Raw genomic sequence first — 114,101 nt, 5'->3', positions numbered from 1 at the left:
CAAGGATAGCGTGATCACCGGCTATCGTGACCATGGCCATATGCTGCTTTGCGGCATCCCGCCCAAGGATGTGATGGCCGAACTGACCGGGCGCCAGGCGGGCATCTCCAAGGGCAAGGGCGGCTCGATGCACATGTTCAGCGTCGAGCATAAATTTTATGGCGGGCACGGCATCGTCGGCGCGCAGGTGTCGCTAGGCACCGGGCTTGGCTTTGCGCATAAATATAAGGGCGATGGCGGTGTGTGCCTCGCCTATTTCGGCGATGGCGCGTCGAACCAGGGCCAGGTGTATGAAAGCTTCAACATGGCCGAGCTATGGAAGCTGCCGGTCATCTATGTGATCGAGAACAACCAATATGCGATGGGGACCAGCGTCAATCGCGCCTCATCAGAGGATCAGTTGTTCCGGCGCGGCGAATCCTTCCGCATTCCGGGCCTGCAGGTCGACGGCATGGATGTGCTTGCCTGTCGCGCTGCCGCCGAAACGGCGCTCGCCTGGGTCCGTGCAGGGAAGGGGCCGATCATCCTGGAAATGAAGACCTATCGCTATCGCGGCCATTCAATGTCCGATCCCGCCAAATATCGCTCCCGCGATGAGGTGCAGGCGGTGCGCGAAAAGTCCGATCCGATCGATCATTGCAAGAAGGAGCTTGAGGGGCTGGGCGTGACCGAGGCTGACCTGAAGGCAATCGAGGCAGCGATCCGCAAGACGGTGAACGAAGCCGCCGATTTTGCCGAAAGCGCGCCCGAGCCCGAGCCCGGCGAGCTGTATACCGATGTGCTGGTGGAGCGTTACTGATGGCCGTCCAAATCAAGATGCCAGCGCTCTCACCAACAATGGAAGAGGGTACGCTCGCCAAATGGCTCGTCAAGGCGGGCGACACCGTCAAATCGGGCGATATCCTGGCCGAAATCGAGACCGACAAGGCAACGATGGAATTCGAAGCCGTCGATGAAGGCGTGGTCGCCGAGATTCTGGTGGCCGAAGGGACCGACAATGTGAAGGTCGGCACGGTGATCGCCACGCTGACGATGGAGGGCGAGGAAAGCGGAGCATCAGCCCCCGCGTCGGCACCGCTCACCAAGGCCGAAGAACCTGCCAAACCTGCAGCGCCCGCGCCACAGAAGGCGGAGAGCGACCCTGCGGAAAATGTCACCGACAAGGTGGCGGCCATTGGCGACCCCGCCATTCCTGCCGGCACCGAAATGGTCAAGATCACCCTGCGCGAAGCCCTTCGCGATGCGATGGCTGAGGAAATGCGGCGCGACGAGCGCGTTTTCGTGATGGGGGAGGAAGTCGCGCAATATCAGGGCGCATATAAGGTCACGCAGGGCCTGCTCGACGAATTTGGCGACAAGCGGGTGATTGATACGCCGATCACCGAATATGGCTTTGCCGGTATTGGTGCTGGCGCAGCAATGGGGGGCCTCAGGCCCATCGTCGAGTTCATGACCTTCAACTTTGCGATGCAGGCAATTGATCACATCATCAATTCAGCCGCCAAGACCAATTATATGTCGGGCGGGCAGATGCGCTGCCCGATCGTGTTTCGCGGCCCCAACGGCGCCGCCAGCCGGGTGGGCGCGCAGCATTCGCAAAATTATGCACCCTGGTATGCCAGCGTCCCCGGCCTGATCGTGATCGCGCCCTATGACGCCGCTGATGCCAAAGGGCTGCTCAAGGCCGCGATCCGCAGCGAAGACCCGGTTGTTTTCCTGGAAAACGAGCTGCTTTATGGGCGCTCTTTCGAGGTGCCGAACCTTGCGGATCACGTCCTGCCGATCGGCAAGGCGCGGATCATGCGCGCTGGCGCGGACATGACGATCGTCAGCTATTCGATTGGCGTCGCGCTCGCGCTAGAGGCCGCCGAGGCATTGGCGGCTGAGGGGATTGATGCGGAAGTGATCGATCTGCGCACCTTGCGTCCGCTCGATACCCGCACCGTGCTCGATAGCCTGAAGAAGACCAACCGCATGATCGTCGTCGAAGAAGGTTGGCCGACCTGTTCGATCGCGTCGGAGATCATCGCCGTTGCCATGGAGCAGGGCTTTGATGATCTCGATGCGCCGGTCTTGCGGGTGACCAATGAAGACGTGCCGATGCCCTATGCCGCCAATCTGGAAAAGCTGGCCTTGGTCGATGTCGCGCGCGTCGTGGCGGCAGCCAAGAAGGTCTGCAATCGAGCCTGATCAGCAAGTCGATGCGGTTACCCCAGTGACCGGATAGACTTGGGTGGTATCGCGCTTGTCGCGAACGATCATTGAGGCGATTTCGGTCATCGATGCCGATGGCACCAGGCTCGTCTGCACGATAGGTCTATATTCGTAATAGATTTCGACGAACATTACCGCGCCATTGTCTGGCGCGGTGACCTGGCGGCCGGTGGGGCCAATGCCGGTTAACGCTGTCGTTCCGCTGCCGACCGGATATTGGCGGGCATAGGTGGTTTTTGCGCCATAACAGCGCCGCCAGCCAATCTTGTAGGTCCCCGCCGTATTCGGGCTTGCCGTCGGCTCCAGGCTGGTAACGATAACCCGGCCATTGGCTTGCAGATTAAGCTCGCTTGATTGCAGGTTGGCACCAACGAACAGATCGTTAATGTCGGCCTCGGTGATTGTCTTGGCGACGAGCTGGCTGCCGGAGCCAATTCGCGCGGCGTTATCTGCCAGATGCAGCGCGATCTGGCTCATCCGCATTTTGGTGCCGATATAATTGGTCATCTCTGCGCCGCTCAGGCTCATCACCAGCAAAATCGGCAGCGCAAAAGCGAATTCGAGCAGGGCGAGCCCACTCGTGTCGCCGCGCAGGCGAGCGAGCAAGCGGGAAAAAGCAGCCCGGCGGATCATGGGCAATTCCTCGTTACCGGCGCGCCATAGGCTGCCTGGTCGTCATAGGGTTGATTCTTCAAAATGGTCGCGGCCTTGACGGTCGTCGTGTTGCCGATGTTGACCAGTCGATACAGCGGAAACATCCGCTGATAGCTGACGGTTACGGTATAGAGCACAGCGTCCTTGGCACCGCCCTGGCCGGCATTGCCGCCGTCTGAATCCCAGGTGCCATTGAGATTGGCATCTTCATAGGGTTCGCCCGCGTCGCAGCGCAGATTGGTATTGGTATCGGTCCAGGTTTCGGCCCGGGCCGCCGCTGCCGTGGTAAAGGTCTTGTAGAAGCGGCGCGTAATCGTGATCGTCGCATTGTTCGCCAGCGCACGTGCTTGAGCGCGGACCTTGTCGTCGATTGCCGTCTAGGCGGACGCTTCGTCATTGCCTTCAATCGCGGAATCACGGCCAACCTTTTGCACGACGCCCTGCAAGACGGATCGAACATACAGCGTGTGCGCGATATCGAACGCACCGAGCAGGGTCAGCACCAGCACCGGCGCGACAAAGCTGAATTCGATGAGGGCCGATCCGCGCGTATCGTTGGTGAGACGATCGCGAAAGCGAGAGCAGAATCGGGGCGCGAGCCGCGTCATCGCGTTAGCCGCAACTGCGAGATTTCGGACGCAATTGATCCAAACACGGTGTCCAGATCAGCAGAATTGCGGGCCGAATAGAAGCGTCCGCTCGTCGAGCAGCTGCGCAGCGCGTTTTCGATCGTGGTGTTCGAAACCCCGAACCAGATCACCCACAAGGTGATGTTCTTGTTCTTCACCGCAGTACATAGCCCAGCCAGGCGGGCGTTGACCTGCTGAGTCAGCGTGCCGCTGGTTCCGCAGCCACCGGTGGGAACAGTGTTTGGATCAGTTTGCCGACGATCGAACCACGACACGCCATAGGCGGTGTAATTGCCAGCACCTGTGCAGGCTTCACCGTCAGTCATGAAGATCAAGTGGCGTTCGATTTCGCCGCCGTTGGGCGTCAACGCGTTTTCGCTCGCAAAAATGCCGGTGGGCGACATCAGGCGGGCACCCCACAACATGCCGATGTCGTGATAGGTATTGCCGGTCGGGCTTAAGCTGTTGACGTAATTCTCAAAGACCGTCGGATCATTCCACTCGGCCAGCTTACGCGCCTCTGCTGGGCAGTAATAATCCGATCCATTGTCATATTCTGTTGTTGTGGTGATTTCATCGAGATTCCAGTTGCTCCCGTCACCCGAAATATCATTACGCGTGTAAATCAACCCTGGCAGCAACGGTGCCCACAAGGTCTCTTCGTCGCCACTGTTGGGAACCAGATCGATATTGAGATCATTGGCATCGGCGGGGATCGGATCATAGTCCGTTTCACGAACCGTTTCACGTTCTTCGATGCAGCCATCCCAGGTAATGGTCTTGTTGGTGAAACCCGTGCCGATCGGCAGCACAAAGCTGTTGTTCCAGCTGTTGCCGTTCTTCAACGCGGATACATCTTGCGAGATCGGGCCATAGTGCCAGGTGTTGGATGGCGGCGTCCCATTGGTGCCGGTATAGGTCGTTGTGGTCGTTGTTTTGCGCGTCTTGCATGTGCCGCCTGAGCCGCTGCTCCACGACCGACGCGTGTAAACGATCGTCGTGTTCACCCGGCTGTTGCCATTGATGGCATCCGACGAGGAGCCCTTCGACGCCAGTGCCGTATCATTGCACTGCGCGCTGGGTGTGTTCTTGAAATTGGTGTTCGACGTTTTGACGACAGGGTTGCCCACCTGTGTCCAGCCAGCGGCCGTCCCCGGAATGGAGATTTTCTCGCGGGACTGGTATGTCCAATCGTCCGCAAAGAAGGTGGTCGGCAACAGCTTCCCGACATTGACGTTGACCGAATAGGGCACGAAGCCAAACCTAACTTGCACCGCTGAGACCCCGCCGGTGGGGGCACCCGTCGTACAGGTTTCGGTCGTGTTGCGCTGGGCGACGGATTCGTAAAAGCACTTCACCGCACTCCGCAGCGCCTGAATTTTGGTCTTGCTGTCGGTGCTCACTGCCTTGCTGCCCATCGATCCGGTAACGTCGAGGACGAACATGATATCGGTATTGGGCAGGCTCATCGCCGCATCGCACGTTACGGTCAGCGTTTCGCTGGTCGTGCCGATCACCCGAGTGAGCGTCATCGGCACGGTGGCCGAAACCGTGCCGGTCACCTTGCCATTTGCCTCGGTAAAGGTGCGGGTGAGCCCCGTCGATCCATAGGCGCTGGTCTGGAAATTGGCGTCGAAAAAGCGCTCAGCCGCTGCGCGCGGCGCATTGTTGCTCTGCGTCCAGATCCCGCCGCCCATTGCCTTGCGGCCTGCCAACGCGCCAGCGTCGCAGGCGTGTTGCAGTCTGGTTTTGGTGATATACAGGCGGCTCATGTCGATGCCACCGCCAACCATGCCGGCCAGCGGGATCAGCGCAGCGGCCATGATCGCCAAAGTGTTGCCGCGGGCGTCGCGGACCAAGGAAGCAAGAAAGCCGCGCAACCGATGCGCACCGGGATGCCCTTTTTCGATCATGACTGCGCCCAACCCACTATTCGACCAATTTCAATGAAGGGCTATGCGCTGGGAACGGCTAACTAGTTTTCAAGCGATATGGTTAAACGGACGTTTACTGCTAACAGCCACGCCGTGGTGGCCCGTTTGACAATAATCGCTGATCCCGAACGGCAGCTCGCGCTGAGCTATGCCCCGCCAGATGCTCGCGCGGCGCTAGGCGCGCTATTCGCGCTCGACGAGACGCTCGGTGCAATCTTGAGCGGCGGCCGCGAGCCGACACTACGCCAGGTCCGGCTGGCCTGGTGGCATGAAGCGCTGACCCGGCTTGATCAGGCTGCGCCGCCCCCCCAGCCGCTCTTGCAGGCGCTGGCTGCCCATGTCCTGCCGCGCGGCGTGACTGGGGCAGCATTGGCATCGATGATTGATGGCTGGGACTTGGTGATTGATCCTCATCCGATTCCGGTGGCGGCGCTCGCGCGCTACGCCGAAGCGCGTGGCGGCAGGTTGTTCACAGCCGCTGGCCGGATGCTGGCCAGCGCCAATGATCCAATCGATGCGGCGGGGCAGGGCTGGGCCTTGGTCGATCTTGCCTGCCGGACCAGCGAAGCTGCACTGGCGGCCGAGGCGCGCGCGATAGCCGCACCGCTGCTGGAGATGGCGACAGCGCCCCGCTGGAGCAAAGCCGGGCGGCCGATCGGCATGTTGGCGGTGCTCGCCAGGATCGATTGCCGGGCCGCGCCGGGCACCCAGCGCCGCCAGGGATCGCCGCAGCGCGTTGGCCGGATGATGTGGCACGGTTTGACAGGGCGATAGGCTTTTCCTATCACGATCAATGGGTTATCTGTCGCGTCAACGGATACGGTTGCGGAGGGGTGACAATGTGGCGATATCTGGCAGCGGCGCTGGGCACGGTGTTGCTGATTGCCGCAGCCTATAGCTTTATGGGCGGGCGCGCAGGGTCGGCTGCGCGGCTGCCTGCTGCGCCGGGAGCGGACGCGGCGCAGGCGACGGACTTGCCCGATACCGCCCCCGAAGCCAGCGCCAAAACCCGCGAAGAGCGTCGTTTCGGTCGCTATGACAAGGATAAGGACGGGACGATCACGCGCGCTGAATATCTTGCATCCCGCCAAAAGGCTTTTGCCCGGCTGGATAGCGACCGCAATGGCCAGCTTTCATTCGAAGAATGGGCGGTCAAGGCCACCACTAAATTCGCGACCGCCGACGCCAACAAGGACGGCGCGATGACTCCGGCTGAGTTTGTTACCACGGCAGTAGTGCGCAAATCCAAGCCGAAATGCGTGTGCCCGGCGCCAGCAGCGAGTGCCGCTGAAGACGATAGCTAGAGCGTGATGGCGTTAGCTCGATTCAACCTCACACCCGTTCGGGCTGAGCGAAGTCGAAGCCCACGTGCTCCGCATGCCCTTCGACTTCGCTCAGGGCGAACGGAGTATGGTTTGGTCCAATCCAGAGTCATCACACTCTAAGCCGCGATCCACCCCGCCAGTGCTTCGCGCGCGCGTGCCGTATAGAGTAATTTGCGATCGGCCTTCTTGGTGCGTCCGGAAATCGGCGGGAACAGGCCGAAATTGACGTTCATCGGCTGATAGGTTTCGGCCTCGGCCGCGCCAGTGATGTGGTGCAGGAGCGCTCCCAACGCCGTTTCGACCGGCGGCGGGGCGAGTGTTTCGCCGCGCAGTTCCGCTACGGCGAAGCGCCCCGCCAGCAAACCAATCGACGCGCTTTCGACATAGCCCTCGCACCCCGTGATCTGCCCAGCAAAGCGGATATGCGGCCGCGATTTCAGCCGCAAAGTGGGATCGAGCAATTCGGGCGAGCGGATAAATGTGTTGCGATGCAGCCCACCCAGCCGCGCAAACTCGGCATTTTCCAGGCCCGGGATCGTCCGGAACAGTCGCACCTGTTCGGCATGCTTCAGCTTGGTCTGGAAGCCGACGATGTTCCACAAAGTCCCGGATGCATTATCCTGCCGCAGCTGCACTACCGCATAAGGCCAGCGCCCAGTGCGCGGATCATCGAGCCCGACGGGCTTCATCGGCCCATAGCGCAGCGTATCCACCCCGCGCGCCGCCATCACCTCGATCGGCATGCAGCCTTCGAAATAGGGGACGTTTTCCCATTCCTTATACTCGGTCTTCTCGCCCTCCATCAGGCCGGTGTGGAAGGCGAGATACTGCTCCTTGTTCATCGCGCAGTTGATATAATCCTTCGTCTCGCCCTTATCCCAGCGCGATTGCATCCAGGCGACGCTCATATCGATGCTGTCGTGATGGACGATCGGCGCGATCGCATCGAAAAAGGCAAGCGCGGCCGCCCCCGTCGCCCCGCCGATGCTCTCGGCCAGCCCTGGTGCCGTCAGCGGCCCGGTGGAAACGATTGTCAGCCCGTTGGCTGGCAGGACATCGACCCGCTCCCGCACCACAGTGATATTGGGATGCGCCAGCAGGATCGCCGACACGCCCGCCGAGAAATGGTCGCGATCAACCGCCAGCGCGGAGCCGGCCGGCACCTTGTGGACATCACCCTGCGCCATGATGATCGACCCCAGCGCGCGCATCTCGGCATGGAGCAGCCCCACGGCGTTGCGATCGGCATCGTCGGAGCGAAAGCTGTTCGAGCAGACGAGTTCGGCCAGGCCATCGGTCTGGTGGGCGGGGGTCATGTCGCCGGACCCGCGCATTTCGGAGAGCTTTACGCGGAAACCCGCTTCAGCGATCTGCCAGGCTGCCTCTGATCCGGCGAGGCCGCCGCCGATGATATGGACGTCATGTGTCATGCTGGCGCTGATAGCGGGGCGATGCACCGATGACAAAGGGGGCATTCTCTGCCAGCCATGCAGCGAACATGCAGGGGCTGAAATGACCGGTTGGCGATTGCTATTGCTTGGGGCTGCGGTGCTGGCGGGGGCGAGCTATCTCCCCGCATCGTGGCTGCTGCCGGATGAGCCGCTGGTCATCGTGTGGAAAGGCGCGGGTGTTGCGCTGCTCGCAGTCTGGGCGGCGGTGCAGGCGCGGTCGGTCGATGGCTGGTTGCTCGCAGCGGTCTTGGCGCTTGGCGCCGCAGGGGATGTTCTGCTGGAGACAGCGGGGCTGACGACTGGCGCGCTGGCGTTTCTTGCCGGGCACCTTGTCGCAATGGTGCTCTATGCCCGCAACCTGCGCCCGCTCAGATGGCGCGCTGATGCGCCAATCGCGATCGGGCGATTGATCGTCATCCCTTTGCTCGCCTTCGTCTTCCCGGCGGATCGCGCGGCTGCACCGGGCATTGCGCTCTATGCCACGGGGCTGGGCGCGATGGCAGCGCTGGCCTGGCTCAGCCGTTTTCCGCGGGGGCGAGTGTCGCTTGGGGCGTTGTTGTTCGCGGTGAGCGATTTGTTGATCTTCGCGCGGCTTGGGCCGTTGCGGCAGTCAATCATTCCAGATTTGCTGGTATGGCCGCTCTATTTCGGGGGGCAGGCGTTGATTGCGGTGGGGGTGGTCGGCGCCCTGCAGCAAGCCGTCGGCAGAAACCGAATCATGCCCCTTCGGCGATAATTGCTTCGATATTCGCCCGTAAGCTATCGCGGGTTTGATAGAGCCAGTTGCCTGAACCACGGCCCTTGGGCTCTTCCCATTTTTCAGTGATCTCGATGGCCAGCGCGTGCGCATCGAGCACCTCCCCGGCAGCGCGCTTCGCGGCGATCGCTTCTTGGATTTCGGTTCGAAGGATCCGGTCGATTTCCATGGGTGGGCAACTCTTTCACTAACGCGCTGAATCGGGTGGGGCTTATCCTTTATGGGGACTCAGTGCCCGTTTGGGAATATGGGCCGGGGCCCAAATCAGTGCGTTGTCGGGCTTGACGGTTGCCGCGCCAGAGGATTGCGCATCGTCGGCCGTCGGCCGTCGGCCGTCGGCCGTCGGCCGTCGGCCGTCGATCGTCAGCGCGGGACCTTCATCAGCCATGGTTTGACCTTGCCGGTTGGTTTTGGCGTTCCGTCGAGTCGGCGGGCGGTGATGATCCGCACAGGGTGGCGCAGCAATTGCCCGCGCATCGCATCACTACCGCCGCCTGTTTCCTGTGCGAGGATCTTGCGGACCACGTCCATACCCTGAACAACATGGCCGAAGGCGGCATAGCCCTTGTGATCGGGGCTGGCATTCATGCTGGGGATGGGGCCGACACAAATGAAATAATTGCCGCCCGCTGATTTCGGATCCTCGCGCCGCGCCATCGATATCGTGCCGTCAAGGTGGAGCACACCGGTCTTGTCGGTTGTCTCGAGCGGGAAGGGCGGCAGGATACGGCGCGCATCGGTCTGAATGCCGCCCTGGACGAAGCCAAAGCGCGGATCGGCCTTGCGGCGAGCAGCCCGATAGAAAACCGTGCCATCAAAACGGCCATCATCGACATAGGCGAGGAAATTGGCGGCAGTCGCTGGTGCGCGGCGGGTTTCCAGCGCGATCACGATGGCGCCAAGCGTAGTGTTGAGCTCCACACGGGGGAGAGCGGCGGGGCGGGGTTTGCGCGCGAGTGACGGCGAGGTGACCAGAAGGATCGCCGCCGCGAGCATCAGCAGCCGGTGCATTATCCAGGCGAACCGCACCGGCACTTCCCTCCGACTCAACCGGCGACCGGCAATTGGACATTGCCCGCGTCGTCGCGCGTCAACTCGCCATAAGCCAGCACGGCCGACAACGGCAGCGGGGCATAAATATGCGGGAACAGTTGCCCGCCGCGTGATTCCTCCCACTTCACCGCCGCGCCGAGCGCCTCGAGATCGACCGAGGCGACCCACAGCCCGGTCTGCCCGGCGAAGTGCTTATCGACCGTTTCAGTTAGCTGAGCGTGGGTGGAGAGGTGGATATAGCCATCGGCAAGATCGATCGGTGCGCCGACGAAACTGCCCTCATGCTCCAGGACCTGCATCTGATCGGCGGTCAGCACCTTGTACGCGACGAGGTTGGCGACGGGGGTTTGCATGCGTTACCCAATCTTGGTAATTGAGCCGCCGGAGGTATGCCACGATGCGCAACACGTCAATCGCGCTCAGCGATCACTGGGTCAAGTTCACCGCCGATCTGGTGGCGAGCGGACGTTACGGGTCAACCAGCGAAGTTGTTCGCGAAGGGTTGCGGCTGGTGGAGGCGCGGCAGAAGAAGTTGGCCGAGCTTGATGCTGCTATCGATGCGGGGCTTGCTAGCGGACCCGCGGAGCCGTTCGATCCTGATGAATTTTTCGCACGAATGCGAGCAGCGCGCGCCGGAGAGGCGACCTCTGAGTGAGGTCGATCGATCTTCGTCCCGCCGCCGACGCCGATCTCGCCGACATCTTCAGTTATAGCGAAGAGACCTGGGGCGCGGACCAGGCCGAACGCTACACTGGCGAAATCATCGCCATGTTCTCACGCCTTGCCGCCGATCCGCGCATGGGACAGCCAGCGAGCCAACGGCATGCGTCGCTCCGCCGGTTTCCGTGCGGGTCGCACCTCATCATTTTTGCCTCACGCGACCGCTCGATCGAGATCGTCCGCATCCTGCATCAGCGCATGGACATCGACTCAAGGCTCGATTGAATCTGCCGGTCCGTTGGTGTTGGGCACGTCAGTCTCGCCGCCGTCTTCATCATCGCTGTCCGTAATCTTCGCCGCACTCACCACCAGCTCGTTCTTGCCAACATCGAACAGCTTTACGCCCGCCGAATTGCGGCCGATTACCCGCATCGTGGCCAATGGCATCCGGATCAGCTTGGCTTGATCGGTGACAAGCATCAGCTGGTCGCCCTTCGCCGCCGGGAAGCTGGCGACGACGGGGCCGTTGCGACCGATATTGTCGATATTGGTGATGCCCTGGCCGCCGCGACCGGTGCGGCGATATTCATAGGCCGACGAGAGCTTGCCATAGCCGTTCGCGCAGACGGTGAGGATGAACTGCTCGCGTTCCGCAAGCTCTTCATAGCGCGCCTGGGTCATCGCGATGCTGCCATCCTTGTCGCCCTTCCACGGCGCGAATTTCAGATAATCCTCACGCTCTTCGGGGGACGCGCCAACCTTGTGCAGGATCGACAGCGACATCACTTCGTCGCCCTGGGCCAGCCGCACCCCGCGCACGCCGGTGGAATTGCGGCTCTGGAATTCGCGCACCTCGTCGCCCGCGAAGCGGATCGCCTTGCCCGCGCGGGTGGCGAGCAGCACATCGTCGGCCTCGTCAAGCAACGCCACGCCGATCAGCCGGTCGTCTTCATCCTCGCCTTCGAACTTCATCGCGATCTTGCCGTTCGAGGGCACATTGGTGAAGGCGTCCATTGAGTTGCGGCGAACATTGCCCTTGGCGGTCGCGAACATCACGTGCAGCTTGCCCCATTCCGCCTCGTCCTCGGGGAGCGGCAGTACCGTTGAAATCTTCTCGCCATCGGCCAGCGGCAGCAGGTTGATCATCGGCCGCCCGCGCGTGGCGGGGCCGCCCTCGGGCAGTTTCCACACCTTCATGCGGTAAACCTTGCCGTGGGTGGAGAAGAACAGAACCGGCGTGTGGGTGCTGGTGACGAACAGCTCGGTAACGATATCCTCGTCCTTGGTCGCCATCCCTGCGCGGCCCTTGCCGCCACGCTTCTGCGCGCGGAAAGTGTCGAGCGTGGTGCGCTTGATATAGCCCTGCATGGTGACGGTGACGACCATCTCCTCGCGCTCGATCAGGTCTTCGTCCTCGATCCCGTCGGCGGCGGCGGCAATCTCGGTCTTGCGCGGGGTGGCGAACATCGCGCGCACCTCGACCAGTTCCTCGCGCATCACCGAATAGAGTTTTACGCGATCACCCAGGATCGCAAGCAACTCGGTGATTGATTCGGCCAGCGTCTTGAGCTCGTCGCCAATCTCATCGCGGCCAAGCGCGGTCAGCCGGTGGAGCCGCAGCTCCAGGATCGCGCGGACCTGCAAGTCGGAGAGCTTGTAGGTATCGCCCTCCACCTCGGCCTCGACCGCTTCGACCAGCCGGATATAAGGCAGGATTTCCGCGACCGGCCATTCGCGCGCCGCCAGCGACGCGCGGGCGATGGCGGGATTGGCCGATGAGCGGATGATCCGCACGACCTCGTCCATGTTGGTGACCGCGATCACCAGACCGAGCAAAATGTGCGCGCGCTCGCGGGCCTTGAGCAGCTCATATTTCGAGCGGCGGGTGATCACTTCCTCGCGGAATTTAACGAACGCCTCGATGATGTCGCGCAGGTTGAGCGTTTCGGGCCGGCCGCCGCGGATCGCGAGCATATTGGCCGGGAAGCTCGATTGCGCGGGGGTGTGCCGCCAGAGCTGGTTGAGCACCACTTCGGGAGTCGCATCGCGCTTCAGGTCGATGACGATCCGCACGCCTTCGCGGTTCGATTCGTCGCGAATGTCGCTGATGCCCTCGACGCGCTTGTCCTTGGCGGCCTCGGCGATCTTTTCAACCAGGCCGTTCTTGCCGGTCTGATAAGGGATTTCAGTGAGGACGATCGAGCGCTTGTCGCCGCGCCCTTCCTCGATCTTGTAGCGCGAGCGCACGATGATCGATCCGCGCCCCTCGGCATAGGCATTGCGGCAACCGGTGCGGCCCAGAATGATTGCGCCTGTCGGGAAATCGGGGCCGGGGACGATCTCCATCAGCTCCTCGATCGTCAGCGGATCACCGCCATCGACCGAGCGGTCGATCATCGCCAGACATGCATCAACGACTTCGCCCAGATTATGCGGCGGGATGTTGGTCGCCATGCCGACCGCAATGCCGCCGGCGCCGTTGACGAGGATGTTGGGGAAGCGCGCCGGCAGGACCGTCGGTTCCTCGCGCGATCCGTCATAGTTCGGCGCGAAATCGACGGTATCCTTGTCGATATCGCTCAGCAGCATCATCGCTGCCTTGGTCAGCCGAGCCTCGGTATAGCGCATCGAGGCGGGCATATCGGGGTCCATCGACCCGAAATTGCCCTGGCCGTCCATCAGCATGACCCGCATCGCCCAATCCTGGGCGAGGCGGGCGAGCGCCATATAGATCGAGCTGTCACCGTGCGGGTGATAATTACCCATCACGTCGCCGACGATCTTGGCGCATTTGCGATACGGCTTGCCGGGGACGAAGCCGCCCTCCTGGCTCGCATAGAGAATGCGGCGGTGGACTGGCTTCAGCCCGTCACGCACATCAGGCAGTGCGCGCGAGACGATGACGCTCATCGCATAGTCGAGATAGCTCGACCGCATCTCGTCGACGATCGAGATCGGGGAAATATCGGAAGGGTCGGCGAGCAGTGTCTCGTCGGTCAATTTCTGGCGCTTTCGGATGGGTGTTTCTGTTGTGTGACGGTTTAGACCGCCCGTCCGCATTTGTCACGCGCGTGCGCGTGCGCGAGGGGGGGGTGTTGATCGGGAGCTGGGCGTAGTGTGTTGGGGGAGCAAGGATTGGGTTCGCGCGGAGGCGCAGAGGGCGCGGAGGGTGGTGTTTATCGGGCGCTCCGGTTGGCGGCTTCGCCAAGGGTGTTGAGACCTGGGCCAGTGAATGCTGCCAGTCGGGTGTCGCCCAATCCCAGTCGTTCAGCGGCGATCCACAGCTTCTTGTAAGCCGCCGTTCGCTGACCAACTGTTTTTCGGCGAATGTTGTGCCGGTAGCTGACCGGCATGTTTCGGGAAGATAGGGTAGTTTGACAGACGGTCAAAGGGCGAAGCCGGTTTTGGCTATTTCCTACCCAGTGTCGGTCTTTCATCCACCTGCAGCCGTTAGCAACTCCGTATGCCGACTGCCAAATTGCTCTGACAGCACCCACTTGGAGAAAAGACTGATATCTCTTGCAAATTCCAAAACTTTCGCCAGCCTAGCGCGGCAACCACAATGGAAATACACAGAGATGCCTCCTACGCAGCTCCCTATCGAAGTTGTCCATGATCAGCGAAAAATTCGGTCTGGCGTCATCGCGGGTTTGATCATGGTGGTCATCGGTATTTCTCTGCCTGTAATGATTGCGCGTTTCAGTGACGTGCCTTTTACAAGCGAGCTTCCTCTCTTGATCACGGTATCAGGCGGTTTGATTGTTATGGGTGGCGTACTTGGTGGAATGTGTGTGATGCGTATCATCGATCCAATCTATCTCGCAATCTCCAAAGGTGGTGAGGGTAAATGGCGCCCTTTCTTTCGCGTGCGGCATTGTCAATTCCCTATTGAAGCTCCAATTATTGAAGATGGAAGAATGATCTGGTCCGCTCCACTCACATTCTGTGCTACAAAACAGACCCCTGATGGGCGATACTATATTGAATTGCCCGTAAGTGTCAAAATAGCTAAGATGAATAACCACTCCGGCTGATCCGATGATTTTTTTGATTTTGGAAGGCGAAGACATTGTCGTTACAGCCCGACACTCCTTCGGTCGCTATTTCAACTATCTCTAGTATACATAGGCACTTCAGGTCTACCAGGCTGCAGCACCATGGGCCGACGTCGCCGTGAGCGAAACCAAGGGCGGCGGGAACGACGGCCTCCAAGGGCCTTGGCTTACGATTGTTGCGCGCAAGGCTTAGAACATGCGAGCCATAGGAGCTTGCTCGGTGCGTGACCTACTCATGCGACTACTCGCCTCACATCGAAGCGTCCGCTATTCGGGCCGGACTTCCTAGAAGCTGCCGGTCCGCCTTCTACCACGGTCGGCCATTCCGGGTCTCCAATTGCGGATGTTGCAATAGTGCTCCCGCGAAGGCGAGCGTGGGGCCGGATCGTCCCCCGGACGATCCTTGGACATGCGGGGCATGTCCAACCCCACACTCCCAGGCTGTGTCCCCGCCGTCGAGGGGGCACATTGGAAGTGAAGCGATTGCATTTAACCAATCTCGGTCGTCGGCATTCAGGGCCTCACGACCAGATCGACCGTCCGTCCTCTCCGCGCCGTCTGCGCCTCCGCGCGAACAAATCGGCTCGCGCTCAGGGCGAAACCTCGGCCCCATCCCACGCAAACAACTTCCCGCTATCGGGCGGGCGCAAGCCGTCGAGCACATCGAGCAACTGCACCGCTGCACGGCCCGCGTCGAACAAATGCCCCGGCGCGACATTGCCCTGGAAGGGCTTCGACAGCGCGGTGTCCACCGTGCCCGGATGCAGCGCCACCACGATCGAACTCGAATTGCGGCGACGTTCCTCGATCGAAATCGTGCGGATTAGCTGGTTGAGCGCGGCTTTTGACGCGCGATAGCCGTGCCAGCCGCCGAGTCGGTTGTCGGATATGCTCCCCACCCGAGCGGAGAGCGCTGCGAAAACCGTGCGCCCGGCCCTGGGCATCAGCGGCAGGAAATGCTTGGCGACCAGGGCAGGGCCAATCGCATTGACGGCATAGACCTGGGTGAGCCAGGCAGCATTAAGGTCCTTCAGCGCTTTTTCGGGGCCATTGTCGGCATCGTGCAGGATGCCCGTCGCGACGATGACCAGCGTCGGGGCATCGCCTTTCGATACGAAGGCAGCCGCGTTGGCCACGCTTGCGTCATCAGTAATGTCGATATGCGCCGTGCCGGTCGATGATCGCGCAAAACGGTGGACGATACTGAACGCGCCTTCCTCCTCCAGCGCATCGGCAATCGCGCCGCCGATGCCGCCTGAGGCGCCGATGATGACGGCGGCGCTCATGCGCGGGTGAACCGCCACCGATCCGCCGCGCTCTCTGCGGAATCGAAGCGATAGCCATCGCTGTCGAAGCCCTTCATCGCGTCGATGGCGTCGATGCGGTGTTCGCACAGCCAACGCGCCATCATCCCGCGCGCCCGCTTGGCGTTGAAGCTCACAAAGCGCGGGCCATCCGGGCCGGGTTCGCGAAATTCCACCTCGATCACGCGGACGGTTTTGGGCAATTTGCCGGCGACGGCATGCCAATATTCCTGGCTGGCGAGATTGAGCACAACGCCTGTTCCTTCTTGCGCGACGTCATCAGCAAGCGCCTTGGCGATTCGTGTGTCCCAATAGGCGTAGAGGCTTTTGCGGCGGGGTGCCCAGCGCGTGCCCATTTCGAGCCGATAGGGGCGCATCGCGTCAAGCGGACGCAACAGGCCATAAAGGCCAGAGAGCATGCGGACATGGTTTTGGGCGAATTCGATCGCCGGCAGATCGAGCGTCTTGGCTTCGAAACCGGTATATACATCGCCGGCAAAGGCGAACAGCGCCGGGCGTTCGGGCTGGCCTTCAAAGCCCGCAAAGCGATCCGCATTGAGCGTGGCGAGTTTGTCCGAAATATCCATCAGCGCCGCGAGGCGCTTCTTGCCAAGCTTGGCAGCAGCAGTCGCCAACTGGCTGGCCTCAGCGTCGAACCGTGGCCGGGTTGGCGCAATCGGCGGCAGGGGGCTGGCATAATCAAGTGTTTTGGCGGGCGAAAGGACGGCGATCATGCCCGCCTGCTAGCGGGCAGGGCGATGCTGGTCAAAGCGCTTTGCGCCGGTGCCCCTGCGGATTGGCGCGTTCAATCGTCATTCAGTCGCTGGGCAGCAGGAAAGCCATTGGGTTTGCTTGTGCGGGACCGGGACCATCGGTATGGCACGGCGCAACGCAGGCTGAACACGGCTCGAGGAGAGTTTTACATGATCACGTTTTCGAAGGCAGGATTTGCTGCAGCGTTGATGATCGGCGCGAGCTCGATTGTCGCCGTCGCCCCCGCAGACGCGAAGAAGAAGGAAGAGGCGCCCAAGGGCCCCGTACTCAGCGCCGAATTCCGCAAGCCAGCACTCGAAGCGCAGACCGCGCTGAAGGCTAAAAACATCGCCGCAGCCGAACCTGCTGTGGTCGCCGCCGAAGCCATCGCGAAATCCGAAGACGAAATATACTTCGCGCAGATTTTCAGGCTTCAGCTGGAAAGTGATCGTGTTCAGGCCGCTTCCAACGGAGATTCAGCCGCTTATCGTCGGGGTGAGATTGCCCTCATCAAGCCGCTTGAGGCGCTGATCGCCAATCCCAAGACCCTTGCTACTGATCGGGCGCGCTTCACGTTTCGGCTTGGCCTTATTCAATATGATCAAAAAAATTATGCCGCATCGGCGGTTTTGTTGAAGCAGGCACGCGATCTGGGCGAGACCAATCCTGATTTGCAGCTCACGCTCGTCAAGGCGCGGATCGAGGGTGGTGATGTGATGGGCGGTGCTGCCGACATGCAGCAGGCGATCAACGCTGAGATTGCCGCTGGTCGTAAGCCGCCTGAGACCTGGTATGATTATATCATCCCGCGCCTGGCGCAGGCGGACAAATTTGATGATTTCATCCGCTGGTCGCAAAACAAGCTGAAGCAATATCCAAGCGCCAAAAACTGGCGCACGCTGGTCATCTATTTCGGCTTCTCGGGCAAGCGTAGCGATCTGCTCGACAAGCAGCAGAAGATTGACCTCTTCCGCCTGCTACGCGCCAATAATGCACTCGCCGATCTTGCCGATTATGGCCAATATGCGCTGTATTTGAATACCAGCGGTCTGCCGGTGGAAGCCAAGGCCGTGCTCGACGAAGGCACGAAGTCGGGCAAGATGGCGTTGACCCGTGAAGACGATAAGGCGCTATATGCTGCGGCGTCCAGTGCGATCAAGCTGGATGGCCCGGTCGCTCCGCGTGAGGCGCGCGCCCGGGCATCGGCAACGGGGATCGCTTCCATTGCGGTCGCTGACGCTTATCTGGGCGAGGGCAATTATGCTAAGGCGGTCGAACTATACAAGGTTGGGCTCGGCAAGGGTGTGAGCAAGCCGGATGAAGTCAACACCCGGTTGGGCATCGCCTATGCGCTGATGCGCGATACCGCGAATGCCCGCGCCGCCTTTGCGCTGGTTAAGGCCAAACCGCGTGATCAGATCGCCGCCTTCTGGCTGGCATGGCTCGATCTTGGCGGGACGCCCGCAACGTCCTGATCGACGCGTTTACCCACAGTATCAATGAGGGGGTGGCCGCAATGCCGCCCCCTTTTTGTATTGGGCCTAGGCGTCTGGGATCACAGGGATGCCGGGCAGGGCCTTGGCGGTGCGGATTGTCAGCGATGTCTTTACGCTGGCGACATTGGGGGCAGGGGTGAGGTGCGTTGTCAGAATATCCTGAAACGCCTTCAAATCGGTCGCGACAATCTTCAGAATGAAATCGATCTCGCCGTTCAGCATATGGCATTCGCGAATTTCGGGAATCGCGTCGACATATTCTTCGAACGCCGTCAGGTCTTGCTCGGCCTGGCTGCGCAGGCTGACCAGAGCAAAAACAGTGATTGGGTAGCCGAGCGTGGCCGCGTCGAGGCTGGCGTGATAGCCCTTGATCGCGCCTTGTTCCTCAAGCGCGCGGACGCGGCGCAGGCATGGCGGCGCCGTCAACCCGACTCGTTCGGCCAGTTCAACATTGGTCATACGGCCATCGTCTTGTAGCAATTCGAGAATTTGCCGATCGATGCGGTCGAATGCCATTATCTACGTTCCCTCGATGCGGATTTTTTCCATCCTGCCAACCAGCACCGACATAATATAATTGCTGGCAAACGCAATTGTCCCACATTGCGACGTGCCAAAAACAGCAGTTCCCACAGCCCCGCCAATGCGGTTAAGAAATCGTTACGACACGCCCCCGCGTGGCGGCAAAAGGCACTGTAGATTTGCGTTTCGACGATAGCCTGGAAACTGTACTCACGGCCGATATGTCGACCCCGTTCGGCGCCCAGACTGCCTGGCGCCAATTGGTTGACTTAATTGGTCGCGGACGTGCGCCGGCCAGTGAAATGGCGATGGCGCGGTTGCGCTCGATCCGACCGCAGGTGCCGTCACCCATTCGCGCAGCGAGCGCCAGAGCGCTTGCCTTTGCGCGTCCGCCTGCACCGTTAGTCCGCCTTTTTGCCGAAGAAGATCTGGCGATTGCGGCGCCAGTGCTGCGCATGGCTGATCTGCGCAGCGACGAATGGATATCAATGCTGCCGGAGATGACGCCGGCGGCGCGATCGGTGCTGCGCCATCGCCGTGATCTTCCCGCCGAAGTTGGGCGTGCGCTGGAAAGCTATGGGCCGATTGATTTCATTTTGCCGGCGGCGCTGCCTGGCGTAGCCCCGTTGATAGCGACGCAAGTGCCCGAATTGGCGCCAGGCGCCGCTGCTGAAGCGCAGCCCGAGCCGCGGCTTTTCGCCACTGAGGCCGATGTTGCCGACAAAATGGCATTCGAACCCGTCGATCAGGCCGTCATCGATACGGTCGAAGCGCAAGCGGACCCGATTATTTCGGGCGAACCGATCACCGACTCGGTTGATGTCGATCCAGTTTCTGATCCTGCACCCTTGCCAATGTCGCCGCCCTTGGCTGAAGTCGCGACAGCAGTCATCGCTGCGCCGCTGATGCTCGCGCCCACTGGGACGAGCGGCACACCCGAACCATTGGCTGGACCAGAAGAGGTTGCCTCGTCGGCGGTTGAGGCCGTGATGCAGTCTGAAATAGAGCTTGCGCCGGTCTCGGCAATAGAATCTGCGCCCATGGTGCCCGAAGGCACTTTGGAAAGTGCAGCCGCGATTGCGGATGTGCCGGAGACGCTGCTTGAGAAGCAGCCTGATGCTTTGTCTGAATCCGTGGATGTTGCACAACCGCTGTCGATTGACTGGACATCGGTGATTGCAGCGCGTCCGGCGATTGCACCGACCAGGCCATTGGCGCCCCGCTTGCCCAATGTGCAGCCAGCCTTCACGCTGCCACCCGCCGCACCGGCCCCAGCGGCCGAAGCCGTGCCAACGCCAGCGCCAGCGCCTGTCGAGCGCGTTGCGGATGTGCCAGCTGAAACCAGCAGCGAGTGGTCGTTTGTGTCGATTGCCACCGTCGCCTTTGGCTTGCCCGTGGTTGTCGAGGCACTGCGCCGGCAAGACGATGTGGCGCCGCAAGAAATCGTGCCGGAAAATCCCGCGCCAGCGGCCGCCGAGACGACTACTTCGTTGCCCGACAGCGATCTGCCTCCTGTGGCGCTAATTGAGAGCGAGCCAACTTCAGCGCCAGTGCCGCTGGCGCTCGTTGATCCAGCGCCGATTACCGCGCCTGTCGATGACCTATCGGCAGCGGCAGTGGCTGCGCCGGCCGCGCCGTTAGTCGGCGATGGCCAGGATATTGCGCCCCGTGGACCATATCAGATCTCTGATCTTGTCGCGCGGATCGATGCCTTCAACCGGCAGCGTGAGGAAACTGGACGGCCCGATGATGAGACATTGGCCGCCAATGATGTCGCCGCATCAATCGCCCCGCGTTCAGGCTTCCGGTTTGAAACCGATGCAGCAGGCACGATCCGGTGGGTAGAAGGCGTTGCGCGGGCAGCAGTGATCGGCATCTCGCTAGATCTCGCCAGTGGCATCGACGCTGCAAAGGTTGATGGTGTGGCGGCTGGTGCCTATCGCCGCCGATCTGCCTTTGCCGATGCGCGCTTGCTGATTGACGGCCAGTCCGATGCGGCAGGCCAATGGCGGATTTCGGGCGTGCCGGTGTTCGATCATGCAACCGGACGCTTCACCGGCTATCGTGGCACTGCGCGCCGCCCCCGGGCTGACGAGCGAGCCGAACCCGATCATGGCGACCGTTCCCCCGCGATCGATTCGCTGCGCCAATTGGTGCACGAACTCCGCACGCCGACAACCGCGATTGCTGGCTTTGCTGAGATGATTGAGGGCGAATTGCTTGGCCCCGTGCCAGGCCCATATCGCGATTATGCCGAAACGATCCGTGATCAGGCAATGGGCTTGCTCGGCGCAATCGATGATCTCGATATGGCAGCACGGATTGAAGCCCAGGCGCTGGATTTGCGCCCGACTGAGGTGCCGGTCGGGCTGTTGCTGCAGCGAATCGTGCATGACCTAGCGCCGCTGGCGACATTGCGTCAGGCGTCTATCCTGCTCGATATCGATGCCGGCGATGTTGCGATCAAGGGCGATGATCGTGCGGTCGATCGGTTGTTCACCCGGCTGTTTGCGGCTTTGGTTTCTGCTGGCAGTGCTGGCGAGACGATTGCGATCCGGCTGGGCCGCGAAGGCGAAGACACGGTCGCTGTCCACATCGGTCGGCCGCGCGCATTGGCGGCCTATCCCGGCGATGCGTTGCTCGCGATTGACGCCGAAAGCGAGGCCGAAATTGAAGGAGCGCCCCTGCTTGGCACCGGCTTTGCGCTGCGGCTCGCGCGAAACCTGGCAGTTGAGCTCGGCGGCAGCCTGACGATCGGCGTTGATCGCTTGACTTTGCGGCTGCCCGCCGCCTTCACTCAGGGTGTGGGCCAAGTTTCAACCATCTGATCGTGCCGGTGCGTGATCCTCCGGTAAATGTCGCGGGCGGGTATCGTCCGCCGCTGCCTGCACCAGCCGATCTGATCGCTTGGCCGGCTGATTTCGGCACGCGCTTCACCGTTTTTGTCGATACCGAAGAGGAATTTGACTGGCACGCGCCGCTATCGCGGGAGTCGCGCGCGACGACTGCGGTCGCAGCATTGCCGGCCACGCATGCCCGCTTCGCTGCGGCTGGCGTACCGCTGAATTTCATGATCGATCACCCGATTGTCAGCAATCCAGCCGCCGTCGATATTCTGCGGTCGCTGATCGGGCAGGGGGGCACGACGATCGGCACGCAGCTCCACCCCTGGGTCAACCCGCCCTTTGATGAAGCGGTGACGCCGCATAACAGCTTTCCCGGCAACCTGCCGATGACGCTCGAAGCGGCCAAGCTCGATTCACTGACGGCGGCCATCACCGATGCTTTTGGCGTGCCCCCGATTGCCTATCGCGCCGGGCGTTATGGCATCGGCCCGCAAACCGTCGCGCTGCTGGCGGCGCGGGGCTACCGGATCGATAGCTCGATGCGCGCGCGCTATAGCTATGCGTCGGAAGGCGGGCCGGATTTTTCCGCGATCGATAATGCGCCGTTCCGAATCGGTGGCATGATCGAATTGCCGCTGACCACGATGTTCACCGGTCTTCTCCGGCGGGCAGGGCAACCGCTTTATGCCCGGCTGGGCCAGGTGCCGCGCGGGCGCGGGCTGTTTGCCCGCACCGGCATGCTCGCGCGGGTTGCGTTGACGCCAGAGGGTATGCCGCTTGCCGATGCGCTGGAGGCGGTAAGAATCGCATTGGGCGAAGGGCTGCCCTTGCTCAATTTCTCATTCCACTCGCCGTCCTTGGTCCCCGGCCACACCCCTTATGTTCGCGACCGGACCGATCTCGCCGCTTTTTATCGCTGGTGGGACAAGGTGCTGGCGATGCTCGATTTGCGCGGTGCCCCCTAGGGCACCCCAGCGTCGGGGAGTGGCGCAGTCTGGTAGCGCGCCTGCTTTGGGAGCAGGATGTCGCAGGTTCGAATCCTGTCTCCCCGACCATTTCTTATCCAAACAATTGATAATCTGCCGTTTGGCGTGATCTTTGGTTCTTGTTTGGCCACATTCCCCCGATGCATGGGCCTGTAACAGCCCCATTATTGCATAGCCCTGGCTGTGTAGGGGGCATCCACGCCATCACATCACCCGCTGCCCGACGCGACTTGAAAAAGCCGATCTGCGAACATGATCGGTTTGCAGTTTTAAAGGTCCTTTTCTGATTCTTGCGCTGGCGGTGTAGGGGGCGGGCCCTTGATGAGGGTGCAGACTTGCGCAGGCGCTGAACACTAGGCAGCGTTGGCACAGCAAAATGCAGCGAGGCAGACCATGCACGCCCTCAAAAATATGCTTCCCAACAAGAACAGCGGCAAAGTCCTGACGCTGCTGGGGCTGGTCGCGTCCGGCGGCCTCGCCGTGCAGGTGGCGGCGCAAACGGCACTCAAAACGCCAGCTGCCAAGGCAGTCGAGGTCGCCAGCGGTGAGCGGGCAGCACATGTTGAATGGGGCTATACCGGCCCGACCGGCCCGGATCACTGGTCGACGCTCAGCAAGGATTATGCGATCTGCAATAGCGGCGAGCAGGAAAGTCCTATTGACCTGAAGGACGCTATTCCCGCCGATTTGGGCAGGTTGGCGATTGCGTGGAAACCGCTGGCGATCCGCGCCACGAATAACGGCCATACGGTGCAATATGATGCGCCCCCCGGCAGCAGCTTTGCAGTCGGCGGCAAGACCTATGCGCTTGCGCAGTTCCATATCCATCATCCCAGCGAACATTTGCTCGACGGGCGGCGCTTCCCGCTTGAAATTCATTTCGTTCACAAGCTTACTGATGGCGGCTTTGGCGTGGTGGGGGTTCTGGTCGCCAATGGCGTGGGCAATCCGACGCTGGGAAAGATGATCGCCGCGATCCCTGCCGAGGAGGGTGTGACTGGCACCGGCCCGATGATTGACCCGCGTGCTCTGCTGCCGGTCGCGCGCGGTTTCGATCGTTATGAAGGATCGCTGACGACACCGCCGTGCGCCGAAGCGGTCGACTGGGTCGTCTTGCGCACGCCAATTACCGCATCGGCAGCGCAGATCGACAGGTTCGCGACATTCTTTCCGTTCAACGCTCGCCCGATCCAGCCGCTCGACCGGCGGTTCCTGCTCGCGAGCCGTTAATGGCGCGAACGACGGTGCGGATCGCGGCGCTTGCGCTTGCAACTGGGCTGGCTGCGCCCGCAATCGCCAAGGATCCGCCGACGCTATATGAAGCGCTTGGTGCGCCGGACAATCTCAAGATCAACGGCAGCACGCGCGTCCGCTTCGAAGCGTTGGACGGTCAGGCCCGGCCGGGATTCGACAGCGCATCCGAACTGGTGAGCCTGCGCACCACGCTATTTGCCGAATATACTTTCAACCCGATCCGTATTGGCGGTGAAATTCGCGATGCGCGGGTTTATGATTCAGGGCCGGGCACACCAGTGACCACCAGCGAAGTCAACGCGGTCGAGCCAGTCCAGGCCTATATTGCTGCGGATCTTGGCGGGGTGCTTGGCAAGGGCAGCACGACGTCGCTTCAGGCCGGGCGGATGATCATTTCATTGGGGTCGTCGCGGCTGGTAACGTCCGAGGAATTTCGCAACACCGCCAATGGCTATACCGGTCTGCGGTTCGACCATAAGGCAAAGTCGGGGGCAGCGGCGACTGCGTTCTGGGTGCTGCCGCAGACCCGGCTGCCGACTGATCAGGCCGGTCTTCGCGCCAATCGTGTCGAACTGGACCGGGAAAGCATCAATCTGGTGCTCTGGGGTGCCTTTGTCACGACGCCCAAGCTGATCGCTGGGGGCAAGATCGACATCGGCTATTTCCGCCTTGTCGAAAGCGATAGCGGGGCATTCCAGACAATGGATCGCAACCTCCACACGTTCGATTTCCGGCTGTATCGCGACCCCGCGCCGGGCAGGTTCGACTGGGACGCCGAGGGCGCTGTCCAATATGGCACGATCTCCGCAGGCCTTGCCGCGAATGCGCCGACGCGGCGTGTGGCCGCGGGATTTTATCATTTTAGTATCGGCCGCAGCTTCAATGGGCCATGGGCGCTGCGGGTTGCGATCGAATATGATTATGCGAGCGGCACCCGATCAACCGGGAGTTTTGGCCGGTTCGATACGCTGTTCGGCGGGCGCCGGGTTGATTTTTCGCCCAGCGGCATCTTCAATGAAATCAACCGTTCCAATATTTCGTCGCCAGGCGTTCGGCTTGAAGTGAAGCCGACCAAGCGCTGGGACGGGATGGTCGATGCGCGCGCGCTGTTCGTGCCCGAAATTACCGATGCCTTTGCGACGACCGGGGTGCGCGATCCGCTGGGCCGGTCTGGCAATTATGCTGGCGAACAGTTCGACATCCGCGCCCGCTATTGGGTGATCCCGAAGGTTTTGCGAGGCGAGGTGGACTTTACCTATCTGCGCAAAGGGCCATTCCTGCGGCAAGCCCCCAATGCCCAGCGCAACGGCGACACCAGGTTCGCAGCGGTCAGCCTGATCGCCTATTTCTAGCGCAAGGGCGATCGGCTGAGCGTCAACTCAGCCGATGCAGCTTAGCGCTTGCGCTGTTTGCGGGCGGCGTATTTGGCGTCGCGAATGGCCTTTTTCTCGGCTTCGGTCAGTTCGGGCTTGACCTTGGCGGCTTCGGCTTCGGCTTCCAATCGCTTGCGTTCGGCCTTTTCGGCAGCTTCCTGTTCGCGCTGGGCCTGTTTGGCGGCGCGCTTCTCGGCATCGGCTGCTTCCTTGGCGGCACGCGCTGCGAGCTTGGCAGCGACGGCTGCTTCATCAACCGGCGGACGCGCCTTCAGCTTGTCGAGCGCGGCCTGCTTGGCCTTGGCGGCGCTGGCGATGCGATCGTTAAAGCCGGGATCCTTATAAGACATGGGGTAAGCTGCTCCGGAAATTTTGCATTTGCCCCGAGATTCTTTCGTCAGGGCGCGGTGGGCGTGCTATGATGCCATATGATGCTACAGTCCATCCCGCACAGTTACAGCGTTGCCATTGATCCCGCCGACATCGATTTCATGGGGCATGTCAATAATGCCAGCTATCTCAAATGGGTACAGGCGGCGGTTATCAGCCATTGGGAAAGGCTGGCGCCGGCCGATGCGATTGCCGCGCATTTGTGGGTCGCGCTGAAGCACGAAATTACCTATCGCAAGCCCGCCTTTCTGGCGGACGATCTGGTCGCGACCGTGCTGCTGGAGAAGGTTCACGGCGCGCGCGCCTTTTATCAGACGATCATTCGGCGCGGCGAGGAAGTGCTCGCCGAGGTGCAATCGAGCTGGTGCTGCATCGATGCGGATACCCACCGACCGGCGCGGCTGACCGCTAATGTGATTGACCGGTTTCTGCGCAAATCGATTGATTGATTGGCCAGGTTGCGCCGGTCGGGGTGATCAGCGTTTTCGGGTAGAATTGGATGGGTCGGCGCCATCCGCCGCGCTCGTGGCGTCATCCGCGCCCATTTCCATCGCGTTTTCGTCGCTGGCCATCATGTTCGCGGCCATCGCATCGGACACGCTCTCAGCCCGCTCTTCCATATTATCGGCCATCATCGCCATATTAGACGTAATGATCTCGCTGCCATTATCGACGGTGGCGCTTTCTGGCGAGCGCGCACAGGCGGCAAGGGTAATGATTGCGACAGCAAGGGCGGCGGCGGTGATGGCGCTCTTCATCGATCTGCTCCCACAGAAACTGGCGTTGATCTGGCCTTATCGTCGCAAGGCGAGGTGCTGGCCCCGCCACAATTAGGCCGATCTCTCTTTATCTAACGACCATTTTGACGTCGGCTTGATGCGCTGAAGATCAGGGCTTGGCTTTGGTGGTGCCGATTTCTTCGGGCGCATTGGCGATTACCGCCAGCATCGCGGTCCAGGCCGCGACATTTTGCCGGAGCTGTTCGGGATCGATCCGCTCAAGCGTGTCTTCAGGCGTGTGGTGATAATCGAAATAACGGGTGCCGGACTGGTTGAGATCGATCGCTGCCACCCCGGATTTCACCAGCAGTGCGATATCGGCGCCATCGCCGCCCAATGCCGTGCCGCGGACAATCCCAAGCGGCGCGAGTGCAGCGGCGACCCGGTCGCCGGCAGGTTTCGCGCTGTCGGGCAGGTTGAACTCCACCCGCCAGATACGATCGGCACCGAAATCAGATTCCGCCACCAGATCATGGCGTTCGTTCTTATGCGCCGCGAAATAGGCCGCCGCTCCGGCACCGCCGGTTTCCTCATCGCCGAACCAGACGACGCGAATCGTGCGGCGCGGGGCAGGGCCATCGAGCAGCCGCTTCGCCGCCGCTGCGGTGATGGCGACGCCGGATGCATCGTCAATCGCGCCGGTGCCGAGATCCCAGCTATCAAGATGGCCGCCGATCACGATCAGGCCTGCATTTGGATCGGTGCCGGGCACTTCGGCGATGACGTTGCCAGTATCATGCTGGCCGGTTTCACGCGGCGTGAGCACCAGATGAAGCGTGATCGGCTTGCCCCGCGCCACCATGCGGGAGAGGTTATCGGCATCCGATGTCGACAGCGCGGCGGCAGGAATTGGCGCGACGCCCTTCGGGAAATTAGTCTGGCCGGTATGCGGGCCACGGCCATGATCGCTGCCAATCGATCGGATCACCATCGCAATTGCGCCCTTTTGTGCGGCAATCCCGGGGCCAACAAAGCGCGCTGCGCCGAACTGGCCATAGCTGGACCCATCCTGGGTCGCGACCATGGCGTTGGAGACGAAGGCGATCTTGCCCTTCAGGCTGCCCTCAGGCGCGCGCTGCAGATCGGCAAAGCTGGGGAAATAGACGATCTCTGCGGTAATCCCTTCGGGCGGTGTCGCGCCGGACCCGCCAAGCGCCGTCAGATGCAATTTTTGCGGAAAGGGGGCGACAACCTCGCCAGTTTCAACACCGCGCACCCAAACCGACATCGGTGTCGTTTCGATCCGGACGTTTTTGAAGCCCAGCGCGGTGAGCTTTTTCGCCGCCCAGTCGCGCGCCCGTGCCTCCGCTTCGGTGCCTGCCAGCCGGGGGCCGACTTCAGTCGTCAGGCCTTCGACAATGTCATAAGCGACATCATCCTTCAGTGCTGCGTCGCGAAGGGCGGCCACCTCGGCGGACACCGCAGGTGCCGGGGCCGGGGCGGGGCGACCCTGCGCGAAGGCAGAAAAGGGGAGAGCGGTGGCGGCGAGCGCGGCGAGCAGGGCTGTTTTTCTCATCGGACCATGGGGTAGCGACCCCAGCGGGGTTTGCCAATCTTGAACGCGCCCGCTACATGCCGCGCTCGAAATTCCCACGCTTCATGCATTCATTCAACGACGGAGCACGTCGGCCATGGCCGTACAATATACCTATGTGATGAAGGGTCTGACCAAGACCTTCCCCGGTGCCGCCAAGCCCGTGCTCAACAATATCAGCCTGCAGTTCATCCCCGGCGCGAAGATTGCGATCATCGGGCCGAACGGCTCGGGCAAATCGACGCTGATGAAGATCATGGGCGGCATCGACACCGAATTTGGCGGCGAGGCCTGGGCCGCTGAGGGTCTGAAGGTCGGCTATCTGCCGCAGGAACCGCAGCTTGACCCGACCAAGGACGTGATCGGCAACGTTCGCGACGGCGCTGGCCCAATCGCCGCGATGGTCGAGCGCTTCAACGCGATCTCGGCCGAGATGGGCGATCCGCAGGACGACACCGATTTCGACGCGCTGATGGAGGAGATGGGCGATCTCCAGACTAAGATCGACGCGGCGGATGGCTGGTCCCTCGACAATCAGCTCGAAATCGCGATGGAAGCGCTGCGCTGCCCGCCTGGGGACAGCCCGGTCACCAACCTGTCGGGCGGTGAGAAGCGCCGCGTGGCTTTGTGCAAGCTGCTGCTCGAAAAGCCCGATATCCTGCTGCTCGACGAACCGACCAACCATTTGGATGCCGAAAGCGTCAGCTGGCTGGAGAATTTCCTGAAGGAATATACCGGCAACGTCATCCTCGTCACCCATGATCGCTATTTCCTCGATAATGTCGTCAACTGGGTGCTCGAGCTCGATCGCGGGCGTTATTACACCTATGAGAGCAACTATTCGGGCTATCTGGAAAAGAAGGCCAAGCGGCTCGAACAGGAAGAGCGCGAGGAACAGGGCAAGCAAAAGGCGATTCAGGACGAACTCGCCTGGATCCGCCAGAGCCCCAAGGCGCGCCAGACCAAGTCCAAGGCGCGCATCAAGGCGTTCGACGAGCTGGTCGCCGCCCAGGAGAACCGCACCGTCGGCAAGGCCGCGATCCTCATCCAGATGCCCGAGCGGCTCGGTAATAATGTGATCGAGGCCAAGGGGCTGACCAAGGCCTATGGCGACAAGCTGCTGTTCGAAAATCTCGACTTCAACCTGCCGCCCGGCGGCATCGTCGGCGTCATCGGGCCGAACGGTGCTGGCAAATCGACATTGTTCAAGCTGATAACCGGGCAGGACACGCCCGACGAGGGCGAGATCAATGTCGGCCAGACGGTGAAGCTCGGCTATGTCGACCAGAGCCGCGACCATCTCGATGGCGACAAGACGGTGTGGCAGGAAGTGTCCGACGGCTCCGACGTTTTCCGCTTCGGCAAGCAGGAAATCGGCACCCGCGCCTATGTTGGCGCGTTCAACTTCAAGGGGCAGGACCAGCAGAAAAAGGTCGGGCAGCTCTCAGGCGGCGAACGCAACCGCGTGCATCTGGCCAAGATGCTGAAAGAGGGCGGCAACGTGCTCCTCCTCGACGAACCGACCAACGATTTGGACGTGGAAACGCTGCGCGCGTTGGAAGAGGCGCTGGAGAGTTTTGCGGGCTGCGCGGTGGTGATCAGCCATGACCGCTTCTTTCTGGATCGGTTGGCGACGCACATTTTGGCGTTCGAGGGGAACTCGCACGTTGAGTGGTTCGAAGGGAACTTCGAGAGCTATGAGGAAGACAAGCGGCGGCGACTGGGCGATGCGGCGGATCGGCCTACGCGGCTGGCGTATAAGAAGCTGACGCGGTGAGCCTCAGAATTAGTATGCTGGCTGGACGAGCTAGATAAAATGCGAGCGCGACCTTTTTACGGAATATATCTAAATGTCTTGCCATCCTCCATCTCTATCTTTGCTCAGTCTTGAGTGATATGGACTAATAGCCGAAAATTAAATCTTCCATGTGATGTCTTTTTTCTCAAGACACTTGCATAGTTATATAGTCCATTTCCCATAACTTTGCATGATTTACTCGAGATGTCGCATTCAGCGTTAATATCGCTATCTTTAATTGTTAATTCTCTTATTGGCCATCGGCTTAAAAATGAGATCTTGTCTTTTATTACTTCAAATTTTGTTGAAATTTGTCCATAATACTCAACTTCATTTGTGTAATTGTTGTTCACCCAAGTTATGGCAGTCTCGGAATCTAGGCGGCTGTTGTGGACATAAAGCTTCGCTAGAGCTAACGCTTGCATTTCGAGCGTCGGCCTAGTCGATGAGGGCGTGCCTTTAGAAGCAGATTGAGTCGGTTTGAATCCCGCAAATGCCAAAATTTGCGGTAGTGACTGAAATCCTGTCCCAAATTGCAGTATAGCGACAAGAGCAGCCAATAATGCAATCATTCCACCGATTGACCTGAGTAAAGGACTCATGTTCTTGCCAATCCAACTCGAATCCCTAGTCTTGGATGTCGATGCTCAGGTTATTGGCTTTGATGACGCTACGCTAAAGTAAAGTCAATTTATAACGGTGGTGAAACGCCCGCCACCGTCCCCGCGTCGACCCGCGCCCCAAATGCCACGTCGCGGCGCTGCGTATGGGCGCCACGTCGCGGCGCTGCGTATGGGCATCGCCCCGCTCCAAACGTCTCCCAGCACGCAATTGAATTTTTCTCGCCTCTGCGCCATCGTCAAACAAATACGCACAAATCCGTGCGGACCCGGATGCACACGTGGCCCAACTCAACATTTCCGTCCCGGAAGCGCTCAAAAGCTGGATCGACATGCGGATCGCACAGGGCCGCTTCTCAAGCCCAAGTGACTATGTCCGCGATCTCGTTCGCCGCGATCTGGAACGCGCCGACTACACGACTTGGGTACAGGCAATGGTCGATCATGGGCTCGCGTCCGAAACGCTAGCTGAAGACCCTCGCTCGGTAATCGATGCGATCCTTGCCGAGGGGCAGCGCTGACCAAGTTCGACATCCAGGCCGCCGCCCGCGCGGACCTGCGCGAGATTTATGCCTTCAGCGTCGATCGCTTTGGTCGACCCGTTGCCGATAGCTATCTGCTGGGGCTGCGCGGGTGTTTCGACCGGTTGCTTGATTTTCCGGCGATCGGGCGCATTTATCCAGGCGTCACGCCGGAGATCCCCGTGCTATCCTATCGGCGTCACAGAGTTTTCTACCGGGTCGTCGACGACCAACTTTTGGTCGTTCGCATCCTGCACGAGCGCCGCAATATCGGCGAAAAGCTATAGGCCAAGCGCCACAACCAACCCCGCCACCGTCGCCGCCTCGATCCGCTCCCCAAACGCGACCTCGCACGCTTGCGCATAGGCCTCGCCCTCGGGCGCCCACATCTGGCGGATCACCTTCGCCTCGACATCAGCAACCCAATATTCAGGGACGCCCGCCGTCGCATAAAGCCGCGCCTTTGTGCCAAGGTCGCTTGCCAGCGTCGGACCGGCAACCTCGATCACCAATGCGACCGACGCGAGCGGCACGGCACCTTCACCCATCGGCTCGCTGGTCAGCATGATATCGGGCTCGGGCAGGCTATGCCCATCAATTTCGAGACTGAATTCGACGACCGGCGTAAGTGGCGAACCGATGGAACGGAGTGCGTCGCGGAGCGCATCGTAAAGTGCCATCTTCGCCATGCCATGCGGCCGGTATTGCGGGCTCATGACGATCACTTCCCCCTCGATCAGTTCTGTCCGAGCACCCTCGAACGCGCCCGATGCGTCGAGCGTGAGATAGTCCTCGACGCGAAGCCGATATTTGCCTGGGGCAGGGGGGCGTTCCTGCAAGGTCATTGCCCCGCCCTCTCCACCACCAACCCCGCCACCGTCACCGCCTCGATCCGCTCCCCGAACGCCACCGCCCGGGATTGCGCATAGCCGACAGTCTCAGGGCCCCACATCTGGTGGATTGTTGCTCCTTTAACATCAACGATCCAGTATTCCGGCACATGATTCCGCGCGTATAATGCGGTTTTGCGCTTGGTATCAAAAGCCAATGTCGTGTCTGAAATTTCCACAATCAGGCGCACCGACGCCAGCGGGATCAGCCCGTCGCCTTCCGGCTCGCTCGTCACCACGATATCGGGTTCAGGTGCGCCGTCAGGTGGCATTGCAACTGACCCTTCGACCATCGCTTCTAGCCCTAAACCGAGCTTATCAAGTGCCGCTGCCATGACGCGGAACAGCCGCGACTTGATTCGCGCGTGCGGCCGGTGCTGCGCGTTCATGAAGTAGATTTCTCCATCGATCAGCTCGGTCTTGCGATACGCTTCGAACGCACCCGATGCATCGAGGAGAAGATAATCCTCGATCCTCAGCTTCACCGGCAAAGGGGCGGTGTTGAGCAGCGCCATCTCGGTCATGCTGATAATCTACCAGAACCGCGAACGACCGCCAATGGCCTGTTCAGGCGGTCAACCGCTTGGTGAAGCCCTTGGGCACGGGATCGGTTGCTACCTCAGCAATTACGGTGCCGATCTGCGCAAATTCTGGACCCGTCCGGCATTCCTCGACCAGCGTCTCAACCGCAGTTTCGTCGCCCGCCACCAAGATTTCGACGCGCCCGTCTTTCAGATTGCGGACCCAGCCGGCCAGGTGGAGTGCTTGTGCCCGGCGGATTGCCCAGGCGCGGTAGCCGACATTTTGGACTTTGCCGGTGACAAAAACGCGTCGCATCACACTCATCACGCTACTCTTTTTACAACTATCTGGGGGAGCCCCAACCGCGCTTTAGCACGGATGTGGGATACACGCGGAACATTCCAGCGCAAATCGCGCAGCGCCGGTCGAAAAGGGTGACGCCTCCGGGGCGCGCTAGACCGGATAGCTGATGGCCAGGACTTCATAATCGCGCGTGCCGGCGGGCAGGGTGACGCGGCGGGTGTCGCCGATACCGGCGCCGCGCAGCGCCCGGGCGAGGGGGGCGCTCCAGCCGATCATGCCCGCCCCTGCGTCCGCCTCATCATCGCCGACCAAGGTAACGATGCGCTCGGCGTCATCATCATCGATCAGGGTAACCGTCGCCCCGAAAAACACCCGGCTGCGATCGATTTGTGCTGCCGGATCAATTACCTTGGCTGCTTTCATCCGGCGCGACAGCCAGCCGAGCCGACGATCAATTTCGCGCAGCCTTTTGCGGCCATAGATATAGTCACCATTTTCCGATCGGTCGCCATTGCCAGCCGCCCAGGATACGACATCGACAATGCGCGGGCGTTCCTCACCAAGCAGTTGATCATATTCGGCGCGCAGCACGGTGTATCCGGCCGGGGTGATGTAATTGGGCGCGTCCATGGGGACGATGCTAGGCACTGGGCGCGCCTGTGTGAACCGGGATCACGCGCCCGGCCGGCGCCCCAGATACCAGCTCATCCGCGCCTGGCCTTGTGACCGGGCACGCTGCGGGTTGAGCAGATCATAGACCACCGCATTTTCCAGCACGCGCTGGACATAATTCTTGGTCTCAAAGATCGGAATCGCCTCAATCCAGTCGATGATGTCGATCTCGCCGGTGCGCGGGTCGCCATTGGCCTTGAGCCATTTGTTCACATTGCCCGGCCCGGCATTATAGGCAGCGACGGCGAGCGGATAGCTGCCATAATTGTCGAACATCCGCTGGAAATAGGTTGATCCCAGCTGGATATTATAATCGGGATCGCTGGTCAGCGCGTTGCCATCATAGGACAAGCCAAGCTTGGTCGCGGTTTCGCGCGCGGTGCCCGGCATCAGCTGCATCAGCCCGCGTGCGCCAGCCCGGCTGATCGCAGCGCGATCAAACTGGCTTTCCTGGCGGGCAATGGCGTGGATCATCGTCCAGGCCAGGCGCTGGCCTGATTGTCAGGCACTTTCACGCTGGGGAAACCCGTGACGGCATAATCGGGCAGCCCATTGGACAGCGCGCTGCGGCCGACCATCACGCCCAGATCGGGCCGGCCCAGCGTGCGCGAAAGCTCGGTGGCGAGCGCGTGATCGGTATCGCTTTTTGCGTCAATCGCGATCTGGCGGACAAAGGCGGTCTGGTCCTCATGCGCGCCGATCGTGCCGAGATAGCGCGCTGCGCGCACGGTTTCGCGGGCATAAAAAGCGTCGCGCGTTGCCGGGTCGATCGTCCGCGCGGTGGCCATGGGCGGCGCGGTCAATTCGCGGCCAAGTTTTTCGGTGGCGAGCTGGCCGTAAAACTGGTCGCGGTAACTCGCCGCGCGCTCGAAATAGCTGGTCGCAACGTCGCGCTGGCCAGCGCTGAGCGCCGCGCGCCCGGCCCAATAAAAGCCCTTGGACCGCGTCTGCGGGGTCTGCGACCCGCCTGCATAGCGTTCGAACAGTCCGATCGCCTCACCCGGCTTACCCAACTGGCGGAGCGCGGTTTGCCCGGCGAGCCAGGCTAGGCTGGTATAGTCATCGCGCTCCCCATAAGGGCGCATGCTGACATCAGTGCCGGCCGGATAGGCATCGTCGATCTGCCGCGCGATGGCAAAGGCCATGCCATATTGGCCGTCGGCCTGGGCGCTGCGGGCATTGCTCAGCAGGATTTCGTACCAAGGCTCAACCCGGCCGGGGCGGCTGATCAGCACACGCGGTTGCGCCAGCAGCGATCGGGCACTGCCCCAGGCATTATTATCCTTCAGCCAATTGGCGCGATCAGCGAGATAGCCCGCATCATTGGCATAACGATCAAGCGTGGTTGCCGCGAGCGCGGATGCATCGGGTGCATTGCTGCGAAAGGCGAGGCGGGCGGCGAACATCTCGCGCTTGTCGGCGCTGACCAATGCCAATTGGCGCTGCGCCGAGCTGGTCGCCCCGGCCCAGAGCAACGCATCCATCCGCGCATCATGATCAGCGGGCGTCAGCGCCGCGCTGAACGCGCCGATAATCTTGGCCTCGTCCGATGCCGGCAAGGTCCCTTGCGTCCAGGCAGCGCGCGCGGCCTGATTGGCCTCATCGCGTAAGCCCACCGCGGCGAGCGCTTCGGCATGGCGGACCTGGCCCGTGCCAGTCAGCGGCGGAAAGCGACGGAAATAGCTGACCGCAACGCCGGGCGACCAGCTGCCGGTATCCAGCGAGCGCTCCGCCGCGCGGCGCAGCCCGGCCTCGCCCGGCCAGCCGGGATGGGCGAGCAGGAAGGCCGAATAGCTGTTGAACGAAAAACTGTCCGATTGCTGGAGCTGCTTCCACTGGGCAACCGTGCTCGCCAGCGCGGCGGTCGCCTCGGTCGAGACGGGCACGCGTTCCAGCTGGGCTCGATAATTATCGAGCTGATCCTGCGGCACGCCGAGTGCCGTAGCGATTGCGGAGACCCCTGCCATCAGCAGGCTCGATTTGGAGAAGAGCGACAGCATGTGGACATGCTACGTGATTCGCCCCTATCTGTCTTGTCCCAAAATCATTAATTTGGCGCGTTTTGGTACGCGCGAGAACGCGAGCAAAGAGATGTTTTCCGGTTCGATTCCTGCCCTTGTCACCCCGTTCCATCCCGATGGCCAAGTTGATGAAGCCGCCTTTCGCCGCTTTGTCGATTGGCAGATCGATCAGGGCTCGGCAGCGCTCGTTCCCTGCGGCACCACCGGGGAGGCAGCGACGCTCTCCGCCGAAGAGCATTTTCGCGTCGTCCATATCTGTGTCGAGCAAGCCGCTGGCCGGGTGCCGGTGATCGCGGGCGCGGGATCGAACGACACCGCCGTCGCCAAGCTCAACATCGATGCCGCCAAAGCCGCTGGCGCCGATGCCGCGCTGATGGTGCCGCCTTATTATAACCGCCCCAGCCAGGAGGGGATTTTCCGGCACTTCGAAGCAGTTGCCCAATCGTGTGACTTGCCGATCATCCTGTACAATGTCCCTGGTCGGACAGTGACCGACATTGCGGTGGAGACGATGGGGCGCATCACCGCCGCTTTCCCCAGCGTGGTCGGCGTCAAGGACGCAACCGGCGTGCTCCAACGCGTCACCGCCCAGCGCGCGGCGTGCAGGACGGATTTCTGCCAATTGTCAGGCAATGACGAGACCGCGCTGGCGTTCAACGCAATGGGCGGGGTGGGGTGTATCTCGGTCGCCGCCAATGTCGCGCCGCGCCTGTGTGCCGATTTCCAGGCGGCGTGCGCGGCGGGCGATTATGCGGCGGCGCGGGAGTATCAGGACCGGCTGTTCCCGCTTTACGTCGCGCTGTTCAGCGATGCCTCGCCGGGGCCGATCAAATATGCGCTCACCCGCGTCCGCCCCGATTTCCCCCCCGCGCTCCGCCTGCCGATGACCTGGCCGAGCGAAGCGAGCCAGCGCGCGGTGGATGCTGCACTGGCGCATGCGGGGTTGGTTTAGGGTCTGAACCACTAAACGGGAGCGGCAGCTAACGCCCAATGTCGGTCATAACCGAGCGCGATTGCCCATCCCAGAAACCGGCATGGTGGGGCAGGATTTCGACCTTCGCAAAGCCGCGCGCACCGATGGCGCGGCACGGGTGTCAAAACCGACCGGTTGTGACACATTCTGAGCGCCCTAACACGTAGTTGGACTAGGCTGGTGCCGAGGCAACGATCGCGTAGCTCATAGGGATGCCCTTACCCTCGAACGGCTGCCAATCCGTTTCCGCGATATTGTGGGCGTACTCACGAAACCGCTCAAGGCGGAAACCGTGATCAAGCAGTCCGCCAATGATCTCGGACAGCGTATGAAAGTGCCAATATGCGGTTGAGCCGGTATGCTGCGAGCCATCGTAGGTGATAGCCTTCGTGATCGGATAGGGCTCCACGCGAAAGTAGTCATGCGCAATGCGCGCAAGGTCCGGAGCGTCGGGCTCGAACATTTCAAGGACAGGATGCATCTCGTAGATAAATATCGTGCCGCCAGAACGTAGCAGGCTGCGGACGGAGGCAAAGAACGGCTCTAGCGAGGGAAACCAGCCAAGCGTGCCGATCGTGATCACAACCAGGTCGAAGCGACCGAAATAGGCTTGCGGTAGAGCGTTTGCGTCGCTCTCGACAAACTCCACGTCTTGTCCGGCCAGGGCTGCAAGTTCCCGCCCTTGGGTGAGGAACGCGAGTGAAATGTCGAATCCGACGCACTCCTTAGCACCTAGGTTCTTGATCGAAATCAGTTCCGCGCCGTTGTTGCAGCAGACATGCGCAACCGCTTTCCCCGCGACTCCTATTGTCGAAAGGATTTCGGTGGCAGTGGGATCAAGGCAGGAGAAAGCTGGATCGGCAATCCGGCTCACTAGCTCCATCCATTCGGCCGTGTCCCGGTGATGATCTGCTGACGCATCCCATGCTTTGCGGTTCGCCGCCGAAATCGATGATGTATCCATGCCGGTCACAATACACCGGAACTGCTGTTGGCTAAGTATCTATTTCGGTCCGCTTCAGCCTGCTAATCAGTGTATCAAAACCGAACGGTTGCGACACCAAGCGAAGCGCGGCTTTCTATCACGCCGTTCCCAAAACCCGCCCGTCGCCTAACCACCACCAACGGCCATTCGCTATCAGGTAAGCCAAACCCCAACCCCACCGCTTCCCTTATCGCCCGCCCGCGCCTACATGCCGCTGCCTTATGGCGCGCCCGAAACCCCCCACGTTTGAAAAAACCAAGATCGTCGCCGAAAACCGGCGGGCGAAGTTTGATTATGCGATTGAGACGGTGTTCGAAGCCGGCATCGCGCTGACCGGGACTGAGGTGAAGGCGCTGCGGGCGGGCACCGGCTCAATCGCCGAAAGCTATGCTGAGGTGAAGGACAACCAGGTCTGGCTGATCAATTCGAACGTCCCCGAATTCAGCCATGGCAACCGCTTCAACCACGAGCCCAAGCGCGCGCGCAAATTGCTGCTGCATGAGCGCGAGATCAACAAGATGCACGGGGCGGTCGCGCGCGAGGGGATGACCCTGGTGCCGTTGATGATCTATTTCAATTCAAAGGGCCGGGCGAAAGTGGAGCTGGCGCTCGCCAAGGGCAAAAAGGCGCATGACAAGCGCGAAACGATCAAAGAGCGCGACTGGAAGCGCGAACAGGGCAGAATCATGCGCGATCGGGGCTGAAAAAGCAAGATAGTTTCGTATGTTACCGATTTGACTACACGTGTCGTTCCCGTAAAACACAGGGCATCCACCCTCGATCAAGGATGCTCCATGCGGAAGTCGATTCTCGTTTCTTCGCTCCTCGCCACCGTCGCGTTGACCGGCGCCGCCTTTGCCCGCGACGCGTCCGAACCTGCCGCACCCGCCACTGAAGTTGCTGCCAAAACAGGCGCTGAACTCGGCACTTTCGGGATCGACCTCGACGGGATGGACCCCAGCGTAAAGCCGGGCGATGACTTTGCCGCCTATGCCGGTGGCACCTGGTACACCAAGACCGAGATTCCGGCCGATCGCGCTGCGTACGGCATGTTCAACAAATTGCAGGACCGTTCGCTCGAGCAGACCCGCGTGATCCTGGAAGCCGCCGCTGCCAAGCCCGGCAGCAAGATCGGCGATTTCTACGCGAGCTTCATGGATCAGGCCGCGATCGAAGCGCGCGGCACCGCGCCGATCAAGCCATGGCTCGCCGCGATCAAGGGCGCGACCGACAAGACCGCCCTCGCCGTGGAAATGGCAAAGCTGCAGCGCTACGGCGTCGGTGGCATGTTCGGCGTCAGCGTAGGGCAGGATGACAAGGCACCGGAGAATTACATCGTCAATGTCGGCCAGAGCGGGATCAGCCTGCCAGACCGCGATTATTATCTGAAGGACGATGCCAAGCTCGCAGGGATTCGCACCGAATATCAGGCCTATCTCGTCAAGATGCTGACGATGTTGGGGGAGGGCGATGCCGAGGCGCGCGCCGCCGCCGTGTTCGCGTTCGAAAAAAACCTGGCGACCGTTCACTGGACGCGCATCGAATCGCGCGATGCGGACAAGACCTATAACAAATGGTCCGCCGGTGATTTTGCCGCCAAAGCCCCCGGCTACCCCTGGGCCGAAATGCGCGAGACGCTAGGCGTCGGCGACCAGAAGACCTTCCTCGTCGCCCAACCAAGCGCGGTGACGGGCGAGGCAAAGGTGTTCGCCGAAACCCCGGTATCGGTGCTGCAAGATTATGCGATGCTTCGGCTGGTGCGCAGCTATGCCGGCTATCTGCCCAAGAGCTTCGATGATGCCGTGTTCGCCTTTTACGGCAAGATATTGTCGGGCCAGCCGCAGCAGCGCGATCGCTGGAAGCGCGGCGTGGCCGTGGTCAGCGGCGGGCTGGGCGAGGAAATCGGCAAGGAATATGTTGCCCGCTATTTTCCGGCGGAATCAAAGGCCAAGGCTGACGAACTGGTGAAGAACGTCGTCGCCGCGATGGGCGAGCGGATCGACAAGCTCGAATGGATGGCCCCCGAAACCAAGGTGAAGGCGCGCACCAAGCTCGCGTCGTTCACTGCCAAGATCGGCTATCCCAGCCAGTGGCGCGATTATTCGGCGCTGAAGATCGTGCCCGGCGATCTGGTGGCGAATGTCGCGGCGTCGAACTCTTTCGAGTATAGCCGCGATCTGGCGAAACTCGGTAAACCGATCGACCGGACCGAATGGTTCATGACGCCGATGACGATCAACGCCTATGCCAACCCGCCGATGAACGAAATCGTGTTCCCGGCGGCGATCCTGCAGCCGCCTTTCTTTGATGCGAAGGCCGATCCGGCGGTCAATTATGGCGGCATTGGTGCTGTGATCGGGCATGAGATCAGCCATCATTTTGATGATCAGGGCCGCAAATACGATCCGACCGGCAAGCTCGCCGATTGGTGGACCGATGAGGATGTGAAGAAGTTCGCCAGCTTCACCGACAAGCTCGTGAAGCAATATGACGCCTATGAGCCGATCCCCGGCCAGCATGTGCAGGGCGGGCTGACCCTGGGTGAAAATATCGCCGATCTGGCGGGACTCACGGTCGCGCTCGATGCCTATCATCGCTCGCTGAACGGCAAACCTGCTCCAGTGATCGGCGGGCTGACGGGCGATCAGCGCTTCTATCTCGGCTGGGCGCAGGTGTGGCGCATCAAGTTCCGCGAACCCGCGCTGCGCTCACAATTGCTGTCCGATCCGCACTCGCCGGGACCGCTGCGCACAGCCACGGTCCGCAACCTCGATGCCTGGTACGCGGCATTCGGGGCCAAGCCGGGGGACAAGACCTATCTGGCACCGGCGGACCGCATTCGGATTTGGTGATTTTTTGGGGGCGGTGCCGCAGGGTGCCGCCCCCTTTTTCTCGACATAATAAAATGGACTTGGGGAGTTTGTCATGCGTCCGCTTCGATTGATCGCCGTCGTTTCTACCCTTGCCATGGGCACCGCCACGCTTGCCGGGGTTACCTTTGCGCAAGCCGATGCGCAGCATGCGGCCCCCAATATGCATATCGTGCCCCCCGCCAGTGCTGAGCGTCCGCAATATGGCAGCTTTGGCTTTGATACCGCTGGCATGGACGCGGGCGTGCAGCCGGGGGATGATTTCTTTGGCTTTGCCAACGGCACCTGGGCAAAGAATACCGAAATTCCAGCGGACAAGGCCAGCTTTAGCTCGTTCGATATCCTGCAGGACGTTTCGCAAAAGCGGACGCGCGGGTTGCTTGAAGAGGCGATGAAAAAGCCGAAGTCAAAGATCGGTGCCGCTTATGCCGCCTATCTCGACACCAAAGCGATTGAGGCCAAGGGGCTGGCGCCGATCAAACCCTGGCTTGGCACGATCAAGGCGCTGAAATCAAAGACGGGCTATGCCGCGTTGGTGGCGCAGGCGGATCATAATGGCGTCAGCGTGCCGTTTGGCAGCGGCGTGTCGCAAGATGCCAAGAACCCCGATGCCTATACCGTCAGCCTGCGTCAGGCCGGGCTGGGGCTGCCGGACCGCGATTATTATCTCAGCGACGATGCCAAGCTGGTCGCCGCGCGCACCGCCTATCAGGCCTATATCGCGCAGATGTTCACGCTGGCGGGGGAGGGCAATGCGGCGGCGCGGGCCAAGGCTGTCGTCGAATTCGAAACGGGGATTGCCAAGGCGCATTGGACGCGGATCGAAAGCCGCGATGCCGACAAGACCTATAACAAGATGGAGGTTGCCGATCTGCAGAAAATGGCGCCCGGCTTTGATTTTGCCGGCTATTTCAAGGGGGTCGGCACGCCTGTAAAAACAGTGATCGTCGGCCAGCCAACCGCGATTACCAAGATAGCGGCACTGATCCAGGCGACGCCGCTCGCCGTGCTCAAGGATCAATTGCTGATCCGCTCGCTCGACGCCTTTGCCGATGTGCTGCCCAAGAAGTTCGATGAGGCACGCTTTGCGATGTACGGCACCGTGCTAGGCGGCACGCCTGAACAGCAGGCGCGCTGGAAGCGCGCGGTGAATTGGACATCGGGGGCGATCACCGATGATGTGTCGAAAATCTATGTCGCGCGCTATTTCCCGCCCGCAACCAAGGCGGCGATGGATCTGCTCGTCAAGAACGTCATCGCGGCAATGAATGTGCGGCTCGACAATCTTGAATGGATGTCCGCTGAAACCAAGGTGAAGGCGCATGCAAAGCTCGCCGCCTTTGTGCCGCGGATCGGTTATCCCGATAAATGGCGCGATTATTCGGCGTTGGTGATCACGCCCGGCGATGCGTTCGGCAACAAGCTCCGCGCGAACCAATGGGCGGATCGCTATAACAAGAACAAGCTGGGCAAGCCGATTTATCGCTGGGAATGGGGCCTGGCGCCGATGACGGTGAATGCCCAGGCCAACCCGACCTTGGTGGCGATTACCTTCCCGGCCGCGATCCTGCAGCCGCCTTTCTTTGATCCAAAGGCCGATCCGGCGGTGAATTACGGCGGGATTGGTGCGGTGATCGGGCATGAAATGAGCCATCATTTCGACGATCAGGGATCGAAGTTCGATGCCAAGGGGCGGCTGACCCAGTGGTGGACCGATGCCGATATCGCCGCCTTCAAGGCGCGCACCGCCAAATTGGTTGCGCAGTTCGATGCCTATGAACCGCTGCCGGGCTTCCACGTGAAGGGCGGACTGACGCTGGGCGAGAATACTGCCGATCTGGCCGGTCTGTCGGCGGCGATCGATGCCTATCACACCTCGCTTGGCGGCAAGCCCGCACCGGTGATTGATGGGCTCACCGGGGATCAGCGATTCTATCTCGGCTATGCGCAAGTGTGGCGGCGTAAGCACCGCGAGGCTGATCTGCGGAATCGGCTGCTGACCGATCCCCACGCGCCTGGCGAACAACGCGCCTGGATCGTCCGTAATCTCGATCCCTGGTACGCTGCCTTTGCGCCAAAGGACGGCCAGAAGCTGGTGTTGAAGCCCGAAGATCGCGTCCGCATCTGGTAGCCGCTTGACGGTCGCGCGGACGGGGCCAAAAGGGGGCATGGCCAGCCTTTCTGCACCGTCCGCGTCGATCCGTCGCCCCGCCCGAATGGCGGCGCTGCTGGCGTTGCTCTGTGGCCTGACGGCGGCGGTCGTGGTGCTGGGCGCGATTGGCGATCCAGTGATTGCGGCGGGCTTTCTGGGCGGCGCGATCGTCCTATTCGGCATCGTCATCGGCATTCGGGCAATGATTGCACCGACTGCCACGGCACCAGCCGAAACCGACTGGTCGGTCGCCCGCGCGCTGGCGGAGGCGAGCAGCGACGCGGTGGCGGTCACGGATCGCGCTGGCCGCTTGATCTGCGCCAATAATCGCTATCAGATCGTCTTTGGCGGCTTCCCGACGCCGCCCAATCTGCCGGTTGGGGAAACGCAGATTGCTGCGCTCGCCAGCGCCGGCCGTGCCGCGTGGCGAGACGGTGTCGCAGGTCTTGATCGCCTGATGATCGACGCCGGGCCGATCGCTGCATCGATCGAGCGGGCGGGTGAGGCGGAGGATATGCTCGTCTGGCGCTTTGCCGGGGCGCAAGGGGCTGATCTCGCTGCGACGGTTGAGGCGATGATCGGTGGTACGGTCGGCAATCGGCTGGCGACGGCCGGGATCATGACCGCGCTGATCACCGCCGATGGCCGAATTCGCGCTGCAAACCGGGTGTTTCGGGTGCGGGCGATGGGGCATGAGGAAGGCGCGATTGCTGGCCGCGATTTCGCCCGCTTCCTGATCACTGATGGCCAGGGAATGGTCCGTTTCGAGCGCGAAGGGATGACCAGCACGCCGCTGCGCGTGGTACAAATCCCGTTTATCGAGGGCGATGATGCGCCTTTGCTTGTGGCGCTGCTTGACGAGGAGGAGACGACCGGGCCTGCGATCGGCGCCAATGCATCGGCGCATGTCCGCAGCCTGGTGTCGCTGATGCCATTCGGGATCGCGCTGATCGATCGCGAGGGGCGCTTCCTGCAGATGAACGATGCGTTTGTCCGCGCTGCCGATGTCGATCCCGCCGCGCCGCCGCTCTATCCCGGCGATCTCGTCGTGCGAGAAGACAAGGCTGCCGTGGCCGATGCCGTCCGCCGCTTTGCAGGTGGAGCAACGCATAGTGCCGATATGGCGGTGCGGCTGCGCGATCGGCCCGATGAGCCCGTCGCCCTATCGATTGCTGGCGCGCGCGGGTTGGGTGAGGCGGCGGTGCTGCTCAGCTTGAAGGACAATGGCGAGGAAAACCGGCTGAAGCGTGAAGTGGCGCAGGCGACCAAGATGCAGGCTGTAGGCCAGCTCGCCGGCGGGGTTGCGCATGATTTCAACAATATCCTCACCGCGATTATCGGCCATTGCGACTTGATGCTGATGCGCCATTCGCCGGGCGATAGCGATTATGACGATATCCAGCAGATCCGCGCCAATTCGAACCGCGCCGCCAGCCTGACGCGGCAATTGCTCGCCTTTTCGCGCCAGCAGACGCTCCGTCCGCAGATATTGCAGCTGCCCGATGTGATCTCCGAAGTCTCAAACCTGCTCAAGCGGTTGCTGGGGGAAACGGTGACGCTGACGGTAAAGCATGGCCGCAATCTGGGGCCAGTGCGCGCCGATCCCGGCCAGCTTGAACAAGTGGTGATGAACCTGGCCGTCAACGCGCGCGATGCGATGCTGGCCAAGAGCGGGCAGGGCGGCGGCACGCTGACGATCCAGACGCTGGCGGTGCCCGCTGCCGATGTGCGCAAAATGGAATCGGATATCCTGCCGGTCGCCGATTATACAGCGATCAAAATCTCCGATACCGGTACGGGTATTCCGCCTGAGATCTTGTCCAAGATCTTCGAGCCCTTCTTCACCACCAAGGAAGTCGGCAAGGGTACCGGGCTGGGGCTGTCGACGGTCTATGGCATCGTCAAACAATCGGGCGGCTATATTTTTGCGGATTCCCGGCCAGGCAAAGGGGCGGAGTTCACCATCTATTTGCCCGTCCACACCGCCGCGGCTACCGCCAAGCCAATCCCTGCCGCACCCAAGGCCAAGGAAGGCGAATTGTGGGGCAGCGGGACGATCCTGATCGTCGAAGATGAAGACATGGTGCGCGCGGTCGCTGAGCGTGCGCTGACCCGACAAGGCTATACCGTGTTGACCGCGGAACATGGCGAGGCTGCACTTGAGCTGCTCGCCACGCACCAGCGCCCCGATCTGCTGATTTCAGACGTCGTGATGCCCATGATGGACGGTCCGACAATGGTGCGCCATGCCCGAAAGCGCTATCCAGATCTGCCGATTTTGTTCATGTCCGGCTATGCCGAAGAACAGTTGCGCAAATCGATCGACCTCGACAATGTCGCCTTTATCGCCAAGCCATTCTCGGTAAAGCAGCTTGCCGAGGCAGCGCGCGATGCGCTGGCGGTGAAATGACGCTTGGCGGCGTGCGCTATCTGGGCTCTAAGCGCGCCTTATGCCCGCCAACACCATTTTGATTGTCGAAGACGAATCACTGATTGCAATGATGCTCGAGGATTTTCTCGAATTGCTCGGCAAGCAAGTAATCGGCCCGGTTGATTCTGTTGCAGACGGGTTGGCCGCGGTTGCTGTCGGCGGCATTGGTGCGGCAATCTTGGACGTGAACCTGCGCGGCGGCGAGACCAGCTGGCCGATCGCCGATGCCCTGGCCGCAGCCGGAATCCCTTTTGTTGTCGCAAGTGGGGGCGGTATCCAAGACGTTGCCGAGCGGTTTCGCGATCGGCCGATGCTGTCCAAGCCGTTTACAATGGATGACGTTGAAGCGGCGATTGCCCAGTTCGCCTGATCAAGCGGAGGCTCACGCCGTCCGTTCTGGCACGGCGGCTGCATCATCGGCCAGCTTGGATTGTGGCGCGACGGCTTCCCACGGAAAGACGAACCAGTCTTTGGTGATCGCGCGGTCAATCGTCTCGGCGTGATACTCCACCCGCTGTGCCGACCGGACATTGTCGATCAGCGTCGCGAAGCGAATGCTGCCGGCAACCGCCCCCTGTTCGGCCAGGATCGTGCGCAACCGGCCGATTGTGCCGCCAGTGTCATTGATGTCATCGACGAACAGTAGCTTATCACCACCCTGGGTCCGCGCAGCCAGCCGGGCGAGCGCCCCTTCTGCAAATTCTTCGACTTGGCTCGAATAATCGACCGACAGCATGGGCAATCCCGTGGCGTGGCTAAGAAAAGTGGCCGGTACAAGCCCGCCACGCCCAATGCCGATGAGGTAGGATGGTGCCCAGCTATCCGCGCCGATCTGATCGGCGAGCGCCAGGACATGGGCGACAAACTGTTCCTGCAGGATCGGGGTGAAAATTGGCATCAGGCGGCATCCACATAGGCATCAAGCCGGGCGAGGTGCATGGAGACCGCGTCTAGCGGCAGGAACGACCCCAGGAAGGAATTGCGCGCGAGCAGCGTAAGATCAGCGAGGGAGAGGTCGCGCCCAGTGGCGGCAGCACGATAATTGTCAGCGATATAGCCGCCGAAATAGGCCGGATCGTCTGAATTGATCGTCGCCCTAAGGCCGACCTTCAACATTCGATCAATCGGATGGGCTGCCATGTCTGGCACTACGCAGAGCTTTAGATTGGACAGCGGGCAGACGGTGAGCGTCATGCCTTCCCTCGCCAGCCTTGCGGTGAGTATCGGGTCTTCAAGCGCGCGATTGCCATGATCGAGGCGATCGATATCGAGCAGGTCGAGCGCCTGCCACACATAATCGGGTGGGCCCTCCTCACCGGCATGGGCAACGCGTTTCAGCCCCATGTCGCCGGCCGCGGCAAAGACGCGCGCAAATTTTTCTGGCGGGTGACCAATTTCTGACGAATCGAGCCCGACGCCAGTGATCCGATCGAGCCATGGCTCGGCGGCCTTTAGCGTCGTAAAGGCAGCGTCCTCGTCGAGATGGCGGAGGAAGCAAAGAATGAGTTGTGCCGTTAGCCCATGCCTGGCTTGCGCCGCGGCCATGCCGGCGAGCAGGCCGTCTGCCACCACTTGAAACGGAATGCCGCGATCCGTGTGCGTCTGCGGATCAAAGAAGATTTCTGCATGGACGACCCCGTCTTCGGCTGCCCGATCGAAATAGGCGAGCGCCAGATCGTGGAAATCCTGTTCGGTGCGCAGCACGTCCGCCCCGGCATAATAAATATCCAGGAAATCCTGCAGCCGTGAGAAATTATAGGCTGCCCGCACTTCCTCAACCGTTGCGAAGGGAGTGGTGATGCGATTGCGCTGCGCAAGCGCCATCATCAGTTCGGGTTCAAGGCTGCCTTCAATATGCAAATGAAGTTCTGCCTTAGGCAGACCGGCGATGAAGTCAGGGTGATCGATCATGCGCCACCATCGCGAAACCGGCTCGACAGGGCAAGCCGGGAAAGCGGTGAAGGAAATTTTCGTTCACCCCTTGTTCCTGTAGAACATTATGTGTACAAAGACTGAGCGCATTGCCCAACCGGCATGTTCAGTCTAGCGACGGAGGCTTCCAATGGCAGCACAATTGAAGGTCATCGACAACAAAATGGCGGTATCCACGGACAAGGCGGCCGCTGAGCGGCAAAAGGCGCTCGACGCTGCGCTCGCGCAGATTGATCGGGCCTTTGGTAAAGGCTCGGCCATGCGGCTCGGCTCGAAGGAGACGATGCAGGTTGAGGCGATTTCGACCGGCTCGCTTGGGCTGGACATCGCGCTTGGCGTTGGCGGGTTGCCGCGCGGTCGGGTCATCGAAATCTATGGGCCGGAAAGCTCGGGCAAGACCACGCTGGCGCTTCACGTCATCGCCGAAGCGCAGAAAAATGGCGGCACGGCGGCGTTTGTCGATGCCGAACATGCGCTTGACCCGGTCTATGCCAAAAAACTGGGCGTTAACATCGACGAACTGATCGTGTCGCAGCCCGATACCGGCGAGCAAGCGCTCGAGATCGTTGACACCTTGGTGCGTTCCAATGCCATTGACGTGCTGGTGGTCGATTCGGTTGCGGCTCTCGTGCCGCGCGCTGAAATTGAGGGCGAGATGGGCGATAGCCATGTCGGCCTGCAGGCGCGGCTGATGTCGCAATCGCTGCGTAAGTTGACCGGGTCGATCAGTCGGTCGCGTTGCATGGTGATCTTCATCAACCAGCTGCGCATGAAGATCGGCGTGATGTACGGCAACCCGGAAACCACGACGGGTGGGAATGCCCTGAAATTCTACGCCTCGGTTCGGCTCGACATTCGCCGCACCGGCCAGATCAAGGACCGCGAGGATATCGTTGGCAACACCACCCGGGTGAAAGTGGTCAAGAACAAGGTCGCGCCGCCGTTCAAGCAGGTCGAATTCGATATCATGTATGGCCAGGGCATTTCGAAAATCGGCGAAATTCTCGATCTCGGCGTCAAGGCCGGGCTGGTCGAGAAATCGGGCGCATGGTTCTCTTATGACAGCGTCCGGATCGGCCAAGGCCGCGAAAACGCCAAGACCTATTTGAGCGAGCATAGCGAGATGGCGGATCGGCTCGAAAAGGCGATCCGGACCCGCACCGACAAGGTTGCCGAGGAAATGATGGTCGGTGCCGAACCGGAAGATGATGACGAGATGTAAGCTTCCCGGCGGCGTATTCCTGCACGGACTAGCGCTGCAATAACTGGAAAGGCCCGCCCATGTCGGCGGGCCTTTCATGTTTTGGGCGCTGGCATGTCGGGCGGGCCGTTGCGGCAGTGTCGGTGACCCGCAAATTCCCCACCTTTGTTCGAAGATCGGGAGACGACAACGCGCGAAGCGCTCGACTTCGTGCCGCGATCGGCTAGCGTCACCGGCGTTCAGGAGGCCATGTTATGACGATCATCGTCCACCATCTCGAAAATTCGCGGTCGCAGCGCATCCTATGGATGCTCGAAGAAATTGGTCTACCCTATGAGATCAGGCATTATGCGCGTGATAAGAAGACAATGCTGGCACCGCCCGAGCTGAAGCTGATCCATCCGCTCGGCAAATCACCGGTGATTGAGGATGACGGTGTCGTCATCGCTGAAACGGGGGCCATCGTCGAATATCTGGTCGAAAAAGCGGATGGCCGGCTTGGACCGGGCGCGCACCGCGAATCGGTGCTGCGCTATCGCCAGTTCATCCATTATGCCGAGGGCTCGATGATGCCGCCGCTCTTCGCGATGCTGGTGGCGGGACGTATTCCGCTATTTGGCAAGGCAGTGCTCAAGCGCCTGGTGCCGATGTTCGATGTCCATCTTGATTATCTTGAGGCCGAACTTGCTTCCCGGCCCTGGTTTGCCGGCGACGAAATCAGCGCAGCCGATATCATGATGAGCTTTCCGCTTGAAGCAGCGCGATCACGGGCGGGTCTCGGCCCGTCGCGACCGGCGACCACCGCCTGGCTTGCCAAGATCCACGCCCGCCCGGGCTATCAGACCGCACTCGCCAAGGGCGGTCCCTATGCCTTTGCGTGATGCCTAGGGCATGACGCCAACGGCCTGACGGCCTTCCCGAAGGAGATGGCGGCGTCGCTAGGTCGTGGCGCGATGCGCAGGCGCATGGGGCGGCTCAATCTCCGGTGGTTCGGGTTCGTCCAGCGCACCCTCCCACTTCGCCACTACGGCGGTGGCAACCGCATTGCCGACGACATTGGTGCCCGACCGCCCCATGTCGAGGAACTGATCGACTGGCAGGATCAGCAACAGCCCTGCCTCCGGAATGCCAAACTGACCCATCACCGCTGCGATCACGACCAGCGATGCGCGCGGCACGCCGGCAATGCCCTTTGACGTGACCATCAGGACCAGCAGCATGATGATCTGGGTGCCGATCGACAAATCGATGCCGTAAACTCGGGCGATGAACAATGTCGCAAAGGTCATGTACATCATCGAGCCGTCAAGGTTGAACGAATAGCCCAGCGGCAACACAAAGCTTGCGATCCGGGGCGGCACCCCGAACCGATCAAGCGCCTCCAGTGTACGGGGATAAGCTGCCTCGGATGACGCGGTGGAAAAGGCCAGGAGGATAGGTTCGCGAATATAGCGGATCAGCGAAAATGCCCGTCGGCCGATAAACGCGAAAGCAGCACCGAACAGCAACAGCCACAGCACCGCCAGCCCGATATAGAAGCTGCCCACAAACAGCCCCAGCGTGACGATGATGCCCAATCCGTTAACAGTAATGGTGGCCGTGATCGCGGCAAACACCGCCAGCGGTGCGATCCGCATCACATAATCGGTGATCTGCAGCATCATTGCCGCCAGCGCTTCTGCACCCTTCACGATTGGTGCGCCCCGTTCGCCAATCGCCAGCAACGCGACGCCGGCGAACACCGAAAACACTACGATCTGGATAATCTCATTGGTCGCCATCGCATCGACGATTGACGATGGCACGACATGGGTGATCCATTTCGACAAGTCGAACGCCGCCTTGTCGAGGCCGACCGTCGCGTCGGGTGCCGGCAGCGAAAAGCCAAAGCCTGTGCCGGGCGCAACGGCATCAATCACGAATTCGATCCCGTGGAACAGGAGCAGCCCCAGGCTGAGCGAAATCAGTGACGCGGTAACGAACCACCCCATTGTCCGCGCGCCAATCCGCCCGAGCGACGCAGTGTCGCCCATATGGGCGATGCCGACGACCAATGTGGAAAACACCAGTGGCGCGATGATCATCTTGATCAGCCGCAGGAAAATCGTCGTGATGATTGAGAAGCCGCCAGCAATGTCCTTGAGCAATGCAGGTGCGGCCTCTGGCGGATCGATCCAGCCCCAACTCGCAAGCAGCGAGAGAAATGTGCGGATCGATTCTACGCCGTAATTGATCGCAGTACCTAGCAATAACCCCAAAACTAGGCCGATCATGATGTAAAGCGTCAGGCGCTTGGCCAAAGGAACCTCCCCGAAAATTCTGGCACCAGCGAAGGGCATTGTGGCGCGTGGGTCAAGCGCCCTATGAAGCAGCATCGAATTGAAGGGGGAATAGCCGCGATGATTCAGCACCTATTTTGCATCGTGCCGCGTGCCCTTGTGTTGCCATGATTAGTCGGCGCCAGTTGCTGGGAGCAGCCACGGCTTTGCCGCTGATTGGGACAGCAGGCCTGCTGCGCGCGGCTGAACCCGACCTTGTCGGACTCACCAATCTGACGGGCAATGTGCAGCCGATCACCCCTGCTGAGCGCCAGGCGCGGATTGCCCGCGCGCAAGCGCTGATGAAGGCAGCGGGTATCGGTGCAGTGCTGATCGAACCCGGCGCGAGCCTGACCTATTTCACGGGCGTTGAATGGCGCCGCAGCGAACGGCTGACGGCGGCGCTGGTGCCGGTCGAGGGCGACCCTTGTGTCGTCACGCCGTTTTTCGAAGAACCGTCGGTTCGCCAAACGCTAGCGGTGACGGCCACTGTCAAGGTCTGGCAGGAAGATGAGGACCCGCTTGCCCTGATCGCTGCGTTGTTGCGCGCGCGGGGACTCGCCGGCTTGCCGGTCGGCATTGAGGAAACTGTGCGCTATTTCGCGGTCGATAAATTGCGGCAAGCTTTGCCAAAGGCGCGAATCGTTTCCGCCAATCCGGTCGTCAGGGGCTGCCGGATGATCAAGACGCCCGCTGAAATTGCATTGTTGCAGGCCGCCAGTGACGTGACGGTTGCTGCTTATCGCTGGACCTACCCGCGGATCGAAAAGGGCATGACGCCAGCGCAGATCGGCGCGCTGATGACGGCGGCGACCCGAAAATTGGGCGGTGATCCCGAATTCGCTCTGGTGCTGATCGGCGAGGCCGCTGCTTACCCGCATGGCAGCCTGGCACCGCAAATCGTGGCCGATGGGCAAGTGGTGCTGATGGACTGCGGTTGCAGCGTTCATGGCTATCAATCTGACATTTCGCGGACATTCGTGCATGGCACAGCGTCTGCCGAGCAGCGCGCGGTGTGGGACCATGTCGCCAAAGGGCAGCAAGTGGCGCGCGCGGCCGCACAGATCGGGGTGCCGGCAGGCAGTGTCGACGATGCGGTGCGTCGCTATTATGAGGCGCAGGGTTATGGACCGGGCTATAAGCTGCCCGGCCTGTCACATCGGACCGGTCATGGGATCGGGATGGATGGGCACGAACCCGTCAATCTCGTGCATGGCGAGACGACCCCGCTGGCGGCAGGGATGTGCTTTTCGAACGAGCCCGGGATCTACTTGCCCGGCAAATTCGGCGTCCGGCTGGAAGACTGCTTCCATATGAGCACGACCGGACCAGTCTGGTTCAGCGAACCCCCGAAAAGCATCGACATGCCGTTTGGATGATAAGGCGAGAGGCGTGGCCAGAGCTGCGCTGTCGCCGTGCCAGCACTTTGTGGTGCCGTGGGCATCGGGGAGATACTTATCGCCGAATAACGCCCAGCGGTCACGGGAGAGGATTGGTGCAGCAACGGATGCCCAAGCCAATCGCGGTAGTTTGGAAATAGTTACGGGTCGCCGATGGCCGCTTGGTCATCCAGCCAATCGGCAAGTGCCCGGTAGGATAGTGGCGATGAAAGCCGAAGGCCGATTTCGCCGTCCAGGCTCCACCGGACAAAGGCATGCGTTGCGCCAAGCCCGTCAACCGCGACGACAACGGGTTCGTCCCGCGCGAATATTTCCGGGGTCACGACGGCAACCCCGACGATTGAGATATTGGCAATTGCCCCTTCGATGGTGCCGCGCCCGCTGATAATTCTGGCATTCCCTGCGCGTTGGAAACGGGGGGCACGGGGATGACGGCGGCGAATCGACTGACGTTCTTCGCGCAATACCGCATCGACATCGATTGGCATTTCAAACTGAACCCCGGCCTCGCGCCGCCGTGCCCAGCGGACGGTGGCCCAGAAGCATCGGTCTGACCGCAAATCAATCTGGACCCGGTCGCCTACTGCGGGCACCCGGTTCACCTCGATCATCGCACCGCTTGCGGAGAGATTTCGGACCACACAGAGTTGATCCGGCCCTGTCGAAACGAGCCGACCGACCCGAAAGACCGAAATATGACGCGCACCACCCCGGCGCTCAATATAGCCACGGCGATTGTCCAGCTCCATCGTCGCGGCAATTGTCATGTCGGTGTCAATCTCCTCGTCATGTCGGTCGAACGATCGGGTTGGTCAGGCGGGTCGGGTCGTTAAGGTGCATTCTAACGGGCGAGTATTAAGGGATTACAAAAAACATGTTTTTTCCATCGTTTCTGGACGGGGAGGCGTGAAGACGCGCGGGGGCTTTCGTCACCGTGATCGCGATGTTTGATGTGCGCGCCGTGTTTTGCTTGAGCGTGGCCGCGCGTCGCCCTAGATCAGCGGCATGACATCGACCAACGACATCCGCCGCAGCTTCCTGGATTATTTTGCCGGTGAGGGGCATGCTCGCGTGCCTTCCGCGCCGCTCGTGCCGCATAATGATCCGACGTTAATGTTCGTCAATGCCGGCATGGTGCCTTTCAAGAACGTCTTCACCGGGCTTGAATCACGGCCCTATCTCACGGCGAGCTCATCGCAGAAATGTGTGCGCGCGGGCGGCAAGCACAATGATTTGGACAATGTCGGCTATACGGCGCGGCACCATACGTTCTTTGAAATGCTCGGTAATTTCTCGTTCGGTGATTATTTCAAAGAACGCGCAATCTCGCTCGCCTGGAATTTGATCACCCGCGAATGGGGCATTGATCCCGATCGGCTGACGGTGACCGTCTATCACACCGATGATGAAGCCTTTGATCTGTGGCGCAAGATCGCCGGGCTGCCGGAAAGCCGGATCATCCGGATCGCCACCAACGATAATTTTTGGTCGATGGGCGATACCGGGCCGTGCGGGCCATGTTCCGAGATTTTTTACGACCATGGCGACCATATTCCTGGCGGCCCGCCGGGCAGTCCGGATGAGGATGGCGACCGCTTTGTAGAAATCTGGAATCTGGTCTTCATGCAGTTCGAGCAGGCCGCCGGTGGCGAGCGGACGCCGTTGCCGCGCCCATCGATTGATACCGGCATGGGGCTGGAGCGCATCGCCGCCGTGCTGCAGGGTGTGCACGACAATTATGATACCGATACATTCAAGGCACTGATCGCTGCATCCAGTGCGCTGACGCAAACGCCGTCTACCGCGGAAACCCAGGCGAGCCACCGGATCATCGCCGATCATCTGCGCACCAGCGGCTTTCTGGTGGCAGACGGCGTGCTGCCCGCCAATGAGGGGCGCGGTTACGTGCTGCGGCGAATCATGCGGCGTGCGATGCGCCATGCCCATCTATTGGGTGCCAAGGACCCGTTGATGCATCGGCTGGTCCCAGCGCTCGTCGCGGAAATGGGCGCTGCCTATCCGGAGCTGCTGCGCGCGCAGCCGTTGATTGAGGCAACGCTGGCGCAGGAGGAAACGCGTTTTCGCCAGACGCTGACCAACGGGCTGAAGCTGCTCGACGAGGCGACGGCAGGCATGGCGCCGGGCGCAACACTCGCCGGAGAAACGGCGTTCAAGCTATATGACACATTTGGCTTCCCGTATGATCTGACCGAGGATGCGCTTCGATCGCAGGGATTTGGTGTCGATCGTGCCGGATTTGATACGGCGATGGCCGAACAAAAGCGCGCCGCCCGCGCCGCCTGGAAGGGATCGGGCGAGCGCGCCTCCGATGAAGTCTGGTTTGACATTGCCGAGGAGGCGGGCGGTACTGAGTTCACGGGCTATACCAGCGATGTCGGTGACGGTACCGTTATCGCGTTGTTGAAGGACGGCGTTCGGGTTGATCGCGCTGGCCCCGGCGAAGTGGTCGTGTTGACCAATCAGACGCCCTTTTATGCCGAAAGCGGCGGCCAGATGGGCGATGCTGGCGTGATTAGCACCGATGGCGGTTTGCGCGCGAGCGTGCGGGATACCAGCAAGGCAGTCGGCCGGTTGCACGCGCATCAGGCGCTGATCACGGCTGGCGAAATCGTGCAGGGCGATACCGTCCACCTGGCAATTGACGTCGCGCGGCGCGCGCAGATTCGCGCCAATCATTCTGCAACGCACTTGTTGCATGCAGCGTTGCGCACGCGGCTTGGCGGGCATGTCTCCCAAAAGGGCAGCCTGGTGGCGGCCGATCGCTTTCGCTTCGATTTCTCGCATCCAAGCGCGCTGAGTGCCGCTGAGATTGCCGATATCGAAGCCGATGTGAACCGTCAGATCAGGGGCAATGGCCCGGTCACTACCCGGTTGATGACGCCAGAAGATGCGATTGCGGCGGGGGCAATGGCGCTTTTTGGTGAGAAATACGGCGATGAAGTGCGCGTGCTTGCGATGGGAACAGAAGCGGACGCACCCTATTCGGTCGAGCTGTGTGGCGGCACCCATGTATCGGCGCTAGGCGATATCGCCTTGTTCAAAATTGTCGCCGAGGGCGCTGTGTCGAGCGGTATCCGCCGGATCGAGGCGCTGACAGGCGAGGCCGCACGGCTTTGGCTCGCTGATCGCGATGAGAAACTGCGCGAGACGGCGAGTGTGCTCAAGGCGTCACCTGACGAGGTGCCGATGCGGGTCGCTGCCCTGGTTGACGATCGCCGGCGGCTTGAACGTGAGCTTGCCGAAGCGAAAAAGGCATTGGCGCTGGGTGGCGGCGCTGGCGCTGCACCAGCCGGGCCCGAAACGGTGGGGGGCATGAACTTTGCCGGTCAGGTCGTCGACGGGCTCGACCCCAAGGGTTTGCGCGGCGCAGTTGACGATGTGAAGACCCGAATTGGGTCGGGCATCGTGATGATTGTCGCGGTGAATGAGGGGCGTGCCTCTGTCGCGGTCGGGATCAGTGACGATCTGGTCGCCAATTATAATGCGGTTGATTTGCTGCGGATTGCGGTTGCCGAACTGGGCGGGCAGGGCGGCGGCGGGCGACCTGACATGGCGCAGGGCGGTGGCCCCGAAGGCGGGCGGGCGGCTGATGCCATCACTGCCGTCAAAAACGCCCTGATGGCGGAGACAACGACGGCCTGATCAGGTCGCTAAGCTATTGCCCGGCCCAAACCAGCGCCGTGATTCGCCATTTGCCGTCAACGCTGCGCAGCGTGGTAACAATGACCCCCTGTTGCGACATTAACTCATCGCCGCGCGCCGTAGCCATCATTGCTGGGCAGACCACATAGGCTTGATCGCTAACAAGCGTGAAGCGGGACGGGGCGCGCAGTGTCGTGTGGTTCATCGAAAAATCATGCTTGGTGCAATAGGCCCAGAGCGCTTCTACCCAGCGATCAAAACTGTTCGCCCCCGCCCACTGGAACGGGGCAAACGCATCAATGATCATCATATCGGGCGCGGTCAACGCACGCGCTTTGTCTGCTTCCAGCGCATCCAGGGCACGCCAGAATTGCTCGATTATCGACAAAATTTCGCGGGCGTCGTCGTTCATATCCATTAATTGCGGGATACTGATGCTTGGTTGACGTCAGGTAAAGGCCCTGGGCGCAACCGGCGGCATTCTTTCAGCGCGAGAAGATCGAATTACGGGCAGAATCGGCCAGCCAATGACCGAGATGACCGATGCTTGCCATAGTCGCCGCGCTATAGCTGCAGCCGGTGAGGGCGTAATCGACCGCCAGCAGAATGAGCGTAAGCGCAGCAAGGGCTTTGATCATCATGCGCAAATCAATGCGCTTTTGGGGTTAAGTCCGGCTGCACAGGGGTAGTGAATCGCGTGGGCAGGATGATTCTGCCCTCACGCCGGATGATCGCTGTCGCGTAATCGACGAAAGCGTGGCTCGCGCATCAGCCCCGCAGCGCCCTTAATCTCTTTGCGCAATGCATCGCGCTTTTCATGAATCGATGCGATCACAGGGCCGACGGCAACGCCAAGATCAGTCAGCACGGCTTCTGATAGCTGCAGCGAGCTCTCGAGCGTTTCCGGCACTGCATCGGTTACGCCTGCGCGATAGAGTTCTGCGGCGTGGTCGACATCGCGGGCGCGGGCAACAATGGTCAGATCAGGCACCCAATTGCGGACCCGTTTGGTCAGCCGGACCGTGAGTACAGGATCGTCCATCGTCAAAATCAACGCCTTTGCGCGGCCAAGATTGAGCCGATCGACCAATTCCGTCCGTGCGACATCGCCGAAGATCATTGGATAACCTTCTGCCCGGGCAGCGATAACGGTATCGATATCGGCTTCTACCGCGACAAAGGGCTGTTGATGGGCGCGGAGCATTTCCGCGACCATTCTGCCTACCCGGCCAAAGCCAATGATCACCGTGCCAGGCCCCTCTGCCGGGATGGTAATGCCCAGCGGATCGCCATCGGTGCGGCGTTCGATCCGACGCGCAGCCTGTCTGCCGATCCAAGCGAGCAGGGGCGTGAGCGTCAACCCAAGCGCGGTTACAGTTTCCCAGAAATTGGCAAAATCGGGCTTGATGAGCTGCGCCTGCGCAGCAGCACCCAATACAATCAATGTAGTCTCTGACGGACTGCCCATCAGCAAGCCGGTCTCTGCGGCAATGCCGCCGCGGATACCGGCCCAGCGCAACAGCCCAAAAGTAACCAGCGCTTTCACAGAAACGACTGCGACAATCGCGAGCAACAGCTCTGGCCAGCCGGCCAGGATCGATCGAAGATCGATGCTCATCCCCACGGTGATCAGAAACACGCCGAGCGCCAGACCGTTAAACGGCGCCGTCATCACTTCGACCTCGCTACGGTAATCGGTCTCTGCGATCAGCAGCCCGGCGAGCAGCGCGCCGACAATGGGTGAAAGGCCGACGGCCGTCGTGGCCAGGCTGGCCACGATTACGACGAGCAGCGACGCTGCCAGGAACAATTCGGGACTTTTGGTGCGCGCCGCCTGCGCGAACAGGCGCGGCAGGATGACCCGCCCGCCGATAAACATCAGCGCGATGGTCACCAGGCCCAGGGCAAGAATCCAGACAATCGCCAAAGGATCATTGGAGCCATGCGGGGCAAGGGCAGCCAGCGCAAAGATGATCGGCACCAGCGCCAGATCTTCGAACAACAGCATCGCAAAAGCCGCGCGGCCCACTCCGCTGGTGGTGCCTGCAATCGGGAGGACCAACGCTGTCGATGACAAGGCAAGCGCAAAACCCAGGGCCAGAGCACTCGACCAAGGCACGCCAAAGAGATGTGCCCCGACGCCAATAATCATGCCGGATGCGATCAGCTCAGCCGCTCCGGTGCCGAAAACCAACTGACGCATGCTCCATAGCCGCTTTAGCGAAAGTTCGAGCCCGATCGAAAAGAGCAGCAATGTGATACCGAATTCGGCAAACGGTTCGATCGCATCGGCATCAGAAATGGTGACATGCCGCAACCAGGGCATTTTGCCGACCAGTGCGCCCAGGCCGAAGGGGCCAACCAGTACGCCGACCAGAATGAATCCGATCACCGGGCTGATTTTCGCGCGGGCGAATGCCGGGATGACAAGCCCTGCGGCCCCCAGAATGACGAGCGCGTCTGAAAAACCGTGACTGTCGAGAGCGATGGTCATGACGGCATCTAGCCTGCCACGATGCGCTTTGTCAGCCCATGGCGGATTGAGGATAGCTGAAACCCCAATTGGCGGGGGAAAACTATGTTGCAGGCCTTTGCGGCTTCGGCTCGTGGATAACTGGATCGTCGTTTGCGAACAGCGCATCGACTGAGCCGCCATTGCGCGCCAGAATCGCTTCAACGCGTTTGCGGCCGAGATAATAAGGCAGCGCTGGATGATCAGTGCCCGCAGCGATCAGCCTTGCCGCTTCTGCATCGCTAAGGCTGCCGCCGCCGGCAACAAAATCGCAATAGCCCTCTACTTTCCAGGCAGGCGCTGCCTGCGCAGCAGCAAGGCCGAAATGGCGACGGAGCAGGCCATGCGCCATCTCATGGGCAATGACTTGGGAGAGCGGCCGGACCCCGCCAATCCTGCGCCCGTTGAAGGCGAGGTCCCGGACCATGTCGCTGCGGTTGACGATCACCAATTCCGAACCGGGCCGCGAGATCGCAAACGCGCTGACACTTGCTTTTGCGAGCGCGCGCCAGCGCCAGCCGCCATTGGTGAGGAAAATTCGGCTGCCTAGGCCGGGTACTGCAATGGCCGACGTGCTGAGCCGTTGGTCTGCCCGCGCAAGCACCGCATCCATCGCCGATGGGATCGGGAACTCAGCGGAAATATGATGCCCGCCAATCTGACGATGAAAAGGGAATGCAAGGTCGTCAGACGGTTGAGGTGCGCTGGCGGCGATCGCTGGCGCTGCAAGGGCGAGCAGCCAGCGAGATCGCGCGCCCGCCACGCCTACACACCCATCGCGGTTTCCAGATTGACGCGGACCTGTTCGAAAAATTGCTCCGTCGTCATCCAGGGCTGATTGGGCCCGATCAGCAGCGCAAGGTCTTTGGTCATATGACCGTTTTCAACGGTCTTGATGCAAACCCGCTCAAGCGTTTCGGCAAAGGCGGAGACTTCGGGCGTGCCATCAAACTTGCCGCGATATTTAAGGCCGCCGGTCCAGGCGAAAATCGACGCGATCGGGTTGGTCGAGGTTGCCTTACCCTGCTGATGCTGACGGAAATGGCGGGTGACGGTGCCGTGCGCCGCTTCTGCCTCAACGGTCTTGCCATCGGGCGTGAGCAACACGGACGTCATCAGCCCGAGCGAACCAAAGCCCTGGGCGACCTGATCGGACTGGACGTCGCCGTCATAGTTTTTGCAGGCCCAGACGAATTCGCCATGCCATTTCAGCGCGGAAGCGACCATGTCATCGATCAACCGATGTTCATAGACGATGCCAGCTTCCTTGAACTTGTCCTTGAATTCGCTTTCAAAGACCTCAGCGAACAAATCCTTAAAGCGGCCATCATAGGCCTTCAGGATGGTGTTCTTGGTCGATAGATAAACCGGCCATTTCAGGTTCAAGCCGTAATGCATCGATGCGCGCGCGAAATCGCGGATCGAATCGTCCAGATTGTACATCGCCAGCGCGACGCCCGGCGACGGGTATTGGAACACTTCGCGATCAATCACCGTGCCGTCATCGCCTTCGAACACCATGCGTAGCTTGCCGGGGCCGGGGACGAGGAAATCAGTAGCGCGATACTGATCGCCAAAGGCGTGGCGGCCAACGACGATCGGGTGGGTCCAGCTGGGGATCAGGCGCGGTACGTTCTTGATCACGATTGGTTCGCGGAAAATCGTGCCGCCCAGGATGTTGCGGATCGTGCCGTTGGGCGATTTCCACATTTTTTTGAGGCCGAATTCCGTCACCCGGTCTTCATCGGGAGTGATCGTGGCGCATTTCACGCCGACGCCATATTTTTGGATCGCACGCGCGCTTTCCACCGTGATCTTGTCATCGGTCTCGTCACGCTTCTCGACGCCCAGATCATAATAATCGAGATCGATATCGAGATAGGGAAGAATGAGGCGTTCACGGATCCATTGCCAGATGATCCGGGTCATCTCATCGCCGTCGATTTCGACGACGGGCGTCTTCACCTTAATTTTCGCCATCGATTGCTCGCTTATCCTTGGGGAAGGGTTTCTCAGCGCCGTCTAGGATGAAGGCCCGCGCCAATCAACCTCCCCAAACGTGCTGACTGGTACGAGTCCGCCCGGATTGGTGCGCGCGCATTGAAATGCTGCATTGCGCAATGTACAAAGCGACCATGCCATTGCCCGAAAAACCGCCGATTGGTGGTGCCAGCGTCACCTGGCGCTTTCCTGATGTTCATCCCGAAGGGCGCAAATATGTGCTGATCGCCGGTGCGGCGGCGTTTCTGTCCTTTTTTATCTGGGATTTCGTGACCTGGCCGCTGATTGGCCTAACGATCTGGGTTGCCGCGTTTTTCCGTGATCCGGTGCGGGTGACCCCACAGGGCGATGATTTGATCACAGCGCCTGCCGACGGGTTGATCACGATGATCGAACGAATGGCGGTGCCGCCCGAGCTTGCCGGTGAGAATTGCCTGGGTGCCGCACCATTGGTGCGGGTGTCGATTTTTATGAGCGTGTTCGATGTCCATATTAACCGGACGCCCATTCCCGGCACGATCCGCCAGGTTATTTATATTTCTGGCAAATTCCTCAATGCGGATCTCGACAAGGCGAGCGAGGAAAATGAACGCCAGCATATTCTGGTTGAGAGCCGCGATGGCCGCAAAATTGGCTTCACCCAGATTGCCGGGCTGGTTGCGCGGCGAATCGTGGGTTTCGTCAAACCTGGCGATATGGTGGCATCCGGGCAGCGAATCGGCCTGATTCGCTTTGGCAGTCGGGTTGACGTCTATTTGCCTGACGATTTCGCCTGCCAGGTCGTGCTCGGCCAGCGCAGTGTCGCGGGTGAAACGATCATTGGCCGCGCGCATGCGACGACGCCGCTGGGTATTACTCAGTGACGATGCCCGTGGCGGTGCCAAGGACAGCCCCGTCCACGCCCAATTTTGCCAAGCAGACGCGTGACGCCGCTGCCCCCCGTAGGTTTCGGCGCATCGCAGCAGCGCGATGAGGCGACCCCGGCCACGCCCGGTGCGCGGCCTGCCGTTGCGGGCGGTGGCGCCCAATGCAGTGACGGCGTTGGCGCTATGTTCCGGGCTGACAGGCATCCGTTTTGCGATCGCGGCCGAATGGCAACTGGCGGTGACGATGATCATGATTGCCGGTGTGCTCGATGGCCTGGATGGCCGGATCGCGCGGATGGTGCGGGGGGAGAGCCGGTTTGGCGCTGAACTTGATTCGCTGTCGGACGCCATTTCCTTCGGCGTTTCCCCGGCGCTGATCCTGTATCTTTGGTCACTTGGGGCATTTCCGCAGCTGGGCTGGCTATGCGCGTTGGTATTTGCCGTATTTTGCGCGCTGCGGCTCGCCCGGTTCAATGCCGCAATCGATATGGCCGACCAGCCCCACAAGCTGGCCGGGTTTCTCACCGGGATTCCCGCACCGGCTGGTGCCGGGCTAGCAATGCTGCCGCTTTATCTATGGTTCTGGACCGGGGAGGGGCTGTTTCGGTCGCCCTGGCTGGTCGCGCCCTGGATAGCGTTGGTGGCGATCATGATGGTGTCCAGCATGGCGACCTATAGCTGGTCGTCGCTCAAGCTGCGCAGTTCGGTCCGCTTTGAAGCGATTGCGGTCGTTGTCTTGCTGGGGGCGGCACTGGTTTCTGCCCCTTGGCACACGCTCACGTTGGTTTGCGTCGCTTATCTATTGTCGATGCCGTTCAGTATCCGCGGTTATGCGCGAATCAAGCAGCTGCGCGCCAAGCCGGCGGCCGCGCCACTGCCATGACGGGGCGACGACGCGGCATGGCACGGACGGGCATTGCCGGCGCGACGACGCCCTTAGCCGCGAATAGCGCGATGATCCGTGGCATGGCGGGAACCAACGTAAACATCATGACGGCACAGACTGACATCAGGGCCGCGGAGAACAATATCAGGCTCAACAGCGTCACCATCGTCTAATCCTCCGTCAATTGTTGAAATGCCCTGTCGTCCATGAAGGGGCGGGCGGTCATTTTTGTTCCGTGTACAGCTTACGAACCCGTTATGTTCCACCTCCGTTCCAACTGTCAAGCGTTGAATTGAACCTTGATTCGAGCCCTGGTCTCGGCTAAGCGCCGCGGCTCAACCCCGCATGGGAAGCGCACATCACCGGTGTCCGCCCGGGCCTTGGCCCGTTTGGATATTTGCTTCCCAGAGGACAAACCGGAAAGGAATTCCCTATGGCGGCACCAGTCGTCACCATGCAGCAATTGCTCGAAACAGGCGCACATTTCGGCCACCAGACTCACCGCTGGAACCCCAAGATGAAGCCCTATATCTTTGGCGACCGCAACGGCGTCCATATTCTCGACCTCAGCCAGACCGTGCCGTTGTTTGCGCGCGCGCTCGAATTCGTCGCTGCGTCGACAGCATCGGGCGGCAAAGTGCTGTTCGTCGGCACCAAGCGCCAGGCGCAGGAGCCTGTGGCAGACGCGGCGCGTCGTTCAGGCCAGCATTTCGTCAACCATCGCTGGCTGGGCGGCATGCTCACCAACTGGAAGACCATCTCGGGCTCGATCAAGCGCCTCAAGACGCTCGAAGAGCAGCTCTCCGGCGACACCACCGGCCTGACCAAGAAGGAAGTCCTGCAGCTCACCCGTGAGAAGGACAAGCTTGACCTGTCGCTCGGCGGCATTCGTGACATGGGTGGCATCCCGGACGTGATGTTCGTGATCGACGCCAACAAGGAAGAGCTGGCGATCAAGGAAGCCAACACTTTGGGTATTCCCGTCGTTGCGATTCTCGATTCGAACGTCTCGCCCGATGGCATCGCATTCCCGGTCCCCGCGAACGATGACGCCAGCCGCGCGATCCGCCTGTATTGCGAAGCAATTGCGATCGCCGCGACGCGCGGTGGTCAGCAGCAGCAGGCACAGAGCGGTCGTGACCTGGGCGCGATGGACGAGCCACCCGCTGAAGAAGCGCTGGCAGCACCCGTTGAAGCGGCCGTTGATCCCGAAATGGTCGCAGCGGCGAGCGATGCCGTGATGGCCGTCGAAGGCGAGCAGCAGCTCGACGCCTGAGTGGCGTCTCCGAACTGAAATATGGGCGGGGTAGGGCGCAAGCCTTCCCCCGTCCCTACCCATATTTATCGAAGATAAGGATGTAAGACATGGCCGAGATCACAGCCGCCGCCGTCAAGGATCTGCGCGAGAAGAGCGGCGCGGGCATGATGGATTGCAAAAAGGCATTGACCGAAGCGAATGGCGACATGGATGCCGCCATGGATTGGCTGCGCACCAAAGGGCTGGCTTCGGCCGCCAAGAAATCCAGCCGCACCGCAGCCGAGGGCCTGGTCGGCGTCGAAGTGTCGGGCACCAAGGGTGCCGTGGTTGAGGTCAATTCCGAGACCGACTTTGTCGCCAAGAATGATCAATTCCAGACGTTTGTCCGTGACGTGACCTCGGTCGCGTTGGAACTGGGCGATTCGATCGACGTGATCAAGGCGGCGCATCTGGGCGGCAAAACCGTCGAGGAAGTGCTGACCAACAATATCGCGACGATCGGCGAAAACCAGAATCTGCGCCGCGCCAAGCGGCTCGAAGTCAGCAGTGGCGCCGTGGTCCCTTACGTTCACAACGCAGCGGCACCGGGCCTCGGCAAGATTGGTGTGCTGGTTGCGCTTGAGAGCGACGCCGATGCCGATGTGCTGCTGCCGCTTGGCAAGCAGATCGCGATGCACATTGCAGCCGCTTTCCCGCTGGCGCTTAACGAGGAAGATCTCGATCCCGAGATCGTCGCTCGCGAACGCGCAATTGCGACCGAAAAGGCTGCCGAGAGCGGCAAGCCGGCCGATATCGTTGCGAAGATGGTCGACGGCGCGATCGCAAAGTACCGCAAGGAAAATGCGCTGGTCAGCCAGCTGCTGGTAATGGACGGCAAGACCAAGATTTCGGACGTGGTCGCCAATGCCGCCAAGGCTGCCGGCAAGACCATCGTGCTCACGGATTATGTCCGCTTCCAACTGGGCGAGGGCATTGAGCGCGAAACCAGCGATTTCGCCGCTGAAGTTGCCGCCGCCGCCGGCGTCAACTGATCAAATGAGGGGTGGGCTGGCACGGCTGGCCCACCCCGATTTGGCAAAGCGATGATGCGGTGCATGGCCCGTGTGAATCGTGTCGGCATGGACCGGCCATGATTAAGTTGTCACTGGTATCAGTGCTTGGCACGGTGAAGGGGGCCTACTAAGGTCGCGCCGCTGCCCTGCCCAAGCGCAAGTTGGATCGATGACCATACCCAAATTCAAGCGCATTTTGCTCAAGCTGTCCGGAGAGGCGGCGATGGGCGATCAAACCTTCGGGATCGACCCGGCCACCGTGGCGCGTGTTGCTGGCGAAGTGAAGCATGCCAAAGACGCCGGCTATCAGCTATGCCTGGTGATCGGCGGCGGCAATATCTTTCGCGGTATGGCTGGTGCTGCCAAGGGTATGGACCGGGCAACGGCGGATTACATGGGCATGCTGGCGACCGTGATGAATGCACTCGCGATGCAGGACGCGCTGGAGCGGCTAGGCGTTGAAACCCGGGTGCAGTCTGCAATTCCGATGGCGAGTGTTTGCGAGCCCTATATTCGGCGGCGGGCCGAGCGGCATTTGGAAAAGAACCGCGTTGTCATCTTCGCGGCCGGCACGGGGAGCCCCTATTTCACCACCGATTCAGGGGCGGCGTTGCGCGCGGCGGAAATGCGCTGCGACGCGTTGCTTAAGGGCACCAGCGTCGATGGTGTCTATAATGCCGACCCCAAGGTCGATCCCAATGCCGTTCGCTATGAACAGCTTACCTTCAGTCGTGTTCTGTCCGACGATCTTAAGGTAATGGATGCGAGCGCTGTTGCGCTGTGCCGGGATAACGATATTCCGATTGTCGTCTTCAATATCCGCGAAACCGGCAATCTTGCCCGGGTCTTGCGCGGCGAAGGTACATCGACAATCGTCAACAACAAGACGGAGAACTGACATGGCCGCCTATGACAAGGCCGATCTTGAGCGGCGCATGGCTGGCAGCGTTGAAGCGCTAAAGGGTGATCTGATCGGCCTGCGCACGGGCCGGGCGAGCACGTCATTGCTCGATCCGGTAACGGTTGAGGTTTATGGGTCGCATATGCCGCTAAACCAGGTTGCAACCGTGTCGGTCCCCGAATCACGGCTGATCTCAGTGCAGGTCTGGGATAAGGGCAATGTCGGCCCGTGCGACAAGGCGATCCGGTCGGCCGGCCTGGGCCTGAACCCGATTGTTGATGGCACCACTTTGCGTATCCCGATCCCGGATTTGACCGAAGAGCGCCGTAAGGAACTTGCCAAACTGGCTGGGCAATATGCTGAAAAAGCGCGTATTGCCGCGCGTAACGTGCGACGCGATGGCATGGAAAGCCTGAAGGCCGACGAAAAGAAGAACATCTTCAGTGAAGATGAGCGCAAGCGGCACGAGACTGAGGTGCAGAAGCTCACCGACGCGACGATTGCCGAGATCGATGCGGCTGCAAGTGCCAAGGAAAAGGAAATCCTCGGTAAGTGAAGCCTCGACCCGCCAATGTGCCTGAAAAGGCGGGTGAAGAAGGTGCGGTGCCGCGCCATGTCGCCATCATCATGGACGGCAATGGGCGCTGGGCAAAGCAGCGCCATTTGCCACGCCTGGAAGGGCATCGCCGCGGCGTAGAGGCGGCCCGGCGGATCACGCGCGCGGCCCGCGTGTTGGGTATTGAAGCCCTGACGCTTTATGCATTCTCGTCAGAGAATTGGCGCCGCCCTGAAGAGGAGGTGGGCGATCTGATGGGGCTGTTGCGGCTGTTCATCCGCAATGACCTTGATGAAATGGTGCGCGAGAATGTTCGGCTCCGCGTGATCGGCGACTATAGCCGTTTTTCGGCCGACATCGTTGCCCTGGTTGATGATGCGTTGGCGCGGACGGCGGGTAATGACGGGCCGATTTTGGCGATTGCGCTAAACTATGGCGCGCGGGCTGAATTGGCCAATGCTGCCCGGACGCTTGCCCAGCAAGTGCGCGATGGCGAGATCGCGATTGAATCGATCGACGAGCAGACGATTGAGCAACATCTCGATACCCATGATTTGCCGCCGCTCGACCTGTTGATCCGCACGTCGGGCGAACACCGGCTGTCCAATTTTCTGCTGTGGCAATCTGCCTATACCGAATTGCTGTTTGTCGACACGCTGTGGCCGGATTTTGATGAGGCAGCGCTTCGTGGTGCTGTGGCTTCTTTTGGTCGACGGCAGCGGCGCTTTGGCGGCTTGTGAGCGCGACGGACCCGAACCAGGGGCGATCCGAGCTTGCGACGCGCACCGTGGCCGGGCTTGGCATGGCGGGCCTCGCGCTGGTGGTGCTGTGGCTGGGCGGCTTCACCTTTTGGCTGGCAACGGCGATCCTCGGCTTAGGCGTAATTGGCGAATGGGCCGATCTCGCCAAGGTCGATGCCGCGACCAAGCGGCTGATGCTTTTTACGCTTTCCGTCCCGCTGGCGATTATGTGCCCCTGGGCTGCGGGGCCGAATTTCTTTGCGCTCGGTCTGGTCGCCGCAGCGGCCATATTCACGCTGGCCAGCACGCGACGGCCCGATCTGGCGCTGGGCATGGTCTATACCGGGTTGCCCGTGCTCGCCTTGTTGCTGATCCGCAAACAGCCGGATGGTTTAGTAATGACGATCTGGGCAATCGCGCTCGTTTCGATCTGCGATGTCGGCGCGTTTTTCGTCGGTCGGATGATCGGCGGCGCGCGGTTGGCGCCGATGATCAGCCCAAACAAGACCTGGGCTGGATTTTTCGGCGGGATCGTCGCGGCAGCCGCTTTCGGCGCCGTGATGCATGGCTTCTGGGGCTTGCCATGGCGATTGACGCTGGCCACCCCGGTGCTGGCGGTGGTGGCGCAGGCGGGGGACCTGTATGAAAGCTGGCTGAAGCGTCAATCGGGCGTGAAGGACAGTGGCAGCTTGTTGCCGGGCCATGGCGGGTTGATGGATCGCGTGGATGGGATGATTCCTGTCGCGCCGATCGCGGCTTTCCTGGTTATGTTGCCGGAAATTCAAAGATTGCTGATGGATGTGGTGCAGGGGCTTTAAGAATGAAAAGCGTTACGATTTTGGGGGCAACCGGCTCTATCGGGACATCGACGCTCGATCTGATTGAGCGCGAACCCGAAAATTTCGAAGTGCTGGCGCTGACCGCGAATTGCGATGTCGAAAAGCTCGCTGCCGCTGCGATCCGCACCAACGCGAGGCGTGCTGTTGTTGCCGAGGAGAGCTGCCTGGCCGATCTGCGCGCAGCGCTGGCCGGCACCGGTATCGAAACGGCCGGCGGTGCCAAGGCGCTTTGCGAAGCGGCGGCAATGGGCGCCGATGTCACCATGGCGGCCATTGTCGGCTGTGCTGGGCTGGAGCCGGTGTTGGCGGCGATCGGGCAAGGCGGGACGATCATCCTGGCCAATAAGGAGCCGCTGGTTTCGGCAGGCGACGTCATCCTGGCGGCCGCCGCCGCGTCTGGCGCGACGCTGTTGCCCGCTGATTCGGAGCATAATGCGATTTTCCAGTGTTTTGATTCGGCGCGGCCTCACCGGGTGCGGCGGATCATTCTGACGGCGAGTGGGGGGCCGTTTCGCGACAAGTCACTTGCTGAAATGCGGGAGATGACGCTGGAACAGGCGGTGGCGCATCCCAATTGGTCAATGGGAGCCAAGATTTCCGTCGATTCAGCGACGCTGATGAACAAGGGGCTGGAGCTAATCGAGGCGGCGCGGCTGTTCCCCGTCGCCAATGATCAGCTAGAGATTATTGTTCATCGCCAATCGGTTATCCATTCAATGGTGGAATATGTCGATGGGTCGGTGCTTGCCCAGTTGGGACCGCCCGATATGCGGACGCCGATCGCCTATTGCCTGGCCTGGCCGGATCGCATGGCCGCCCCCATGGCCCCGCTTGATTTCGTGGGCATCGGCCGACTTGATTTTGAGGCCCCCGATCCGGTCCGTTTTCCCGCCTTGCGGCTGGCACGATCAGCGCTGGAAGCGGGGGGCGCGCGACCGGCCATTTTGAATGCCGCCAATGAGGTGGCCGTGGCGGCTTTTCTTGAAAGACGAATTGGCTTCCTCGAAATTGCCGCAATCGTCGAAGATACGCTAAATGGCTATGACCCGGCCGCCCCGGATTCGCTTGAAGCGGTATTGGCAGTCGATGCCGAGGCGCGCCGGCTGGCGAGTGAACGTGTGAAGGATTGCGTCATTTGATCCAGACCCCAGGATTTCTCTACACAGTCATAGCGTTCGTCCTGGTAATTGGGCCGTTGGTGTTCGTGCATGAACTTGGCCATTATCTCGCCGGCCGCCTGTTTGGGGTGAAGGCGGATGAATTCTCGATCGGCTTTGGCCGCGAAGTGTTCGGGGTAACCGACAAACGCGGTACGCGCTGGAAGTTCGGCTGGATGCCCTTGGGCGGCTATGTGAAATTCGCTGGCGATATGGATGCGTCAAGCAAACCCGATCCTGAATGGCTGGCCCTGCCAGCGGAGGAACGCGCGCGCACCTTTCAGGCTAAACCGATCTGGCAGCGAGCGATTATCGTGGCGGCCGGACCGATCACCAATTTCCTGGTGGCGATCGCGATCCTGATGGGCTTTGCGATCAGCTATGGCGATCTGCGTACGCCGGCGGTGATCGGGTCGATCCAGCCAGGTAGTCCTGCAGCGTCCGCTGGCTTGCGCCAAGGCGACAAGATCGTCGCCTTGGCGGGGCGGCCGATCGGTACCTTTGAAGATATGGTCCGGTTCGTCCAAATCCGACCAGGCCAAAGCGTTCGGGTGGATTTCGTTCGCGATGCTGCGCCCAAGGGGGTTACGCTCACCATTGGCACCCATGTGGAGCGCGATCGGTTCGGTAATGAACCCAAAATCGGCAGGATCGGCATTGGCCGTGCGGCGGCAACGCTGGTGCCCGTCAGCCTGATCGAAGCACCCGCAGTCGCGGTTCGGCAGACCGGCAGCATTCTGCGCATGATGGGGGATGTGATCGGGCAAATCGTGTCGGGCCGGCGTTCGGTCAAGGAACTTGGCGGGCCGTTGAGCATTGCGAAAGTTTCAGGCGAGCAGATGGCGCTGGGCACATCGTCGTTCGTTTTCCTGATTGCGCTTGTTTCGATTAATCTGGGATTCATTAACCTTTTGCCAGTGCCTGTACTCGATGGCGGTCACCTGCTGTTTTATGCGATCGAGGCTGTCCGCCGTCGACCGTTGGAGGCACAGGTGCAGGAATGGGCTTTTCGAGGCGGATTGGCTGCCGTGCTAGCGTTGATGGTGATGGTGACGTTCAATGACCTGGGCACGTTGGGCCTATGGAATAAGCTGGGGATTCAGCTAGCCGGGTTGATCGGTTGATCGGGTTCGGGCAGGGCGACGCACGCCGTGCAATGCAGACATATCCGTTTTGGGGTAAAATAGTGACAGCGACCAGATCTTCCAAATTCGGTGCACGTGCAGTTGCGGTTTTGCTGGCCGGCACCATGCTTTCTGGATTATCCGGCACAGCGATGGCGCAAAGCGATGCGCCACGCGTGCTGGCACCGATGCCGGCGCAGGGGCCCGAAGCCCCGGTTCGCGTGATCAAGACGCTGCGGGTCGATGGAACCCAGCGCATCGAACCCGATACGGCCTTGTCGTACACCAAGCTGCGGATCGGTCAGGCCTTCACCAATGAATCGCTCGATCAGGCGATCAAGGACCTGTATAATAGCGACTTATTTGCCGATGTGACGATCAGCGGTGCGCAAACCGGCGATATTGTCCTGAAGATCCGCGAAAATCCGATCATCAACCGCGTGCTGATTGAAGGCAATAAGCGGTTGAAGAGCGACAAGATCCAGAAGGAAATCAAGCTCGCGCCACGGCAGATCTTCACCCGATCGGCCGTGCGATCCGACGTTGCGCGGATTATTGAACTTTATCGGCGTCAGGGCCGTTTTGCCGCGTCGGTGAGCCCCAAGATGGTGGCGCTCGACCAGAACCGCGTCGATATCATTTTTGAAGTTTCTGAAGGGCCGAAATCCAAGGTTCGCCAGATTAACATCATCGGCAACGAGAAGTTTTCCGACGGCAAGCTGCGCGGCGAGATGGCAACCAAACAGGCGCGCCTGACATCGTTGCTCAGCTCCAGCACCAGCTATGATCAAGACCGCCTTGCCTTTGATCAGCAGAAGCTCCGCCAGTTCTACCTGACCGAGGGCTATGCCGAATTCAAGATTACCTCTGCCATTGCGGAGCTGACCCCTGACAAGCGTGATTTCATCATCACTTATGTGTTGCAGGAGGGGAAACGCTATAAATTCGGCGACGTGACGGTCGATAGCGACATTCGCGATTTCGACAACAAAGCGCTTGCTGCCGGTCTGCTCGCCAAAAAGGGCAATTGGTACAATGCCAAGCAGGTTGAAGATTCGATTGAGTCGATCAATGAGACTGCCGGGCTGTTCGGATATGCCTTTACCGAGGTGAATCCTGAATATTCGCCTGATCGCGAAGCGTTCACAATGTCGATCAACTTCCATATTTCGGAAGCCAAGCGGACGTATGTCGAGCGGATCGATATTAACGGCAATACGATAACGCAGGACAAGGTCATCCGTCGCGAGATGCGCCTGGCAGAGGGCGATCCGTTTAACAGCTTCCTGGTCAAGCGATCACAGGACCGGATCAACTCGCTCGGCTATTTCCAGGAAAAGTTCGAGATATCGCAAAAGCCAGGCTCTTCGCCCGATCGCGTTGTGCTTGAAGCCAATGTCGAAGAGAAATCGACCGGTGAACTCAACCTTTCGGCTGGTTTTTCAAGCCTTGAGCGGTTCATCCTGCAAGCCTCAGTCAAGCAGCGCAATTTCCGCGGCAAGGGCCAGGAACTGCGCGCCAGCGTCAGCTATTCGCAATTTAACAAATCAGTCGAAGTCGGCTTTACGGAACCCTATCTGTTGGGGAAGACCATCGCGGTCGGCGGTGATATTTTCCGGCGTGATTTCAGTTCGTTCGGTTTTCAGGGAAATCAGCGAAACACCACCTTCAGCCAGATTTCGACCGGTTTTCAGATCCGCGCCGGCGTGCCGATCACCGAATATCTCTCTTTGTCTGGCCGCTATGGTCTGACCTATGACGAGGTCGGGCTTGATCAGGCAACGTTTTTTGTCAATGGCGCGTGCGATCCGATCAGGGCAGGGCGTTACCTTTGCGATTCGATCGGCAACCGCGTGACATCGTCGGTAGGGTATTCGCTGCTTTACAATAGCCTGAACAGCGGGATCCGCCCGACGGCAGGAAATCGCGTCATTTTCAGTCAGGATATCGCCGGCCTTGGTGGGGACGTGCGCTATATCAAAACCAAATTCGATGCCGACAAATATTGGAATGTCGGCAGCGGCTTTATCTTCTCGGTCGGCTTGGAAGGGGGCTATGTTCTTCCGCTGGAAAGTGGGCGTGGCCCCGGGATCGATGCCGTCCGGATCAATGATCGCTATTACTTGGGCGAACCACAGTTCCGCGGCTTTGATATTCGCGGTGTCGGGCCGCGCATTCAACGCATCAGCTACACCGACGGCACGGTCAATCAAACGCTGCAGGATGGCCGCAATCAGTTTCTCGATGATCCGCTGGGCGGCAGGGCCTATTATCTGGGGCATGTGGAACTCGAAATCCCCCTTGGCGCTGGTGCCCGCGATCTTGGGCTGCGCCCGTCGATCTTCATGGATTTCGGTGCGTTGTTCGGGGTCGCGCGGCCATTGCCCACCGCCAACTCGATCGATCCGATCAATTTCCCAAATGGGTTCCCGACGCTTACCGATCCGGCCACGGGCAGAACATTTATCGGTTCAATCTTTACGCCAGTGGCGGGGGTCTTTACCTATAATGCCGGTACGGTTGACGCACCGATCACAACAACGACGAGTTGCGCCGCGGGTATCCCTGATTCCACCGGCACCTGTATCGGTACGGCACCAAATCCTCAATTTCTGACTGAACAGACGCCATTTATTGAGCGATTCCTGGGCAATTCTGCGATACCGCGAGTCACGATCGGTATTGGGGTGAACTGGAATTCGCCGTTCGGGCCGCTTCGAATCAACGTCGCCCGGGCATTGTTTCAACAGCCAGGCGATGATGCCAAACTCGTTACTTTCAATGTAGGGACAAGCTTCTAATGAAAATTCTTCTCCAAGGCGCAGCGCTAGCGGTCGTCCTTTCGGCTGGCATGGTCATCGCGCCCGTTGCCGCTGTCGCACAGACGCTGACGGTTGATGTCGATCAGGTTTATAAGGATAGCCTCGGCGGCAAGAGCGGCGGTGACCAGCTCGAAGCAAAATATGGTTCGCAGTTGAAGGCGGCACAGGCCAAGCTGCAGACGGCCGTAACTGGCTGGAACACCCAGGTTGAAGCCGCCAAAAAGGTGATCAAGCCCGATGGCACATTGCCCCCCGCCAACCAGGCAGCGGTTGATCAGGCACGCCAGTCGTTGAACGAATCAAAGGCTGCCTTTGATGAGCTTCGCCAGGAAATTCAAAATGCTGATCAATATGTAAAGTATCAGATTCTGGAAAAGCTGGTGCCTGTGACCGAAAAGATCCGCAAGGACCGCAAGGGCGATGTGGTTGTGCCGCGCGCATCAGTGCTCGCTTTTGATCCGGCCAACGACATTACCGCGACCGCGCTGCAGCAGCTCAACACGACGCTGACCACGGTGTCGATCACGCCGCCGCAGCAGAATCAGGGCGCAGCACCGGCACAGGGCACCGCTCCCGCGCAGCCTGCCAAGCAGCAGCCGCAAACCCGGTGAGCGACGAAGCGACGGCAGCGACGTCCTATGCGCTCGATATCGGGCGCGTGATGGCGGCGCTGCCGCACCGCTATCCGATGCTGCTGGTCGATCGGGTCGAGGCGCTTGTCCTCGACCAGTCGATTATAGCGATCAAAGCGGTGACGATGAATGAGGGCTTTTTTCAGGGGCATTTCCCTGGTCGCCCGATTATGCCCGGTGTGTTGATTGTCGAAGCATTGGCTCAGGCGGCCGGGGTGCTCGCGGTCGAGAGCCTGGGGCTCGCGGGATCGGGCAAGCTCGTCTATTTCATGGCGATCGAAGGTGCCAAGTTCCGCAAGCCGGTTGAGCCGGGCGTACTGCTCAAGCTGCACGTCGATTTCGTGCAGAAGCGCTCGAGCGTCTGCAAATTCGCCGGCAAGGCGACAGTCGATGGCGTTGTGGTGGCTGAAGCCAACTTCACCGCGATGATTGCGGACCCGCCCAAGGCATAAAGCCCCGGGCGGTGTCCTCGGTCCGGCGCGTCAGGCGCCGGATTTTGTGGCGGCCTTGCTGGCGGCAATCCAGCTATCGATCTTTTTTTCCAGCACAGGCATTGGTAGCGACCCCGTGTCGAGGATTTGCGCATGGAACGCGCGCGGATCGAACCGGTCGCCAAGCGCCGCCTTGGCCTTTGCTTTCAGGCGGCTGATCGTCAGCTGACCGATTTTGTATGCAAGCGCTTGCCCCGGGATAGCGATATAGCGCTCGACCTCGGCAGTCGCGTCGGTCCGTGACATCGGCGAATTGGCAAGCATATAGGCGATTGACTGGTCGCGGGTCCAACCCTTGGCATGGATGCCGGTGTCGACAACCAGGCGCATTGCGCGGAGCATTTCATCGTCCAGACCACCCATCCGCTGATACGGGTCGGTCTCCATGCCCAAATCTTGCCAAAGCGTCTCGGCATAGAGCGCCCAGCCTTCGACATAGGCGGTGTCGCCGCCAAAGCGCATGAACGCGGGCAACGCCGCATTTTCCTGCGCTAGGCTGATCTGGAAATGGTGGCCGGGCACGCCTTCATGCAAGAACAAGGTTTCAGCGCCCCATGTGTAGCGCGAGGGAAGATCATAGGTGTTATAGAAGAACACGCCGGGCCGGCTGCCGTCGGGCGTGCCGCCTTGATAGGACCCACCCGCGTCGGTCTTTTCCTTGAAGGCGGGGACCGGGCGCACTTCAAGCGCCGTTTTGGGCAGCAGCGAGAATTGTTCGGGAATGCGCTGGTATATCCGCTTCTCGATCGCGTCATACAGATCATGCAGCTGAGCGGCTGATGCCGGCTGGAATCGCTTTTCAGTGCGCAGGTAAGTGAAGAACTCTGGCAAGCTGCCCTTGAAACCTGCTTTTTCCTTCTGCGTTTCCATTTCGGCCAGAATGCGCTTGACCTCGCTCAGGCCGAGTTGGTGCACATCCTCTGCCTTTAGCGGCAACGTGGTGTTGCTTTCGATTTTGTAATTATACAGCGCCGCGCCGCCAGGCAGGGCGGACAGGCCAACCGTGTCGCGCGCGACCGGCAGATAGGTGTTCGCCAGGAAATCGCGCATCCGCTGATGGGCAGGATAGATCACGTCGCGAATCTGCTTGGCATAGGCCGCCCGCAGCCGGGCCTGGTCCGCAGGCGTGATCGCCTCGGGAAACTTCTTCACTGGGCCGTAAAAGGTTGATTCCTCGACTGCTTCTTTCAGCAAATTGTCGAACTGGCCGATCATGTTGCGCACCACCAGCGTCGGATGGACGATCCCGTCCTTCATGCCGGTGCGGAAATGGGCGATCGCCCGGTCCATCAGCACAGCATATTCGGCATTGCGCTTCAGGTTGTTCTCATAATCCACCAGCGTCTTGAATGGCGCTGCGCCCGTGCCCGAGGAAAATTCGGGATAGAAGGTCTGGAAGCCGAAAAAATGGTCAATCGGCAACGCTTCATCAATCTTGCGTAGCTCGGGTGCATAGCCGCGCTTTTCGATCTCGCTGCGGTTCTTGAACACGTCATAGGCGAGTTGATCGACCAGGGTTAGCTTCGATCGATCGATCGCTGCCAGCCCTGCGAGATCGGCAGCATTCGCTTTAATCGAGGCCGCCGTAAATTCTTCGGTCAGATAGTCGCCAAGATGGTCGGCATAGCGCAGGTCGCCGCGGAAAATGCCTGAGATTGGGTTGCGTTTCAGCTGGGCTTCATCGCTGTCATAAAAGAGCTTCTTGAGCTTGGCGTCCTCTGCGCTGTCGCCCGCGGCGGCAAGCGGTGGTGGCAGTTGCGCCATCACTGCGGTGGGGGCTGCCGTCATCATCAAGGCAGCGATAAACAGGTTGGGCGTTGAGAATCTTGGCAAGGTCTTGCTCCCTAATAAGTGTCTTACCACTATAGCACGCCGTGCCCGACCACAATCCCGTTGTGTCGCCTCGGTGAGACCAAATCGCGCGGGAAGCGGGGCCCCAGCCCGGCAATTGCCTTAGCGAAACGGCGGTTCGTTGAACGCCCGGAGTTTGCGGCTGTGCAGTTTGGCCCCCTCGCGGCGGAGTTGTTCGCACGCTTCGATGCCGATTTTCATATGTTCGGCAATGGCCCGTTCGTAGAAACGATTGGCCTGGCCGGGCAGCTTAAGCTCACCGTGCAGCGGCTTGTCGGATACGCACAGTAATGTCCCATAGGGAACGCGGAAGCGATAGCCCTGCGCGGCGATCGTCGCAGATTCCATATCGATGCCCACCGCCCGCGAAAGCGAGAAGCGCAGCGCGGATTTCGAATACCGCAATTCCCAGTTTCGATCGTCGGTGGTGACGATCGTGCCGGTCCGCAGTCGGCGCTTAAGCTCGTCGCCCGACTGGCCCGACACGATCTCTGCCGCGCGCGCCATCGCCAGTTGGACCTCGGCGATGGCCGGGATCGGGATTTCGGGCGGCAACACATCATCAAGAACATGATCGTCACGCAGATAGGCATGGGCGAGAACATAATCGCCGATGCGTTGGCTTGGGCGAAGCCCGCCGCAATGGCCGATCATCAACCAGGCCTCTGGGCGCACGACGGCAAGATGATCGCAGATGGTTTTGGCGTTTGAGGGGCCGACGCCAATATTGACCAGGGTAATCCCGGTGCGATCATCCGCCATCAGGTGATAGGCAGGCATCTGGTGCCGACGCCAGGCGCTGGTATCGGCGAGCACCGCTTCGATATCATCGCCCGCCTTGAACAAGACGCCGCCAGCACCGGACAAAGCGGTGAAGCGACTGGGATTGCCGTCTGCATCTGGCCCAAGCTGTCCGGCTGCCCAGCGCACGAATTCATCGACATAACGGTGATAATTGGTGAACAGCACGTACCGCTGAACATGTTCGGGCGGCGTGCCGGTATAATGCCGCAGCCGCGCCAGTGAGAAATCGGTCCGCAACGCGTCAAAAAGCGCGAGGGGGCGAATCCCTTGTTGGGTTCCGAGCAGCCCATCGGCGGTTTCGTCGCCAATATAGGCCAGTTCGGTCGCCGGGAAATGGCGCGATAACTCCGTCGCCGACACTTCATCAAGGCTGAGCGCCGCGCCGGCATCCAGCACATAAGGAAAGGGAATTTCCTGCCGACCAGCGCCGGCTTCAACCGACACGTCATAATCTTCGATCAACAACCCGAGTTGTTCGATGAGATAATCGGCGAATTGCGCGGGCTTGGTGACACTGATGCGGTATTCGCCTGGTGTGACCAAGCGACCGAATGAACGCATCGGCGTCGGCCGATCATCAGCGCCACGATAAATCAGTCGGATCTCGGGATAGGCAAAGGACCCATCGGTGCGCATCGAGGCGGGCGGGATCGTCCCATCCCGCAGATAAGCCGTCAGGGCCGCGCGCAACCGCTCGACTGATTTTGTATAGAGCCGATCGAGTTCGGCGATGATTTCAGCAGCACGGTTCATGCATCGGCGCTAATCGAGCGATGCGACACTGGCAAGACAGCCCAGCCTTGCTTTCCGTGCCAGTCATTAAGATCGAACGACGATCAGCGGGGGCATCACGATCGATGCGCCCCGCCGATTGGCTATTTGCTCACCGTTCCGGGCTTGTCATCGTCCTCAAGCAGCTTGCTGACGCCATAAGCCGCGCCGGCGGCCGCCACCACCACGCCGCCAGCGATGGCTGCAGCGGTGAGTGGATTTTCCTTCACTGCCTCAACCGTCGATTCGACGACATCCTCAATCGCTTCTTGCGCGCGTGCCAGCAGCGATTTGGCTTCGGTCTCGATGGTCGTGACTGATGGCAGGACGGCAGCAAGCTCATCGGTGGCGGTCTTTATGGCGTTCTGAATGGTATCATCGCTCATTGCCTGGATCCTTCAGGGACAGAATTGGAAGTGTCGATGATCAACGTCGCCGGGCCATGCGGGTTCCAGCCTGCGGCGCTATTGGTCGGAATCATGGATATGACGCCAAAGTTCCGGGCATGTTACATCGTGTCGAGCATATGCTCCGCTGAGCTGACCTTGAACTCGCCCGGGCCTTCGACGTTCAGCTGGGTGACCACGCCGTCATCGACCAGCATCGAAAAGCGCTGGCCGCGCTTCCCCATGCCGAAGCGTGAACTATCGGAGGCCAGGCCGATCGCTTCAACAAAGGCGGCATTGCCATCGGCAAGCATCGTGATTTTCTCATCAGCGGCGTTGGATTTGCTCCAGGCCCCAAGCACAAAGGCATCGTTGACGGCCGTGCAGGCGATTTCATCGACACCCTTAGCCTTAAAGGCATCAGCCTTGTCGATAAAGCTTGGGAGATGCTTGGCGGAACAAGTTGGCGTGAAAGCGCCGGGGACAGAAAACAGCGCAACCTTGCGCCCGGCAAAAAAACTGGCGGAATCGACGGCCTCGGGACCGTTTGCGGTCGCCTTGATGAAGGTTGTCTGGGGGAGCTTGTCACCTACCTGGATCGTCATGCCGCTTTATCCTTCGCGCCGAAATTATGCGCCCGCTTTAGACGCGCGCGCCCGGCGATTGAAGCGGCTAACAGGAAAATGCGTAATTTCTTCGCGCGCGAGGGGAATGCGACTCAGCCGGCAAGGCACATACTGATCGCTCAGCACATCTTGAAAGTAGGACAGACGCCGCTTTGGACCGCGCGCTGGCTAGCGTATAGACCGGGTGTATGAACCGACCGCTCTATCTCACCGGGCAATTTTTGCTCGCCTTGCCCGGCATAGGGGATCCGCGCTTCGATCATGCGGTTATCGCGATGTGCGCCCATGATTCCCAAGGGGCGATGGGGATCGGCATCGGCGCCCAGATCGCCGATCTTGGGCTGCACGAGATCCTCGAACAGTTTGAGATCGACGTTGGCGACGCCCCTGATGCGCCGGTAAACTTCGGCGGGCCGGTTGAGCCGGGCAGGGGATTTGTGCTCCACAGCAATGATTGGGGTGGGCAGGATACGATCGACGTTGCGGGTCGCTGGTCGCTATCGGGCACGATCGACATTCTACGCGCGATTGCAGAGGGCCGCGGCCCGTCGCAATGGGTGGTTGCGCTTGGGTATGCCGGTTGGAGCGAAGGCCAGCTTGATCGCGAGATGACTCAGCATGGCTGGCTGTCGCTGGAAGGCGATCCCGCATTGATTTTTGAAACACCGGCCCGTGATCGCTGGGCTCGCGCACTAGCCGGGGCAGGGGTTGATCCGCGTTTCCTGTCGAGCGAGGGGGGGCGCGCCTAGCCCTAAGTGACCCGTCGCGACGCTATTCTGCAGAAACATATAAAGACATCTTTATATTTGATTTGGACGCCATCACTGGCTATGGCCGCTCGCAGGCAGCCGCAGTGGCGGCCAAAGTTTAAGCCCCAGGAGATTTCTACGTGGCCACCGTCATCGAGCGCCCTGATTATGTCGTCGCGGACATCACCCTTGCCGATTTCGGCCGCAAGGAAATCAACATTGCCGAAACCGAGATGCCCGGCCTGATGGCGTTGCGCGAGGAATTCGGCGCATCTCAGCCGCTGAAGGGCGCGCGCATCACCGGATCGCTGCACATGACGATCCAGACCGCCGTCCTCATCGAAACGCTGACCGCGCTCGGCGCGAAGGTGCGCTGGGCGACGTGCAACATCTTCTCGACGCAGGACCATGCTGCTGCCGCCATCGCCGCATCGGGTGTGCCAGTGTTCGCGATCAAGGGCGAAAGCCTGGCTGATTATTGGGACTATGTCGGTTCGATCTTCGATTGGGGTGATGAAACCGCCAACATGATCCTCGACGATGGCGGCGACGCCACGATGTTCGCGCTTTGGGGCGCCAAGCTTGAAGCTGGCCACTCGTTCCCTGAGCCCGAGAATGAGGAAGAAGTCGAAATGCAGCGCGCCGTGAAGGCGTTCGTTGCGGCCCGTCCCGGCTATCTCACCAAGAGCGTCGAGACGATCAAGGGCGTGTCGGAAGAAACGACGACTGGCGTTCACCGTCTCTATGCTATCGCCAAGAAGGGCGAGCTGCCGTTCCCCGCGATCAACGTTAACGACAGCGTCACCAAGTCGAAGTTCGACAATCTTTACGGCTGCAAGGAATCGCTGGTCGACGCGATCCGCCGCGGCACCGACGTGATGCTCGCTGGCAAGGTCGCTACCGTCGCTGGCTTTGGCGATGTCGGCAAGGGCTCGGCCCAGTCGCTCCGCAATGGCGGTGCGCGCGTGCTCGTCACCGAAATCGATCCGATCTGCGCGCTGCAGGCGGCGATGGAGGGCTTTGAGGTCGTGACGATGGAAGAAGCCGTCACGCGTTCCGACATTTTCGTCACCGCCACGGGCAATGCCGATGTCATCACCGCCGATCATATGGCGGCGATGAAGAACATGGCGATCGTCTGCAACATCGGCCATTTCGACAGCGAAATCCAGATTGCGGCGCTGTCCAACTACAAGTGGACCGAAGTGAAGCCGCAGGTCGATCTTGTCGAATTCCCAGATGGCAAGCAGATCATCATCCTGTCGAAGGGCCGCCTGGTGAATCTTGGGAACGCAACCGGCCATCCGTCGTTTGTCATGTCGGCAAGCTTCACCAACCAGACGCTGGCGCAGATCGAGCTGTTCACCAACCCGGGCCAGTATAACAACGACGTTTATGTCCTGCCGAAGCACCTCGACGAGAAGGTCGCAGCGCTTCACCTGGAAAAGCTGGGCGTCAAGATGACTCAGCTCACCAAGAAGCAGGCCGACTATATCGGTGTGCCGGTCGAAGGGCCGTTCAAGCCGGACCATTACCGCTACTAAGAGGTCACGCCCATCCGGGTTGACAGCAGAGGGTCGCGTCCGGCAACGGGCGCGGCCCTTTTCGGTCTGGGGCCCATGGTTGGCTTCGTGACTGGCCGCTTCCCCTTGGCGATGACGCGCACTAAGGCGTTGGCCATGAAGCAAGCGCGTTTGCAGGCGTCGGAATTGGCGCGATGATGAGTCAGTCGGCAACCGGACCGACATTCGGACCTGCGCTTGGTCCGACATTGGGGCCAATCATTGCGGGCGTGGCGCTGGCGGTGTTGGTGGTGATCGCCGGTTGGGCGCTATTCATCGGATTGCGCGCCCGCGCCGCAAGCGCGGCGCTTGAGGCAGATCACGACCAGCTGGCGATTTTGTTGGCATCGTCGCCGGCATTATCGATGATTGTGCGCCCCGATGGTCGCCTCAGTTTGCCCGATCGGTTGACGGATTGGTTCGGACTTTTTCCGCCGCCGCACGACCTGGCCGACCTTGCCCGGGATGATTCAGGGCTGGCGGCATCCGATCTTGCGGGGCTGACGGCAGACGTCGATGCTGCACAGAAATCGGCCCGACCTTTTAGCCGATCGGTGCGGGTACAAGGGAGCGCAAAGGTGCTGCTGCTGAAGGGGCAGCGCGCGCCACAAGCCATGAATGTGGGCGGCAGCGTCCTGATTTGGGCGTTCGATGCCACCGATAGTGAGGCGGAGATTGCGCGACTTGCGTCTGCGGAAGCACGGATCACCGAAGCGTTTCAGGCGTTGACCGGCCTGATTGAAGCGGCACCGATGCCCATGTGGTATCGTGGGCCCGATTTGCGGCTGGCGATGGCCAATTCGGCCTATGTCCAGGCAGTAGAAGGCCGAGACGCTGAAGACGTGATTGCGCGCGGTGTGGAGCTGATTGAAGAAACCGGCGGTGGCGGGCCACTCGCCAACGCGATTGCCGCGCGCGACACCCAGCGCCCGAAATCCCAGGCAGTTCCCGCGACGATCCTGGGCGCTCGGCGGATGTTGCGTGTGTTCGATGTACCGTTGCCGACCGGCGGAATCGCTGGCTTTGCGATTGATATCGAAGAGTTGGAACAGGCGCATTCGGTGATCAAGCGGTTCGCTGAGGCGCAGCGGGCGATGCTCGACCAACTTTCAGCCGGTGTGGTCCAGTTTGCCGCGGACCGGACCCTGGCGTTTTGCAATCAGCCATTTCGACGGCTTTTTGCGATGCGGCCCGAATGGTTGGTTGACCGACCAGAATTTGATCGCGTGCTTGAACGGATGCGAGAGGCCAGTCGGTTACCCGAAGTCCGCGATTTTCCGGGCTGGAAAGCTGAACGTCGCGAATGGTTTGCCGCCGCCGAGAGCCAGATCGAAGAAAATTGGCTGCTCCCCGGTGGGGTCCATCTCCGCGTGGTCGCCCAGCCCTTGCCCGATGGCGGACTGTTGCTGATCTTTGAGGACCGGACCGAGCAAATCCAGTTGGCGAGCGCACGCGATACACTGCTACGCGTCCGCACTGCCACGTTTGACAATCTGTTCGAAGCGCTTGGCGTATTTGCCGCCGATGGCCGGTTACAGCTCTGGAACAACCGCTTCCGCCTGACGCTGGGCTTTGAGGAGGAGTTCCTCGCACAGCATCCGCGTGTTGATGTGCTGGCCAAGGCTGCGGCTCCAAAGCTCGCCAGTGCTGGCAAGGCCGTGTTGATCAGCGATCTCGTGCGATCGGCGACGGTCGAGCGGCTCCAACGCGGTGGCAACCTGGCCTTTGCCGATGGGCGTCATTTTGAATTTGCGGCTGTGCCGCTGCCCGATGGCAACGCGCTGTTCACGATGCTGGACATTACCGACAGCCACAAGATCGAAATCGCGCTGCGCGACCGCAATGAAGCGCTTGAAGCAGCCGACCGAGTCAAAACCAATTTCGTTGCCAATATGAGCTATGAATTGCGCACACCGCTTACGTCGATCAGCGGCTTTGCAGAGATGTTGCAAGGCGGATATGCGGGTGACTTGCCCCCCGCCGCCATCGATTATGTGACCGCGATCATGGAATCAGTCGAGCGGCTCGGCGGATTGGTCGACGATGTGCTCGATCTGACCCAGAATGACGATCGCGGCAGCCCGCCCGCGACGGTGGAGGTTGACCTTGGTGAGTTGGCACGTGAGGTCGCCGCCAAGCTCGATACGGTGGTCAGCGCGCGCAAATTGGATTTTGCAATCGAAATTGCCCCGTCAGCGGGCAAGGTCATGGGCGATCCGCGCCGACTTGGACAGGTGATCGACAACCTGTTGCGCCATGCCATTTCTGGTATGCCGGAAGGGGGGCGGGTGTTGCTGCACGCTGATGGCACGGCGGCGTCGGCGCGGATTGTGGTATCGGACAATGGCCGGGGCATGAGCGAAAAGGCGATTGCGCGGGCGTTTGATCGCTTCGCCGAGCCTGGCATCACCCGCAATGGGGAGCGCGCGCTGGGGCTTGGCCTGCCGCTCGCCAAGCAATTTGTTGAAGCGCATGGCGGCACAATCGCCCTGATTTCGGAGCGCGGGCAGGGGACGTTGATTACCGTTGACCTACCCCGCCAATCGCCGGGCAAAGCATGAACGGGCACAACGACCCCGTCGTGCTGACCGATCCCGACGCGAGCGATCGATTCGGTGCTGCGCTGGCAAAGCTGGTTGTTCCCGGCGATGTCATCACGCTGGCCGGGCCGTTGGGGGCAGGCAAGACGAGCATTGTGCGCGGATTGCTTGCCGCGCTTGGGCTGGCGGGGGAAGCGCCTTCGCCAAGTTTTGCGATCGTTCAGCCTTATGCTCCGCCCGATACCATATTGCCGGTGCTGCATGTCGATCTCTATCGCATTGATGATCCTAACGAAATTGCCGAACTGGGGCTGGACGACGCCGCAGCCGAGCAGCTGACGATTGTTGAATGGCCGGAACGCGCACCGGCGGGATATTGGCCGGATGCGCTGGCACTGACATTGTCGTTCACGGCCGATGGCGGGCGCGCCTTGACAGCGCTGGTCCCCGCGCCATGGAGAGCGCGATGGCCGCTGAAATGAACCTTCCGCCCGCTGCACGCGATTTCCTGGCAATGCATGGCTGGGGCGCGGCATCGATTGCGCCGATCACCGGCGATGCGTCGTTCCGGCGATATTTTCGTGTCCATGATGCAAGCCGCACCGCCGTACTGATGGACGCGCCGCCGCCAGTGGAAGATCCACGACCCTTTATCGATATTGCGCGCTGGCTGTATGCGCGCGGCTTTGCAGCACCAGAAGTGCTCGCCGTCGACCTGGATCATGGCCTGGTGCTGATCGAGGATTTCGGCGACGACCGCATGCGCGAAGCGGTGGATGCGGACCCTGCGCGTGCCCCCGCGCTGTACCGGGCGGCAGTGGACGTGCTGGTCGGGCTGCATCGCCAATCACCGCCACCGCTTACCGCCTATGACCGTGCAGCGATGGATGAAAAGACGCAGCTGCTGATCGACTGGTATTGTCCGGCAGTGGGCCTGGCGCCCGATATGGCCGCCTATCGCGCGGCCTGGGGCGAAGTGCTGGATCAGGCTGTCCCCGAACAACCCGTGATCGTCCTGCGCGATTATCATGCCGAAAACCTAATGCTTGTGCCCGATGGGCGAATGGGATTGCTGGATTTTCAGGACGCAACCAGTGGCCACCCGGCCTATGATCTTGTCTCGCTGCTGCAGGATGCGAGACGCGACGTTGAGCCCACGATAGAGACGGAAATGCTCGCGCATTACAGGCGGGAAGCAAACGCAGGGCTAGATTTCGACATTGCCTATCATGTGCTCGGCGCGCAACGAAACACGCGGATCATCGGCGTTTTTGCGCGCCTGTGGCAGCGCGATGGCAAGCCGCGCTATGCTGCGCTCTGCCCGCGCGTTTGGGGCTATCTGGAACGTGATCTAGCCCATCCAGCGCTCGCCCCTGTCAAAGCCTGGTTCGATGCCAATATCCCAGCCGACCTGCGCGGCGATCCCTTGGTCATCGCCGGTCGATGAGCGCGGTGCGCACGCTGGCGATCCGCCCCGATCCGGGCGGGATCGTGCCCGAAACGGCAATGGTGATGGCAGCCGGCCTTGGCACCCGGATGCGCCCGTTGACGGCCACACGCCCCAAACCACTGGTTGAAGTGGCCGGCAAGGCGCTGCTTGATCATGCGCTAGATCGCTTGCGCGCCGGGGGCGTCAAGCGCGCCGTCGTCAATGTCCATTACATGGCCGACGCGATCGAGGCGCATGTGCAGCGCAGCGGGCACGGTCTGGACATTGTCATCTCTGACGAACGCGCACAGCTGATGGAAACAGGGGGCGGGCTGGTGCAGGCGCGCAACCTGATCGGCGATAAGCCCTTTGTGTCGGTCAACAGCGACAATCTGTGGGTTGATGGGCCGATTGATTCGATCCGCGCATTGGCGGCGGCATGGGATGATGCGCGGATGGATGCGTTGTTGTTGATGGTCCCGTTGGCCCGCGCCAATTGCCACAGCGGCACCGGTGATTTCTACCTCGATCCACATGGACGGATTACCGGCAGGCGGCGGCGCGGGCGGCTTGCGCCCTTCGTCTGGACCGGGGTGCAGATATTGTCCCCGCGCATCATATCGGATTGGCCGGATGGACCGTTTTCGACCAACTTATTCTGGGATCGGGCGATTGCCGCTGGCCGTGCATTTGGCATGAGCTATCAGGGACTGTGGTTTGATGTCGGTACGCCGGGTGCCATTGCCCAGACCGAAGCGATCCTGGCCGATGGCTGAGCGGGGTGGCTGACCGCGATGGTTGATCGGGTCGGCCCCCAATTGTTCAGCATTCCCGCCCACCGGGCGTTTGGCGATGCGCTGGCGGCGGGGCTGATCCGGCGCTTCGGGCGCGACAAGCTGGCGCTCGCGCGGGGCATTGTGTTGCTGCCGAACAATCGCGCCAAGCGAACGATCACCGATGCCTTTGTGCGGGCAAGCGGTGGTGGACTGTTGCTGCCGAGACTGGTGGCGATCGGCGATGCCGATGGCAGTGAAGCAGCAGATGTGGCGATTGATCCTGCCGACGATGCCGATCCCGTGCCGCCGGCCATCGCGCCGTTGGCGCGGCGGATGATCCTGGCACGGCTGGTCAGCGAGGAACGCGCCCGCGCCGGGGCTCCGATCGACGCGGCAGAGGCGGTGCGGCTTGCTGGGGAATTGGCCCGCACGCTTGATCAACTATTGGTCGAGGAAGTGCCGCCGGCGCGGCTGCGCAGCCTGGATCTCACCCAAGAACTCTCCGATCATTGGCAACGCGCGCTGGCGATGTTCGGTGTGGTGCTTGATCGCTGGCCACAGGAACTGGCGGGATTGGGGCGGATCGATCTCGCCGAACGTCGCGCGCGTTTGTTGCAGCGGCTCGGTGCGCGATGGGCGAAGGCACCACCGCCGGGTTTCGTTTGTGCGGCTGGGATGACGACGGCAGCCCCTGCCATTGCGCGGTTGCTGCGCGTGGTCAGCGATTTACCGCAGGGGCTGGTCGTGTTTCCGGGCCTGGCCACGGAGATGGATGAGGCCGAATGGCAGGCGCTTGGCCCGCATGCACCCGATCCAGTGACAGGCGTGCGGCGGCGATCGATCGAAACGCATCCGCAATTTCAGTTGAAGTTGCTGCTTGAACGGATGGGCGTCAATCGCAGCGAGGTTGCCACCTGGCGCGACGGTGGTGGCCATGATTCGACAGCGGTGCGTGGCCGAGCAATCGCCAATGCGCTGGCACCCGCTGAATTCACGGGCAAATGGACGATGTTGCCCGCCGAGGAACGGCGACTAAGCGATGTGCGTGCGGCCCTGGTCAACACACCCGCCGAAGAGGCAGAGGCAATCGCGCTTGCGCTGCGGGAGGCGCTGGAGACCCCGGGCAAGACGGCGGCGTTGGTGACGCCGGATCGTGCGCTGGCGCGGCGCGTGGCGGCGCATTGCGCCCGCTGGGGTGTGGCGATCGACGACAGCGCCGGACGGTCGCTCGCGATTTTGCCACCGGGTACGCTGTTGACCGTGTTGGCGGAGGCTGCAGCCCAGCAATTTGCGCCGCTTGCGCTATTGGCATTGCTCAAACATCCGCTGGTACGGGCCGGGGAGCAACGGTTGGCCTGGCTGGAAGGCGTGCGCCGGCTCGATCTTGCGCTGCGTGGGCCGCGCCCGGCGGCGGGGCTGGACGGCATTGCGGCCTATCTGGGGGAGGGCGATCGTCGCGAGCAGATCATTCGCCGGCCGGCGGCTTCATGGTGGCCGACAGCGCAAGCGGTGTTGGAGCCGATCGCGACCCTTTTCGCGGCCGGGCCGCAACCATTGGGTCAGTTCATTGCCGGTTTGCGGGAGACGGCGCAGGCATTGTGCGGCGATGCGCTTTGGGCTGGGGTTGCGGGTAGGGCTGCCGCGCAATTGCTCGCTGATATCGAAGCAGAGGCCGCAGCCGGTCCCGCGCTGGTTGAGCCGCACAGCCTTGCTCCGCTGCTGCGGACGCTGATGGAGGATGTCGCGGTGCGTCCGCCACAGGGGGGGCACCCGCGGCTCGCCATTTATGGTTTGATTGAGGCGCGCCTGCAGACCGCCGATCTGATGATTTTGGGGGGGCTGAACGAAGGCGTCTGGCCGGGTCAGCCAGCGCCCGATCCCTGGCTTGCGCCGCGGATCCGCATCGAGTTGGGCTTGCCGGGGCTTGATCGCCGCGTTGGGCTCGCCGCGCATGATCTTGCATCGGCCCTTGGCGCGCCCGAAGTGCTGCTGACGCGCGCCCGCAGGGATGCGCGGTCGCCGGCAATTGCCTCGCGCTTCTGGCTGCGGCTGGAGGCGATGTCGGGTGGGTTGACCCGCGCAACGCCCTTGGAAAACTGGGCACGCGCCATCGACACGCCCGATCGGCATGAACCCGCTGATCGACCAGCGCCGGTTGTCCCGGCGGCGCTTCGCCCGAAACGCATATCGGTGACCGAGGTCGACCGGCTGAAGGCTGATCCCTTTGCCTTTTATGCGCGGCGCGTGCTGGGGCTGGGGCCGCTCGATCCCGTTGATGCCGATCCGAGCGCGGCCTGGCGCGGCACAGCAGTTCATGCCATTCTTGAAGTCTGGGCCAAGCAGGATGGTTGCGCGCCCGACAAGTTGCGCGACCGGGCGCATGCTATGCTCAACGACGCCCGCACCCACCCGATGATGCGCGCGCTGTGGCAGCCCCGCTTGATCGAGGCGATCGACTGGATCGCCGCCAAGATGGACGAACAGATCGATTTGGGTCGGCAGGTACTGGCTGCCGAACGGACTGGGGAAATCGTCATCGCCGGGGTAACCCTGCGCGGCACCGCCGATCGGCTTGATCGATCAGCGAGCGGCGGCCTGGCGATTGTCGATTACAAAACCGGCAAGCCGCCGTCCGCCGCCGCCGTGCGCGCGGGGTTCAGCTTGCAGCTCGGTCTTCTTGGCCTGATCGCCGAACGGGGTGGCTTTGGCGATATTGCCGGGAATGCGGATGGTTTCGAATATTGGTCGCTTGCGAAATATGGCGACAGCTTTGGCAAGGTTAGCTCGCCCGTCGATCCCGATGGCAAGCGCGACTTGATCCCGACGGCTGATTTCACCCGGCTGGCGGCGCATAATTTCATTGCCGCAGCGGAAAACTGGCTGACTGGCGATGCGCCTTTTACCGCCAAGCTTGCCCCCGATTATGCGCCCTATGCCGATTATGATCAGCTGATGCGGCGCGACGAATGGTATGGCCGTGACCAGCGTTAACACCGCTAACACCCCCGCCAATCTCCCCCGCTTGCTCGGTAATCAGGCCCGTGCGAGCGCGCCCGATGCGCATGTCTGGCTGTCAGCTTCGGCGGGCACGGGCAAGACGCAAGTGCTGGCGGCGCGCGTGTTCCGATTGTTGCTACGCGGCACTGATCCAGCGGCGATATTATGCCTGACCTTTACCAAAGCCGGTGCCGCTGAAATGGCCGGGCGGATCAGCAGCCGCCTCGCTGCCTGGGTGCGGATGCCCGAACCGGCGCTGCGCAAGGATTTGTTCGCGCTGGGCGAGGCGCATCTTGATCCGGCCATAGTGGCGCGGGCGCGGACGCTGTTTGCGAAATTGCTCGATTCGCCCGGCGGCGGCATCCGCATCCAGACTATCCACGGTTTTTCGCAAGGGTTGCTGGCGAGCTTTCCGGCCGAAGCCGGGCTGGCACCGGGCTTCCGCCCGATTGAGGCGCGCGAGGAAGCCGTATTGTTGCGGGAAACGCTCGCTGAGTTGCTGGTCGATGCCGAACGCGATGGCCTGAACGGGCTGGTTGAGGCGATTGGCGCACTTAGTTTGCGGCTGGGTGAAGGCGGCGCGACCGATTTCCTTCACGCTTGCGCCCGCGCGCCGGCGGCGATGACGACGCTGCCCAGCGGGATCGCCCCTTATATTCGCCGCGCGCTTGGCCTGCCGGCGGGCGATATTGCCGATATTCTTGCTGATAGCTGCGATGATGCCGAATTCGATACCGATGCGGTTCGCCGCATCGCTGCGGCCAATCGCGCCTGGGACACCAAGACGGGTGGCAATCAGGCTGACATCGCCGAATGCTGGCTGGAGGCGAACCCCGCTGAGCGGGCGGCGATGCTCGACGATCTGCGCGGTGTGGTCTTCACCAAAGAAGGCGAGCCGCGCAAATACCAGAAGAAATTGCTCGATGCCGATTTCGATTATCCCGAACTGGCCATGGCGATCGGCAGCCGCTGTACCGAGCTGCTCAGTATGGCGACGCGGTCGGCTTATGGCGATCTGTTGGCGAAAGGGCTTGGTGTCGGACGCGCTTATGCCGATGCTTATGCGCGCGCCAAAAGTCGCATTGGCGCGGTCGATTTCGATGATCTGATCAACCATGTCGTCGCGCTGCTGGAGCAGCCGGGGATGGGCGAATGGGTGCGCTACAAGCTCGACCAGACCACCGAACATATCCTGGTCGATGAAGCGCAGGACACCAATCCGCGCCAGTGGAAGATCATCAGGGCGCTGGCGGATGAGTTTTTCACCGGGATCGGCGCGCATGGCGAGCGCACCCGAACATTGTTCGTGGTGGGCGATTACAAGCAAGCGATCTTTGGGTTTCAGGGGACCGATCCGCTGTATTTCGCCGCCGCTGAGCAGCTTTTTCTTCGCAAGGCAGAGGCGCTGTTTGAGGATCGATCGACCGAGGCAACCGCGTTTAATCAGCTGTCGCTGACCCACAGCTTTCGGTCGACCAAGCCGATCCTGGAATTCGTCGATGCCGCGATCAGCGCTGTCGATAGGCCCGGTCTGGGTCTGGTCGGGACGCTGGAACCGCATGCTAGTGAAGTGGCGGGCCCCGGCCTAGTCTCGCTCTGGCCGCCGACTATCGCGGGGGGCAGTGAGGCTGACGAGGAAGAATGGATTGACGACGCCACCCGCGCGCTCGCCAAGCAGATTGCGCGCCAGCTTAAGGCCTGGCTTGATCCCGAAAATCCGTTGATTTTGGAAAGCAAGGGTAGGGCGCTGCGGCCCGAAGACGTGATGATCCTGGTGAAGCGGCGTGGCGAGCTCGCTTCGTTGATCGTTGCGCGACTTTATGCCGAGGGGGTACCCGTCGCTGGTGTCGATCGACTGCGGCTGAATGCCCCGCTGGCGGTGCAGGATCTGCTTGCCGCGATCCGTTTCGCGCTGCAGCCCGATGATGATTTGTCGCTCGCCAACCTGCTGGTGTCGCCGCTGATCGGGTGGAGTCAGGAAGAATTGCTTGCCGCCGCCGCGCCCCGGCCGGACGGCAGCCTGTGGCGGCACTTACGCGCGACCTGTTCGGATGCGCTGTTACAGCCGCTTTTCGATCTGCTCGCCCGCGCTGACATTGCCACGCCCTATCAGTTGCTCGAAGAGCTGTTGTCCGGCCCGCTGGATGGTCGCCGCAAGCTGATCCGCCGCCTTGGCCAGGAAGCGCGCGACCCGATCGAGGAGGTGCTGAGCGCGGCGCTTGATTTCGAGACGCTCGGGACGCCGTCGTTGCAAGGGTTTCTCGATTGGTTCGATCGCGGTGATATCGAAATTGTCCGCGATCCGTCTGCGCCGCTCGATGCGGTGCGGGTGATGACGGTGCATGGGGCCAAGGGGCTGCAGGCGCCTTTGGTGATTCTTGCGGACGCAACGGTCGATCCAGGGCTGGTGCCGCGATCGATTCTCCACTGGAAACCGGATGAGGACCAGGAGGCGTTCCCGATATTCCGCCCCCGCAGCAGCGAGCGTGGCGGGCGGCTGGGCGATTATATCGATGACGTGCAGGCGCGCGAACTCCAGGAACATTGGCGGCTTTTTTATGTCGCGGCGACCCGGGCAGAGGAACGGCTGGTGATCGCGGGCGCATTGGGGCCGCGTGCGCAGGGCGTGCCACCTGCGGCGAGCTGGTACGCGGCGGCTGATCGTGCATTGGCGACATTGGGAGTAGGGCCGGGAGAGAGCGAGCGGCATTTCCTTGGCTTGATCCCGCAAAAGCCGGTTGATTTGCGGGAAAGCGCGCCGCTGGTTCAGGGCAGTGACACTAACCTGCCGGCCTGGGTGCGCGCGCCGGCCCCGACCGAGGCGCGCCCGCCGCGTCCGCTGGCCCCGTCATCACTCGGGCCCGACATGGTCGCCGATCCACCGCCTAATGCAGCCTTACGGGCAGCGGCTGACCGGGGGCGGTTGATCCATGCCTTGTTCGAACGACTCCCGGCTGTCGCACCCGAGCATCGCCGCGCTGCTGCAGATCGCTGGCTTCAGAAGGCGGGCGGGGTCGAAGAAGCCACCGTCCGTGCCGAAATTGTTGATCAATCCTGTGGCGTTTTGGAGGATCCCCGATTTGCCGATCTGTTTGGGCCAGAGGCGCTAGCAGAAGCGCCGATCGCCGCCGTGATTGAGGGCGGATTTGTTGTCTCGGGCACGGTCGATCGGCTGCTTGTCAGTGACCGGTTGGTGCGCGTTATCGATTTCAAGACCGGTCGGCGTGCGCCTGCCGACATCACCGGCATTCCAGCCTATCACCTCCGGCAGATGGCCGCCTATGTCGACGCGTTGGCAGTGATCTTCCCCGGCCGCACTATCGAGGCGGCGTTGCTGTACACAGCGGCCCCGTCGCTGTTCGTCCTGCCCGCCGATTTGCTGGGTGCGCACAAGCAGCGCTTTGGGGCCGACGAGCAAAGCTTGGTCGCAGACGCTTGAGACGATGCCGGACTGCGCCTACCTATTGTTCATCAGGAGATTATAATCATGGCAACGACGAAGATTGATGACGCGAGTTTCGACAATGACGTGCTGAAGGCTGACAAGCCCGTGCTCGTTGATTTCTGGGCAGAATGGTGCGGTCCCTGCAAGGTGATCGGGCCGAGCCTGGAAGAAATCTCCGATGAGCTGGCCGATCAGGTAACGATCACCAAGGCCAATCTGGACGATGCCCCCGAAGCGGCAACCCGCTTTGGCATTCGTACCATTCCCAATCTCGTCCTGTTCAAGGGTGGCGAAGAGGTTGCGCGCTTTAGCCGCGCTGCACCGAAGAGCCAGCTCAAGGCCTGGCTTGAGGGCGCATTGGCTTAATTCCAAGTGATTGGCTAACCGCCTAGCCGCGCCGATGCGCGGCTAGGCGGCGCCTGCTGATCAGGCCGGCCGCAATATCTGCCCAATGCGCGGGAAATGGACCGCGACTGTTCCAACCCGCGGATCATCGCGCAGCAGGACGATATCGCGCGCCGTGCAGCGCAGCAGGGTGCCAGTCACGGTATCGGCTCCCGGATCCTCGGTTCGGATGGCCACAGGCTGACCCTGGGTAAAACCACAGTCATCGTCAATTTGTGCGGTGGCGGTAGGCGAAGCAGCGAGCGCGACGTCCAATGCCGCCTGCGCGGTCATGTCAGTCCGCTGCCCGTGTTCGATCGCGTCGCAGCGTGCGATCCAGGCGGCGACATGCGGGAAGGGCGCCAGTCGCGCTTCCTTCAGGCCCATGCCGGCTTGAAACCACACATTCATGCCGGCCGCGCAATCGGCATAGCCTGGCGCATCGCCGCCCAGAAACGCCCGCCCATCGGCTAGCGCGTCTTCAAGCTTGGCCAACCAGCCGGTGAATTGGGCGGTTTGGTGTGGGGCGGCCTTCTTCATGCGCTCCCGGTCCATCCCGAACAGCGCCTTGCGATCCTCGAAAAACGCGTCGTCAATCTGATCGGCAACTACCGCCATGGCAGAGCCGACGGCCTGGCTGAAAGTTGCGCCGCCCGCCTGCATCGCCACCAGCGCACCCAGCCGACCCAGCGGGGCTGGGAACAGCGTCGGCTGCGGCTGAAATGCCTCGATCGCGTCGATCGCGATGGCGGTGTCGCAATAAATGTCAGCGCCAATCTGCAGCACCGGTGTCTTCCGATAGCCGCCGGTAAGCGGCGTGAGTTCAGGTTTGGGGGCCATATTCGGAATGATGACCGAGCACCAAGCCGCCCCTTTGATCCCGAGCGCGCGGCGCACCAGTTCAGCGTAAGGCGAGCGAGAATAATGGTGCAAAATCAAATCAGTCATGACGGTCCTTCATCATTGATGTGAGTGTTTATCAGGTCAGTGGAATCATGACCTGTTGGGCATAGGCCGGCCGCGTGATCAATCGGGCATACCAATCGGCGAGCGCGCTGAAGGGCGGGCGATCAATCGCCAGGGTGAACCAGGTGTGCGCATAAACGCCCATCGGTATGTCTCCCAGTCCAAATGCCGCGCCGGAAAGCCAGGGAGAAATTGACAATGCATCGTTGAGGATCGCCATTTGCCGCGCGCAAGCAGCAGCCGAGCGCGCTATAGCGTTGGCATCGCGCATTTCCGGCGGTTTGCGGACCAGATTGATGAAGGCACCGCGCTGGGTGTCGGCATAGCCAAACTGCCAATCCATCCACCGATCGGCCATCGCGCGGGCCGCCGGATCAGCTGGCCAGAGCGCTGGCGCGTAGCGGGCCCCGAGATAGCGCAGAATCGCATTCGATTCCCACAGGACAAAACCATCATCCTCAATTGTCGGGATCAGGGCGTTGGGATTGAGCGCGCAATAGGCGGCATCCATGCCGAATTGGCCGCCGACATCATGGCGCACATAGTCCAGCCCGATTTCATCAGCGAGCCAGGCGACTTTTTTGACGTTGTGCGAATTGAGCCGTCCCCAAATCGTCAGCACTCATTCAGCTCCGGTAATCGGCGTTGATGCTGATATAGCCATGCGTCAAATCGCAGGTCCACACGGTTGCGCGGCCATCGCCAAGGCCCAGGTCCACGCCGATATCGATTTCCTGCCCCTTTAGATGCGCGGCAACCGGGGCCTCGTCATACCCCTCAACCGCGAGCCCGTTGGCCGCAACCTGCGTCGTGCCAAAGCGAATGGCGAGCAGATCGCGATCAGCGGGTTCGCCGGCTTTACCTACGGCCATAACAACCCGTCCCCAATTGGCGTCTTCGCCTGCGATTGCCGTCTTCACGAGCGGGGAATTGGCAATCGACAGCGCAATCCGGTGCGCGCTCGCGTCTGATTCCGCGCCCGCTACGTCGATCGTGATGAACTTGCTCGCCCCCTCACCATCGCGGACGACAAGGTGCGCGAGCTGCCGACAGAGATCGTCCATCGCCGCCCGGAATGCATCAGCCCCCGGTGACTCGATCGATACAAGCGGGGCATTACCGGCCTTGCCCGTCGCGAAGGCCAGCACGGTGTCGCTCGTCGATGTATCGCTATCGACGGTGATGCAGGAAAAGCTGCGGCGATTGGCATCGGCCAATGCTGATTGAAGAAAGCCTGAGGAAGCGGCTGCATCGGTGAAGATAAAGCCGAGCATCGTCGCCATATCGGGCGCGATCATGCCCGATCCCTTGATGATCCCGACCAGGGTGACAGTGCGGCCGCCGACGATGGCGGTCGTCATTGCGCCTTTGGGAAAGGTGTCGGTCGTGCCGATCGTGGCAGCGGCTTCCTCCCAGCTGCAGGGCGACGCGATAAAGGCCGCATCAAGCCCGGCTTCGGCTTTGGGGATCGGCAGGGCCGTGCCGATAACACCGGTTGAGGCAACAAAAACATCAGAGGGCTGGCACCCCAGATGCGCAGAAACGCGCGCGGCGATCGCCTCAACCGCTACGCGTCCCCGGTGGCCGGTAAAGGCGTTGGCATTGCCTGCGTTGACGACCAGTGCGCGCGCCTGACCAAGCGTCAAGGCCGCCCGGCACCATTCGACTTCGGGCGACGGGCATTTGCTGGTGGTGGTAACCCCAGCAACGCTGGTGCCGGGATCAAGCGTGGCAAAGGTGAGATCGCAGCGCCCCCAATCCTTATATCCCGCCCGCGCCACGCGCAGCGACGCACCGGCAATTGCGGGCAAATCCGGGAAGCAATCGGGGGCGAGCGGTGAGCGGGATGACATGGGGCGACTCTCAGCCTAAGGTGAACTTGTAGGTGCAGGGGGTGTTAAAGTGCGTAGGGTTGAAGGCAAGACGACAATTGAAGCGGCTGGCCGGGGGGCTGGCATCGCGCTGGCAATGCTGATCGCGATCACTGGGCCAGCGTTGGGGCAAAGCCGAAAGGCGGCGGCACCAGCGGCACTCGCGGCACCCGCCGATACTGGCATGGCGGTTGGCGTGAAGCCGATCGGCAATCCAGGCGACTGGTTTCCGCCCGAATCCTATCCGCCTGAAGCAAAGGCCGCGTCGGAAGAGGGACGGACCGAATTTTCACTCGATATCGATGCGGCGGGCCGGATCACCGGCTGCAACATCGTGCAATCGAGCGGATCTGACCTGCTGGATTCGACGACATGCAGCCAGCTGATTGGCAATGGCCGGTTCAAACCGGCGCTGGATCGCAATGGCAAACCGATGCCGGGCAGCTGGACATCGGCGATGCGGTGGGAACTGGCTGAAGCGAAAACGCAGGAATAAGGACTCCCGCCGATCGACGGATCCCGCTGCAGGTGCAGTTGTTTTGAATGATGGACGTTGCGCCTGTGAATGCCTATGTGCGTCGCTCGCGCGTTTTTGGCGGATTGACTGGACGATTTGATTGGAACTGCTGCTCATCCTTTCTGCGCTGCTGAGCGCACTGACCGGCGTTACCGCCGGGATGAGCACGCCTGAGGTTCGGCTGCACCAATCCGTCGCACCTGCGGCGATTGCGACCGCTGCGGCGCAGTCGGCAGGCCAGCATATTGCGCGGCAGATTGCCCAGGATCTGCCGACGCTCAGCGTTTCGGCTTCGGTCTCACCAGGCAAGGGCTATGCGCTCCGCCCGGCCACGCCGCTTTATCTCGCCCGCCTTCGCGAATAGCGACCGGGCCAAATCCGGCCTTGCCGGGTTCAAATTGCCAATGTTGTTGCGCCCCGGCGATGCCCGGCGAGCGAACTGCCCTTAGATACAGGAATTCTCCATGCTCGGTGGCCTTGCCAAGTCCATTTTCGGATCGTCGAACGATCGCTATGTCAAATCGCTCGGGTCGATCGTGGCCAAGATCAATGCGTTCGAACCCCAGATTTCCGGGCTCGATGATGCCGCGCTGAGTGCGCAGACCGCGCGCTTTCGCGAGCGGCTCGCCAACGGCGAAAAACTCGACGACTTGCTACCAGAAGCCTTTGCAACAGTCCGCGAGGCCGCCAAGCGCACGCTGGGTCAGCGCCATTATGATGTGCAGATGGTGGGCGGCATCGTCCTGCATCGGGGCGAGATTGCCGAGATGCGCACCGGCGAGGGCAAGACGCTGGTTGCCACACTGGCCACTTATCTGAACGCCTTGCCGGGCACGGGCGTGCATGTCGTCACGGTCAATGATTACCTCGCCGCCCGCGATGCCGAGTGGATGAGCAACGTCTATCGCTTTTTGGGGATGACGACGGGCGTGATCGTGCCGAACCTGACCGATCAGCAGCGCCGCGACGCCTATGCCGCCGACATCACCTATGCGACCAATAACGAGCTCGGCTTCGATTATCTGCGCGACAATATGAAATATGATCGCGAATCGATGGTGCAGCGCAAGTTCAACTTCGCGATCGTCGACGAAGTCGATTCAATCCTGATCGACGAAGCGCGTACCCCGCTGATCATCTCCGGGCCGACGGACGACAAAACCGATCTTTATCTGCGCGTCGACGCGATCGTGAAGCAGCTGGGCAGCGATACCTATGAGCTTGACGAAAAGCAGCGTTCGATCATCCTGACCGAAGCGGGCACCGAAACGGCGGAGCGGATGCTGGAAAGTGCCGAACTGCTGGAGGGCACCAACCTTTACGACTTTGAAAACACCCAGGTCGTCCATCACCTGAACCAGGCGCTGCGCGCGAACAAGATGTTCAAGCGCGACACCGATTACATCGTCAAGGACGGCAAGGTCATCATCATCGATGAGTTTACCGGCCGCATGATGGATGGGCGGCGCTGGTCCGATGGGCTTCACCAGGCGGTAGAGGCCAAGGAGGGCGTGGCGATCGAGCCCGAAAACCAGACCATGGCATCGATCACCTTCCAGAATTATTTCCGCATGTACCCCAAGCTTTCGGGCATGACCGGCACGGCCGCGACCGAAGCGGCGGAGTTTTTCGACATTTACAAGATGAACGTGGTGACCATTCCGACCAATGTGCCGGTCAAGCGCGTTGATGAGGAAGACGAATTCTACAAAAATACCCAGGACAAGTTCCAGGCGATCGCCAAGAAGATCAAGATCCACGCCGAGCGTGGGCAGCCAGTGCTGGTCGGCACCGTGTCGATTGAAAAATCAGAACTGCTGAGCGAATTCCTGATCAAGGAAGGCGTGGTGCATGAAGTGCTCAACGCGCGCCAGCACGAGCGTGAGGCGCATATCGTCGCCCAGGCCGGCCGTAAAAGCGTGGTGACGATCGCCACCAACATGGCCGGTCGCGGCACGGATATTCAGCTTGGCGGCAATGTCGAATTCCGCGTGAATGACGAACTGGTGGGTCTGGCCGATGGCCCTGAGCGTGTGGCAGCGATCGAACGGATCAAGGCCGAAGTCGCCGCCGAAAAGGCCGCAGTGCTCGCCGCGGGCGGGCTGTTTGTGCTGGGTACGGAGCGGCATGAGAGCCGCCGTATCGATAATCAGTTGCGCGGTCGCTCTGGCCGTCAAGGAGATCCGGGCCTCAGCCGCTTTTATCTGTCGCTGGATGACGATCTGCTGCGCATTTTTGGCCCGGATACGATGTTCGCCAAGATGATGCGGTCGAACATCGCCGATGGCGAGGCGATCGGTTCGAAATGGCTGTCCAAGGCGATTGAAACGGCGCAGCGCAAGGTTGAGGCGCGCAATTATGACCAGCGCAAACAGGTCGTCGAATATGATGATGTGATGAATGATCAGCGCAAGGTGATCTACGAACAACGCAGCGACATCATGGATGCCGACACGGTTGGTGATGTCGTTACCGATATGCGGACCGAGACCGTCAACACGCTGGTCGGCACTGCCTGCCCGCCCAATAGCTATCCCGAGCAATGGGATATCACCGGCCTGCGCGAAAATGTGCAGGAAATGTTGGGCATTGATCCGCCCTTTGATGACTGGCTGGCTGAGGAAGCGATTGATCCCGAACTGGTCGAGGAGCGGGTGCGTGAAGCGGCCGACCAGCATGTCGAGGCCAAGGCAGCATCGCTTGATCCGGAAACCTGGACCCAGGTGGAAAAATCGATTCTCCTCCAGAATCTTGATCATCACTGGAAAGAGCATCTGTCGACGCTCGATGCGCTCCGTCAGGTGGTCCATCTTCGCGCCTATGCGCAGAAAACGCCGATCAACGAATATAAGCAGGAGGCGTTTGCGCTGTTCGAACGGATGCTCGGCACGATTCGCGAAGATGTGACCAAGACGATCGCGCATGCGCAATTCCAGCTCCAGCAACCAGCAGCGCTGCCCGATCTGCCCGATTTCATTACATCACATTTTGATCCCTTTGCCGGTGACGATGATGGCCAGGCTGTGGGCGCGGGGAATCCACTTGGTTTGGTGACGACCCGGATTGCGCCGCTGGCACAGCCGAGCATCGACGGTGGAGAATTCGGCAACGATCCGGCGCTTTGGGAGGGCAGGGTGAGCCGAAATGCGCCTTGCCCCTGTGGCTCTGGCAAGAAATACAAACAATGCCACGGTGCCTTGTGACCTCGCGGCTTGCCCCGGCGGCCATCACTGCTATAGACGCTCGCCGACCGGCGGCGTGCTGGCGGGCGTGGCGGAACTGGTAGACGCAGCAGGTTTAGGTCCTGCCATCGCAAGATGTGGGGGTTCGAGTCCCTTCGCCCGCACCAACGCCATCGCTCCGTGCGATGGTGCCGTTTCAAAGAATTAGCTGACGAAAAGAGCCAAAATGCAGACTGTTGAGACGTTGAACGAAGGCCTCAAGCGCGCCTACTCGCTCAAGATCACCGCCAAGGATATCGAAGCCCGTGTCGATGCGGAGATCAAGAAGGTCGCCCCGCAAATCCGTATGCCCGGCTTCCGCCCCGGCAAGGTGCCCGCGAATCTGGTGCGCAAGATGCACGGCCCCGCGATCACTCAGGATGCGCTCAACACGTCGATTCAGGACGGTATCCAGCAGCTGATCAGCGAAAAGCAGCTACGCCCGGCGATGCAGCCGTCGGTGGCGCTCGAGGATGGCTATGAGATCGGCAAGGATGCCGAGATCACTGTTACGCTGGAAGTGCTGCCCGATGTGCCGACCCCGGCCATCGATGCGCTTGTGCTTGAACGTCTGGTTGTGCCCGTTGATGAGGCCGCCGTGGAGGCGCAATTGCAGCGCTTTGCCGATCAGCAAAAGCGCTTCGACGATGCGCCCAAGACGCATAAGGCGAAGACCGGCGACCTGGTCGTGATGGACTTTGTCGGCAAGGTCGACGGCGTCGCGTTCGAAGGCGGCACGGGTGAGGACATGTCGGTCGAAATCGGTTCGGGTCGCTTGATTCCCGGTTTCGAAGACCAGATCATCGGTGTCAAAAAGGGCGCCGAGCTGACGATCAATGTCACTTTTCCTGACGACTATGCCGCTGAAAACCTGAAGGGCGCGGCAGCGACCTTTGATCTGGTGATCAAGGACGTCCGCGTCGCCAAGGAAGCAGTGATCGACGAAGAGCTCGCCACCTCGCTTGGGCTGGAAAGCCTGGAGCAGCTGCGCGGTCTGCTGAAAGGGCAGATCGAGCAGGAGCATAACGGCCTGACCCGCACCCATATGAAGCGCAAGCTTCTCGATCAGCTTGCCGTTGGGCATGATTTTGAAGTGCCGCCATCAATGGTGGAAGCCGAATTCCAGCAAATTTGGGCGCAGTTGCAGCACGAGGCAAGCCATGAGGCCGATCCGGCTGCAGCGCTAGCCGAGATGGAGGCCGAGCGCGCCGATTACCTTGCCATTGCCGAACGTCGCGTTCGACTTGGGCTGTTGCTGTCCGAGATCGGCCAGAAGAATGGCGTCGAAGTCACCCAGCAGGAAATGAACCGGCTGATCGCGCAGGCCGCGCAGCAGTATAGCCCCGAAGAGCGCACACGCTTCATCGAATATATCCGCCAGGAGCCAATGGCGGCAGCGCAACTGCGGGCCCCGCTTTATGAGGATAAAGTTGTCGACTGGCTGTTCGAGCAGGCCAAGATCACTGACCGCGACGTGACGCGTGAGGAGATTGAGGCAGCGATCGAGAGCGAAGACAGCCATGTTCATGGCCCAGGTTGTGGTCATGACCATGACCATGATCACGCGCCGGCAAAGGCCAAAAAGCCTGCTGCGAAAAAGGCCAAAAAGGCGGAGGAGCCTGCGCCAGCGGCCGACGCTCCTGCTGATGAAACGCCCGCTGCCGAGGCCAAGCCTGCAAAAAAGCCGGCCGCCAAGAAGGCACCGGCCAAGAAGACTGAAGCCTGATCACCACTTGTTTGTCTTTCCCGCCTATCTACCAATCATGTTGATTGGAGATGGCGGGAATGAACGAGCGCGTGTCGGGGACCATGCTGCGTAATGCGGGCCGTGAAGCTGGCCTGGACGCCATCAGGGCGATTGAAGTGGCGATGAGCGATACGCCTGTCATCGCGGTGCTGCTGCCTTGCTATAACGAGGAAGTGGCGATCGCGCAGACGATCGACGGCTTTCGTAAGGCGATCCCTGGCGCAACCATCTATGTGTATGACAATAACAGCGCCGATCGCACGGTGGCGGTTGCGGCGGCGGCTGGGGCTGTCGTTCGCACCGAGCGCATGCAGGGCAAGGGCAATGTCGTGCGGCGGATGTTCGCCGACATTGATGCCGATATCTATGTGATGGCCGATGGCGACGCGACCTATGATGCCGCGTCGGCGCCCGTCTTGATCCAGCGGATGATCGACGAGCAGCTCGATATGGTGGTGGGGTCGCGCGTTACCCAGGCACAGGCGGCTTATCGCGCCGGGCATCAGTTCGGCAATGCCGTGCTCACCGGCATGTTGGCGCAATTATTTGGGCGGAGTTTTACTGATATCCTATCGGGATACCGGGTGTTCTCAAGACGATTTGTGAAGAGTTTTCCGGTGCTGTCGAGCGGGTTCGAGATCGAGACCGAGATCAGCGTCCATGCGCTTGAGCTGAAAATGCCGGTCGGTGAGGTCGCCACGCCTTATTTCGCGCGGCCAGAAGGTTCGGTCTCAAAGCTCAGCACCTATCGCGACGGCTGGCGGATTTTGCGCACGATTGCCACGCTTTATCGAATCGAGCGGCCGATGTTATTTTTTGGGGCGATCGGCGCGGTGCTGGCGCTGATTGGCGTCGCACTGAGTGTGCCGCTGGTGATTACCTATGCGCAGACGGGGTTGGTGCCGCGTCTGCCCACGGCGGTGCTGGTAACGGGATTGATGATTCTGGCGGCATTGTGCGGTTTTACGGGCCTTATTCTCGATACGGTGGTGCGCGGCCGACGCGAGGTCAGGCGGTTGGCCTATCTCTCCTTTGCTGCGCCGGGCCTTCCGTGGGGCAAGAGGGCTTGAACTCGCTTTCGCCAAGGCCGATGTAGGCACTCTAAGGGAATAAGGACCAGCGAGACCCCCATGCAAAATCCATTTGAAACCGGCAACTTCACCAATCCAGAGACGGGCGGCCTGGTCCCCATCGTCATTGAGCAGTCCAACCGCGGCGAGCGCAGCTTTGACATTTATTCGCGGCTGCTGCGCGAACGCATCATCTTCGTGACCGGTCAGGTCGAAGATCATATGGCGTCGGTGATCACCGCCCAGCTGCTGTTCCTCGAATCGGAAAACCCGAAAAAGGACATCTACATGTACATCAACTCGCCGGGGGGTGTCGTCACGGCGGGCATGGCGATCCATGACACGATGCAATATATCCGACCACGCGTCGGCACTTTCTGCATCGGTCAGGCCGCATCGATGGGTAGTTTCCTGCTCTCGGCGGGCGAGCCAGGCATGCGCGTTGCGCTCACCAACGCGCGGATCATGATCCACCAGCCATCGGGCGGCGCGCAGGGCATGGCGACCGATATCGAGATCCAGGCCAAGGAAATCCTGCGAATCCGCCATAATCTGAACCAGCTTTACGCAAAATATACCGGCCAACCGCTTGATGCGATCGAGCATGCAATGGACCGTGACAAGTTCCTGAGCGCCGAAGAAGCAAAGGCATTTGGCCTGATCGACGAAGTGATTGAAAAGCGGCCAATGCCGACCGAGGATGCCTCAACGGTTGCGGCATAACCGATCAAGATCGTAACGCGATTTTGGTGATTGTACGATTGAAGCGGGGCGGTCTACTATGATCGCCCCAAGAATGCGCGCGTATCGTGCGAAGGATGGATTGAATGACGAAGCTGAGCGGCAGCGACTCGAAGAGTACGCTTTATTGCTCGTTCTGCGGCAAGTCGCAGCACGAAGTGCGCAAGCTGATCGCCGGCCCAACGGTGTTCATCTGCGATGAATGCGTGGAACTGTGCAACGACATCATTCGGGAAGAAACCAAGTCCGCGCTTGTCAGCAAGAAGGACGGGGGCGTGCCGACGCCGCAGGAAATCTGCGATGTGCTCGATGATTATGTCATTGGCCAGAAGCGCGCCAAGCGCGTGCTGTCGGTGGCGGTCCATAATCACTATAAGCGCCTGAACCACGGCCAGAAGGGCGCTGATGTCGAGCTCGCCAAGTCGAACATCCTGCTGGTTGGTCCAACTGGCTGCGGCAAGACGCTGCTCGCGCAGACGCTGGCGCGCATTCTCGACGTGCCGTTCACGATGGCCGATGCGACCACGCTGACCGAAGCTGGTTATGTTGGTGAGGATGTTGAAAACATCATCCTGAAGCTGCTCCAGGCATCCGATTACAATGTCGAACGGGCGCAGCGCGGCATCGTCTATATCGACGAAATCGACAAGATCAGCCGCAAGGCGGAGAACCCATCGATCACGCGCGATGTGTCGGGCGAGGGCGTGCAGCAGGCGCTGCTCAAGCTGATGGAGGGCACCACCGCCAGCGTGCCCCCGCAGGGCGGGCGCAAGCATCCGCAGCAGGAATTCCTGCAGGTGGACACCACCAACATCCTGTTCATCTGCGGCGGTGCGTTCAGCGGCCTTGAGAAGATCATTGGCGATCGTTTGCAGGGCAAGTCGATTGGCTTCGGCGCTTATGTCGCCGCTTCCGAGGAACGCCGTACCGGCGAAGTGCTGAAATCGGTCGAGCCTGAGGATCTGCTCAAATTCGGGCTGATCCCCGAATTCGTTGGTCGTCTGCCGGTCATCGCGACGCTGGAGGATCTTGATGTTCCTGCACTCGTTACGATCCTGACCGAACCGAAAAATGCGCTGGTCAAGCAGTACCAAAAGCTCTTCGACATGGAGAATGTCCAGTTGGACTTCACCGACGATGCGCTGGTGACGGTCGCGCGCAAGGCGATTGATCGCAAGACCGGCGCGCGCGGGCTTCGATCGATCCTGGAGGGCATTTTGCTCGATACGATGTTCGACCTGCCCGGGATGGACGGCGTCGATGAAGTGATGATCGACAAGGACGTGATCGAGGGCCGCAAGGAGCCGATCCGCGTCTATACCAAGAAAGAAAAGGCCGGCGACGCGGCGTGAGTGAAGGGCCGCCGCCATCCGAACGGATGATGTCGGCGGTCCAGCTTGCCCGGCACGATCAGCGCCGGGTGATTGCCGCGATGTTGTCGCGCGCATTTTTCAACGATCCGTCGATCGGTTGGATTTTTCCCGATCCTGTCGTGCGATCGAAACGCCTACCGCGGCTGTTCATGCTGCTGTTCGATACCGATGCCAACAAGGGCATGCGGCTGGTGACGGAACGCGGCGAGGCCGCGACGTTGTGGCGCGCGCCGGGCCAAGCGCATACCAGCATGGGCGAAATGATCAGCAGCCTTTTGCCGATGATCGGCTGTTTTGGCAGCGCAATCGGGCGCGCCATTGCGGTTAGCCAGGCGATTGATGCGCATCTGCCCGATGGCGATTATTGGTATCTGCATATCGCCGGTTGCGATCCGCTCCACCAGGGGAAGGGCATTGGCGGGGCAATCGTGCGTGATGGGCTTCAGCGATCCGTTGACGGGCGTTTTCCTGCCTATCTGGAAACGCCGCTGGAAAAGAACATCAGCTTTTACCAGCGCATGGGCTTTGCGGTGACCGATGAATGGACGGTGCCGCGCGGTGGCCCACGCTTCTGGTCAATGCTGCGGCCCGTCTAGGCCTGGTCGGCAACACATTCGAAGACGCGAATGTCATAGCCGGGGGCGCTTTCGTGCCAGCAAGAGCGAGCAGCGACGAGGTCACCGAACTGCGGATTGATGTAAGCGAGCAGGATACGACGCGCTGGATCACTGGCCTTTGCGGCTTCAAGGCGATCAAGGCAGCCGGCGAGAATTTCCGCGCCGAAAGAATTATAGAGATAGCAGAATAGCGGCCCCTCGGGCGGCACATAATCGGCGGCATTTCCCTGCCAGAATTCGGGCACCAGTGTCGCGCCGCCCCGGATTGCAAAGGCGACACTATTCGCCTGGGCGATTTCCGTCAGCAGCGCGGAATATTCGACGCCAATTGCTCGGGCAAAGGGCTTGGCTGCCGCCAGCAACACGATTCGGCCCTTGCCACAGCCATAATCGATGAAGGTAAAGTCGGCGGGATCGATCCCGGCGACCATGATCGTCTCATCCAGGATATGCGCGCCGCTCGCCTGATAATGAAAGCTGCCTTTCTTCAACGCGGTTGGGAAATCGAGCGCGTTCATGCCGATCTGGCGGCTGGTGTCGGTGCCCCAGCGGCGATCAAATGCCTGGTCCCGTCGTGCGGCCTCCCGCGCCGACGGCGTCGCCTGGCGAAGCAGCGCGATCACCGTCTTAATGGCCGCGTTTGCCAATTGGGTGGGCGAGCGGCCCACCACTCCCCGTTTGACGCGGGACAGGCCGAATGATGAGGCTGATGGTTGTATGGTCATGAAAAACCCAAGTTGAGCGGACGAAACATGGATTTCGTCCTTACCTTACCCAGGGTTGAATTTAGTTTAACTGCCGCTGATTTCTTTGCTCGGCATCAGTACGCGATTGCGCGATTACAGCGTTGCCTCAATCGCGCGGGCGGCGAGATCGGGATCGGCGGCCTGGGTGATAGGGCGACCAATGACCAGCACGGACGCGCCCGAATCAAGCGCCGCACGCGGCGTGACGACACGCTTCTGATCGCCCGCGGCCCCGTCCGCAGGGCGCAGGCCCGGCACGACCAGAAACCCCTTGGGCCATAACTTATGGGCGGCTGCGACTTCAGCCCCAGAACAGACGATACCATCGACCCCCGCCGTCATCGCCAGATCGGTCAGCCGCATGACCTGATCATGCGGATTGCCGCCGACGCCGATCGACTGCAAATCAGTGGCGTCCAGGCTGGTCAATGTGGTGACGGCAACGATTTTGGTGTGGGTATGGGCGGCGGCCTTGGCGTCTTCCAGCATCGCCCGGCCACCGGCGGCATGCACCGTCAAAATCGCCGGTTCGATGTCGCCCAGCGCCTGAATCGCCTTGGCAACGGTATTGGGAATATCGTGGAGCTTGAGATCGAGAAAAATTGGCAGGCCGATATCGGCCATCTCGCGAAAGCCCGCGCGCCCATTGGCCAGAAAAAATTCAAGGCCCAGCTTGATACCGCCGACATGATGCCGAACCTTCATCGCCATCTCCCGCGCTTTGGCGAGATCCGGCGTGTCCAGGGCGACGAAAATCCGGTTCGTCATGCTACGCCTGGCGGGACGGCGGTGGGCACGGCAGTCGGTGGGATGGCGCCTATTTCTGGCCGATCAATAGGGACCTGAGCAGGGGGTGAGGGCTGGGCGGCGTTCGCCGCAACAGCGCCACGTAAATCAGCGATCACGCGTTCCGCCGTCGATAATTTCTGCCCCATCCGCCATTTCACTGCATGGTGATAGAGCAGCACCGGGAACAGCCCGGCCAGGAAGGTAAGCACCAAGAGCAGCGGCAAGTTCACATCTGCGATTAATCCGGCCCATAATTTGATGGGCACCGTCGTCCAGTTGCCGATCGAAAACACCGCAACGAGCAACGCGAGCAAGAACCAGAAGAGCGTTTTCAAAAACTGCATGGCGTGCTCCGTGCGACCAGAAGGAGAGCTTAGGGCGCTTAGCGGATTTTTGCCAGCCTCAGCCAATCTCGCTGCGCAATGAGGCAATCAGGGGGCCGATCTGCTTCAATTTTGGTTCTTCCTCGTCCAGAATGGCGATAAAGGCCGCGCGCTTTATCGCCGCAATCCGGCCCGGCTTCATCTGCATCGAAGCGGGTAGGGTGGAAACGATGATGTCGATCAGGCGCTCGGCACCGTGCAGCCGCCCCCATAGATAGTCATTTTCGCGATAGGCACGACTGAAAAAGGCACCGAAACTATTGAATTGGATGCCCTTTAGCGTCGCCATTGCCCCGCCGGTACGGATCGACGTTGCGTCATCGGGGGCGATGCGATCGACCTTTATCGCATCGAATTCATCGACCCCTTCGCCTTGAAGCAGCGGCAATGTCGCCACGTCGAAATAGGGAAAGCCCAGATAGGCGAGCAGCAGCGGTCGTCTGATCTCGCGCGAGGCCTGGCCAAGGGCAGTGGAGAGCCGCAATTCAGTTTCATCGTCCAGCGGCTTGAGATTGAGCGACTCGGCCAGTCGATCGAGCAAGGGCGCTGCATTGTTTCGTAACGCGCGGACATCGCGCCGGAGCGCCAGATGCGTCTCGGTGCGCTTGCAATCGAGATAGGCGGCCAGCGAGGTGTAGATGGCATCGCGCAGCAAGGCGATGTCGGTTTCGGCAAAGCTCACTTCGAGATCGCTCAATCGCCGCGCCATCATCCGCAACCGGCGGATACGGAAGCCCAGATCATAGGAGCGCAGGAAAGCGATGGTTGCTGGGTTGGTACCACCCGAAAAGGTCGGCCCCATATCGTCCATCCCCTGCGATCGGACCGCTAAGGTGACCTGGCGGCGGATATGATCAAGCCGTGCCTGGTTCAGTTCTCCCCCGACGCTCCACAGCAACTGCGTCATTTGTTCAATGACGCCAGCGAGCTTCAAATGGCCATATGCGGCATAGCCATAGCCGGCCTTGCTGGCTGCCGAACTTTGGGCGCGACGACGCCAGGTGGCGAGCCGGGCGACGGTTGGGCGATCGAGAAACAAGGTATAGCCAAACAGGCTTTCGACCTGTTTCTCCACTTCGGGGCGGATGCCGGCGATGATTTCCGCCATGCGTTCAATCCGATGCGAACGCTCGGCAATTGCTTCCAAATTGTCGCGGATCGGCTGCTGACGCGGCAGTTCCGAAATCGCGCCAATGATGGTCTGGAAAAAGCCCGGGACGCCGCCCTTTTTGCCGCCAAAATCGAGCTTCGCGCCCGGATGGGGATCGATATAAACAAAGCGGCGATCAACCTGTCGACGCGCAGGCCGTTCGCGCAGTGCTTCGATCGCGGGACGGAAGGGCGCGTTGGCCAGCACCGAGCCGTCGATCAAGACCGTACAATCGGCTGTATTGGCTGCATATTGACGGGGCAGGCTGCGTTTCAGAAAGTTTTCGCGTTCCGGCCATGGCATGTTTCGGCTGGCCAACACCTGATCAAGCTCGCTGATGGTGCAGGGCGGGAAAGCGCCCGGGAAGCTGGATGTCGCCCGTGCGGCAAAGGTCAGCTCGCCGGGATGAGCCAGCATGGTGGTTGATTGGCCGTGATCAGTGAAGGAGAAGATTAGCCGGTGTTCGGTCTCGATCACCTCCGCAGGCGAATTGAGCGCCAATAATTCAGGGTGGCCAGAAAAATCGGTAACGGTCACGAACAGATCGAGCGGTTGATCGACTGGTAAAAGGCGCGGCCCGGTGGGGGCCGCAGCCATTGCGTCAAAGGCATCCAGCATCAGGTTGGAAAAGCGCGCGCCACCAAAAGGAGGCTCGAACCATCGCGACCGGACGAATTTGGACAGTTTGGCACGGACTTCCTGGCGCGCGCCGACTTCGACCAGTTCATCGATCCGGTCCCCCGTTCGCCGCTGCGCCAGCCAGACGAGCGGCAATGCCCAGATTTTCGAGAGCCGGTGCCGTGGGCCCTGATCAGGATCGATCAGCGCCTCCACATCGGCACTGTCGAGCCATAAGTCGGTGAGCGGCTCAAGCGACTGGCCGGTCGAGATCGCCTGCCCCAAAAACACGCCGTTAATGCCGCCAGCGCTCGCCCCGGCAATGATATCAACCAGAACGCGCAGCTTTAGACCATGGTCGTTTTCGATTTCCTGGAGCAGTCCGCGATAGACGCCCTGGCTGCCGCCGGCTGGCCTATCGCCATTGGTGAAAGCGCAGCTCGCCCGCGCCAACCGCCAGATTTCCTTGGTAATGCCGTGCATATAGACCGCAAGGCTGATGCCGCCGTAGCAGACCAGTGCCAGTCGCAGCTCTTTTTCCCGGCTCATTGCACACCCTCTACTCGTGCCCAGATCGGCAAGTGATCGGAAGCAACCGTTGCCAGCCGGCTGTTGTGAACCCCGCACGCAACCGGCATCAAGTCGCGCGACATCATGATCCGGTCAAGCCGGGCGAGCGGGCGACGGGCGTGAAAACTGGGTCCCGTATCGGCAATGCGAAAATGGCGCGCAAATTCGTGCAAACATCCGGTGGTGGCGCTCCATTCGTTCATATCGCCCATCAAAATCGTTGGCAGCGGATGCGGATTGGCATGGAGATGGGCAATGATCGAGGCTGCCTGTCGCCGCCGCCAGAGCCCGGAAAGGTCGAGGTGCATGCCAATCACGCGGAGTTGCGCGCCCGCGCTGGTGCGCAGATCGGCCATTACGGCACCGCGCGGTTCGAGTGTCGGCAGATGGATCGCTTCGCTGCAGGTGATCGAAATCCCCTGTCGCAGCAGGATCACATTGCCATGCCAGCCCATGCTCGCCTGCCGCACGCCAAAAGTGACGGGGTGCCAGCCTGCCTGCTCGATCAGGGTATTTGAGAGGATAGCGGCGCGGGTGCCAAAGCGGCGATCGGCCTCCTGAAGGGTGACGATATCGGCATCCATCTCTGCCAATACATCAAGAATGCGTTCCGGCCGTCGCCGTCTATCCGTGCCGATCCCCTTATGAATATTATAGCTGGCGACGGTGATCATCCCGCCCTTATCGGCGGGGCGGCACCGGCTCTGCAAGGAGAATGCAGCGCGGAGATCGGCGGTGGGGTGGGAGAGATGGTGCCGGTTGCAGGAATCGAACCCGCGACCTTCGGTTTACAAAACCGCTGCTCTACCAGCTGAGCTAAACCGGCATCCGACACGCCCCATGCGTCAGACGACGCCGAAGGTCCAGCCCTCGCTTTGGGCAATTTGCGCGGTGAGGGCGGGCGGTGCCCATAAATTGCCGTCGCGGGCACATGATCGCAGCCATGCTGCGGTCAATATCGCATCGGTGGCGTGATCGTCGTAGCGTTCGAGCAGTTCGTGCGGTTGGCTGCCAATGGCAGGGTGGGTCAGCGCGGCATCCAGCGCCGCTGGCCCGCGCAATTTGCTGATCCCTTTGCGCAGGCCCGCTGCACGCGCGGCAATGGTCGTGTAGATTTCGACGACCAGTGCGCCGGTGCTCGGGACAGGATCGAACGGCCAGACCGGCAGGGCGCCGTCAAGCTGATGGAGCAAGCGCATGCCGGCGAAGCTGGCCTTGGCGACTTGTGCTGCGCCAATTGCGTCATAAATGGTGGACGGCTTCCCGCCCCCGCCAGCGTTGAAATGCGCTTCGCAGCGACGGAAATGCATGAAATCGGCCTTGCGGCCATCGGCAGCACCGAAATAAAAATGGGTGCCGCGCCGATTTTCGAGGAACGAGGCTGCGCCAAGATCCGTATCATCGCTCTCAGCATCGACATGCGCCCAAAAGGGGCGGGCGGTGTCGGGCGTGACTTCGCCTGGCAGATAAGCACGGCGTTCGATCCAGGGCGGTGCGAAGCTGAAATCAAAGCCGATCAGCAACGGCACGCTGGCGCGCGCACGCAGCCAATTGAGGATCGCAGTGCGTGACCAAATGCCATCCGGCGCGGCAACCAGCCGGGGGGCAGCGTCGCCTGCCGCACAAATGGCCAAGGCGATACCGCGATGGCGATTTCCCTTTGCCCCTGACCAGTCAATCGCCGCGAATTCAGTGAAATGAGTCACGCTTTTTGCTTGCGCGCCTTGGCTGGTGGCTTTGCCGCCGCCTGATCCCGCGCTCGTTCGATCATCGCGGACACGCGGTCTGGATCGGCACTCGTGTAGCGAACCAGCAGACTCGGCCAGCCTTGGTAATGCGGGGTTTGCCAGAAACTGTCGGGATCGGTCTCGATCAGCATGTCCTTGGTATCGTGATCGATTTGCAGCACGAACGATTCCGGCTCGCGGCTGCCCGACAGAAAGGCGCGACCGTTGCTGGCGATCTTGACCGCTGGCTTGCCATAATGCGCGCCAACTTCGGTATCGGACAGGCCAAGCGCAAAGGCGACGACCGCGTCCCAGTCACGGAGGGGCAGCGTCGTCATTTCACACTGGCCAAGACATCGGCGGTGAATTTGGCGATGTCGAACGGTGCGCCTGCTGGGTCTTCTCCGCGCCGCACGATCACGATATTTCGGCTTGGCACGATGACGACGAATTGGCCGCGATTGCCGTTGGCTGAGAAAGTGTCGGCCGGGACGCCGGGCACCTTATTCATCAGCCAAAAAGTCGCGCCATAGCCAAAGCCGGCAGCTGGCTGTGGGCCGTTTGGCGTGGTGACATAGCGGCGCCAATCTTCCGGCAGCACCCGTTTGCCATTCCAGAAGCCGTCGTCGAGATAGAGCAACCCAAAGCGTGCCAGGTCGCGCGCGGTCGTCCAAATCTGGCTGGAGGAAATGTAATTGCCGCGCCAGTCGGTTTCAGCGACGGTGTGCTTCATCCCGATCCGATCGAATAGGGCGGTCGCGGGGAAATTCTTGTATCTGGCCTCACCCAGCGCCGCGCGCAGCGACCGCATCGCCAGCAGTATGTCATTGTTCGCGTACCGGAATCGTGTGCCGGGTTTGACTTCGATAGGCCAATGGACCGTCTCTTCGGTAACCGCCGTGCCGCCGAAATAGACGGCATCGCTGCGATTGCCGGCCGTATCGCTGTGCAGGCCGGACGCCATGCGCAACAAATTGTCGAGCGTGATCTGCCGTCGGCGATTAAAGGCATATTCATCGGCCCATTCGGGAATGCGTGCGGGTGCGTCGGTCCTCACAGCGCCTTCTTTGACAGCGATGCCGACCAATGTGCCTGTGATGCTTTTGGCGACCGACCAGGTGCGCTGCGCCGTATAGGGGCCAAAACCGTCGGCATAGCTTTCGGCGACCAGCGCCTTGCCGCGGAGCACCACGATGCCCGTAGTTCTGCCGCTATAGGCCCCCGCCATTGCCCGGGCGACCGCACCTAATTGCGGATATGCTGGCTTTGGCAGCGCGTCGCCGATGGGCCAGGGGGCGGGGTTGGCCTGGGCCAGGGCTGTAGGCTGGTCGCTGTCGGGGGCGGACAGGGCGACCGCGCCAATTGGCATGATCGTGCAGCCCCGCCCCTTGCGATAAACGGCCCGTCGTGGCGGCAAGGCCGGATCGAAGGCGACTGTTACCAGCCCGATTTTGGCATCGACATCGGCCTTCAGCGTTGGGACGATCGCATCATATTCTGGATAGATGCCGCTTAATTCATCGCGAGCGATCTGCTCTTGGGTACGGCCGCCGATGAACACCGCGCTGCACGTGATTGCCGCCTTATACCCGGCGGCAATCGCCAGCGTGTAAGGGGCGGGCACCTGTTGCGCTGCCAGCGGCGTTGCGGTGAGCGCGGTCGCAAGCCCAATCAGCCTAATCCTTGCCCTGATCGCCCCCATTTCGCAGCCCTTCCCAATAAGCCAGCCGTTCGCCAATCCGCTTTTCAAACCCGCGAGCCGTTGGCTGATAAAAATCCTGTCGCGCCATGCCTTCGGGCCAATAATCGCTGCCCGAAAAGCCGGTGTCGGTGTCATGATCATAGGCATAACCCTTGCCATAGCCGATGTCCTTCATCAGTTTCGTCGGTGCGTTCAGGATATTCTGCGGCGGCATCAGCGACCCGGTCTCGCGCGCTGATTTCCAGGCGGCCTTTTGCGCCTTGTACGCGGCGTTCGATTTGGGCGCGGTCGCGCAATAGAGGCACGCCTGGGCAATCGCGAGTTCGCCCTCTGGCGAGCCCAGAAATTCAAAAGCGTCCTTCGCCGCCAGACACTGTACCAGCGCCTGTGGGTCGGCAAGCCCGATATCCTCGCTGGCAAAGCGGGTGATCCGGCGCAGCACATAGAGCGGCTCCTCGCCCGCGGTCAGCATCCGCGCGAGATAGTAGAGCGATGCTTGCGGGTCCGAACCCCGCATTGATTTGTGGAGCGCGGAGATGAGGTTGTAATGCCCCTCGCGATCCTTGTCATAAACGGCGACGCGACGTTGCAGGAACGCGCTTAGCCCTGCCGGATCGAGCGGCTCGGCCAAGTCGACCGAATAGAGCGTTTCGGCCTGATTGAGCAGAAAGCGTCCGTCGCCATCGGCGCTGGCGATCATCGCGGCACGGGCATCGAGGGTGAGGGGCAGGGGGCGTGCTTCGATCGCTTCTGCCCGGTCAAGCAACAAGCCAAGCGCGACAGCGTCAAGCCGGTGCAAAATCAGCACCTGCGCACGGCTGAGTAGCGCAGCGTTCAGCTCAAAGGATGGGTTTTCGGTGGTCGCCCCCACCAGTGTGACGGTGCCGTCCTCGACAAAGGGCAGAAAGCCATCCTGCTGCGCGCGATTGAAGCGGTGAATTTCATCGACGAACAGCAGCGTCCTCTGGCCGATCCTGGCGTGGTCGCGCGCTTCACCAAAAGCCTTTTTCAGATCGGCAACGCCGGAAAACACGGCCGAAATCGCCGTAAAACGCAGGCCGACAGCATCAGCAAGTAAGCGCGCGATGGTGGTCTTGCCGGTGCCGGGCGGGCCCCACAATATCATCGACGACAGCCTTTTGGCGGCGACCATTCGGCCGATTGCGCCGTCTGGGCCGGTGAGATGGTCCTGTCCAACCACCTGATCCAACTGCGCCGGACGGAGCCGATCGGCCAGTGGGCTGGCGGCAGGGGCATCGGCGCCGGGGCGATTGGTGGGAGCAAAAAGGTCGGCCATGACGCCAGGATAGACGGATCAAACTATTTTACAGCCACTCTTGTTCGAGCGCGCTCAAGATATATCTTATGTCTATCATGAAGAGACGAAAGGGAACGAAAATGTTTCATGGATATGGAAATCGCCATTGCGGGACCCGCGGATCGCGCCGTTGGGGTCCATTCGCCTTCACCTTTGAAGTTGATCAAACCAATATGCATGGCGGGCCGCGGGGTCGCCGTGGCCGGATGTTTGATGGGAGCGAATTGCGGCTCGTCCTGCTCAAGCTGATCGCCGACCAACCGCGCCACGGCTATGATCTGATCCGCGAGATCGAGGAATTGACCGGTGGTGCCTATGCGCCAAGCCCGGGGGTGGTCTATCCGACTATCACCTTGCTGGATGATATGGGGCTGATCATCGAACAAAAGGCCGAGGGAGCGAAGAAGCTGTTTGCCGTGACCGAAGCAGGCACCGTCCATCTGGCCGAGCGTGCCGAAGAAGTCGAAGCACTGATGGCGCGGCTGACGGATCTTGGCGCTGAACGCCAACGGAATGACAGCGCCTCTGTGCGGCGGGCGATGGGCAACTTGCGATCAGTGCTGATGCACCGTTTCAGCCGGGGTGAGGTTGACAGCGAGACGCTCCACCAGATCGTGGCGTTGATCGATGAGACTGCCCAAAAGATTGAGCGATTGGATTGACGAAATGGCGGGCGCGACCGGCTATTTGCCGCGTCGCGCCACGACTTCCAGATATTTATCAACGACTTTCTGGTTGATTGCGTCCCAACTATAGGCGTGGCTTAGCGCTTCGCCAGCCAGCCCGTCATTGTCGGCAAGGTCGCGGTCCTCGCAATAGGCCTGGAGCGCATCGGCAAAACCGTTGATATCGTCTGGCGGGACCAACCGGCCAGTAACGCCGTGTTCGACCAGGCTGGAGCTGCCCGTGGCCATCGCCGCCACCACCGGCACAGCGCAGGCCATCGCCTCCAAGGTCACATTGCCGAAGGTTTCGGTGACGCTGGGGTTGAACAGCATGTCCATCGAGGCAACCGCGCGGCCGAGATCGGTGCCCGCTTGAAACCCAGCAAATACCGCGTTGGGGACTTGTTCGGCAAACCAGCTTTCGGCGGGGCCTTTGCCGACCACCAGCACGCGGTGCGGCACGTTGCGCCGGGTGAGTTCGTTGACGACGGCGGCAAACACGTCGAGCCCTTTTTCAAGCACCAGTCGGCCGAGAAAGCCGATTACCATTTCATGGTCTTCAATACCAAATTCGCGCCGCCACGGCAGACAACGCGCGGCGGGCGTGAAAATGCTCGTATCGATTCCGCGAGACCAGATCGCAATATCATCGTTCATCCGCTGTTCGCGCAGCAGATCGACCATGGATTGCGAGGGCGGCAAAATCGCATCGCAGCGCCGATAGAAGCGCCGAAGCAGCGCGACCGCCGCCGATTCGAGAAACGCAACGCCGTAATAGCGCAAATAGGTTTCAAACCGGGTGTGGACCGACGCCACCACCGGGATGCCATGATGGCGCGCCCAGGTGACCGAGCGATGGCCGAGAATGTCGGGTGCCGACACATGGACAAGGTTGGGCGCAAAGGCCTCAAG

108 protein-coding genes and 3 tRNA genes (2 of these 111 cut by a window edge) are annotated in these 114,101 nt (G+C 60.9%); 61 read left to right on the top strand and 50 right to left on the bottom strand.

Annotated features, from left to right (window positions below; translation table 11 throughout):
- On the top strand, nucleotides 1-799 hold the 3' portion of the coding sequence (pdhA, locus tag B7Y43_RS02445) for a pyruvate dehydrogenase (acetyl-transferring) E1 component subunit alpha (RefSeq protein WP_374130192.1). The gene continues 248 nt to the left of window position 1, outside the view; 799 of the gene's 1,047 nt are visible here — the last part of the coding sequence; its start codon lies off the left edge, out of view; it ends in the stop codon at nucleotides 797-799.
- Nucleotides 799-2,190, top strand: a complete 1,392-nt coding sequence (locus B7Y43_RS02440) for a pyruvate dehydrogenase complex E1 component subunit beta (RefSeq protein WP_374130014.1) — start codon at nucleotides 799-801, stop codon at nucleotides 2,188-2,190. The genes pdhA and B7Y43_RS02440 overlap by 1 nt, the downstream gene beginning before the upstream one ends.
- Here the strand turns inward: B7Y43_RS02440 and B7Y43_RS02435 are convergent, their stop codons facing one another.
- The 4 genes from B7Y43_RS02435 to B7Y43_RS02420 form a co-directional block, all read right to left on the bottom strand.
- Nucleotides 2,191-2,847, bottom strand: a complete 657-nt coding sequence (locus tag B7Y43_RS02435) for a TadE/TadG family type IV pilus assembly protein (RefSeq protein WP_374130013.1) — start codon at nucleotides 2,845-2,847, stop codon at nucleotides 2,191-2,193.
- Entirely contained in the window at nucleotides 2,844-3,005 is a 162-nt protein-coding gene (locus tag B7Y43_RS02430) for a hypothetical protein (protein ID WP_374130012.1), read from the bottom strand. Before B7Y43_RS02430 ends, B7Y43_RS02435 begins: the two co-directional genes overlap by 4 nt.
- 240 nt (nucleotides 3,006-3,245) lie before the next feature.
- Nucleotides 3,246-3,476, bottom strand: a complete 231-nt coding sequence (locus B7Y43_RS02425; RefSeq protein WP_374130011.1) for a TadE/TadG family type IV pilus assembly protein — start codon at nucleotides 3,474-3,476, stop codon at nucleotides 3,246-3,248.
- Nucleotides 3,473-5,410: a pilus assembly protein gene (locus B7Y43_RS02420; RefSeq protein ID WP_374130010.1), complete on the bottom strand. Its 1,938-nt coding sequence runs from the start codon at nucleotides 5,408-5,410 to the stop codon at nucleotides 3,473-3,475. The genes B7Y43_RS02425 and B7Y43_RS02420 overlap by 4 nt, the downstream gene beginning before the upstream one ends.
- A 114-nt stretch (nucleotides 5,411-5,524) precedes the next feature.
- On the opposite strand from B7Y43_RS02420, the gene B7Y43_RS02415 reads away from it, so the two are divergent.
- The gene (locus B7Y43_RS02415) at nucleotides 5,525-6,205 is read left to right on the top strand and encodes a squalene/phytoene synthase family protein (RefSeq protein WP_374130009.1); all 681 of its coding nucleotides are present in this window, start codon (nucleotides 5,525-5,527) and stop codon (nucleotides 6,203-6,205) included.
- Between the two features lie 65 nt (nucleotides 6,206-6,270).
- Entirely contained in the window at nucleotides 6,271-6,735 is a 465-nt protein-coding gene (locus tag B7Y43_RS02410; protein ID WP_374130008.1) for an EF-hand domain-containing protein, read from the top strand.
- Nucleotides 6,736-6,872: 137 nt separating this feature from the next.
- Here B7Y43_RS02410 and trmFO read toward each other — a convergent pair whose 3' ends face one another.
- A complete protein-coding gene (gene trmFO, locus B7Y43_RS02405; protein WP_374130007.1) occupies nucleotides 6,873-8,186 on the bottom strand; it encodes a methylenetetrahydrofolate--tRNA-(uracil(54)-C(5))-methyltransferase (FADH(2)-oxidizing) TrmFO in 1,314 nt (437 codons plus the stop codon).
- Between the two features lie 82 nt (nucleotides 8,187-8,268).
- On the opposite strand from trmFO, the gene B7Y43_RS02400 reads away from it, so the two are divergent.
- The gene (locus B7Y43_RS02400; protein WP_374130006.1) at nucleotides 8,269-8,943 is read left to right on the top strand and encodes a lysoplasmalogenase family protein; all 675 of its coding nucleotides are present in this window, start codon (nucleotides 8,269-8,271) and stop codon (nucleotides 8,941-8,943) included.
- Here B7Y43_RS02400 and B7Y43_RS02395 read toward each other — a convergent pair.
- The 3 genes from B7Y43_RS02395 to B7Y43_RS02385 all read right to left on the bottom strand — a co-directional run bounded on the left by B7Y43_RS02395 (nucleotide 8,924) and on the right by B7Y43_RS02385 (nucleotide 10,370).
- Entirely contained in the window at nucleotides 8,924-9,133 is a 210-nt protein-coding gene (locus tag B7Y43_RS02395) for a hypothetical protein (protein ID WP_374130005.1), read from the bottom strand. The two genes, B7Y43_RS02400 and B7Y43_RS02395, sit on opposite strands and share 20 nt — an antisense overlap.
- Before the next feature lie 194 nt (nucleotides 9,134-9,327).
- Nucleotides 9,328-9,975, bottom strand: coding sequence for a peptidylprolyl isomerase (locus tag B7Y43_RS02390; protein WP_374130191.1), 648 nt, complete (start codon nucleotides 9,973-9,975; stop codon nucleotides 9,328-9,330).
- Between the two features lie 35 nt (nucleotides 9,976-10,010).
- On the bottom strand, nucleotides 10,011-10,370 hold the full coding sequence (locus B7Y43_RS02385) for a DUF952 domain-containing protein (RefSeq protein ID WP_374130004.1): 360 nt from the start codon (nucleotides 10,368-10,370) through the stop codon (nucleotides 10,011-10,013).
- A 44-nt stretch (nucleotides 10,371-10,414) separates the two neighbouring features.
- Between B7Y43_RS02385 and B7Y43_RS02380 the strand changes: the two genes are divergently transcribed.
- On the top strand, nucleotides 10,415-10,672 hold the full coding sequence (locus B7Y43_RS02380; protein WP_374130003.1) for a type II toxin-antitoxin system ParD family antitoxin: 258 nt from the start codon (nucleotides 10,415-10,417) through the stop codon (nucleotides 10,670-10,672).
- Entirely contained in the window at nucleotides 10,669-10,962 is a 294-nt protein-coding gene (locus B7Y43_RS02375) for a type II toxin-antitoxin system RelE/ParE family toxin (RefSeq protein ID WP_374130002.1), read from the top strand. Before B7Y43_RS02380 ends, B7Y43_RS02375 begins: the two co-directional genes overlap by 4 nt.
- On the opposite strand, the gene gyrA is transcribed toward B7Y43_RS02375, so the two are convergent.
- On the bottom strand, nucleotides 10,948-13,677 hold the full coding sequence (gene gyrA / locus B7Y43_RS02370) for a DNA gyrase subunit A (protein WP_374130001.1): 2,730 nt from the start codon (nucleotides 13,675-13,677) through the stop codon (nucleotides 10,948-10,950). The genes B7Y43_RS02375 and gyrA overlap by 15 nt on opposite strands.
- Nucleotides 13,678-14,174: 497 nt before the next feature.
- Between gyrA and B7Y43_RS02365 the strand changes: the two genes are divergently transcribed.
- Complete coding sequence (locus tag B7Y43_RS02365) at nucleotides 14,175-14,711, top strand: hypothetical protein (protein ID WP_374130000.1); 537 nt, start codon at nucleotides 14,175-14,177, stop codon at nucleotides 14,709-14,711.
- Between the two features lie 611 nt (nucleotides 14,712-15,322).
- On the opposite strand, the gene B7Y43_RS02360 is transcribed toward B7Y43_RS02365, so the two are convergent.
- Both B7Y43_RS02360 and yaaA read right to left on the bottom strand, forming a co-directional pair.
- On the bottom strand, nucleotides 15,323-16,018 hold the full coding sequence (locus B7Y43_RS02360; protein ID WP_374129999.1) for an SDR family NAD(P)-dependent oxidoreductase: 696 nt from the start codon (nucleotides 16,016-16,018) through the stop codon (nucleotides 15,323-15,325).
- Entirely contained in the window at nucleotides 16,015-16,770 is a 756-nt protein-coding gene (gene yaaA, locus B7Y43_RS02355; protein WP_374129998.1) for a YaaA family protein, read from the bottom strand. The genes B7Y43_RS02360 and yaaA overlap by 4 nt, the downstream gene beginning before the upstream one ends.
- Nucleotides 16,771-16,959: 189 nt before the next feature.
- Here yaaA and B7Y43_RS02350 point away from each other — a divergent pair, with 189 nt between their 5' ends.
- On the top strand, nucleotides 16,960-18,264 hold the full coding sequence (locus B7Y43_RS02350; protein ID WP_374129997.1) for a hypothetical protein: 1,305 nt from the start codon (nucleotides 16,960-16,962) through the stop codon (nucleotides 18,262-18,264).
- 66 nt (nucleotides 18,265-18,330) lie between these two features.
- Here B7Y43_RS02350 and B7Y43_RS02345 read toward each other — a convergent pair whose 3' ends face one another.
- Nucleotides 18,331-18,801 carry an Lrp/AsnC family transcriptional regulator gene (locus B7Y43_RS02345; RefSeq protein WP_374129996.1) on the bottom strand — a complete coding sequence of 157 codons (471 nt, stop codon included), beginning with the start codon at nucleotides 18,799-18,801 and terminating at the stop codon, nucleotides 18,331-18,333.
- 185 nt (nucleotides 18,802-18,986) lie between these two features.
- On the opposite strand from B7Y43_RS02345, the gene B7Y43_RS02340 reads away from it, so the two are divergent.
- From B7Y43_RS02340 to B7Y43_RS02320, 5 genes are all read left to right on the top strand, one after another.
- Nucleotides 18,987-21,635: a histidine kinase dimerization/phospho-acceptor domain-containing protein gene (locus B7Y43_RS02340; RefSeq protein WP_374129995.1), complete on the top strand. Its 2,649-nt coding sequence runs from the start codon at nucleotides 18,987-18,989 to the stop codon at nucleotides 21,633-21,635.
- An 8-nt stretch (nucleotides 21,636-21,643) separates the two neighbouring features.
- Entirely contained in the window at nucleotides 21,644-22,618 is a 975-nt protein-coding gene (locus B7Y43_RS02335; protein ID WP_374129994.1) for a polysaccharide deacetylase family protein, read from the top strand.
- Between the two features lie 13 nt (nucleotides 22,619-22,631).
- A tRNA-Pro gene (locus tag B7Y43_RS02330) sits at nucleotides 22,632-22,708 on the top strand.
- Between the two features lie 324 nt (nucleotides 22,709-23,032).
- The gene (locus B7Y43_RS02325; protein ID WP_374129993.1) at nucleotides 23,033-23,869 is read left to right on the top strand and encodes a carbonic anhydrase; all 837 of its coding nucleotides are present in this window, start codon (nucleotides 23,033-23,035) and stop codon (nucleotides 23,867-23,869) included.
- Entirely contained in the window at nucleotides 23,869-25,245 is a 1,377-nt protein-coding gene (locus B7Y43_RS02320; protein WP_374129992.1) for an alginate export family protein, read from the top strand. The genes B7Y43_RS02325 and B7Y43_RS02320 overlap by 1 nt, the downstream gene beginning before the upstream one ends.
- A 41-nt stretch (nucleotides 25,246-25,286) precedes the next feature.
- Here the strand turns inward: B7Y43_RS02320 and B7Y43_RS02315 are convergent, their stop codons facing one another.
- Nucleotides 25,287-25,616, bottom strand: a complete 330-nt coding sequence (locus B7Y43_RS02315) for a DUF6481 family protein (RefSeq protein ID WP_374129991.1) — start codon at nucleotides 25,614-25,616, stop codon at nucleotides 25,287-25,289.
- Nucleotides 25,617-25,697: 81 nt separating this feature from the next.
- On the opposite strand from B7Y43_RS02315, the gene B7Y43_RS02310 reads away from it, so the two are divergent.
- Entirely contained in the window at nucleotides 25,698-26,105 is a 408-nt protein-coding gene (locus B7Y43_RS02310) for a thioesterase family protein (protein ID WP_374130190.1), read from the top strand.
- Between the two features lie 27 nt (nucleotides 26,106-26,132).
- Here the strand turns inward: B7Y43_RS02310 and B7Y43_RS02305 are convergent, their stop codons facing one another.
- Together B7Y43_RS02305 and B7Y43_RS02300 are read right to left on the bottom strand one after the other, a co-directional pair.
- Nucleotides 26,133-26,414: a hypothetical protein gene (locus tag B7Y43_RS02305; RefSeq protein WP_374129990.1), complete on the bottom strand. Its 282-nt coding sequence runs from the start codon at nucleotides 26,412-26,414 to the stop codon at nucleotides 26,133-26,135.
- Nucleotides 26,415-26,544: 130 nt separating this feature from the next.
- Nucleotides 26,545-27,951, bottom strand: coding sequence for a M20/M25/M40 family metallo-hydrolase (locus tag B7Y43_RS02300; protein ID WP_374129989.1), 1,407 nt, complete (start codon nucleotides 27,949-27,951; stop codon nucleotides 26,545-26,547).
- A gap of 115 nt (nucleotides 27,952-28,066) precedes the next feature.
- Between B7Y43_RS02300 and ettA the strand changes: the two genes are divergently transcribed.
- Entirely contained in the window at nucleotides 28,067-29,746 is a 1,680-nt protein-coding gene (gene ettA, locus B7Y43_RS02295; protein ID WP_374129988.1) for an ABC transporter ATP-binding protein, read from the top strand.
- Nucleotides 29,747-29,850: 104 nt separating this feature from the next.
- Here ettA and B7Y43_RS02290 read toward each other — a convergent pair whose 3' ends face one another.
- Entirely contained in the window at nucleotides 29,851-30,369 is a 519-nt protein-coding gene (locus tag B7Y43_RS02290) for a hypothetical protein (RefSeq protein WP_374129987.1), read from the bottom strand.
- Nucleotides 30,370-30,668: 299 nt separating this feature from the next.
- On the opposite strand from B7Y43_RS02290, the gene B7Y43_RS02285 reads away from it, so the two are divergent.
- Together B7Y43_RS02285 and B7Y43_RS02280 are read left to right on the top strand one after the other, a co-directional pair.
- On the top strand, nucleotides 30,669-30,908 hold the full coding sequence (locus tag B7Y43_RS02285) for a type II toxin-antitoxin system ParD family antitoxin (protein WP_374129986.1): 240 nt from the start codon (nucleotides 30,669-30,671) through the stop codon (nucleotides 30,906-30,908).
- On the top strand, nucleotides 30,905-31,195 hold the full coding sequence (locus tag B7Y43_RS02280) for a type II toxin-antitoxin system RelE/ParE family toxin (protein WP_374130189.1): 291 nt from the start codon (nucleotides 30,905-30,907) through the stop codon (nucleotides 31,193-31,195). Before B7Y43_RS02285 ends, B7Y43_RS02280 begins: the two co-directional genes overlap by 4 nt.
- On the opposite strand, the gene B7Y43_RS02275 is transcribed toward B7Y43_RS02280, so the two are convergent.
- From B7Y43_RS02275 to B7Y43_RS02250, 6 genes are all read right to left on the bottom strand, one after another.
- On the bottom strand, nucleotides 31,190-31,753 hold the full coding sequence (locus B7Y43_RS02275; RefSeq protein WP_374129985.1) for a Uma2 family endonuclease: 564 nt from the start codon (nucleotides 31,751-31,753) through the stop codon (nucleotides 31,190-31,192). The two genes, B7Y43_RS02280 and B7Y43_RS02275, sit on opposite strands and share 6 nt — an antisense overlap.
- Nucleotides 31,750-32,313 carry a Uma2 family endonuclease gene (locus tag B7Y43_RS02270; protein WP_374129984.1) on the bottom strand — a complete coding sequence of 188 codons (564 nt, stop codon included), beginning with the start codon at nucleotides 32,311-32,313 and terminating at the stop codon, nucleotides 31,750-31,752. The genes B7Y43_RS02275 and B7Y43_RS02270 overlap by 4 nt, the downstream gene beginning before the upstream one ends.
- Before the next feature lie 52 nt (nucleotides 32,314-32,365).
- Nucleotides 32,366-32,644 (bottom strand): acylphosphatase, encoded by a 279-nt coding sequence (locus B7Y43_RS02265; protein ID WP_374129983.1) that lies wholly within the window; start codon nucleotides 32,642-32,644, stop codon nucleotides 32,366-32,368.
- 129 nt (nucleotides 32,645-32,773) lie between these two features.
- A complete protein-coding gene (gene greB, locus B7Y43_RS02260; RefSeq protein WP_374130188.1) occupies nucleotides 32,774-33,253 on the bottom strand; it encodes a transcription elongation factor GreB in 480 nt (159 codons plus the stop codon).
- A gap of 42 nt (nucleotides 33,254-33,295) precedes the next feature.
- Entirely contained in the window at nucleotides 33,296-33,769 is a 474-nt protein-coding gene (locus B7Y43_RS02255) for a lytic transglycosylase domain-containing protein (RefSeq protein WP_374129982.1), read from the bottom strand.
- Nucleotides 33,766-35,295 (bottom strand): lytic transglycosylase domain-containing protein, encoded by a 1,530-nt coding sequence (locus B7Y43_RS02250; protein WP_374129981.1) that lies wholly within the window; start codon nucleotides 35,293-35,295, stop codon nucleotides 33,766-33,768. The genes B7Y43_RS02255 and B7Y43_RS02250 overlap by 4 nt, the downstream gene beginning before the upstream one ends.
- Nucleotides 35,296-35,386: 91 nt before the next feature.
- On the opposite strand from B7Y43_RS02250, the gene dapA reads away from it, so the two are divergent.
- Nucleotides 35,387-36,268: a 4-hydroxy-tetrahydrodipicolinate synthase gene (dapA, locus tag B7Y43_RS02245; protein WP_374129980.1), complete on the top strand. Its 882-nt coding sequence runs from the start codon at nucleotides 35,387-35,389 to the stop codon at nucleotides 36,266-36,268.
- Nucleotides 36,269-36,461: 193 nt separating this feature from the next.
- On the opposite strand, the gene B7Y43_RS02240 is transcribed toward dapA, so the two are convergent.
- Nucleotides 36,462-37,253, bottom strand: a complete 792-nt coding sequence (locus B7Y43_RS02240) for a class I SAM-dependent methyltransferase (RefSeq protein WP_374130187.1) — start codon at nucleotides 37,251-37,253, stop codon at nucleotides 36,462-36,464.
- A 242-nt stretch (nucleotides 37,254-37,495) separates the two neighbouring features.
- On the opposite strand from B7Y43_RS02240, the gene smpB reads away from it, so the two are divergent.
- From smpB to B7Y43_RS02215, 5 genes are all read left to right on the top strand, one after another.
- On the top strand, nucleotides 37,496-37,978 hold the full coding sequence (smpB, locus tag B7Y43_RS02235; protein ID WP_374129979.1) for an SsrA-binding protein: 483 nt from the start codon (nucleotides 37,496-37,498) through the stop codon (nucleotides 37,976-37,978).
- Nucleotides 37,979-38,068: 90 nt separating this feature from the next.
- The gene (locus B7Y43_RS02230; RefSeq protein ID WP_374129978.1) at nucleotides 38,069-40,126 is read left to right on the top strand and encodes a M13 family metallopeptidase; all 2,058 of its coding nucleotides are present in this window, start codon (nucleotides 38,069-38,071) and stop codon (nucleotides 40,124-40,126) included.
- A gap of 73 nt (nucleotides 40,127-40,199) precedes the next feature.
- Nucleotides 40,200-42,275: a M13 family metallopeptidase gene (locus tag B7Y43_RS02225; RefSeq protein ID WP_374129977.1), complete on the top strand. Its 2,076-nt coding sequence runs from the start codon at nucleotides 40,200-40,202 to the stop codon at nucleotides 42,273-42,275.
- 37 nt (nucleotides 42,276-42,312) lie between these two features.
- Nucleotides 42,313-44,706 carry a response regulator gene (locus B7Y43_RS02220; RefSeq protein ID WP_374129976.1) on the top strand — a complete coding sequence of 798 codons (2,394 nt, stop codon included), beginning with the start codon at nucleotides 42,313-42,315 and terminating at the stop codon, nucleotides 44,704-44,706.
- Nucleotides 44,707-44,746: 40 nt separating this feature from the next.
- Nucleotides 44,747-45,097 (top strand): response regulator, encoded by a 351-nt coding sequence (locus tag B7Y43_RS02215; RefSeq protein ID WP_374129975.1) that lies wholly within the window; start codon nucleotides 44,747-44,749, stop codon nucleotides 45,095-45,097.
- Between the two features lie 12 nt (nucleotides 45,098-45,109).
- Here B7Y43_RS02215 and B7Y43_RS02210 read toward each other — a convergent pair whose 3' ends face one another.
- Nucleotides 45,110-45,625 carry a phosphoribosyltransferase gene (locus B7Y43_RS02210; RefSeq protein WP_374129974.1) on the bottom strand — a complete coding sequence of 172 codons (516 nt, stop codon included), beginning with the start codon at nucleotides 45,623-45,625 and terminating at the stop codon, nucleotides 45,110-45,112.
- Entirely contained in the window at nucleotides 45,625-46,638 is a 1,014-nt protein-coding gene (locus B7Y43_RS02205; RefSeq protein ID WP_374129973.1) for an adenosine deaminase family protein, read from the bottom strand. The genes B7Y43_RS02210 and B7Y43_RS02205 overlap by 1 nt, the downstream gene beginning before the upstream one ends.
- A 151-nt stretch (nucleotides 46,639-46,789) precedes the next feature.
- Between B7Y43_RS02205 and recA the strand changes: the two genes are divergently transcribed.
- The gene (gene recA / locus B7Y43_RS02200; protein ID WP_374129972.1) at nucleotides 46,790-47,881 is read left to right on the top strand and encodes a recombinase RecA; all 1,092 of its coding nucleotides are present in this window, start codon (nucleotides 46,790-46,792) and stop codon (nucleotides 47,879-47,881) included.
- A 233-nt stretch (nucleotides 47,882-48,114) separates the two neighbouring features.
- A complete protein-coding gene (locus tag B7Y43_RS02195; RefSeq protein WP_374129971.1) occupies nucleotides 48,115-48,741 on the top strand; it encodes a glutathione S-transferase family protein in 627 nt (208 codons plus the stop codon).
- 57 nt (nucleotides 48,742-48,798) lie between these two features.
- Here the strand turns inward: B7Y43_RS02195 and B7Y43_RS02190 are convergent, their stop codons facing one another.
- Entirely contained in the window at nucleotides 48,799-50,160 is a 1,362-nt protein-coding gene (locus B7Y43_RS02190; protein ID WP_374129970.1) for a dicarboxylate/amino acid:cation symporter, read from the bottom strand.
- Nucleotides 50,161-50,306: 146 nt separating this feature from the next.
- Here B7Y43_RS02190 and B7Y43_RS02185 point away from each other — a divergent pair, with 146 nt between their 5' ends.
- Complete coding sequence (locus B7Y43_RS02185; protein WP_374129969.1) at nucleotides 50,307-51,557, top strand: Xaa-Pro peptidase family protein; 1,251 nt, start codon at nucleotides 50,307-50,309, stop codon at nucleotides 51,555-51,557.
- A gap of 161 nt (nucleotides 51,558-51,718) precedes the next feature.
- Here B7Y43_RS02185 and B7Y43_RS02180 read toward each other — a convergent pair whose 3' ends face one another.
- Nucleotides 51,719-52,345, bottom strand: coding sequence for a PilZ domain-containing protein (locus B7Y43_RS02180; RefSeq protein ID WP_374129968.1), 627 nt, complete (start codon nucleotides 52,343-52,345; stop codon nucleotides 51,719-51,721).
- A 238-nt stretch (nucleotides 52,346-52,583) separates the two neighbouring features.
- On the opposite strand from B7Y43_RS02180, the gene alaS reads away from it, so the two are divergent.
- Nucleotides 52,584-55,241 carry an alanine--tRNA ligase gene (gene alaS, locus B7Y43_RS02175; RefSeq protein WP_374129967.1) on the top strand — a complete coding sequence of 886 codons (2,658 nt, stop codon included), beginning with the start codon at nucleotides 52,584-52,586 and terminating at the stop codon, nucleotides 55,239-55,241.
- 13 nt (nucleotides 55,242-55,254) lie between these two features.
- Here the strand turns inward: alaS and B7Y43_RS02170 are convergent, their stop codons facing one another.
- The 5 genes from B7Y43_RS02170 to B7Y43_RS02150 form a co-directional block, all read right to left on the bottom strand.
- Entirely contained in the window at nucleotides 55,255-55,653 is a 399-nt protein-coding gene (locus B7Y43_RS02170) for a nuclear transport factor 2 family protein (protein WP_374129966.1), read from the bottom strand.
- 73 nt (nucleotides 55,654-55,726) lie between these two features.
- Complete coding sequence (locus tag B7Y43_RS02165; protein WP_374129965.1) at nucleotides 55,727-55,882, bottom strand: hypothetical protein; 156 nt, start codon at nucleotides 55,880-55,882, stop codon at nucleotides 55,727-55,729.
- 77 nt (nucleotides 55,883-55,959) lie between these two features.
- Complete coding sequence (locus B7Y43_RS02160) at nucleotides 55,960-57,735, bottom strand: cation:proton antiporter (RefSeq protein WP_374129964.1); 1,776 nt, start codon at nucleotides 57,733-57,735, stop codon at nucleotides 55,960-55,962.
- Nucleotides 57,736-57,817: 82 nt separating this feature from the next.
- On the bottom strand, nucleotides 57,818-58,516 hold the full coding sequence (locus B7Y43_RS02155; protein WP_374129963.1) for a hypothetical protein: 699 nt from the start codon (nucleotides 58,514-58,516) through the stop codon (nucleotides 57,818-57,820).
- 2 nt (nucleotides 58,517-58,518) lie between these two features.
- A complete protein-coding gene (locus B7Y43_RS02150; protein ID WP_374129962.1) occupies nucleotides 58,519-59,733 on the bottom strand; it encodes an NADP-dependent isocitrate dehydrogenase in 1,215 nt (404 codons plus the stop codon).
- A 140-nt stretch (nucleotides 59,734-59,873) separates the two neighbouring features.
- Here B7Y43_RS02150 and B7Y43_RS02145 point away from each other — a divergent pair, with 140 nt between their 5' ends.
- The 14 genes from B7Y43_RS02145 (at nucleotide 59,874) to fabZ (ending at nucleotide 73,039) form a co-directional block, all read left to right on the top strand.
- Nucleotides 59,874-60,617 carry a phosphatidylserine decarboxylase gene (locus B7Y43_RS02145; RefSeq protein ID WP_374129961.1) on the top strand — a complete coding sequence of 248 codons (744 nt, stop codon included), beginning with the start codon at nucleotides 59,874-59,876 and terminating at the stop codon, nucleotides 60,615-60,617.
- 106 nt (nucleotides 60,618-60,723) lie between these two features.
- Complete coding sequence (locus B7Y43_RS02140) at nucleotides 60,724-61,503, top strand: phosphatidylcholine/phosphatidylserine synthase (protein WP_374129960.1); 780 nt, start codon at nucleotides 60,724-60,726, stop codon at nucleotides 61,501-61,503.
- A 17-nt stretch (nucleotides 61,504-61,520) separates the two neighbouring features.
- Entirely contained in the window at nucleotides 61,521-61,679 is a 159-nt protein-coding gene (locus B7Y43_RS02135) for a hypothetical protein (RefSeq protein ID WP_374129959.1), read from the top strand.
- A 260-nt stretch (nucleotides 61,680-61,939) separates the two neighbouring features.
- The gene (gene rpsB, locus B7Y43_RS02130) at nucleotides 61,940-62,782 is read left to right on the top strand and encodes a 30S ribosomal protein S2 (protein WP_374129958.1); all 843 of its coding nucleotides are present in this window, start codon (nucleotides 61,940-61,942) and stop codon (nucleotides 62,780-62,782) included.
- Between the two features lie 89 nt (nucleotides 62,783-62,871).
- Nucleotides 62,872-63,795: a translation elongation factor Ts gene (tsf, locus tag B7Y43_RS02125; RefSeq protein ID WP_374129957.1), complete on the top strand. Its 924-nt coding sequence runs from the start codon at nucleotides 62,872-62,874 to the stop codon at nucleotides 63,793-63,795.
- A gap of 190 nt (nucleotides 63,796-63,985) precedes the next feature.
- Nucleotides 63,986-64,714, top strand: coding sequence for a uridine monophosphate kinase (pyrH, locus tag B7Y43_RS02120; protein ID WP_374129956.1), 729 nt, complete (start codon nucleotides 63,986-63,988; stop codon nucleotides 64,712-64,714).
- 1 nt (nucleotide 64,715) lies between these two features.
- Nucleotides 64,716-65,273, top strand: coding sequence for a ribosome-recycling factor (frr, locus tag B7Y43_RS02115; RefSeq protein ID WP_374129955.1), 558 nt, complete (start codon nucleotides 64,716-64,718; stop codon nucleotides 65,271-65,273).
- On the top strand, nucleotides 65,270-66,013 hold the full coding sequence (locus B7Y43_RS02110) for an undecaprenyl diphosphate synthase family protein (RefSeq protein ID WP_374129954.1): 744 nt from the start codon (nucleotides 65,270-65,272) through the stop codon (nucleotides 66,011-66,013). Before frr ends, B7Y43_RS02110 begins: the two co-directional genes overlap by 4 nt.
- Nucleotides 66,010-66,831 carry a phosphatidate cytidylyltransferase gene (locus tag B7Y43_RS02105; RefSeq protein WP_374129953.1) on the top strand — a complete coding sequence of 274 codons (822 nt, stop codon included), beginning with the start codon at nucleotides 66,010-66,012 and terminating at the stop codon, nucleotides 66,829-66,831. The genes B7Y43_RS02110 and B7Y43_RS02105 overlap by 4 nt, the downstream gene beginning before the upstream one ends.
- Nucleotides 66,832-66,833: 2 nt before the next feature.
- Complete coding sequence (locus B7Y43_RS02100) at nucleotides 66,834-67,991, top strand: 1-deoxy-D-xylulose-5-phosphate reductoisomerase (RefSeq protein ID WP_374129952.1); 1,158 nt, start codon at nucleotides 66,834-66,836, stop codon at nucleotides 67,989-67,991.
- Entirely contained in the window at nucleotides 67,988-69,133 is a 1,146-nt protein-coding gene (rseP, locus tag B7Y43_RS02095; protein WP_374129951.1) for an RIP metalloprotease, read from the top strand. The genes B7Y43_RS02100 and rseP overlap by 4 nt, the downstream gene beginning before the upstream one ends.
- 32 nt (nucleotides 69,134-69,165) lie before the next feature.
- Nucleotides 69,166-71,934: an outer membrane protein assembly factor BamA gene (bamA, locus tag B7Y43_RS02090; protein ID WP_374129950.1), complete on the top strand. Its 2,769-nt coding sequence runs from the start codon at nucleotides 69,166-69,168 to the stop codon at nucleotides 71,932-71,934.
- On the top strand, nucleotides 71,934-72,566 hold the full coding sequence (locus B7Y43_RS02085) for an OmpH family outer membrane protein (protein ID WP_374129949.1): 633 nt from the start codon (nucleotides 71,934-71,936) through the stop codon (nucleotides 72,564-72,566). The genes bamA and B7Y43_RS02085 overlap by 1 nt, the downstream gene beginning before the upstream one ends.
- Nucleotides 72,563-73,039, top strand: a complete 477-nt coding sequence (gene fabZ / locus B7Y43_RS02080) for a 3-hydroxyacyl-ACP dehydratase FabZ (RefSeq protein ID WP_374129948.1) — start codon at nucleotides 72,563-72,565, stop codon at nucleotides 73,037-73,039. Before B7Y43_RS02085 ends, fabZ begins: the two co-directional genes overlap by 4 nt.
- A gap of 30 nt (nucleotides 73,040-73,069) precedes the next feature.
- Here the strand turns inward: fabZ and B7Y43_RS02075 are convergent, their stop codons facing one another.
- From B7Y43_RS02075 to B7Y43_RS02060, 4 genes are all read right to left on the bottom strand, one after another.
- A complete protein-coding gene (locus tag B7Y43_RS02075) occupies nucleotides 73,070-74,869 on the bottom strand; it encodes a DUF885 family protein (RefSeq protein WP_374130186.1) in 1,800 nt (599 codons plus the stop codon).
- A gap of 162 nt (nucleotides 74,870-75,031) precedes the next feature.
- On the bottom strand, nucleotides 75,032-76,486 hold the full coding sequence (locus B7Y43_RS02070) for an AMP nucleosidase (RefSeq protein ID WP_374129947.1): 1,455 nt from the start codon (nucleotides 76,484-76,486) through the stop codon (nucleotides 75,032-75,034).
- A 122-nt stretch (nucleotides 76,487-76,608) separates the two neighbouring features.
- Nucleotides 76,609-76,890 carry a hypothetical protein gene (locus tag B7Y43_RS02065; protein ID WP_374129946.1) on the bottom strand — a complete coding sequence of 94 codons (282 nt, stop codon included), beginning with the start codon at nucleotides 76,888-76,890 and terminating at the stop codon, nucleotides 76,609-76,611.
- A 122-nt stretch (nucleotides 76,891-77,012) separates the two neighbouring features.
- Nucleotides 77,013-77,495, bottom strand: coding sequence for a peroxiredoxin (locus tag B7Y43_RS02060; RefSeq protein WP_374129945.1), 483 nt, complete (start codon nucleotides 77,493-77,495; stop codon nucleotides 77,013-77,015).
- A 209-nt stretch (nucleotides 77,496-77,704) separates the two neighbouring features.
- On the opposite strand from B7Y43_RS02060, the gene B7Y43_RS02055 reads away from it, so the two are divergent.
- The 9 genes from B7Y43_RS02055 (at nucleotide 77,705) to trxA (ending at nucleotide 91,380) form a co-directional block, all read left to right on the top strand.
- Nucleotides 77,705-78,265: a YqgE/AlgH family protein gene (locus B7Y43_RS02055; RefSeq protein ID WP_374129944.1), complete on the top strand. Its 561-nt coding sequence runs from the start codon at nucleotides 77,705-77,707 to the stop codon at nucleotides 78,263-78,265.
- A gap of 140 nt (nucleotides 78,266-78,405) precedes the next feature.
- Entirely contained in the window at nucleotides 78,406-79,809 is a 1,404-nt protein-coding gene (gene ahcY, locus B7Y43_RS02050) for an adenosylhomocysteinase (protein WP_374129943.1), read from the top strand.
- Between the two features lie 176 nt (nucleotides 79,810-79,985).
- Nucleotides 79,986-82,388 carry a PAS domain-containing sensor histidine kinase gene (locus B7Y43_RS02045; protein ID WP_374130185.1) on the top strand — a complete coding sequence of 801 codons (2,403 nt, stop codon included), beginning with the start codon at nucleotides 79,986-79,988 and terminating at the stop codon, nucleotides 82,386-82,388.
- The gene (tsaE, locus tag B7Y43_RS02040; protein ID WP_374129942.1) at nucleotides 82,385-82,849 is read left to right on the top strand and encodes a tRNA (adenosine(37)-N6)-threonylcarbamoyltransferase complex ATPase subunit type 1 TsaE; all 465 of its coding nucleotides are present in this window, start codon (nucleotides 82,385-82,387) and stop codon (nucleotides 82,847-82,849) included. Before B7Y43_RS02045 ends, tsaE begins: the two co-directional genes overlap by 4 nt.
- Nucleotides 82,834-83,814: an aminoglycoside phosphotransferase family protein gene (locus B7Y43_RS02035; protein ID WP_374129941.1), complete on the top strand. Its 981-nt coding sequence runs from the start codon at nucleotides 82,834-82,836 to the stop codon at nucleotides 83,812-83,814. Before tsaE ends, B7Y43_RS02035 begins: the two co-directional genes overlap by 16 nt.
- Complete coding sequence (locus B7Y43_RS02030) at nucleotides 83,811-84,572, top strand: nucleotidyltransferase family protein (protein WP_374129940.1); 762 nt, start codon at nucleotides 83,811-83,813, stop codon at nucleotides 84,570-84,572. The genes B7Y43_RS02035 and B7Y43_RS02030 overlap by 4 nt, the downstream gene beginning before the upstream one ends.
- A gap of 18 nt (nucleotides 84,573-84,590) precedes the next feature.
- Nucleotides 84,591-87,563 carry a double-strand break repair protein AddB gene (gene addB / locus B7Y43_RS02025; RefSeq protein ID WP_374129939.1) on the top strand — a complete coding sequence of 991 codons (2,973 nt, stop codon included), beginning with the start codon at nucleotides 84,591-84,593 and terminating at the stop codon, nucleotides 87,561-87,563.
- Entirely contained in the window at nucleotides 87,544-91,008 is a 3,465-nt protein-coding gene (gene addA / locus B7Y43_RS02020) for a double-strand break repair helicase AddA (protein ID WP_374129938.1), read from the top strand. The genes addB and addA overlap by 20 nt, the downstream gene beginning before the upstream one ends.
- Nucleotides 91,009-91,056: 48 nt before the next feature.
- A complete protein-coding gene (gene trxA, locus B7Y43_RS02015) occupies nucleotides 91,057-91,380 on the top strand; it encodes a co-chaperone YbbN (RefSeq protein WP_374129937.1) in 324 nt (107 codons plus the stop codon).
- A gap of 60 nt (nucleotides 91,381-91,440) precedes the next feature.
- On the opposite strand, the gene B7Y43_RS02010 is transcribed toward trxA, so the two are convergent.
- From B7Y43_RS02010 to argJ, 3 genes are read right to left on the bottom strand one after another with little or no spacing between them, the layout of a single operon-like run.
- Nucleotides 91,441-92,346 (bottom strand): glutathione S-transferase family protein, encoded by a 906-nt coding sequence (locus B7Y43_RS02010; RefSeq protein WP_374129936.1) that lies wholly within the window; start codon nucleotides 92,344-92,346, stop codon nucleotides 91,441-91,443.
- A 31-nt stretch (nucleotides 92,347-92,377) separates the two neighbouring features.
- Complete coding sequence (locus tag B7Y43_RS02005) at nucleotides 92,378-92,986, bottom strand: glutathione S-transferase family protein (protein WP_374129935.1); 609 nt, start codon at nucleotides 92,984-92,986, stop codon at nucleotides 92,378-92,380.
- A 4-nt stretch (nucleotides 92,987-92,990) separates the two neighbouring features.
- Complete coding sequence (argJ, locus tag B7Y43_RS02000; protein ID WP_374129934.1) at nucleotides 92,991-94,217, bottom strand: bifunctional ornithine acetyltransferase/N-acetylglutamate synthase; 1,227 nt, start codon at nucleotides 94,215-94,217, stop codon at nucleotides 92,991-92,993.
- A gap of 49 nt (nucleotides 94,218-94,266) precedes the next feature.
- Between argJ and B7Y43_RS01995 the strand changes: the two genes are divergently transcribed.
- From B7Y43_RS01995 to B7Y43_RS01955, 9 genes are all read left to right on the top strand, one after another.
- Complete coding sequence (locus B7Y43_RS01995; protein WP_374129933.1) at nucleotides 94,267-94,731, top strand: energy transducer TonB; 465 nt, start codon at nucleotides 94,267-94,269, stop codon at nucleotides 94,729-94,731.
- A 121-nt stretch (nucleotides 94,732-94,852) separates the two neighbouring features.
- Nucleotides 94,853-95,116, top strand: a complete 264-nt coding sequence (locus B7Y43_RS01990; protein ID WP_374129932.1) for a hypothetical protein — start codon at nucleotides 94,853-94,855, stop codon at nucleotides 95,114-95,116.
- 100 nt (nucleotides 95,117-95,216) lie between these two features.
- Nucleotides 95,217-97,955 (top strand): preprotein translocase subunit SecA, encoded by a 2,739-nt coding sequence (gene secA / locus B7Y43_RS01985; protein WP_374129931.1) that lies wholly within the window; start codon nucleotides 95,217-95,219, stop codon nucleotides 97,953-97,955.
- Nucleotides 97,956-98,016: 61 nt separating this feature from the next.
- Nucleotides 98,017-98,101 (top strand) — tRNA-Leu (locus tag B7Y43_RS01980).
- A 59-nt stretch (nucleotides 98,102-98,160) separates the two neighbouring features.
- Nucleotides 98,161-99,699, top strand: a complete 1,539-nt coding sequence (gene tig, locus B7Y43_RS01975) for a trigger factor (protein ID WP_374129930.1) — start codon at nucleotides 98,161-98,163, stop codon at nucleotides 99,697-99,699.
- A gap of 143 nt (nucleotides 99,700-99,842) precedes the next feature.
- A complete protein-coding gene (locus B7Y43_RS01970; protein WP_374130184.1) occupies nucleotides 99,843-100,790 on the top strand; it encodes a glycosyltransferase family 2 protein in 948 nt (315 codons plus the stop codon).
- Nucleotides 100,791-100,850: 60 nt separating this feature from the next.
- Nucleotides 100,851-101,513 carry an ATP-dependent Clp protease proteolytic subunit gene (gene clpP, locus B7Y43_RS01965; protein ID WP_374129929.1) on the top strand — a complete coding sequence of 221 codons (663 nt, stop codon included), beginning with the start codon at nucleotides 100,851-100,853 and terminating at the stop codon, nucleotides 101,511-101,513.
- Between the two features lie 104 nt (nucleotides 101,514-101,617).
- Nucleotides 101,618-102,883, top strand: a complete 1,266-nt coding sequence (clpX, locus tag B7Y43_RS01960; RefSeq protein WP_374129928.1) for an ATP-dependent Clp protease ATP-binding subunit ClpX — start codon at nucleotides 101,618-101,620, stop codon at nucleotides 102,881-102,883.
- On the top strand, nucleotides 102,880-103,500 hold the full coding sequence (locus B7Y43_RS01955; protein ID WP_374129927.1) for a GNAT family N-acetyltransferase: 621 nt from the start codon (nucleotides 102,880-102,882) through the stop codon (nucleotides 103,498-103,500). Before clpX ends, B7Y43_RS01955 begins: the two co-directional genes overlap by 4 nt.
- On the opposite strand, the gene B7Y43_RS01950 is transcribed toward B7Y43_RS01955, so the two are convergent.
- The 10 genes from B7Y43_RS01950 to B7Y43_RS01905 form a co-directional block, all read right to left on the bottom strand.
- Nucleotides 103,497-104,246, bottom strand: a complete 750-nt coding sequence (locus B7Y43_RS01950) for a hypothetical protein (RefSeq protein WP_374129926.1) — start codon at nucleotides 104,244-104,246, stop codon at nucleotides 103,497-103,499. The genes B7Y43_RS01955 and B7Y43_RS01950 overlap by 4 nt on opposite strands.
- 114 nt (nucleotides 104,247-104,360) lie before the next feature.
- Entirely contained in the window at nucleotides 104,361-105,035 is a 675-nt protein-coding gene (gene pyrF / locus B7Y43_RS01945; protein ID WP_374129925.1) for an orotidine-5'-phosphate decarboxylase, read from the bottom strand.
- A complete protein-coding gene (locus tag B7Y43_RS01940) occupies nucleotides 105,032-105,400 on the bottom strand; it encodes a hypothetical protein (RefSeq protein WP_374129924.1) in 369 nt (122 codons plus the stop codon). The genes pyrF and B7Y43_RS01940 overlap by 4 nt, the downstream gene beginning before the upstream one ends.
- 58 nt (nucleotides 105,401-105,458) lie before the next feature.
- Entirely contained in the window at nucleotides 105,459-107,756 is a 2,298-nt protein-coding gene (locus tag B7Y43_RS01935; RefSeq protein ID WP_374129923.1) for a patatin-like protein, read from the bottom strand.
- Nucleotides 107,753-108,451, bottom strand: a complete 699-nt coding sequence (locus B7Y43_RS01930) for an endonuclease/exonuclease/phosphatase family protein (protein ID WP_374129922.1) — start codon at nucleotides 108,449-108,451, stop codon at nucleotides 107,753-107,755. The genes B7Y43_RS01935 and B7Y43_RS01930 overlap by 4 nt, the downstream gene beginning before the upstream one ends.
- A 76-nt stretch (nucleotides 108,452-108,527) precedes the next feature.
- Nucleotides 108,528-108,603 (bottom strand) — tRNA-Thr (locus B7Y43_RS01925).
- A 19-nt stretch (nucleotides 108,604-108,622) separates the two neighbouring features.
- Nucleotides 108,623-109,483, bottom strand: a complete 861-nt coding sequence (locus B7Y43_RS01920; protein ID WP_374129921.1) for a hypothetical protein — start codon at nucleotides 109,481-109,483, stop codon at nucleotides 108,623-108,625.
- A complete protein-coding gene (locus tag B7Y43_RS01915; protein ID WP_374129920.1) occupies nucleotides 109,480-109,842 on the bottom strand; it encodes a hypothetical protein in 363 nt (120 codons plus the stop codon). Before B7Y43_RS01915 ends, B7Y43_RS01920 begins: the two co-directional genes overlap by 4 nt.
- The gene (locus B7Y43_RS01910) at nucleotides 109,839-111,206 is read right to left on the bottom strand and encodes a serine hydrolase (protein WP_374129919.1); all 1,368 of its coding nucleotides are present in this window, start codon (nucleotides 111,204-111,206) and stop codon (nucleotides 109,839-109,841) included. Before B7Y43_RS01910 ends, B7Y43_RS01915 begins: the two co-directional genes overlap by 4 nt.
- On the bottom strand, nucleotides 111,181-112,503 hold the full coding sequence (locus tag B7Y43_RS01905; RefSeq protein WP_374129918.1) for a replication-associated recombination protein A: 1,323 nt from the start codon (nucleotides 112,501-112,503) through the stop codon (nucleotides 111,181-111,183). Before B7Y43_RS01905 ends, B7Y43_RS01910 begins: the two co-directional genes overlap by 26 nt.
- Before the next feature lie 194 nt (nucleotides 112,504-112,697).
- Here B7Y43_RS01905 and B7Y43_RS01900 point away from each other — a divergent pair, with 194 nt between their 5' ends.
- On the top strand, nucleotides 112,698-113,186 hold the full coding sequence (locus tag B7Y43_RS01900; protein WP_374129917.1) for a PadR family transcriptional regulator: 489 nt from the start codon (nucleotides 112,698-112,700) through the stop codon (nucleotides 113,184-113,186).
- Nucleotides 113,187-113,207: 21 nt separating this feature from the next.
- Here B7Y43_RS01900 and B7Y43_RS01895 read toward each other — a convergent pair whose 3' ends face one another.
- On the bottom strand, nucleotides 113,208-114,101 hold the 3' portion of the coding sequence (locus B7Y43_RS01895; protein WP_374129916.1) for a glycosyltransferase family 1 protein. The gene runs 255 nt beyond the window's last position; 894 of the gene's 1,149 nt are visible here — the last part of the coding sequence; its start codon lies beyond the right edge, outside the window; its stop codon occupies nucleotides 113,208-113,210.

The organism is Sphingomonas sp. 28-62-20, from assembly GCF_002281505.1.
Note: the sequence above shows the minus strand (reverse complement) of the source record. Positions and strands in the feature narration are given on the sequence as shown.

Coding starts and splice junctions, on each gene's coding strand:
- B7Y43_RS02440 (WP_374130014.1), top strand. CDS start 799: ATGGCCGTCCAAATCAAGATGCCAGCGCTCTCACCAACAATGGAAGAG.
- B7Y43_RS02435 (WP_374130013.1), bottom strand. CDS start 2,847: ATGATCCGCCGGGCTGCTTTTTCCCGCTTGCTCGCTCGCCTGCGCGGC.
- B7Y43_RS02425 (WP_374130011.1), bottom strand. CDS start 3,476: ATGACGCGGCTCGCGCCCCGATTCTGCTCTCGCTTTCGCGATCGTCTC.
- B7Y43_RS02420 (WP_374130010.1), bottom strand. CDS start 5,410: ATGATCGAAAAAGGGCATCCCGGTGCGCATCGGTTGCGCGGCTTTCTT.
- B7Y43_RS02410 (WP_374130008.1), top strand. CDS start 6,271: ATGTGGCGATATCTGGCAGCGGCGCTGGGCACGGTGTTGCTGATTGCC.
- trmFO (WP_374130007.1), bottom strand. CDS start 8,186: ATGACACATGACGTCCATATCATCGGCGGCGGCCTCGCCGGATCAGAG.
- B7Y43_RS02400 (WP_374130006.1), top strand. CDS start 8,269: ATGACCGGTTGGCGATTGCTATTGCTTGGGGCTGCGGTGCTGGCGGGG.
- B7Y43_RS02395 (WP_374130005.1), bottom strand. CDS start 9,133: ATGGAAATCGACCGGATCCTTCGAACCGAAATCCAAGAAGCGATCGCC.
- B7Y43_RS02390 (WP_374130191.1), bottom strand. CDS start 9,975: ATGCACCGGCTGCTGATGCTCGCGGCGGCGATCCTTCTGGTCACCTCG.
- B7Y43_RS02385 (WP_374130004.1), bottom strand. CDS start 10,370: ATGCAAACCCCCGTCGCCAACCTCGTCGCGTACAAGGTGCTGACCGCC.
- B7Y43_RS02380 (WP_374130003.1), top strand. CDS start 10,415: ATGCGCAACACGTCAATCGCGCTCAGCGATCACTGGGTCAAGTTCACC.
- B7Y43_RS02360 (WP_374129999.1), bottom strand. CDS start 16,018: ATGAGCGCCGCCGTCATCATCGGCGCCTCAGGCGGCATCGGCGGCGCG.
- yaaA (WP_374129998.1), bottom strand. CDS start 16,770: ATGATCGCCGTCCTTTCGCCCGCCAAAACACTTGATTATGCCAGCCCC.
- B7Y43_RS02350 (WP_374129997.1), top strand. CDS start 16,960: ATGATCACGTTTTCGAAGGCAGGATTTGCTGCAGCGTTGATGATCGGC.
- B7Y43_RS02345 (WP_374129996.1), bottom strand. CDS start 18,801: ATGGCATTCGACCGCATCGATCGGCAAATTCTCGAATTGCTACAAGAC.
- B7Y43_RS02325 (WP_374129993.1), top strand. CDS start 23,033: ATGCACGCCCTCAAAAATATGCTTCCCAACAAGAACAGCGGCAAAGTC.
- B7Y43_RS02320 (WP_374129992.1), top strand. CDS start 23,869: ATGGCGCGAACGACGGTGCGGATCGCGGCGCTTGCGCTTGCAACTGGG.
- B7Y43_RS02315 (WP_374129991.1), bottom strand. CDS start 25,616: ATGTCTTATAAGGATCCCGGCTTTAACGATCGCATCGCCAGCGCCGCC.
- B7Y43_RS02310 (WP_374130190.1), top strand. CDS start 25,698: ATGCTACAGTCCATCCCGCACAGTTACAGCGTTGCCATTGATCCCGCC.
- B7Y43_RS02305 (WP_374129990.1), bottom strand. CDS start 26,414: ATGAAGAGCGCCATCACCGCCGCCGCCCTTGCTGTCGCAATCATTACC.
- B7Y43_RS02300 (WP_374129989.1), bottom strand. CDS start 27,951: ATGAGAAAAACAGCCCTGCTCGCCGCGCTCGCCGCCACCGCTCTCCCC.
- ettA (WP_374129988.1), top strand. CDS start 28,067: ATGGCCGTACAATATACCTATGTGATGAAGGGTCTGACCAAGACCTTC.
- B7Y43_RS02290 (WP_374129987.1), bottom strand. CDS start 30,369: ATGAGTCCTTTACTCAGGTCAATCGGTGGAATGATTGCATTATTGGCT.
- B7Y43_RS02275 (WP_374129985.1), bottom strand. CDS start 31,753: ATGACCTTGCAGGAACGCCCCCCTGCCCCAGGCAAATATCGGCTTCGC.
- B7Y43_RS02270 (WP_374129984.1), bottom strand. CDS start 32,313: ATGGCGCTGCTCAACACCGCCCCTTTGCCGGTGAAGCTGAGGATCGAG.
- B7Y43_RS02265 (WP_374129983.1), bottom strand. CDS start 32,644: ATGAGTGTGATGCGACGCGTTTTTGTCACCGGCAAAGTCCAAAATGTC.
- greB (WP_374130188.1), bottom strand. CDS start 33,253: ATGGACGCGCCCAATTACATCACCCCGGCCGGATACACCGTGCTGCGC.
- B7Y43_RS02255 (WP_374129982.1), bottom strand. CDS start 33,769: ATGATCCACGCCATTGCCCGCCAGGAAAGCCAGTTTGATCGCGCTGCG.
- B7Y43_RS02250 (WP_374129981.1), bottom strand. CDS start 35,295: ATGCTGTCGCTCTTCTCCAAATCGAGCCTGCTGATGGCAGGGGTCTCC.
- dapA (WP_374129980.1), top strand. CDS start 35,387: ATGTTTTCCGGTTCGATTCCTGCCCTTGTCACCCCGTTCCATCCCGAT.
- B7Y43_RS02240 (WP_374130187.1), bottom strand. CDS start 37,253: ATGGATACATCATCGATTTCGGCGGCGAACCGCAAAGCATGGGATGCG.
- smpB (WP_374129979.1), top strand. CDS start 37,496: ATGGCGCGCCCGAAACCCCCCACGTTTGAAAAAACCAAGATCGTCGCC.
- B7Y43_RS02230 (WP_374129978.1), top strand. CDS start 38,069: ATGCGGAAGTCGATTCTCGTTTCTTCGCTCCTCGCCACCGTCGCGTTG.
- B7Y43_RS02225 (WP_374129977.1), top strand. CDS start 40,200: ATGCGTCCGCTTCGATTGATCGCCGTCGTTTCTACCCTTGCCATGGGC.
- B7Y43_RS02220 (WP_374129976.1), top strand. CDS start 42,313: ATGGCCAGCCTTTCTGCACCGTCCGCGTCGATCCGTCGCCCCGCCCGA.
- B7Y43_RS02215 (WP_374129975.1), top strand. CDS start 44,747: ATGCCCGCCAACACCATTTTGATTGTCGAAGACGAATCACTGATTGCA.
- B7Y43_RS02210 (WP_374129974.1), bottom strand. CDS start 45,625: ATGCCAATTTTCACCCCGATCCTGCAGGAACAGTTTGTCGCCCATGTC.
- B7Y43_RS02205 (WP_374129973.1), bottom strand. CDS start 46,638: ATGATCGATCACCCTGACTTCATCGCCGGTCTGCCTAAGGCAGAACTT.
- recA (WP_374129972.1), top strand. CDS start 46,790: ATGGCAGCACAATTGAAGGTCATCGACAACAAAATGGCGGTATCCACG.
- B7Y43_RS02195 (WP_374129971.1), top strand. CDS start 48,115: ATGACGATCATCGTCCACCATCTCGAAAATTCGCGGTCGCAGCGCATC.
- B7Y43_RS02185 (WP_374129969.1), top strand. CDS start 50,307: ATGATTAGTCGGCGCCAGTTGCTGGGAGCAGCCACGGCTTTGCCGCTG.
- B7Y43_RS02180 (WP_374129968.1), bottom strand. CDS start 52,345: ATGACAATTGCCGCGACGATGGAGCTGGACAATCGCCGTGGCTATATT.
- alaS (WP_374129967.1), top strand. CDS start 52,584: ATGACATCGACCAACGACATCCGCCGCAGCTTCCTGGATTATTTTGCC.
- B7Y43_RS02170 (WP_374129966.1), bottom strand. CDS start 55,653: ATGAACGACGACGCCCGCGAAATTTTGTCGATAATCGAGCAATTCTGG.
- B7Y43_RS02165 (WP_374129965.1), bottom strand. CDS start 55,882: ATGATGATCAAAGCCCTTGCTGCGCTTACGCTCATTCTGCTGGCGGTC.
- B7Y43_RS02160 (WP_374129964.1), bottom strand. CDS start 57,735: ATGACCATCGCTCTCGACAGTCACGGTTTTTCAGACGCGCTCGTCATT.
- B7Y43_RS02150 (WP_374129962.1), bottom strand. CDS start 59,733: ATGGCGAAAATTAAGGTGAAGACGCCCGTCGTCGAAATCGACGGCGAT.
- B7Y43_RS02145 (WP_374129961.1), top strand. CDS start 59,874: ATGTACAAAGCGACCATGCCATTGCCCGAAAAACCGCCGATTGGTGGT.
- B7Y43_RS02140 (WP_374129960.1), top strand. CDS start 60,724: ATGAGGCGACCCCGGCCACGCCCGGTGCGCGGCCTGCCGTTGCGGGCG.
- B7Y43_RS02135 (WP_374129959.1), top strand. CDS start 61,521: ATGGCACGGACGGGCATTGCCGGCGCGACGACGCCCTTAGCCGCGAAT.
- rpsB (WP_374129958.1), top strand. CDS start 61,940: ATGGCGGCACCAGTCGTCACCATGCAGCAATTGCTCGAAACAGGCGCA.
- tsf (WP_374129957.1), top strand. CDS start 62,872: ATGGCCGAGATCACAGCCGCCGCCGTCAAGGATCTGCGCGAGAAGAGC.
- pyrH (WP_374129956.1), top strand. CDS start 63,986: ATGACCATACCCAAATTCAAGCGCATTTTGCTCAAGCTGTCCGGAGAG.
- frr (WP_374129955.1), top strand. CDS start 64,716: ATGGCCGCCTATGACAAGGCCGATCTTGAGCGGCGCATGGCTGGCAGC.
- B7Y43_RS02100 (WP_374129952.1), top strand. CDS start 66,834: ATGAAAAGCGTTACGATTTTGGGGGCAACCGGCTCTATCGGGACATCG.
- bamA (WP_374129950.1), top strand. CDS start 69,166: ATGCAGACATATCCGTTTTGGGGTAAAATAGTGACAGCGACCAGATCT.
- B7Y43_RS02085 (WP_374129949.1), top strand. CDS start 71,934: ATGAAAATTCTTCTCCAAGGCGCAGCGCTAGCGGTCGTCCTTTCGGCT.
- B7Y43_RS02075 (WP_374130186.1), bottom strand. CDS start 74,869: ATGATGACGGCAGCCCCCACCGCAGTGATGGCGCAACTGCCACCACCG.
- B7Y43_RS02070 (WP_374129947.1), bottom strand. CDS start 76,486: ATGAACCGTGCTGCTGAAATCATCGCCGAACTCGATCGGCTCTATACA.
- B7Y43_RS02065 (WP_374129946.1), bottom strand. CDS start 76,890: ATGAGCGATGATACCATTCAGAACGCCATAAAGACCGCCACCGATGAG.
- B7Y43_RS02060 (WP_374129945.1), bottom strand. CDS start 77,495: ATGACGATCCAGGTAGGTGACAAGCTCCCCCAGACAACCTTCATCAAG.
- B7Y43_RS02055 (WP_374129944.1), top strand. CDS start 77,705: ATGAACCGACCGCTCTATCTCACCGGGCAATTTTTGCTCGCCTTGCCC.
- B7Y43_RS02045 (WP_374130185.1), top strand. CDS start 79,986: ATGAGTCAGTCGGCAACCGGACCGACATTCGGACCTGCGCTTGGTCCG.
- tsaE (WP_374129942.1), top strand. CDS start 82,385: ATGAACGGGCACAACGACCCCGTCGTGCTGACCGATCCCGACGCGAGC.
- B7Y43_RS02035 (WP_374129941.1), top strand. CDS start 82,834: ATGGCCGCTGAAATGAACCTTCCGCCCGCTGCACGCGATTTCCTGGCA.
- B7Y43_RS02030 (WP_374129940.1), top strand. CDS start 83,811: ATGAGCGCGGTGCGCACGCTGGCGATCCGCCCCGATCCGGGCGGGATC.
- addB (WP_374129939.1), top strand. CDS start 84,591: ATGGTTGATCGGGTCGGCCCCCAATTGTTCAGCATTCCCGCCCACCGG.
- addA (WP_374129938.1), top strand. CDS start 87,544: ATGGCCGTGACCAGCGTTAACACCGCTAACACCCCCGCCAATCTCCCC.
- trxA (WP_374129937.1), top strand. CDS start 91,057: ATGGCAACGACGAAGATTGATGACGCGAGTTTCGACAATGACGTGCTG.
- B7Y43_RS02010 (WP_374129936.1), bottom strand. CDS start 92,346: ATGACTGATTTGATTTTGCACCATTATTCTCGCTCGCCTTACGCTGAA.
- argJ (WP_374129934.1), bottom strand. CDS start 94,217: ATGTCATCCCGCTCACCGCTCGCCCCCGATTGCTTCCCGGATTTGCCC.
- secA (WP_374129931.1), top strand. CDS start 95,217: ATGCTCGGTGGCCTTGCCAAGTCCATTTTCGGATCGTCGAACGATCGC.
- tig (WP_374129930.1), top strand. CDS start 98,161: ATGCAGACTGTTGAGACGTTGAACGAAGGCCTCAAGCGCGCCTACTCG.
- B7Y43_RS01970 (WP_374130184.1), top strand. CDS start 99,843: ATGAGCGATACGCCTGTCATCGCGGTGCTGCTGCCTTGCTATAACGAG.
- clpP (WP_374129929.1), top strand. CDS start 100,851: ATGCAAAATCCATTTGAAACCGGCAACTTCACCAATCCAGAGACGGGC.
- clpX (WP_374129928.1), top strand. CDS start 101,618: ATGACGAAGCTGAGCGGCAGCGACTCGAAGAGTACGCTTTATTGCTCG.
- B7Y43_RS01950 (WP_374129926.1), bottom strand. CDS start 104,246: ATGACCATACAACCATCAGCCTCATCATTCGGCCTGTCCCGCGTCAAA.
- pyrF (WP_374129925.1), bottom strand. CDS start 105,035: ATGACGAACCGGATTTTCGTCGCCCTGGACACGCCGGATCTCGCCAAA.
- B7Y43_RS01940 (WP_374129924.1), bottom strand. CDS start 105,400: ATGCAGTTTTTGAAAACGCTCTTCTGGTTCTTGCTCGCGTTGCTCGTT.
- B7Y43_RS01935 (WP_374129923.1), bottom strand. CDS start 107,756: ATGAGCCGGGAAAAAGAGCTGCGACTGGCACTGGTCTGCTACGGCGGC.
- B7Y43_RS01930 (WP_374129922.1), bottom strand. CDS start 108,451: ATGATCACCGTCGCCAGCTATAATATTCATAAGGGGATCGGCACGGAT.
- B7Y43_RS01915 (WP_374129920.1), bottom strand. CDS start 109,842: ATGACGACGCTGCCCCTCCGTGACTGGGACGCGGTCGTCGCCTTTGCG.
- B7Y43_RS01910 (WP_374129919.1), bottom strand. CDS start 111,206: ATGGGGGCGATCAGGGCAAGGATTAGGCTGATTGGGCTTGCGACCGCG.
- B7Y43_RS01905 (WP_374129918.1), bottom strand. CDS start 112,503: ATGGCCGACCTTTTTGCTCCCACCAATCGCCCCGGCGCCGATGCCCCT.
- B7Y43_RS01900 (WP_374129917.1), top strand. CDS start 112,698: ATGCATGGCGGGCCGCGGGGTCGCCGTGGCCGGATGTTTGATGGGAGC.